This is a genomic window from Microbacterium sp. Root322, from assembly GCF_001425645.1.
Taxonomy (GTDB): Bacteria; Actinomycetota; Actinomycetes; order Actinomycetales; family Microbacteriaceae; genus Microbacterium; species Microbacterium maritypicum.
Genome location: NZ_LMCS01000001.1, coordinates 340,314 through 454,572, shown reverse-complemented (window position 1 = coordinate 454,572; position 114,259 = coordinate 340,314). Strand labels below are relative to the sequence as shown.

The 114,259-nt window shown below is 68.4% G+C and carries 105 protein-coding genes and 4 tRNA genes (2 of these 109 only partly in view); 34 read left to right on the top strand and 75 right to left on the bottom strand.

Going from position 1 to position 114,259, the window contains the following annotated elements; all coding sequences use genetic code 11:
• The 32 genes from hisF to ASC55_RS02030 form a co-directional block, all read right to left on the bottom strand.
• Positions 1-572, bottom strand: partial view of an imidazole glycerol phosphate synthase subunit HisF gene (gene hisF / locus ASC55_RS02185; protein ID WP_055868143.1) — the 5' portion only. The gene continues 190 nt to the left of window position 1, outside the view; the window shows 572 of its 762 coding nt (coding positions 1-572); the start codon lies at positions 570-572; the stop codon falls past the left edge of the window.
• Positions 572-1,414: an ATP phosphoribosyltransferase gene (gene hisG / locus ASC55_RS02180; RefSeq protein ID WP_055872502.1), complete on the bottom strand. Its 843-nt coding sequence runs from the start codon at positions 1,412-1,414 to the stop codon at positions 572-574. Before hisG ends, hisF begins: the two co-directional genes overlap by 1 nt.
• A 38-nt stretch (positions 1,415-1,452) precedes the next feature.
• Positions 1,453-1,716 (bottom strand): phosphoribosyl-ATP diphosphatase, encoded by a 264-nt coding sequence (locus ASC55_RS02175; RefSeq protein WP_017830573.1) that lies wholly within the window; start codon positions 1,714-1,716, stop codon positions 1,453-1,455.
• A complete protein-coding gene (gene rpe / locus ASC55_RS02170) occupies positions 1,713-2,393 on the bottom strand; it encodes a ribulose-phosphate 3-epimerase (protein ID WP_055872501.1) in 681 nt (226 codons plus the stop codon). Before rpe ends, ASC55_RS02175 begins: the two co-directional genes overlap by 4 nt.
• Before the next feature lie 4 nt (positions 2,394-2,397).
• Positions 2,398-3,897 (bottom strand): transcription antitermination factor NusB, encoded by a 1,500-nt coding sequence (locus ASC55_RS02165; RefSeq protein WP_235563071.1) that lies wholly within the window; start codon positions 3,895-3,897, stop codon positions 2,398-2,400.
• Positions 3,894-4,814 carry a methionyl-tRNA formyltransferase gene (gene fmt, locus ASC55_RS02160; protein ID WP_055872500.1) on the bottom strand — a complete coding sequence of 307 codons (921 nt, stop codon included), beginning with the start codon at positions 4,812-4,814 and terminating at the stop codon, positions 3,894-3,896. The genes ASC55_RS02165 and fmt overlap by 4 nt, the downstream gene beginning before the upstream one ends.
• Before the next feature lie 18 nt (positions 4,815-4,832).
• The gene (locus tag ASC55_RS02155; protein WP_055872499.1) at positions 4,833-6,791 is read right to left on the bottom strand and encodes a hypothetical protein; all 1,959 of its coding nucleotides are present in this window, start codon (positions 6,789-6,791) and stop codon (positions 4,833-4,835) included.
• 16 nt (positions 6,792-6,807) lie between these two features.
• Complete coding sequence (metK, locus tag ASC55_RS02150) at positions 6,808-8,001, bottom strand: methionine adenosyltransferase (RefSeq protein WP_055872498.1); 1,194 nt, start codon at positions 7,999-8,001, stop codon at positions 6,808-6,810.
• Positions 8,002-8,089: 88 nt separating this feature from the next.
• Positions 8,090-8,344: a DNA-directed RNA polymerase subunit omega gene (rpoZ, locus tag ASC55_RS02145; protein ID WP_017204385.1), complete on the bottom strand. Its 255-nt coding sequence runs from the start codon at positions 8,342-8,344 to the stop codon at positions 8,090-8,092.
• Positions 8,345-8,409: 65 nt separating this feature from the next.
• Complete coding sequence (gene gmk, locus ASC55_RS02140; protein ID WP_017830567.1) at positions 8,410-9,321, bottom strand: guanylate kinase; 912 nt, start codon at positions 9,319-9,321, stop codon at positions 8,410-8,412.
• On the bottom strand, positions 9,314-10,159 hold the full coding sequence (gene pyrF / locus ASC55_RS02135) for an orotidine-5'-phosphate decarboxylase (protein ID WP_055872497.1): 846 nt from the start codon (positions 10,157-10,159) through the stop codon (positions 9,314-9,316). Before pyrF ends, gmk begins: the two co-directional genes overlap by 8 nt.
• A complete protein-coding gene (gene carB / locus ASC55_RS02130) occupies positions 10,156-13,443 on the bottom strand; it encodes a carbamoyl-phosphate synthase large subunit (protein WP_017830565.1) in 3,288 nt (1,095 codons plus the stop codon). Before carB ends, pyrF begins: the two co-directional genes overlap by 4 nt.
• Positions 13,443-14,621 (bottom strand): glutamine-hydrolyzing carbamoyl-phosphate synthase small subunit, encoded by a 1,179-nt coding sequence (gene carA, locus ASC55_RS02125; protein WP_055872496.1) that lies wholly within the window; start codon positions 14,619-14,621, stop codon positions 13,443-13,445. Before carA ends, carB begins: the two co-directional genes overlap by 1 nt.
• Positions 14,618-15,130 (bottom strand): PH-like domain-containing protein, encoded by a 513-nt coding sequence (locus ASC55_RS02120; protein ID WP_055872495.1) that lies wholly within the window; start codon positions 15,128-15,130, stop codon positions 14,618-14,620. Before ASC55_RS02120 ends, carA begins: the two co-directional genes overlap by 4 nt.
• Positions 15,127-16,431 (bottom strand): dihydroorotase, encoded by a 1,305-nt coding sequence (locus ASC55_RS02115; RefSeq protein ID WP_055868113.1) that lies wholly within the window; start codon positions 16,429-16,431, stop codon positions 15,127-15,129. Before ASC55_RS02115 ends, ASC55_RS02120 begins: the two co-directional genes overlap by 4 nt.
• Complete coding sequence (locus tag ASC55_RS02110) at positions 16,428-17,393, bottom strand: aspartate carbamoyltransferase catalytic subunit (protein ID WP_017830561.1); 966 nt, start codon at positions 17,391-17,393, stop codon at positions 16,428-16,430. The genes ASC55_RS02115 and ASC55_RS02110 overlap by 4 nt, the downstream gene beginning before the upstream one ends.
• Positions 17,390-17,920 carry a bifunctional pyr operon transcriptional regulator/uracil phosphoribosyltransferase PyrR gene (pyrR, locus tag ASC55_RS02105; protein WP_017830560.1) on the bottom strand — a complete coding sequence of 177 codons (531 nt, stop codon included), beginning with the start codon at positions 17,918-17,920 and terminating at the stop codon, positions 17,390-17,392. Before pyrR ends, ASC55_RS02110 begins: the two co-directional genes overlap by 4 nt.
• A gap of 82 nt (positions 17,921-18,002) precedes the next feature.
• The gene (locus ASC55_RS02100; protein ID WP_055872494.1) at positions 18,003-19,580 is read right to left on the bottom strand and encodes a Rieske 2Fe-2S domain-containing protein; all 1,578 of its coding nucleotides are present in this window, start codon (positions 19,578-19,580) and stop codon (positions 18,003-18,005) included.
• Between the two features lie 81 nt (positions 19,581-19,661).
• Complete coding sequence (locus tag ASC55_RS02095; RefSeq protein WP_055872493.1) at positions 19,662-22,619, bottom strand: DEAD/DEAH box helicase; 2,958 nt, start codon at positions 22,617-22,619, stop codon at positions 19,662-19,664.
• Between the two features lie 62 nt (positions 22,620-22,681).
• On the bottom strand, positions 22,682-23,092 hold the full coding sequence (nusB, locus tag ASC55_RS02090; RefSeq protein ID WP_055872492.1) for a transcription antitermination factor NusB: 411 nt from the start codon (positions 23,090-23,092) through the stop codon (positions 22,682-22,684).
• Positions 23,093-23,095: 3 nt separating this feature from the next.
• On the bottom strand, positions 23,096-23,656 hold the full coding sequence (gene efp, locus ASC55_RS02085) for an elongation factor P (RefSeq protein WP_055872491.1): 561 nt from the start codon (positions 23,654-23,656) through the stop codon (positions 23,096-23,098).
• Between the two features lie 55 nt (positions 23,657-23,711).
• Positions 23,712-24,149, bottom strand: a complete 438-nt coding sequence (gene aroQ / locus ASC55_RS02080) for a type II 3-dehydroquinate dehydratase (RefSeq protein WP_055872490.1) — start codon at positions 24,147-24,149, stop codon at positions 23,712-23,714.
• Positions 24,146-25,234, bottom strand: coding sequence for a 3-dehydroquinate synthase (aroB, locus tag ASC55_RS02075; protein WP_055872489.1), 1,089 nt, complete (start codon positions 25,232-25,234; stop codon positions 24,146-24,148). The genes aroQ and aroB overlap by 4 nt, the downstream gene beginning before the upstream one ends.
• Complete coding sequence (locus ASC55_RS02070; RefSeq protein ID WP_055872488.1) at positions 25,231-25,749, bottom strand: shikimate kinase; 519 nt, start codon at positions 25,747-25,749, stop codon at positions 25,231-25,233. Before ASC55_RS02070 ends, aroB begins: the two co-directional genes overlap by 4 nt.
• Entirely contained in the window at positions 25,733-26,962 is a 1,230-nt protein-coding gene (aroC, locus tag ASC55_RS02065; RefSeq protein WP_055868088.1) for a chorismate synthase, read from the bottom strand. The genes ASC55_RS02070 and aroC overlap by 17 nt, the downstream gene beginning before the upstream one ends.
• 64 nt (positions 26,963-27,026) lie before the next feature.
• Complete coding sequence (locus tag ASC55_RS02060) at positions 27,027-27,857, bottom strand: shikimate dehydrogenase family protein (protein WP_055872487.1); 831 nt, start codon at positions 27,855-27,857, stop codon at positions 27,027-27,029.
• Positions 27,844-29,361, bottom strand: a complete 1,518-nt coding sequence (mltG, locus tag ASC55_RS02055; RefSeq protein WP_055872486.1) for an endolytic transglycosylase MltG — start codon at positions 29,359-29,361, stop codon at positions 27,844-27,846. Before mltG ends, ASC55_RS02060 begins: the two co-directional genes overlap by 14 nt.
• A gap of 2 nt (positions 29,362-29,363) precedes the next feature.
• On the bottom strand, positions 29,364-29,837 hold the full coding sequence (gene ruvX / locus ASC55_RS02050; RefSeq protein ID WP_055872485.1) for a Holliday junction resolvase RuvX: 474 nt from the start codon (positions 29,835-29,837) through the stop codon (positions 29,364-29,366).
• Complete coding sequence (gene alaS, locus ASC55_RS02045; protein WP_055868077.1) at positions 29,834-32,494, bottom strand: alanine--tRNA ligase; 2,661 nt, start codon at positions 32,492-32,494, stop codon at positions 29,834-29,836. The genes ruvX and alaS overlap by 4 nt, the downstream gene beginning before the upstream one ends.
• A 52-nt stretch (positions 32,495-32,546) precedes the next feature.
• Positions 32,547-32,735 (bottom strand): hypothetical protein, encoded by a 189-nt coding sequence (locus ASC55_RS02040; protein ID WP_017830547.1) that lies wholly within the window; start codon positions 32,733-32,735, stop codon positions 32,547-32,549.
• A gap of 111 nt (positions 32,736-32,846) precedes the next feature.
• Entirely contained in the window at positions 32,847-33,476 is a 630-nt protein-coding gene (gene rpsD / locus ASC55_RS02035; RefSeq protein ID WP_017830546.1) for a 30S ribosomal protein S4, read from the bottom strand.
• Positions 33,477-33,658: 182 nt separating this feature from the next.
• The gene (locus ASC55_RS02030) at positions 33,659-35,026 is read right to left on the bottom strand and encodes a replication-associated recombination protein A (protein WP_373695448.1); all 1,368 of its coding nucleotides are present in this window, start codon (positions 35,024-35,026) and stop codon (positions 33,659-33,661) included.
• A gap of 100 nt (positions 35,027-35,126) precedes the next feature.
• Between ASC55_RS02030 and ASC55_RS02025 the strand changes: the two genes are divergently transcribed.
• A complete protein-coding gene (locus ASC55_RS02025) occupies positions 35,127-35,429 on the top strand; it encodes a hypothetical protein (protein ID WP_229778900.1) in 303 nt (100 codons plus the stop codon).
• Positions 35,430-35,471: 42 nt separating this feature from the next.
• On the opposite strand, the gene ASC55_RS02020 is transcribed toward ASC55_RS02025, so the two are convergent.
• Both ASC55_RS02020 and ASC55_RS02015 read right to left on the bottom strand, forming a co-directional pair.
• The gene (locus tag ASC55_RS02020) at positions 35,472-36,233 is read right to left on the bottom strand and encodes a winged helix-turn-helix domain-containing protein (RefSeq protein WP_055872483.1); all 762 of its coding nucleotides are present in this window, start codon (positions 36,231-36,233) and stop codon (positions 35,472-35,474) included.
• Positions 36,230-38,113 carry an FAD-dependent oxidoreductase gene (locus tag ASC55_RS02015; protein WP_055872482.1) on the bottom strand — a complete coding sequence of 628 codons (1,884 nt, stop codon included), beginning with the start codon at positions 38,111-38,113 and terminating at the stop codon, positions 36,230-36,232. Before ASC55_RS02015 ends, ASC55_RS02020 begins: the two co-directional genes overlap by 4 nt.
• A 214-nt stretch (positions 38,114-38,327) precedes the next feature.
• Here ASC55_RS02015 and ASC55_RS02010 point away from each other — a divergent pair, with 214 nt between their 5' ends.
• Positions 38,328-39,680: a DUF349 domain-containing protein gene (locus tag ASC55_RS02010; protein ID WP_200935128.1), complete on the top strand. Its 1,353-nt coding sequence runs from the start codon at positions 38,328-38,330 to the stop codon at positions 39,678-39,680.
• A 64-nt stretch (positions 39,681-39,744) separates the two neighbouring features.
• Positions 39,745-40,296 (top strand): type IV toxin-antitoxin system AbiEi family antitoxin, encoded by a 552-nt coding sequence (locus ASC55_RS02005; RefSeq protein WP_055872481.1) that lies wholly within the window; start codon positions 39,745-39,747, stop codon positions 40,294-40,296.
• On the opposite strand, the gene ASC55_RS02000 is transcribed toward ASC55_RS02005, so the two are convergent.
• The 8 genes from ASC55_RS02000 to ASC55_RS01965 all read right to left on the bottom strand — a co-directional run bounded on the left by ASC55_RS02000 (position 40,283) and on the right by ASC55_RS01965 (position 48,915).
• Positions 40,283-42,535 (bottom strand): RelA/SpoT family protein, encoded by a 2,253-nt coding sequence (locus ASC55_RS02000; RefSeq protein WP_017830540.1) that lies wholly within the window; start codon positions 42,533-42,535, stop codon positions 40,283-40,285. The genes ASC55_RS02005 and ASC55_RS02000 overlap by 14 nt on opposite strands.
• 67 nt (positions 42,536-42,602) lie before the next feature.
• Positions 42,603-43,592: a protein translocase subunit SecF gene (secF, locus tag ASC55_RS01995; protein WP_055872480.1), complete on the bottom strand. Its 990-nt coding sequence runs from the start codon at positions 43,590-43,592 to the stop codon at positions 42,603-42,605.
• The gene (secD, locus tag ASC55_RS01990; RefSeq protein ID WP_055872479.1) at positions 43,592-45,340 is read right to left on the bottom strand and encodes a protein translocase subunit SecD; all 1,749 of its coding nucleotides are present in this window, start codon (positions 45,338-45,340) and stop codon (positions 43,592-43,594) included. Before secD ends, secF begins: the two co-directional genes overlap by 1 nt.
• Before the next feature lie 55 nt (positions 45,341-45,395).
• Positions 45,396-45,794: a preprotein translocase subunit YajC gene (locus ASC55_RS01985; RefSeq protein ID WP_017830537.1), complete on the bottom strand. Its 399-nt coding sequence runs from the start codon at positions 45,792-45,794 to the stop codon at positions 45,396-45,398.
• Positions 45,795-45,872: 78 nt separating this feature from the next.
• Positions 45,873-46,898: a Holliday junction branch migration DNA helicase RuvB gene (gene ruvB, locus ASC55_RS01980; RefSeq protein ID WP_017830536.1), complete on the bottom strand. Its 1,026-nt coding sequence runs from the start codon at positions 46,896-46,898 to the stop codon at positions 45,873-45,875.
• Positions 46,891-47,511, bottom strand: coding sequence for a Holliday junction branch migration protein RuvA (ruvA, locus tag ASC55_RS01975; protein ID WP_055872478.1), 621 nt, complete (start codon positions 47,509-47,511; stop codon positions 46,891-46,893). The genes ruvB and ruvA overlap by 8 nt, the downstream gene beginning before the upstream one ends.
• Before the next feature lie 9 nt (positions 47,512-47,520).
• Positions 47,521-48,108 carry a crossover junction endodeoxyribonuclease RuvC gene (ruvC, locus tag ASC55_RS01970; RefSeq protein WP_055868053.1) on the bottom strand — a complete coding sequence of 196 codons (588 nt, stop codon included), beginning with the start codon at positions 48,106-48,108 and terminating at the stop codon, positions 47,521-47,523.
• A 45-nt stretch (positions 48,109-48,153) separates the two neighbouring features.
• On the bottom strand, positions 48,154-48,915 hold the full coding sequence (locus ASC55_RS01965; RefSeq protein WP_017830533.1) for a YebC/PmpR family DNA-binding transcriptional regulator: 762 nt from the start codon (positions 48,913-48,915) through the stop codon (positions 48,154-48,156).
• Between the two features lie 86 nt (positions 48,916-49,001).
• Here ASC55_RS01965 and ASC55_RS01960 point away from each other — a divergent pair, with 86 nt between their 5' ends.
• Both ASC55_RS01960 and ASC55_RS01955 read left to right on the top strand, forming a co-directional pair.
• Positions 49,002-49,712: a dienelactone hydrolase family protein gene (locus ASC55_RS01960; RefSeq protein WP_055872477.1), complete on the top strand. Its 711-nt coding sequence runs from the start codon at positions 49,002-49,004 to the stop codon at positions 49,710-49,712.
• On the top strand, positions 49,709-50,632 hold the full coding sequence (locus ASC55_RS01955) for a phosphotransferase (RefSeq protein WP_055872476.1): 924 nt from the start codon (positions 49,709-49,711) through the stop codon (positions 50,630-50,632). Before ASC55_RS01960 ends, ASC55_RS01955 begins: the two co-directional genes overlap by 4 nt.
• On the opposite strand, the gene pdxT is transcribed toward ASC55_RS01955, so the two are convergent.
• Entirely contained in the window at positions 50,633-51,253 is a 621-nt protein-coding gene (gene pdxT, locus ASC55_RS01950) for a pyridoxal 5'-phosphate synthase glutaminase subunit PdxT (RefSeq protein WP_055872475.1), read from the bottom strand. It abuts the gene before it with no gap.
• The gene (gene pdxS / locus ASC55_RS01945) at positions 51,243-52,136 is read right to left on the bottom strand and encodes a pyridoxal 5'-phosphate synthase lyase subunit PdxS (RefSeq protein WP_055872474.1); all 894 of its coding nucleotides are present in this window, start codon (positions 52,134-52,136) and stop codon (positions 51,243-51,245) included. The genes pdxT and pdxS overlap by 11 nt, the downstream gene beginning before the upstream one ends.
• 90 nt (positions 52,137-52,226) lie before the next feature.
• Between pdxS and ASC55_RS01940 the strand changes: the two genes are divergently transcribed.
• Together ASC55_RS01940 and pdxY are read left to right on the top strand one after the other, a co-directional pair.
• On the top strand, positions 52,227-53,534 hold the full coding sequence (locus tag ASC55_RS01940) for an aminotransferase class I/II-fold pyridoxal phosphate-dependent enzyme (protein WP_055872473.1): 1,308 nt from the start codon (positions 52,227-52,229) through the stop codon (positions 53,532-53,534).
• A gap of 46 nt (positions 53,535-53,580) precedes the next feature.
• On the top strand, positions 53,581-54,432 hold the full coding sequence (gene pdxY, locus ASC55_RS01935) for a pyridoxal kinase PdxY (RefSeq protein ID WP_055872472.1): 852 nt from the start codon (positions 53,581-53,583) through the stop codon (positions 54,430-54,432).
• A 70-nt stretch (positions 54,433-54,502) separates the two neighbouring features.
• Here pdxY and ASC55_RS01930 read toward each other — a convergent pair whose 3' ends face one another.
• The 4 genes from ASC55_RS01930 to ASC55_RS01915 form a co-directional block, all read right to left on the bottom strand.
• Positions 54,503-55,057: an HIT family protein gene (locus tag ASC55_RS01930; RefSeq protein ID WP_055872471.1), complete on the bottom strand. Its 555-nt coding sequence runs from the start codon at positions 55,055-55,057 to the stop codon at positions 54,503-54,505.
• Positions 55,054-56,979, bottom strand: a complete 1,926-nt coding sequence (thrS, locus tag ASC55_RS01925; protein WP_235563090.1) for a threonine--tRNA ligase — start codon at positions 56,977-56,979, stop codon at positions 55,054-55,056. The genes ASC55_RS01930 and thrS overlap by 4 nt, the downstream gene beginning before the upstream one ends.
• Positions 56,980-57,146: 167 nt before the next feature.
• Complete coding sequence (locus tag ASC55_RS01920; RefSeq protein ID WP_055872469.1) at positions 57,147-57,830, bottom strand: response regulator; 684 nt, start codon at positions 57,828-57,830, stop codon at positions 57,147-57,149.
• Entirely contained in the window at positions 57,827-58,984 is a 1,158-nt protein-coding gene (locus ASC55_RS01915; protein WP_055872468.1) for a sensor histidine kinase, read from the bottom strand. The genes ASC55_RS01920 and ASC55_RS01915 overlap by 4 nt, the downstream gene beginning before the upstream one ends.
• A 165-nt stretch (positions 58,985-59,149) precedes the next feature.
• Here ASC55_RS01915 and ASC55_RS01910 point away from each other — a divergent pair, with 165 nt between their 5' ends.
• The 7 genes from ASC55_RS01910 to ASC55_RS01880 all read left to right on the top strand — a co-directional run bounded on the left by ASC55_RS01910 (position 59,150) and on the right by ASC55_RS01880 (position 65,154).
• The gene (locus ASC55_RS01910) at positions 59,150-60,100 is read left to right on the top strand and encodes an alpha/beta fold hydrolase (protein WP_055872467.1); all 951 of its coding nucleotides are present in this window, start codon (positions 59,150-59,152) and stop codon (positions 60,098-60,100) included.
• A 63-nt stretch (positions 60,101-60,163) separates the two neighbouring features.
• Entirely contained in the window at positions 60,164-60,577 is a 414-nt protein-coding gene (locus ASC55_RS01905; protein ID WP_055872466.1) for a DoxX family protein, read from the top strand.
• A gap of 39 nt (positions 60,578-60,616) precedes the next feature.
• Positions 60,617-61,969, top strand: a complete 1,353-nt coding sequence (locus tag ASC55_RS01900; RefSeq protein WP_055872465.1) for a cryptochrome/photolyase family protein — start codon at positions 60,617-60,619, stop codon at positions 61,967-61,969.
• A gap of 67 nt (positions 61,970-62,036) precedes the next feature.
• Positions 62,037-62,642, top strand: coding sequence for a hypothetical protein (locus ASC55_RS01895; protein WP_055872464.1), 606 nt, complete (start codon positions 62,037-62,039; stop codon positions 62,640-62,642).
• Positions 62,643-62,765: 123 nt separating this feature from the next.
• Positions 62,766-63,383 carry a copper resistance CopC family protein gene (locus ASC55_RS01890; protein WP_055872463.1) on the top strand — a complete coding sequence of 206 codons (618 nt, stop codon included), beginning with the start codon at positions 62,766-62,768 and terminating at the stop codon, positions 63,381-63,383.
• 11 nt (positions 63,384-63,394) lie between these two features.
• Positions 63,395-63,928, top strand: coding sequence for a copper chaperone PCu(A)C (locus ASC55_RS01885; RefSeq protein WP_055872462.1), 534 nt, complete (start codon positions 63,395-63,397; stop codon positions 63,926-63,928).
• Positions 63,928-65,154: a Dyp-type peroxidase gene (locus ASC55_RS01880; protein ID WP_055872461.1), complete on the top strand. Its 1,227-nt coding sequence runs from the start codon at positions 63,928-63,930 to the stop codon at positions 65,152-65,154. Before ASC55_RS01885 ends, ASC55_RS01880 begins: the two co-directional genes overlap by 1 nt.
• Positions 65,155-65,217: 63 nt before the next feature.
• Here ASC55_RS01880 and ASC55_RS01875 read toward each other — a convergent pair whose 3' ends face one another.
• The 4 genes from ASC55_RS01875 to ASC55_RS01860 all read right to left on the bottom strand — a co-directional run bounded on the left by ASC55_RS01875 (position 65,218) and on the right by ASC55_RS01860 (position 66,218).
• Entirely contained in the window at positions 65,218-65,790 is a 573-nt protein-coding gene (locus ASC55_RS01875) for a dihydrofolate reductase family protein (RefSeq protein WP_055872460.1), read from the bottom strand.
• A gap of 131 nt (positions 65,791-65,921) precedes the next feature.
• Positions 65,922-65,993 (bottom strand) — tRNA-Val (locus tag ASC55_RS01870).
• Positions 65,994-66,020: 27 nt separating this feature from the next.
• Positions 66,021-66,091: transfer RNA gene (locus ASC55_RS01865), tRNA-Cys, on the bottom strand.
• Positions 66,092-66,145: 54 nt separating this feature from the next.
• Positions 66,146-66,218 (bottom strand) — tRNA-Gly (locus ASC55_RS01860).
• A 151-nt stretch (positions 66,219-66,369) separates the two neighbouring features.
• Between ASC55_RS01860 and ASC55_RS01855 the strand changes: the two genes are divergently transcribed.
• Positions 66,370-66,445 (top strand) — tRNA-Val (locus ASC55_RS01855).
• Positions 66,446-66,549: 104 nt separating this feature from the next.
• Here the strand turns inward: ASC55_RS01855 and ASC55_RS01850 are convergent.
• Complete coding sequence (locus ASC55_RS01850; RefSeq protein WP_055872459.1) at positions 66,550-67,632, bottom strand: PQQ-dependent sugar dehydrogenase; 1,083 nt, start codon at positions 67,630-67,632, stop codon at positions 66,550-66,552.
• Positions 67,633-67,721: 89 nt separating this feature from the next.
• Between ASC55_RS01850 and ASC55_RS01845 the strand changes: the two genes are divergently transcribed.
• Positions 67,722-68,171: a GIY-YIG nuclease family protein gene (locus tag ASC55_RS01845; RefSeq protein WP_055872458.1), complete on the top strand. Its 450-nt coding sequence runs from the start codon at positions 67,722-67,724 to the stop codon at positions 68,169-68,171.
• A 63-nt stretch (positions 68,172-68,234) separates the two neighbouring features.
• Here the strand turns inward: ASC55_RS01845 and ASC55_RS01840 are convergent, their stop codons facing one another.
• On the bottom strand, positions 68,235-68,621 hold the full coding sequence (locus ASC55_RS01840) for an SPW repeat domain-containing protein (RefSeq protein ID WP_055872457.1): 387 nt from the start codon (positions 68,619-68,621) through the stop codon (positions 68,235-68,237).
• A 280-nt stretch (positions 68,622-68,901) separates the two neighbouring features.
• Here ASC55_RS01840 and ASC55_RS01835 point away from each other — a divergent pair, with 280 nt between their 5' ends.
• Positions 68,902-70,059, top strand: a complete 1,158-nt coding sequence (locus ASC55_RS01835) for a DUF1611 domain-containing protein (RefSeq protein WP_200935127.1) — start codon at positions 68,902-68,904, stop codon at positions 70,057-70,059.
• Here the strand turns inward: ASC55_RS01835 and ASC55_RS01830 are convergent.
• The 3 genes from ASC55_RS01830 to zapE form a co-directional block, all read right to left on the bottom strand.
• A complete protein-coding gene (locus tag ASC55_RS01830) occupies positions 70,025-70,579 on the bottom strand; it encodes a type II toxin-antitoxin system PemK/MazF family toxin (RefSeq protein WP_200935126.1) in 555 nt (184 codons plus the stop codon). The two genes, ASC55_RS01835 and ASC55_RS01830, sit on opposite strands and share 35 nt — an antisense overlap.
• Before the next feature lie 20 nt (positions 70,580-70,599).
• Positions 70,600-71,838, bottom strand: coding sequence for an ammonium transporter (locus ASC55_RS01825; RefSeq protein ID WP_055867970.1), 1,239 nt, complete (start codon positions 71,836-71,838; stop codon positions 70,600-70,602).
• 134 nt (positions 71,839-71,972) lie between these two features.
• Positions 71,973-73,010: a cell division protein ZapE gene (gene zapE, locus ASC55_RS01820; protein WP_055872456.1), complete on the bottom strand. Its 1,038-nt coding sequence runs from the start codon at positions 73,008-73,010 to the stop codon at positions 71,973-71,975.
• 145 nt (positions 73,011-73,155) lie between these two features.
• On the opposite strand from zapE, the gene ASC55_RS01815 reads away from it, so the two are divergent.
• Both ASC55_RS01815 and ASC55_RS01810 read left to right on the top strand, forming a co-directional pair.
• Positions 73,156-74,049 (top strand): sulfurtransferase, encoded by an 894-nt coding sequence (locus ASC55_RS01815; protein ID WP_055867964.1) that lies wholly within the window; start codon positions 73,156-73,158, stop codon positions 74,047-74,049.
• Between the two features lie 19 nt (positions 74,050-74,068).
• Positions 74,069-74,500 (top strand): SufE family protein, encoded by a 432-nt coding sequence (locus ASC55_RS01810; RefSeq protein ID WP_055867962.1) that lies wholly within the window; start codon positions 74,069-74,071, stop codon positions 74,498-74,500.
• Here the strand turns inward: ASC55_RS01810 and ASC55_RS01805 are convergent.
• Positions 74,484-75,638 (bottom strand): alpha/beta hydrolase family protein, encoded by a 1,155-nt coding sequence (locus tag ASC55_RS01805; protein ID WP_055867953.1) that lies wholly within the window; start codon positions 75,636-75,638, stop codon positions 74,484-74,486. The two genes, ASC55_RS01810 and ASC55_RS01805, sit on opposite strands and share 17 nt — an antisense overlap.
• A 25-nt stretch (positions 75,639-75,663) precedes the next feature.
• Here ASC55_RS01805 and ASC55_RS01800 point away from each other — a divergent pair, with 25 nt between their 5' ends.
• From ASC55_RS01800 to ASC55_RS01785, 4 genes are all read left to right on the top strand, one after another.
• Positions 75,664-76,245 carry a DUF3000 domain-containing protein gene (locus tag ASC55_RS01800; protein WP_055872455.1) on the top strand — a complete coding sequence of 194 codons (582 nt, stop codon included), beginning with the start codon at positions 75,664-75,666 and terminating at the stop codon, positions 76,243-76,245.
• Entirely contained in the window at positions 76,238-77,431 is a 1,194-nt protein-coding gene (locus tag ASC55_RS01795) for a ribonuclease D (protein WP_055872454.1), read from the top strand. The genes ASC55_RS01800 and ASC55_RS01795 overlap by 8 nt, the downstream gene beginning before the upstream one ends.
• Before the next feature lie 72 nt (positions 77,432-77,503).
• Complete coding sequence (locus ASC55_RS01790) at positions 77,504-78,709, top strand: thiolase family protein (protein WP_017830501.1); 1,206 nt, start codon at positions 77,504-77,506, stop codon at positions 78,707-78,709.
• 8 nt (positions 78,710-78,717) lie between these two features.
• Complete coding sequence (locus tag ASC55_RS01785) at positions 78,718-80,862, top strand: 3-hydroxyacyl-CoA dehydrogenase NAD-binding domain-containing protein (protein WP_055873107.1); 2,145 nt, start codon at positions 78,718-78,720, stop codon at positions 80,860-80,862.
• Positions 80,863-80,922: 60 nt separating this feature from the next.
• Here the strand turns inward: ASC55_RS01785 and ASC55_RS01780 are convergent, their stop codons facing one another.
• The 3 genes from ASC55_RS01780 to ASC55_RS01770 are packed head-to-tail and all read right to left on the bottom strand — an operon-like array spanning position 80,923 to position 85,086.
• Positions 80,923-82,545, bottom strand: coding sequence for a GMC oxidoreductase (locus tag ASC55_RS01780; RefSeq protein WP_055872453.1), 1,623 nt, complete (start codon positions 82,543-82,545; stop codon positions 80,923-80,925).
• The gene (locus ASC55_RS01775) at positions 82,542-83,462 is read right to left on the bottom strand and encodes a YegS/Rv2252/BmrU family lipid kinase (RefSeq protein ID WP_055872452.1); all 921 of its coding nucleotides are present in this window, start codon (positions 83,460-83,462) and stop codon (positions 82,542-82,544) included. Before ASC55_RS01775 ends, ASC55_RS01780 begins: the two co-directional genes overlap by 4 nt.
• A gap of 1 nt (position 83,463) precedes the next feature.
• Positions 83,464-85,086 carry an FAD-binding oxidoreductase gene (locus ASC55_RS01770; RefSeq protein WP_235563070.1) on the bottom strand — a complete coding sequence of 541 codons (1,623 nt, stop codon included), beginning with the start codon at positions 85,084-85,086 and terminating at the stop codon, positions 83,464-83,466.
• Between the two features lie 20 nt (positions 85,087-85,106).
• Here ASC55_RS01770 and ASC55_RS01765 point away from each other — a divergent pair, with 20 nt between their 5' ends.
• The 3 genes from ASC55_RS01765 to ASC55_RS01755 all read left to right on the top strand — a co-directional run bounded on the left by ASC55_RS01765 (position 85,107) and on the right by ASC55_RS01755 (position 87,969).
• Positions 85,107-85,685 (top strand): TetR/AcrR family transcriptional regulator, encoded by a 579-nt coding sequence (locus tag ASC55_RS01765; RefSeq protein ID WP_055872451.1) that lies wholly within the window; start codon positions 85,107-85,109, stop codon positions 85,683-85,685.
• Positions 85,682-87,133 carry a glycerol-3-phosphate dehydrogenase/oxidase gene (locus ASC55_RS01760; protein WP_055872450.1) on the top strand — a complete coding sequence of 484 codons (1,452 nt, stop codon included), beginning with the start codon at positions 85,682-85,684 and terminating at the stop codon, positions 87,131-87,133. The genes ASC55_RS01765 and ASC55_RS01760 overlap by 4 nt, the downstream gene beginning before the upstream one ends.
• A 74-nt stretch (positions 87,134-87,207) precedes the next feature.
• Positions 87,208-87,969, top strand: a complete 762-nt coding sequence (locus ASC55_RS01755) for an SPFH domain-containing protein (protein ID WP_055872449.1) — start codon at positions 87,208-87,210, stop codon at positions 87,967-87,969.
• A 29-nt stretch (positions 87,970-87,998) separates the two neighbouring features.
• Here ASC55_RS01755 and dxs read toward each other — a convergent pair whose 3' ends face one another.
• The 5 genes from dxs to dut form a co-directional block, all read right to left on the bottom strand.
• Complete coding sequence (gene dxs, locus ASC55_RS01750; protein ID WP_055872448.1) at positions 87,999-89,939, bottom strand: 1-deoxy-D-xylulose-5-phosphate synthase; 1,941 nt, start codon at positions 89,937-89,939, stop codon at positions 87,999-88,001.
• A 168-nt stretch (positions 89,940-90,107) separates the two neighbouring features.
• Positions 90,108-92,942 (bottom strand): aconitate hydratase, encoded by a 2,835-nt coding sequence (locus ASC55_RS01745; protein ID WP_055867921.1) that lies wholly within the window; start codon positions 92,940-92,942, stop codon positions 90,108-90,110.
• Positions 92,943-93,095: 153 nt separating this feature from the next.
• Positions 93,096-93,830, bottom strand: a complete 735-nt coding sequence (locus tag ASC55_RS01740) for a DUF3159 domain-containing protein (RefSeq protein WP_017830491.1) — start codon at positions 93,828-93,830, stop codon at positions 93,096-93,098.
• Positions 93,827-94,414: a DUF3710 domain-containing protein gene (locus ASC55_RS01735; protein ID WP_017830490.1), complete on the bottom strand. Its 588-nt coding sequence runs from the start codon at positions 94,412-94,414 to the stop codon at positions 93,827-93,829. The genes ASC55_RS01740 and ASC55_RS01735 overlap by 4 nt, the downstream gene beginning before the upstream one ends.
• The gene (dut, locus tag ASC55_RS01730) at positions 94,407-94,880 is read right to left on the bottom strand and encodes a dUTP diphosphatase (RefSeq protein WP_051056601.1); all 474 of its coding nucleotides are present in this window, start codon (positions 94,878-94,880) and stop codon (positions 94,407-94,409) included. Before dut ends, ASC55_RS01735 begins: the two co-directional genes overlap by 8 nt.
• Positions 94,881-94,883: 3 nt before the next feature.
• On the opposite strand from dut, the gene ASC55_RS01725 reads away from it, so the two are divergent.
• The gene (locus ASC55_RS01725) at positions 94,884-95,357 is read left to right on the top strand and encodes a DUF3093 domain-containing protein (RefSeq protein WP_051056600.1); all 474 of its coding nucleotides are present in this window, start codon (positions 94,884-94,886) and stop codon (positions 95,355-95,357) included.
• 75 nt (positions 95,358-95,432) lie between these two features.
• Here ASC55_RS01725 and ASC55_RS01720 read toward each other — a convergent pair whose 3' ends face one another.
• Complete coding sequence (locus tag ASC55_RS01720; protein WP_029259298.1) at positions 95,433-95,726, bottom strand: DUF4193 domain-containing protein; 294 nt, start codon at positions 95,724-95,726, stop codon at positions 95,433-95,435.
• A gap of 198 nt (positions 95,727-95,924) precedes the next feature.
• Between ASC55_RS01720 and sepH the strand changes: the two genes are divergently transcribed.
• Complete coding sequence (sepH, locus tag ASC55_RS01715) at positions 95,925-96,974, top strand: septation protein SepH (protein ID WP_055872447.1); 1,050 nt, start codon at positions 95,925-95,927, stop codon at positions 96,972-96,974.
• Positions 96,975-97,006: 32 nt separating this feature from the next.
• On the opposite strand, the gene ASC55_RS01710 is transcribed toward sepH, so the two are convergent.
• Positions 97,007-98,077, bottom strand: a complete 1,071-nt coding sequence (locus tag ASC55_RS01710) for an alkaline phosphatase family protein (RefSeq protein WP_055872446.1) — start codon at positions 98,075-98,077, stop codon at positions 97,007-97,009.
• Between the two features lie 95 nt (positions 98,078-98,172).
• On the opposite strand from ASC55_RS01710, the gene ASC55_RS01705 reads away from it, so the two are divergent.
• On the top strand, positions 98,173-100,614 hold the full coding sequence (locus tag ASC55_RS01705) for a DNA gyrase/topoisomerase IV subunit A (protein WP_055867905.1): 2,442 nt from the start codon (positions 98,173-98,175) through the stop codon (positions 100,612-100,614).
• A gap of 42 nt (positions 100,615-100,656) precedes the next feature.
• Here ASC55_RS01705 and ASC55_RS01700 read toward each other — a convergent pair whose 3' ends face one another.
• On the bottom strand, positions 100,657-102,777 hold the full coding sequence (locus ASC55_RS01700; RefSeq protein ID WP_082524199.1) for a DNA topoisomerase IV subunit B: 2,121 nt from the start codon (positions 102,775-102,777) through the stop codon (positions 100,657-100,659).
• 181 nt (positions 102,778-102,958) lie between these two features.
• Here ASC55_RS01700 and ASC55_RS01695 point away from each other — a divergent pair, with 181 nt between their 5' ends.
• Positions 102,959-103,177 carry a DUF7455 domain-containing protein gene (locus ASC55_RS01695; protein WP_021200689.1) on the top strand — a complete coding sequence of 73 codons (219 nt, stop codon included), beginning with the start codon at positions 102,959-102,961 and terminating at the stop codon, positions 103,175-103,177.
• Positions 103,178-103,222: 45 nt separating this feature from the next.
• On the opposite strand, the gene ASC55_RS01690 is transcribed toward ASC55_RS01695, so the two are convergent.
• Together ASC55_RS01690 and ASC55_RS01685 are read right to left on the bottom strand one after the other, a co-directional pair.
• Positions 103,223-104,263 carry an alanine racemase gene (locus ASC55_RS01690; RefSeq protein WP_055872445.1) on the bottom strand — a complete coding sequence of 347 codons (1,041 nt, stop codon included), beginning with the start codon at positions 104,261-104,263 and terminating at the stop codon, positions 103,223-103,225.
• Entirely contained in the window at positions 104,260-104,964 is a 705-nt protein-coding gene (locus ASC55_RS01685; protein WP_235563069.1) for an alanine racemase, read from the bottom strand. The genes ASC55_RS01690 and ASC55_RS01685 overlap by 4 nt, the downstream gene beginning before the upstream one ends.
• Positions 104,965-105,044: 80 nt before the next feature.
• Here ASC55_RS01685 and ASC55_RS01680 point away from each other — a divergent pair, with 80 nt between their 5' ends.
• Positions 105,045-106,061: a sugar-transfer associated ATP-grasp domain-containing protein gene (locus ASC55_RS01680; RefSeq protein ID WP_055872443.1), complete on the top strand. Its 1,017-nt coding sequence runs from the start codon at positions 105,045-105,047 to the stop codon at positions 106,059-106,061.
• 61 nt (positions 106,062-106,122) lie between these two features.
• Here the strand turns inward: ASC55_RS01680 and ASC55_RS01675 are convergent, their stop codons facing one another.
• From ASC55_RS01675 to ASC55_RS01665, 3 genes are all read right to left on the bottom strand, one after another.
• Positions 106,123-106,818: a coenzyme F420-0:L-glutamate ligase gene (locus tag ASC55_RS01675; RefSeq protein ID WP_055872442.1), complete on the bottom strand. Its 696-nt coding sequence runs from the start codon at positions 106,816-106,818 to the stop codon at positions 106,123-106,125.
• On the bottom strand, positions 106,815-108,053 hold the full coding sequence (locus tag ASC55_RS01670; protein WP_017830477.1) for an RNA polymerase sigma factor: 1,239 nt from the start codon (positions 108,051-108,053) through the stop codon (positions 106,815-106,817). The genes ASC55_RS01675 and ASC55_RS01670 overlap by 4 nt, the downstream gene beginning before the upstream one ends.
• 168 nt (positions 108,054-108,221) lie before the next feature.
• Positions 108,222-109,163: a proteasome assembly chaperone family protein gene (locus ASC55_RS01665; RefSeq protein ID WP_055867890.1), complete on the bottom strand. Its 942-nt coding sequence runs from the start codon at positions 109,161-109,163 to the stop codon at positions 108,222-108,224.
• Positions 109,164-109,276: 113 nt separating this feature from the next.
• On the opposite strand from ASC55_RS01665, the gene ASC55_RS01660 reads away from it, so the two are divergent.
• The 3 genes from ASC55_RS01660 to sucB all read left to right on the top strand — a co-directional run bounded on the left by ASC55_RS01660 (position 109,277) and on the right by sucB (position 113,939).
• A complete protein-coding gene (locus ASC55_RS01660) occupies positions 109,277-110,749 on the top strand; it encodes a leucyl aminopeptidase (protein WP_055867888.1) in 1,473 nt (490 codons plus the stop codon).
• Positions 110,750-110,752: 3 nt separating this feature from the next.
• Positions 110,753-112,126 (top strand): dihydrolipoyl dehydrogenase, encoded by a 1,374-nt coding sequence (lpdA, locus tag ASC55_RS01655; RefSeq protein ID WP_055867882.1) that lies wholly within the window; start codon positions 110,753-110,755, stop codon positions 112,124-112,126.
• A 67-nt stretch (positions 112,127-112,193) separates the two neighbouring features.
• Entirely contained in the window at positions 112,194-113,939 is a 1,746-nt protein-coding gene (sucB, locus tag ASC55_RS01650; RefSeq protein ID WP_055872441.1) for a 2-oxoglutarate dehydrogenase, E2 component, dihydrolipoamide succinyltransferase, read from the top strand.
• A 9-nt stretch (positions 113,940-113,948) separates the two neighbouring features.
• Here sucB and ASC55_RS01645 read toward each other — a convergent pair whose 3' ends face one another.
• On the bottom strand, positions 113,949-114,259 hold the 3' end of the coding sequence (locus ASC55_RS01645; RefSeq protein ID WP_055872440.1) for a hypothetical protein. It continues 1,165 nt past the right edge of the window; the window shows 311 of its 1,476 coding nt (coding positions 1,166-1,476); its start codon lies beyond the right edge, outside the window — the gene reads right to left on this strand; it ends in the stop codon at positions 113,949-113,951.

Here is a 114,259-nt window from a genome sequence, read left to right as displayed (position 1 = left end):
ACGAGTTCCAGGTCGAAGCCGTCACGCGTGCCGTCGGCATCGATCGAGTTCACGAGCAGTTCGCCGGCACCGCGTTCCGCGGCCTCGCGCGCCCAGTCGAGGGCATCGAGGGTGGTCTGGGTACGGCCCCCGTGCGTGGTCACCACGAAGCCCGAACGCGTGGTGGGGGCCCGCTTCACGTCGAGGGACAGCACGAGTACCTGCGCACCGAACCGATCGGCGATCTCGCCGATGAGTTCCGGACGCGCGATCGCAGCCGAGTTGACCCCGATCTTGTCGGCGCCGACGGAGAGCAGACGTGCCACGTCGTCGACGCTGCGCACTCCCCCGCCGACGGTCAGCGGTACGAACACCTGTTCCGCCGTGCGCTGGACGACGTCGTAGGTCGTCGCCCGCGCATCCACGGTCGCGGTGACGTCGAGGAAGGTGATCTCATCCGCACCCTGCGCGGCATAGTGCCGGGCGAGTTCGACGGGATCGCCCATGTCGCGGAGATTCTCGAAGTTGACGCCCTTGACGACACGGCCGTCGGCCACGTCGAGACACGGGATGACACGGCTGGCGAGCGTCATCACAGCCTCGCGTTGTGGATCGCGGTGACCAGGATGGCCCGCGCCCCGAGCGCGTAGAGCGCGTCCATCACGGGGTTGACGCGCGAGCGCGCGACCATCACCCGCACCGCCACCCACTCGGGGTCGCGCAGCGGTGAGACGGTCGGAGACTCGACGCCGCCGGCGATCTTCACGGCGTCGTCCAGGAGAGCGACGGGCAGGTCGTAGTCGATCATCACGAAGCGACGAGCGACCATCACACCGCGAAGGCGGCGAAGGAGCGTCTCCGCGCCCTCGGCATCGACGGGACCGGCGATGAGCACGGCCTCCGACTCCAGGATGACGGGACCGAACACCTCGAGCCCGGCCTGACGCAGCGTCGTTCCGGTCTCGACGACATCGGCCACCGCGTCGGCGACGCCGAGGCGGACCGCGGATTCCACGGCGCCGTCGAGCGGCACCAGATCGACCGCGATGTCGCGCTCGTCGAGGAACGCGTCGACCAGTCCCGGATACGACGTGGCGATGCGCAGGCCGTCGAGCTCGGTCACATCCGTGTAGCGCCCCGTCGGAGCGGCGAAGCGGAAGGTGGAGCCGGCGAAGCCGAGCGCTTCGATCTCCCGAGCGCCGGGCATACGCGCGTCGAGCAGGAGATCACGACCGGTGATGCCCACATCGATCGCGCCGGAGCCGACGTAGGTCGCGATGTCCTTGGGCCGGAGGAAGAAGAACTCGACGTCGTTCTCGGCGTCGATGACGTGCAGGGTCTTGGGGTCGCGTCGACCGGCGTAGCCCGCCTCGGCGAGCATGTCGGCGGCGGTCTCGGAGAGCGAGCCCTTGTTGGGAACAGCGATGCGCAGCATGGAGTGCTTTCAGTTCGAGGTGATCGGAACGGAGCGCATCACAGATGTCGGTAGACGTCCTGCAGGCTGATGCCCTTGGCGAGCATCATCACCTGGACGTGATAGAGCAGCTGCGAGATCTCCTCGGCGGCGGCTTCGTCGGACTCGTACTCGGAAGCCATCCACACCTCGGCGGCTTCTTCCACGATCTTCTTGCCGATCGTGTGCACACCGCCGTCGAGCTCGGCGACCGTTCCCGATCCCTCAGGGCGGGTCTCGGCCTTGACGCTGAGCTCGGCGAACAGCTCGTCGAAAGTCTTCACGCTTCCAGGCTAGCGGCTCTGGCGAGGTCTCTCAGCCGGGTGACGGCCGCCTCGACATCATCGGCGCCGTACACGGCCGAACCCGCCACGAAGGTGTCGGCACCCGCGGCGGCCGCGATCTCGATGGTGCGATCGGAGATGCCCCCGTCGACCTGGAGCCAGATCTGGGATCCTCTCCGACGCGCCTCCTCGGCGAGAGCGCGAAGTTTCGGCATCGTCTCCGGCATGAAGCTCTGTCCACCGAAACCGGGTTCGACGGTCATCACGAGGATCTGATCGAACTCGTCGAGCACGTCGTAGAGGGATTCCACGGGCGTCGCGGGCTTCACCGCGACTCCGGCCCGAGAGCCGATCTCGCGGAGCCGGCGCGCCAGCGCGACGGGGTCGTCCGCGGCCTCGAGATGGAAGGTGACGCTCGCCGCGCCGATCTCCGCGTACTCGGGAGCCCATCGCTCGGGATCCGTGATCATGAGGTGCACATCGAGCGGGATCGGGCTGGTCGCCTGGATGCGCTCGACCATCTGCGGACCGAACGTCAGGTTGGGGACGAAGTGATTGTCCATCACGTCGACATGCGCGAAGTCAGCGGTCACGATCCGGGCGAGATCCGCCTGCATGTTCACGAAGTCGGCGGCGAGGATGCTCGGGTTGATGCGCGGGGCGCGAGGCAGTTCCACGGTCCTAGTCTTCCTTCCCTGATGGAGTGTTCTCCGTTGCGGTGCGCTGCAGGAGCGCGAGGAACATGGCATCCGTCCCGTGGCGGTGCGGCCAGAGCTGAGCACTACCCGAACCCGTCCGGCCTTCGTCGGCCAGATCGATCGGCGAGCGAGCGACGTCGGCGATCGCCGCACGGGCGTCGAGCTCGACGATGTCCGCGCGGTCGCGCAGCACCTCCTTCACGACCCCCGTGGTCTCGGCGAGGTGTGGCGAGCACGTGACGTAGGCGACGATCCCGCCGGGGGCGAGAGCGTCAAGGGCCGCCGAGAGCAGCTCCACCTGGAGCGGTACCAGTTCGGCGACATCGGCCGGAGACTTCCGCCACCGCGCCTCAGGGCGACGGCGCAGTGCGCCCAGGCCCGTGCAGGGAGCATCGACGAGGATACGGTCGAACTCCCCCGGCCGAGCCGACGCGAGTGCACGCCCGTCCTGCTCGTGCACGACGATCTCGCCGGGTACGGCTCTGAGCGCCTTGCGCACCAGTCGCGCCCGGACCGGGACGATCTCGTTCGCTTCCAGAGTGACCTCGTGCTCGTGCGCCACTGCGGCCAGGAGAGCGGTCTTGCCGCCGGGGCCGGCGCACAGATCGAGCCAGCGCTCGCCGGCGGTGATCGGAGCGGCGCCGGCCAGGGCGAGCGCCACGAGCTGGGATCCCTCGTCCTGCACGCGCACCGTGCCACCGGAACCCTCGACCGCACGACGCGGATCGCCCCCGGGAGACACGAAGGCCGTCGATGCGTAGGGAAGGCGGGGTTCCCCCGGCTCGGCCAGCCCCGGAAGGGCGACGAGTGTCACATCCGGCGAGGCGTTGTCGGCCTCGAGGAGCGCCTCCAGCTCCTCGCCACGGCCCTCCGCCGCGAGAGCACGGCGCAGAGCGCGGATCACCCACACCGGGTGCGCGGCGCGCAGCGCCAGCCGCTCATCGTCGGACCGCGCGTGCTGCTCGATGCGCGTCTGCCATTCTTCGCCCGATTCACGGGTGATCCTGCGGAGAACCGCGTTCGCGAAACTCGACGCCCCTCGTCCGGACTCCGTGGCCACGAGGTTCACGGACTCGTTGACGGCCGCGTGCGAGGCGACGCGCGTGGCGAGCAGCTGATGCACCGCAAGGCGCAGCGCATCGAGGACGGCGGGGTCGATGCTGTCCGGCGAGCGATCCGCCGCGGCGGCGATGATCGCGTCATAGGTGCCGAGGCGCCTCAGCGTGCCGTAGGTCAGCTCGGTGGCGAGAGCCGCATCCTGAGGCGTGAGTCGCGCCTCAGCGATCGACGTGGGGAGCACGAGGTTCGCGTAGGCGTCGGTCTCCGAAACCGCGCGCAGCACGTCGTAGGCCACTCGTCGGGCGGGCTGCACGGTACGGACGGGGCCGCGCTGACCACCACGGCGCCCGTCTGTCACACCTCGCGCGCCACGCGGTCGCCCGTTCGATGGCGTGGATCGGCGGTTCCGCCCTTCGTCGCTCATGCTCCGGCCACCAGTTCGTCGCCGCCGCGCAGACCACGCCACCAGTCGACCGCGTTCATCGCGCCCTTGCCGGCGGGCTGGACCCGCGTGACGGCGAGTGGTGTGGTGCCCGTGCCGATGTGGAGGACGGTCTTGGTGCCCCGGAGACGCCCGGGAGCGAGCGATTCCGCATCCGGCGCCGGAGCCGCTTCGAGCACCTTGAGAGGCTGACCCGCGACGGTCGTGTGTGCTCCCGGCTCGGGGGTCACGCCGCGGAAGCGGGCGAACACGGCGTCGAGCGGCTGATTCCAGTCGAGCAGTCCGTCGGCGAGGGTGAGCTTGGCGGCGAAGGTCGGCTCGCCCTCCTGGGGAACCGCCAGCGCCGTGCCGTCCGCGATCGAGGAGACCACGTCTGCGGTGAGTCCGGCACCTTCCGACGCGAGCGCTTCGAGGGCCTCCCCTGCCGTCGCGGTCTCGGGAACAGCGACCGCGTGCGTCGCGAACACATCGCCGGCATCCAGCTCAGCGACCAGCTGGAAGACGCTCGCTCCGAGCACCGCGTCTCCGGCGATCAGAGCGCGCTGTACCGGTGCCGCTCCGCGCCAGGCGGGCAGCAGCGAGAAGTGCAGGTTGATCCATCCTGCTCTCGGCGCCGAGAGCAGGGGTTCGCGCACCAGGCCGCCGTAGGCCACGATCACGCCGAGGTCCACCTCGAGCGCCGTGATCTCGGCTGTCACGGCATCGTCGAGCCGGGCGGCCTTGATGATCGGGAGCCCCAGTTCCTCGGCCGCCTGAGCCACCGGCGACGCGGTCAGCACGCGACGACGCCCGAGAGGCGCATCCGGTCGAGTGACGACGGCAGCGATGTCGTGGGATGCCGCGAGACGGCGAAGGGTGGGCACAGCCGCAGCGGGTGTGCCGGCGAAGACGAGGCGCATGAAGGTTCTCCGGAAGGGTCAGAGCTCTGGTTCGAGGATATCGAGGCGGACGGAGAGCGTGCTCTTGGTCGCACGCCCCTTTCGGCGACGCCCGCTGACGGCTTCCGCCACGACCGCGGCGCGCAGGGCGGTCGCGACGCGCGCCCCCGCGCCGTAGTCGAATCGCACCAGAGCGCGGACCCGCGGCGGGATGTCGTCGGACTCGACGGGGACAGGGCCGAGCACCGCATCGGCAGGCAGGGCGAGGTCGTTCAGCGCGGCCAGTGCGCCGGCGACCGCAGACGCCGAGCCCTGCACCAGGGCCACTCGCGTCGTCGGCGGCATGTGCAGCGGAGCGCGGCTCTCGAGCTCGACCCTGGCGTGGCCCGCCTGGTTCCAGGTCGCCAGCGCCCTGGCTGCGGCACCGTTGACGCCGACCAGGTGGATCGGAGCGCCCGGCGCCGCCAGTGCTGCCGCGTTCGACCACCAGCGCAGGCACGACTCGGCGACGCGCAGATCGGGGGCTTGGAGCATGCGCGGGCCGTCCAGGAGCACGACAGCGCGATAACCGCCGTCGGCGATGGGCTCGGCACCGCGGGTGGCGACCACCAGCGCAGGTGCCGCCGAGACGCGCTCCACCGGGTGCGCGCTGTCGGCGACGATCACCCGAACGCCGGGAAACGCGCGACCCAGTTCATCGGCGGTGCGTTCGCTGCCCGAAGAGGCGAGGCGCAGCTTCGTCGAGGAGCACGAAGGGCACGACCAGGTGCTGGCGGCCCGGCCGCACCAGGCGCACACCGGCACGGCACCACGGTGCTTCGCGCCGAGCGGCCCCCCGCAGTGCGCACAGCGCGCCGGAGCCCGACACTCCGCGCACACGAGAGAGGGCGAGAAGCCGGGCCGGGAGACCTGCACGAGCACCGGGCCCTCGGCTGAAGCGGTGCGTGCGGCGAGGAAGGCGGAGGACGGCATGCGCTGGGCGGTCGGCTGCTCCATCTCCTGCGGTGTGCTGAGGACGACGCGAGGAAGTACACGGCGCGCCGCTCTGACATCCTGCAGCCAGCCGAGGACGACCAGGCGTTCGACATCGGTCGTCCGCGTGTGGCCGGCGAACAGCAGGGCCGACCCTTCCAGCTCCTGACGCAGGAGGGCGGCGTCTCGTGCGTTGACGTACGGGGCCAGCGGTTCCCCCAGAAGCGGATCGCCGTCGTCCCAGATCGCGACCAGTCCCGCCACGACGGGAGAGTAGACGGCCGATCGGTTTCCCACCACGATGCAGGGGGCGTCCTCGAGGGTGCGGAGGAAGCCGCGATAGCGATCGGGGTTGCTCTGCCGGGAATCGTGACGCACCACAGCACCGGCGGGGACGAGGGACTCGAGAGCTGCGAGGAGCCGGTCCAGGTCACGGCTGTCGGGCACGACGATGATCGATGACCTGCCGGCGGCGAGCATGCGAGCGGCCGACGCGGCCAGCAGGCGGGCCCATCCCTGCATGCCGTCGACGAGTTGGGGAATCGCCTCCACAGCCGCGCGCCCGCCCGAGTCGAGCACCTCGCCGAGGCCGTCGTACAGGCCGACGGTCTCCTCTGCGACGAGGAGCGCCTCCGCATCGGGTGTCTCGGCCGGCGTGTCTGCGGTCCAGGCCTTCTCCACGCGCACCTGACGCTTGGGGATCACCAGGCGCAACACGTCGGACGCCGAACCCGCTGCCCGATCCGCGACGCGACGCGCGAGGGTGTGCAGACGCTCGGGGAGCACCGGCACCGTGGACACCACGCTCTCGACCTCGGACAGCGCCCGGTCGGCGTCGTCCTCGGTGTCGATGTCGACCACGTAGCCGTCGATCACGCGCCCCGCGGTACGCAGCGGCACCTGGACACGAACACCCAGCGGAACCTCACCCCACTGCGCAGGAAGGGCGTAGTCGAAGAGCCGATCGAGCTGAGGCAGAGGGGAATCGAGGAGCACGCGCGCGATGCGCCGGCTCTCCGGAGGCATCAGGACCGCGGTCCCATCAGAGCCCGGCAGCGCGGCGCAGCTCTTCGGCGCGGTCGGTGCGCTCCCAGGTGAAGTCGGGGAGCTCGCGGCCGAAGTGCCCGTAGGCGGCCGTCTGGGCGTAGATCGGGCGCAACAGGTCGAGCTGCTCGATGATCGCCTGCGGACGAAGATCGAACACCTCGTTGATCGCGCGCGTGATGACCTCGTCCGACACCTTGCCCGTGCCGAAGGACTCGACGTACAGACCCACAGGGCGCGCGACGCCGATCGCATAGGCGACCTGCACCTCGAGGCGGTCGGCGAGACCTGCGGCGACGGCGTTCTTCGCCACCCATCGCGTGGCGTAGGCACCCGAGCGGTCGACCTTGGACGGGTCCTTGCCGCTGAAGGCGCCGCCACCGTGGCGGGAGGCCCCGCCGTACGTGTCGATGATGATCTTGCGGCCGGTGAGACCGGCATCGCCCTTGGGGCCGCCGGTGACGAAGGGACCCGCGGGATTGATGTAGAAGGTGACGTCGTCGAGGTCGAGCCCGGTGGTCGCGAGCACCGGGTCGATCACGTGCTCACGGACCTGTGCCTTGAGCTCTTCCTGCGAGATGTCGGGGTGGTGCTGGGTCGAGACCACGACCGCATCGACGGTCTTCGGTGTGAAGCCGTCGTAGCCGAGCGTGACCTGGGTCTTGCCGTCGGGTCGCAGGAAAGGCAGCGCTCCGCTGCGGCGCACCTCGGTGAGACGCTCGGCGAGGCGGTGGGCGGTCCAGGCGGCCATCGGCATGAGCTGCGGTGTCTCGTTCGTCGCGAAGCCGAACATGATGCCCTGGTCACCGGCGCCGAGAGCGTCGAGCGGATCGACCGATGACCCGTCACGGTGCTCCTGGGCACTGTCGACGCCGTGGGCGATGTCGGTCGACTGCTCGCCGACCGAGACGCTGACGCCGCACGAAGAACCGTCGAACCCGGTGTCGCTGGAGGTGTACCCGATGCCGTTCACGACCTGGCGCACGATCGTGGGGATGTCGACGTAGGCCTCGGTGCGGATCTCACCGGCCACATGCACGAGGCCCGTGGTGACGAGCGTCTCCACGGCGACACGGGAACCCTTGTCCTTCGCGATGAGGCCGTCGAGGATGCTGTCGGAGATCTGATCGCAGATCTTGTCCGGGTGCCCTTCGGTGACGGACTCGGACGTGAACAGACGCAGGGCGCTCATCGGTACTCCAGAACGGGACGGACGGATGGAGGGTATTGCACCCATTCTGGACCGCGCCTCCGACGTACGGGAGACGCGGTCTCGAATATCACTCTGCGTGACGAAGGCGGAGCTTGTCCTCGTTGATCTCGTGCAGCGCGATGGTGAGCGGCTTGTCCTCGACCGAGGAGTCCACGAGCGGGCCGACGTTGTCGAAGAGGTTTCCCTCGTGCAGGTCGGAGTAGTAGTCGTTGATCTGACGCGCGCGCTTGGCGGCGTAGATGACGAGCTCGTACTTCGAGTCGACGCGGTCGAGCAGGTTGTCGATGGGGGGATCGATGATGCCGTTGTTGTGTCCGGCCATGGTGAGACCTCCTGATCAGGCGACGGGATCGTCGCGAAGACGGTGCGAAAGGCGCGCGAAGACGCTCAGCGCGCAGAGCTTGTAGACAATTCTACGACCTCGCGAGCCGCCGTGGCGACGTCCTCGTTCACGATGAGGTGATCGAACTCGTTCTGAGCGGCGAGTTCGACCTTCGCGGTGCGCAGTCGTCTGGCCCTCTCCTCGGCGTCTTCGGTGCCTCGTCCGACCAGCCGATGAACGAGTTCATCCCAGCTCGGAGGCAGCAGGAAGATCAGTGTCGCGGCGGGTTCGGCGCGACGCACCTGGCGCGCACCCTGCAGGTCGATCTCGAGCAGGACCGTCTTGCCCTCGGCCAGCGCGGCGTCGATCGGCGCACGCGGCGTGCCGTACCGGGAGCGGTTGTGCACCACAGCGTACTCGAGCAGTTCGTCGTCGGCGATGAGCCGGTCGAACTCCGCGTCGTCGACGAAGTAGTAGTGCACGCCGTCGATCTCGCCGGGACGCGGGGGCCGGGTCGTCGCCGAGACAGACAGGTGGATCTCCGGGTTGTGCTCGCGGATGTGTGCGGCGACCGTGCCCTTGCCCACGGCGGTGGGCCCAGCCAGGACCAGCAGCCGGCTCCGGGCACCGCGAGGCGTCGGCACCGGGAAGCGCGAGTCGAGCCACGACTCCAGCACCCGGCGCTGGCGCGCGCCGAGCCCACCGAGACGCTTGACCGGCGAGATGTGCAGCTCCTCGAGCACCCGGTCGCGCTTGCCGGCACCGATCGCGGGAAGTGCCAGCAGGAAGTCGGTGATGCGCATCGAGCCCTCCACCGAATCGGCGTCGGCGCTCGCACGATGAAGAACGGCCTGCGGTGTCACCACGCGCATCGTGAGGTCGCGCTTGACCGAGGCCCTGGCGCGGCGGCGCTCCACGGCGCGGCGCGCCGCTGCAGCCCTGTCGACCTCGGGGACCGTGCGCTGTGCGTCAGACACCGGCCACCTCGCGATACTCGGCCGCACGTACGGAGATGGCCTCCATCAGATCGGCCGGACCGGCGGAGAGGATGCTGCGGCTCTCACTCGCGATCACCGCTGCCGACATCGTCCCGAAACGCGGACGGAGATCAGCCGGAGTGGCCCCCTGCGCACCGAAACCGGGAGCGAGGATCGGCGCTGCCGGCGTGAACGGCTCGATAGCGGCCCTGGTCCAGTCGACGGTGGCGCCGATGACGAATCCGAAGCTCCCCCACTCCCCCGCGGCAGACGACTCGGCGTTGCGCGCAGAGACCTCGGAGATGACCGCTGCCGACACCGTGATGCCGGCGGAGTCCGTGGACCGCTGCAGCCCTTCCGCCTCGGGGTTGCTGGTCGCCGCCAGCACGAACAGGCCCCTTCCGTTCTTCTCGGCCACGGCGAAAGTCCCGTCGAGAGCACCCACCCCGAGGAACGGGCTCACGGTGAGGGCATCGGCCTCCAGCGGCGAACCCGGCGTGAGCCACGCACGCGCGTAGTCGTCCATCGTCGATCCGATGTCGCCCCGCTTGGCGTCAGCGATCACGATCAGTCCGGCAGCGCGCGCAGCGGCGAGAACATCTTCGAGCGCCGCGATGCCTCGAGAGCCGAAGCGCTCGAAGAACGACACCTGCGGCTTCACGACGGCGACCTTCCCTGCGGCTGCCTCGACCGTGCGCAGGCCGAACTCACGGACGCCCTGCGCGTCGTCGGTCAACCCCCACGCCGCGAGCAGCGCGGCGTGGGGGTCGATGCCGACGCAGAGCGGTCCCTTCGCCCGGAGGGCGGAGCGCACCCGCTCGCCGAAGCGTTCGCTCACAGCGCCGCCTTCCGGTCCAGCGCGTACTCCTGGAGGCTCTTCACCTGGAAACCCTCGTGGGCGGCGTCCATTCCGCTCACGGCGGCACCGAGCACGGCCATCGTGGTGAACAGGGCCTTGTCGGCGGCCACCGCTGCGGCGCGGATCTCGTAGCCGTCGGCGCGAGCGGCGCCGCCGGACGGAGTGTTCACGACGATGTCGATCGCGCCCTCGTTGATGAGGTCGACGATGTTCTTGGCCCCGGACTCCTGCGTCGCACTGTACTTCTCGACGACGGTGACGGCGATGCCGTTGCGCGAGAGGATCTCGGCTGTGCCCTCGGTCGCGACGATCGTGAAGCCGAGCTGCTGCAGGCGGTGCGCGGGCAGGATGACCGCACGCTTGTCCGAGTCGGCGACCGAGATGAACACGGTTCCCGACGTGGGCATGCCGCCATAGGCCGCCGCCTGGCTCTTCGCGAACGCTGTCGGGAAGTCGCGGTCGATGCCCATGACCTCACCGGTGGAGCGCATCTCCGGTCCGAGCACGGAGTCGACCGTCTTGCCGTCGGCAGTGCGGAACCGCTTGAACGGGAGCACGGCCTCCTTGACCGACACCGGTGCGTCGAGCGGGACGCGGGAGCCGTCCTGCTCGGGAAGCAGGCCCTCCGCGCGCAGCTCCGCGATCGTGGAACCGGTCATCACGCGGCTCGCCGCCTTGGCCATGGGGATACCGAGCGCCTTCGACACGAACGGCACGGTGCGGCTCGCACGCGGGTTCGCCTCGATCACGTAGAGCACTCCGGCGCTGATGGCGAACTGCACGTTGAGCAGTCCACGCACTCCCACGCCCTCGGCGATCGCGAGTGTGGCCTCGCGCACCCGGTCGACGTCGGTGCGGCCGAGCGAGACCGGCGGCAGCGTGCAGCTGGAGTCGCCCGAGTGGATGCCGGCCTCTTCGAGGTGCTCCATGACGCCGCCGATGTACAGGTCGGTTCCGTCGTAGAGCGCGTCGACGTCGAGCTCGATCGCGTCGTCGAGGAAGCGATCGACGAGAAGGGGCTTGCCCTCCTCGATGACGACCTCCCCCGCGGTGCGCACGAAGTAGTCGCGCAGCGACGCGGTGTCGTAGACGATCTCCATGCCGCGGCCGCCGAGCACGAAGCTCGGACGCACCAGCACCGGGTAGCCGATCTCCTCGGCGATACGCACGGCGCCTTCGACATCGATCGCGGTGCCGTTGCGCGGCGCGACGAGACCTGCGTCATCGAGCAGGCGGGAGAAGAGCTCGCGCTCCTCTGCCAGGTCGATCGCCTCGGGGCTGGTTCCGAGAACGGTGTAACCGGCGGCCTCGATGCCCTTCGCGAGTCCGAGCGGCGTCTGCCCGCCGAGCTGGCACACGACACCGAGGATGGTGCCGCTCGCGGCTTCGGCGTCGAGCACCTCCAGCACGTCCTCGAGCGTCAGCGGCTCGAAGTACAGGCGGTCGGATGTGTCGTAGTCGGTCGAGACCGTCTCCGGGTTGCAGTTGACCATGACGGTCTCGAACCCGGCATCCGACAGCGCGAACGACGCGTGCACGCACGAGTAGTCGAACTCGACACCCTGGCCGATGCGGTTCGGTCCGGAGCCGATGATCACCACCTTGGTGCGATCCGACGGCGCGACCTCGGTCTCGAAGTCGTAGCTCGAGTAGTGGTACGGGGTGAGGGCGGGGAACTCGCCGGCGCAGGTGTCGACCGTCTTGTACACCGGGCGGATGCCGAGGCCGTGACGCACGCCCCTGACCTCCGCTTCGGAGATGCCGCGGAGCTCGGCGAGCTGCGCGTCGGAGAAGCCGTGCTCCTTGGCGTAGCGAAGAGTCGCCGCGTCGAGCTCGGACGCGGTGCGCACGATCTCGGCGACCTCGTTGATCAGCACGATCTGGTCGAGGAACCACGGGTCGATCGCCGTCGCGTCGAAGGCCTGCTCGACCGTCGCGCCCTTGCGCAGCGCCTGCTGCAACGTCACGATCCGGCCGTCCGTCGGAACCTTCGAGATCTCGAGAAGCTCCTCCACCGAGCGCTCCTCGGCGCCCCAGTGGAAGCTCGATCCGCGCTTCTCCAGCGAGCGGAGCGCCTTCTGCAGGGCAGTCGCGTAGTTACGGCCGATCGCCATGGCCTCGCCCACGGACTTCATGGTCGTGGTCAGCGTGGCGTCGGCGGCCGGGAACTTCTCGAACGCGAAGCGCGGAACCTTCACGACGACGTAATCGAGCGTCGGCTCGAAGCTCGCCGGCGTGACACCCGTGATGTCATTCGGGATCTCGTCGAGACGGTAGCCCAGGGCCAGCTTGGCTGCGAGCTTGGCGATCGGGAATCCGGTGGCCTTGGACGCCAGAGCGCTGGAGCGCGAGACGCGCGGGTTCATCTCGATGACGATGATGCGACCGTTGGTCGGGTCCACCGCGAACTGGATGTTGCAACCGCCGGTGTCGACGCCGACCGCGCGGATGATGTCGATGCCGATGTCGCGCATCTTCTGGTACTCGCGGTCGGTGAGGGTGAGCGCGGGAGCGACCGTGATCGAGTCGCCCGTGTGCACGCCGACGGGGTCGACGTTCTCGATCGAGCAGACGACGACCGTGTTGTCGGCCGTGTCGCGCATGAGCTCGAGCTCGTACTCCTTCCAGCCGAGGATGGACTCCTCCAGGAGCACCTCGGTGGTGGGCGAGTCGCGCAGGCCCGCGCCGGCGATGCGACGCAGATCCTCCTCGTCGTACGCGAATCCGGAGCCGAGGCCCCCCATCGTGAAGCTCGGACGGACCACCATCGGGTAGCCGAGTTCATCGGCGGCCGCCAGCACCTCCTCCATCGTGTGCGCGATGCGCGAGTCCGCCACGTCGGCTCCCGCATCGAGGACCAGCTGCTTGAAGATCTGACGATCCTCGCCCTTGTTGATCGCCTCGAAGCTGGCGCCGATGAGCTCGACATCGTACTTCTCGAGGATGCCGTGGTTGTGCAGCTCGATCGCGGCGTTCAGCGCGGTCTGCCCGCCGAGCGTCGGCAGGATCGCGTCGGGCCGCTCCTTGGCGATGATCGTCTCGATGACCTGCCACGTGATCGGCTCGATGTAGGTCGCATCGGCGAAGTCGGGATCGGTCATGATCGTGGCCGGGTTGGAGTTGACCAGGATGACCCGGACGCCCTCCTCGCGCAGCACGCGGCACGCCTGGGTGCCGGAGTAGTCGAACTCGCACGCCTGACCGATGACGATCGGGCCGGAGCCGATGACGAGGACGGAGTTGATGTCGTCGCGCTTGGGCATTACTTGGAGTCCTTCTGGCTTGCGATGACGAGGTCGCGGAACCTGTCGAAGAGGTAGTTGGCGTCGTGCGGGCCTGCTGCGGCCTCGGGGTGGTACTGCACCGAGAAGGCGGGGATGTCGAGGGCGCGGAGTCCCTCGACCACGTTGTCGTTGAGGCCGACGTGGCTGACCTCGACCTTGCCGTAGCCGTTCGGGCTGTCGAAGGTGCCCTCGATCGGAGCCTCGACCGCGAAGCCGTGGTTGTGCGCCGTGATCTCGACCCTGCCGGTCTGCTTGTCCAGCACCGGCTGGTTGATGCCGCGGTGCCCGAACGGCAGCTTGTAGGTGCCGAGGCCCAGGGCACGCCCGAGCAGCTGGTTGCCGAAGCAGATCCCGAAGAACGGCAGCCCCGCATCGAGCACCGAGCGCAGCAGCTCGACGTGATCACCGGACGCCGCGGGGTCTCCGGGACCGTTCGAGTAGAACACCGCGACGGGATCGACAGCGCGGATGTCGTTGATCGTCACGTTCTGCGGCAGCACATGCACCTCGAAGCCGCGGGCGGCGAGGTTGTCGATCGTCGCCTGCTTCACACCGAGATCGAGCACGGCGAGGTTGCCGATGCGCTCGCCCATGGCGGTCGTCACGGTCGCGACGTCGACCGAGACCTCGGCGGACAGATTGCGTCCGGCCATCTCTGGGGCTTCGCGGACGATGCGCACCTGCTCCTGCGGGTCGAGCGCCGCATCCGCCCCGGAGAAGATCCCCCCGCGCATGGAGCCGGCCGAGCGGATGTGCCGGGTGATCGAACGGGTGTCGATGCCGCTGATGCCGACGACTCCGTCCTCGACGAGCACGTCGTCGAGCGAGGCGTTCGCCCGCCAGTTCGACACGACGCGCGAAGGGTCGCGCACGATGTAGCCGGCGACCCAGATGCGGCGCGATTCGGCATCTTCATCGTTCATGCCGGTGTTGCCGATGTGCGGTGCCGTCTGCAGGACGATCTGTCCCGCGTAGGAGGGATCGGTGATGGTCTCCTGGTATCCGGACATGCCGGTCGCGAAGACGACTTCGCCCAGTGTGCGACCGCGCGCGCCGTAGGCGCGTCCGATGTGTCGGGTGCCGTCTTCCAGGACCAGGACGGCGGGATCGGGGAGCTGGGCCGCGGAGGCCTGCCCGGAGGATGTCGAAAGGGTCATGACGTTGCTCCTGTGTCGGGGGCGGCGGGGACGAGCCGCTGCAGGTCGGAGATGAGGTTCTGAGGGTCGCCGGTGGCGAGGCGCAGATAGCTGTCGACGACCGTGTCGTCGTCGATGCTCCAGGCGAGGCGCACGAGGCCGCCGGGCTCCACGACGCGGTCGATCGTGACCGTGGCGCGGTCGATGGCGACGAGGCGGTCGTTCGCGAGGAAGACCGTCGGCGCGCCATCGAGGCAGAGGGCGATGCCGCGATCCGTGACCGCCAGCTCACCACGGGCCCGGTACGCGAGAGGCGACACCGCGAGACGCTCGAGCGGCTGCTCGTGCCGTGTCGTCGACACGTAGAGCACCTCGTCGCGGCGGAAGACCTCCGCGTGCTCCGGAACCCCCAGCGGGGCCGTGAACACGGAGTCGCGGCGGATTCGTCGTCGCCAGGCCAGGAGCATCACCAGCAGCACCAGGAGCGCGACCGCGATCGTGATCGCGACGGCGAGGTCCCGAGCGCTCATGCGCGAAGCTCCTCGACGACGCTTCCGCCGTCGACGGTGAGGACACCGCCGTGGATCGTGTACTGCACGCGTCCGGGGAGGTCGCGGCCGAGGTAGGGCGAGTTCACGCTCCGACCGTGGAGGTCGGCTTCCGTGAACACGCCGTCGACCGAGGCGTCGTAGAGCGTGATCTGGGCGGGCTGACCGACCTCGAGCGGTGTGCCGTGACCTGCCAGTCGCCCGATCCGTGCCGGTGCTGCGCTCATCACCCGCGCGATGTCCGACCACTCGAGAAGCCCGGTCTGCACCATCGACTGGTGCACGACGCGCAGGGCGCTCTCCAGCCCCACCATGCCGTTCGCCGCGGCCTGCCACTCGCACGCCTTGTGCTCGCTCGGGTGCGGCGCGTGGTCGGTGGCGACGATGTCGATCGTGCCGTCGGCGAGGCCCTCGCGCACGGCGAGCACATCCTCTTCCCTACGCAGCGGAGGATTGACCTTGTAGCGCGCGTCGTACCCGCGCACGAGCTCGTCGGTGAGGAGCAGGTGGTGAGGGGTGACCTCGGCGGTGACGTTGATGCCGCGCTTCTTGGCCCAGCGGATGATGTCCACCGAGCCCGCGGTCGAGAGGTGGCACACGTGCAGCCGCGATCCGACGTGCTCGGCCAGCAGCACGTCGCGGGCGATGATCGACTCTTCGGCGACGGCGGGCCATCCGGCCAGGCCCAGCTCGGCCGAGACCGTGCCCTCGTTCATCTGCGCGCCCTCTGTGAGGCGGGGGTCCTGCGCATGCTGGGCGATGACGCCGTCGAACGACTTCACGTACTCCAGCGCACGGCGCATGATGAGCGGATCGAACACGCAGAAGCCGTCGTCGCTGAAGACGCGGACCTGTGCGCGGGACGTGGCCATCGCTCCCAGCTCGGCGAGGCGCTCGCCCTTCTGTCCGACCGTCACGGCGCCGATGGGCTGCACCGTGGCGTAGCCGGCCGCTTCACCGAGCGCGAGCTCCTGCTCGACGACGCCGGCGGTGTCGGCGACCGGCGAGGTGTTGGGCATCGCGAACACGGCGGTGAAGCCACCGGCAGCCGCCGCCCTCGTTCCCGTGAGGATCGTCTCGGAAGCCTCGTAGCCGGGCTCGCGCAGATGCGTGTGCAGGTCGACGAGTCCCGGAAGGGCGACCAGCCCTGCCGCGTCGATGACGCGCGCGCCGGAGCGCGTGAGCCCGGTGCCGATCTCGGCGATCCGGCCGTCTTCGATCATGATGTCGGCGCTCTCGGCACCGAGCAGCTGTGCACCGGTGATGACGAGGGTCTCGTTCACAGGTCTCCCCCTCGTTCGTCGTCTCGTTCTCCTGCCAGCAGCAGGTACAGCACCGCCATGCGGACGGAGACCCCGTTCGTGACCTGTTCCAGCACCGTCGAGCGGGGGGAATCGGCAGCTTCGGAGGAGATCTCCAGTCCCCGGTTCATGGGTCCGGGGTGCATGACAATGCTACCTGCCGGAAGACCGGCCACACGCCGTGCGTCCAGACCCCATCGACGGGAATACTCCCGCTCAGTCGGGAAATATGCGGCGTTCATGCGTTCCAGCTGGATGCGCAGCATCATCACCGCGTCCGGGTCCTCGGCCAGAGCCTCATCGAGGTCGTAGACCACGCGGACCGGCCAGAGCGACACGTTCTGCGGCACCAAGGTCGGCGGCGCGACCAGGGTGACCTCTGCTCCGAGCGTGGTGAGCAGCCAGACGTTGGAGCGGGCGACCCGCGAATGCAGCACGTCGCCGACGATCACGACCCGCAGTCCGCTCAGATCGCGACCGCGGCTCTCGGCGCCGAAGCGGCGCTTGCGGATGGTGAAGGCGTCGAGCAGGGCCTGCGTCGGGTGCTCGTGCGTGCCGTCTCCGGCGTTGACGACGCCGGCGGAGATCCAGCCGCTGGTGGCGAGCGTCTGCGGGGCGCCGGATCCAGGGTGGCGGACCACGACCGCGTCGGCGCCGATGGCCTCGAGCGTCTGCGCGGTGTCCTTCAGGCTCTCGCCCTTCGAGACGCTGGACCCCTTCGCCGCGAAGTTGATGACATCGGCGGAGAGGCGCTTGGCGGCGGCCTCGAACGAGATGCGGGTGCGTGTCGAATCCTCGAAGAAGAGGTTCACCACGGTCTTGCCGCGCAGCGTCGGGAGCTTCTTGACCTCACGCGACTGCGTGTCGGACATGTCCTCGGCGACATCGAGGATGCGCAGGGCGGTCGCCCGATCGAGGGTGCGGGTGTCGAGGAGGTGTCTCATTCGCCGATCGTCACCTCCTCGGCCCCGTCGTTCTCGAAGAGGCGCACGTTGACCCGCTCGGTGCGGGCGGAGGGGATGTTCTTGCCGATGAAGTCCGGGCGGATCGGGAGCTCGCGGTGTCCGCGGTCGACGAGGATCGCCAGGCGCACGACGGCGGGGCGTCCGATCGACTGGATGGCGTCGAGAGCGGCACGGATGCTGCGGCCGGAGAAGAGCACGTCATCGACGAGCACGACCGTCTTGCCGTCGATTCCGCCCACCGGGATCTCGGTGGGCCGCGGGGAACGCGTCGGGTGCTTGGCGAGGTCGTCGCGGAAGAGCGTGACATCGAGCGCGCCGACCGGGACGGACTGCTGCGCGATCTCGCTGATCAGCAGGCCGAGGCGATGGGCGAGAGTGACGCCGCGGGTCGGAATGCCCAGCAGGACGAGGTTCTCGGCACCTCGATTGGATTCGAGGATCTCGTGCGCGATACGGGTCAGCGCTCGTGAGATGTCGGCTTCGTGCAGCACAGTGCGCATGCTCATCGGCCGCTCCCTTCTCCGCCTCACAGGACGGTGTTAAAGGTTGCTTGTGACGAAAGTCTATCGGAGCGCAGGCTCCGGCGGATCAGCTCGCTTCCTGCAGGACCGGATCGGTGACCTCGTCGATCTTCGACGAGCGGATCGGGTGGCCGGCGGTGGAGAGGCAGCGGCCGGTCTTCAGATCCCACTTCCAGTCGTGCATGCTGCACGTGAGGATGCCGTCCTCGTCGACCGTGCCCGTGCGGGTGAGGTCGGCGCGCAGGTGCGGGCAGCGGCGCTGAACGACCCAGTCGCCGATCTCGGTATCTTCGGTCTGGTCGGTCTGCTCCTGGTACCAGTTCTCCACGTACTCGATCCGATCGACCGAGAGGCACTTGAGGAACGTGGTGAGGAACTCGTTGAACTTGCCACTGCGGCCCACCGAGAACTGCATCGAGAGGAAGATCGAGTTGGACCAGTCGATCTCGTGATCGACGATGTTCGTCGAGACCAGGTCGGCGGGGATCGTGTACCAGTACACGCACTCCTCGCCCGCGTACTCGCGGACCTTCGCGCGGGGGAAGTCGACCACCATGTCGAGCTCGCCGATGCGGAAGCGCACGCAACCGCCGACACCGAGCCGGATGGTGCGGGACTTCTTCAGCAGCGGTTCCCACCAGGTCTTGATCGCCTCGAGCATCTCTGCGGGCGGGATGATCTCGGCACGAGACGCCTCCTCGTCGCGGATCTCCTGCTGTCGGCTCGCGCGCTGTTCCTCGAGGTACTCCCACTTCTCATCGAAGATGTGCGCGATCTCGGCCTCGGTGTAGAGCGTCTGCTCACTCGTGACCTCTCCCCCGTCGATCGTGACGACCGTGCCGGGGATGAAGAGCTGACCGTCGTACTGCGGCGCGAGCTCCTTCATGTGCGCGAGGAACTGCTTCTGGTCCGTGAAGATCGACTCGCCGTTCTTGCCGAGACCGTTGAAGTCGAACAGGTCGTCACGCAGGAACATGGGGGGCCCTGCCATCGGGAAGACGTGCGGGGCATCGACCTTCTCGATGTAGTACATCGCCCGCTTGTTCTGCGCCTCGCGCTTGAGCCGGGCGAAGTTCTGCTTGGCGTCCAGCGGCAGGTCGTAGACCATGGGCCACCAGATCGCACCGGACACCTGGGTGAAGTAGGCGTCGGGCTTGCCGAAGTCGAGCAGCTTCTCGAGGTCGAGCGGGTGCGAGTCGTTCTGGTTCAGCATCGAGCCGGTGCCGTCGTCGACGCTCAGGGAGGAGTCGCCGATGGGGCCGTCGCTGGGCGCGCGCAGCGGCGTGATCATCATCTTGAGCTCACCGCGCTGGATCACCTGGCCGGCAGGAGCGTAGGTGATGTTCGTGTAGCCGAGGGCGCGGATGTCCTTCTCGAGGTCATCGGTCGGATACTCCGGAAGCAGCACCTCGATGTCCTTGCGGATGTAGCGCTCCAGGAGCCGCGGGTCGAAGTGGTCGCGGTGCCGGTGCGAGATCCAGAGGAAATCGGCCTCGCGTCCGAAGCGCTCCCAGTCCAGACCACGGTTGTCGGGGAACGGGAACCAGGATCCGTAGAACGAGGGTCCGAGGACCGGGTCGCAGATGATGTTCCCGCCGACCGTCTCGATGAACATCCCGGCGTGGCCGAGTCCCGTGATCCGCATTGCATTCCTCCCGAAAGTGAACCGTTCGATTGTACCGACGGCTCCCTGTGCGCCCGGTCGACCCGGCCGTGAGTAATCCGGTCAGTCCTCGAACAGGCCACGGATGTCGTCGGCGGAGAGCGACTGTGCGAACAGCGCCTCATCGTCGAGCACGGCCGTGAACAGCCGCGCTTTGCGGCGCTGCAGGTCGAGCACCTTCTCCTCGATCGTGCCGGTGGAGATCATCCGGTAGACGAACACCTGGCTGTCCTGACCGATGCGGTGCGTGCGATCGACGGCCTGCGCCTCGGCCGCCGGATTCCACCACGGATCGAGCAGGAAGACGTAGTCGGCCTCGGTCAGGGTGAGGCCGAATCCGCCGGCCTTGAGGCTGATCAGGAAGACCGGTTGCACTCCCGATGTGAAGCTCTCTACGACCTTCTGGCGGTGGCGCGTCGACCCGTCCAGGTGCGCGTAGGGGATGCCGGCGGCGTCGAGGCGGGCCGCGGCGAGGTCGAGGAACGACGTGAACTGGCTGAACACGAGCGCGCGATGCCCTTCGGCCTGCAACTCGATCACGCGCTCGAGCAGCACATCGAGCTTGCGCGAGCCGATCTTCGCATCCGCGGCGTCGATGAGCCCCGGGGCCAGGCTGAGCATGCGCATCAGGGTGAGCGATCGGAACACGATGAAGCGGTTGCGGTCGAGATCTTCCAGCAGGCCGAGCACCTTCTGCCGTTCGCGCTGCAGCACGACGTCGTAGAGCGCCCGGTGGGAGGAGCTGAGCTCGACCTCGAGGATCTGCTCCTGCTTCGCCGGCAGGTCGGGTGCCACGAGCTCCTTCGTGCGTCGCAGCAGCAGCGGCCGGATCCGCCGACGAAGCTGCTCGAGGCGACGCTGACGGTAGGCGCCGCCCTCCTCGTTCTCGGGGACCTTCCCCTGCTCGATGGGTTGGATGTACTGCTCGCGGAACTTCCGCGCCGAGGCGAAGAGACCCGGAGCGGTGAGCTTCAACAGCGCCCACAGCTCGCTCAGGCTGTTCTCCATCGGCGTTCCGGTGACCGCGAACGTCACATCCGCGCGGAACGAGGCGATGGCGCGGTGCAGCTTGGTCGCCGGGTTCTTGACGAACTGCGCCTCGTCCAGGAGGAGTCCGGCCCACTCGACGCGCGCGTACTCGGCCTCGTCGAGCCGGGCGACGGCATAGGTGGTGATGAGGAGATCGACGTCGCGGATGCTGGCGTCGACCGAGGGACCCTGGGTGTTTCCGCGGAGCCGCACCCGGAGCGTGGGCGCGAAGCGCTCGGCCTCGCTGCGCCAGGTGGCGAGGACCGATGTCGGCACGACGGCGAGGAAGGGTCGCCGCTCCCCCGCCTCTCGCGCATGCACGATGAGGGCCAGGAGCTGGAGCGTCTTGCCGAGCCCCATGTCGTCGGCGAGGATGCCTCCCAGGCGATGGCTCCACAGGAAGGCGAGCCAGTCGAGACCCTCCTTCTGATAGGGGCGGAGTTCGGCCGTGATGCCCGACGGCACAGCGACCGGGGGCACCGAGGTGGCCGCGCGCAGACCGTCGGCGGTCGCACGCCACGAGACGGCGGGGATCGCCTCATCGGCGAGGTCTTCGAACTCCTCCCAGAGATCGGTCTGGTACCGACTGATCCGCGGACCGGTCTCCCACTCGTCGAGCGCGCCGGACTCGTCGATCAGTTCCCGGAGGCGATCGAGCGCACGGTGATTCAGCGAGAAGTAGCTGCCGTCGACCAGGAGGAGCTTCTTGCGCCCCTTGCTGAGCGCCGTGAACAGCGGCTCGAACGGGATGGTGCGCCCGTCGATCTTGACCAGGATCCCCAGATCGAACCAGTCAGGATCGCTGCTCTCGACGGTCGAGACGGTGATCTCCGGCTCGCCCGTGAGCTCGTGGTAGCTCTTGCGACGGCCCTCGACGCTGACCGTGACGCCCTCGGCCTCGAGCGCGGGCACCGTGCGGGTGACGAACTCGGCGGCGGCGACGTCGTGGAAGGAGCCGGTCGCGGTGAGCTCCTCGCCCAGGTGCTCTCTCCAGACGGACCGCAGTGTGTCCCGGAGCGCATCCTCGGCCGCGACGTCGCGCACCGCGTCGCCGCTGGGAGAGAACGGCACCCGCCCGAACCCGCGATACTCCCACTCGAGGGCGTAGGTGACCGTGTCGCCGCGGCGGAAGGACAGCGTGATCACCGCTCGGGGTGCGGGCAGCGCCGGCAGCTCGATCCGGCCGACAGGGCGCACCTCGATGCGGCGCGCGAGCAGCGGATACGCATCACGGAAGAAGGCGGCCTCGTCACGGGCCGGCACCGCCAGCCCGGTCCTGGCGGCGAGAAGGGCATGGACGGGCTCGCTGATCGGCACCTCGGCGAGGGTCACCCGGATGCTGCTCCCCTGCTGCGCGATCTCGTACACGCCGCTGTGGCCGATCGTCTGGACGGCGAAGGGCTCTGCACCGCGACCATCGATCGTGATGTCGGGACGCACGACGATCCCGCCCCCGTCGTCTCTCCCGACCGTCGCCCGGATCGCGGCGTCGCCGGCGAGCACGACAGTGGTGCTCTTCTGCGTGGCGACGAGGGGGATGCCAACCTCCGCGCCGGCGCGCAGATGCCCCCAGAAGAGCCCGGACTCGATCAGATCGGTGACCAGCCAATCACCGGCCGTGCCCGACAGCAGCGTGTCGCGAGCGATGCTGAGCAGGTCAGCGAACCACCGCGAGCGATCGCGCCCGTACTGCGTGGGGGAACGGCGCACCGCGTCCCACGTGGCCGCGCCCTGAACCCAGGCACCGGTCGACACGCTCCGCTCGAGCGGGCGGATGCCGAGCAGGATCTCGCCCGTGCGCTTCGCGACGTCGCGGGCGGTCGCCGTGCGCTGCGGACGCGAGGCCCACGGGTTGGCCCCGCGACCATCGCGCACACGGAGCTCGACGCCGAGCGCGAGCGCCGTGTCGGCGTCATCGCGCGCGGAACCGAGGATGCTCCGCCAATCCGCCGCCGATCCCTCCGGAGGGGACGGATCACGGGAGAGGGACATGCTGCCATCCTCTCCGGCACCGCCGACAATCACACCGCCGACAGTGCCCCGTCTCGGACGGATCAGGCGGAGCGGGCCACCCGTGCGAGGACACCGTGTACGAACGCACCGGAGTCGTCAGTCGAGAACTCCTTCGCGAGTTCGACGGCCTCATCGATCGCGACCGCGGTCGGAACCTCGTCGTTGTAGAGGATCTCCCACACCGCGATACGCAGCAGCGCGCGGTCCACCGCGGGCATCCGCTCCAGCTTCCAGTCCCTGCTGTGCGTCGTGATCTGCTCGTCGATCTCGTCACGGGAGTCGATGATGCCGTCGACGATCTCGCGCGCATAGAGCCAGGAGGCCTCACGCGCGGGCTCGCTCGCGGCGCGCTTGGCCTCGGATGCGAGCGTCACGGCGAGATCGTCACCGCGCACATCGGCGGAGAAGAGAATGTCGAGAGCGCGCTTGCGCGCCTTCGTCCGGGCGCCCACGCCTTACTTCTCGCGGCCGAGGTAGTCACCCGTGCGGGTGTCGACCTTGACCTTGGTGCCGGTCTCGAGGAACAGCGGCACCTGGATCTCGTAGCCGGTCTCGAGTGTGGCGGGCTTAGTGCCGGCCGAGGAGCGGTCGCCCTGCAGGCCCGGCTCGGTGTAGGTGACCTCGAGGATCACGGACGCGGGAAGGTCGATGTACAGCGGGTTGCCGTTGTTCATCGCGATCGTCACCTGCTGGTTCTCGAGCAGGAAGTGCTTCGCGTCGCCGACCGTCGCGGAGCCGACGGTGATCTGGTCGAAGTCGGTCTGGTCCATGAAGACGTAGCCGTCACCGTCGGTGTACAGGTACGTGTAGTCGCGGCGGTCGACGTTCTCGATCTCGATCTTCGCGCCGGCGTTGTAGGTGCGGTCGACGGTCTTGCCCGAGACGACGTTCTTCAGCTTGGTGCGCACGAAAGCACCACCCTTGCCGGGCTTGACGTGCTGGAACTCGATGACGCTCCAGAGCTGCCCGTCGATGCTGAGGACGACGCCGTTCTTGATGTCTGCGGTAGATGCCATGCGCTGCGAGTTCCGTTCGTGTGTCTGCGGGGTCGGACGAGACCGACAGTCGATTCTACGGGATGAGTGCTGCGAGCTGTCGCACGGCGTGCGCGTAGCCGTCGACACCGCGCCCGACGACGCGCACGGCGGCGACGTCGTCGAGGTACGAGTGGTGGCGGAACTGCTCCCGTGCGTAGACGTCGGAGATGTGCACCTCGGCGAACGGCAGCGACACTCCGGTGAGCGCGTCGCGGAGCACCACCGAAGTGTGGGTGAGTCCCCCGGGGTTGATCACGATGGCCGCGCAGTCGTCCCGCGCGGCGTGGATCGCGTCGATCAGCACCCCTTCGTGATTGCTCTGCACTGCACGCACCTCGAAGCCGAGCTCGGCCGCCGCCGTACCGGTGATCCGTTCCACGTCTGCGAGCGTCGCGGTGCCGTACACCTCGGGCTCGCGGGTGCCGAGGAGATTCAGATTCGGCCCGTTGACGAGGAGGATCCGCCGGCTCACTCCCCGACCTCCTGGTAGGCCGCGAACAGCAGCGACTCATCCGGAGCCTGCAGCACGGTGGGCTTGGCGATGTCGTCGAGCAGGATGAAGCGCAGCATCCCGCCGCGGCTCTTCTTGTCGCGCTGCATCGTGGCGAGCAGCTGCGGCCAGGCACCGGCACGGTACGAGGTGGGAAGTCCCAAGGACTCGAGGACGGTGCGGTGGCGCTCGGCGGCGTCGTCGGACAATCGGCCGGCGAGGCGGGAGAGCTCTGCGGCGTACAGCATCCCGACCGAGATGGCGGCGCCGTGACGCCAGCGGTACCTCTCGGCGTGCTCGATCGCGTGGCCGAGTGTATGGCCGTAGTTGAGGATCTCGCGAAGGCCGGCCTCGCGGAAGTCGTCGGACACGACCTTGGCCTTCATGTCGATCGCGAGCTCGATGGCGCGACGGAACTCCTCGGTCGTGGGGTCCACAGCACGAGCAGGGTCTGCTTCGATGATGTCGAGGATCTCCGGCGCCCAGATGAACCCGGCCTTCACGACCTCGGCGAAGCCCGCCGTCGCCTCGTTCGGGCTCAGGCTGGCGAGCTCGTCGAGGTCGCCGATGACCGCACGCGGCGCCCAGAACGCGCCGACGAGGTTCTTGCCCTCCGCCGTGTTCACCCCGGTCTTGCCTCCGACGGCGGCGTCGACGAGTCCGAGCACCGTGGTCGGCACCTGGATGAGCTGCACGCCGCGGAGCCAGGTGGCCGCCACGAAACCGGCGAGATCGGTGACAGAGCCGCCGCCGTATCCGATGACCGCGTCGCTGCGTGTGAAATCAGCCTGACCCATGACCTGCCAGCAGAAGGCCGCGACTTCGATGCGCTTGCCCTGCTCCGCATCCGGGATCTCGGCGAGCAGCACATCGCGCGGCCCGTCGGAGGTGTCGGCGATAAGACGATCGCGCAGTTCCGCGGCTCGTGCGGCGAGCGTCGGCGGGTGCACGACGAGGATCTTGCGCACCCCCGGCGCGACGGCAGCGGAGACCCGGTCGAGGATCCCCCGTCCGATCGTGATGTCGTAGGCGTCGTTTCCGGTGACGTTGATGGTCGTCGTGCTCATCGCTGCTCTCTCCTCCATGCCACGATCTCGTCCGCGATCTTCTGCATCGGACGACGTGAGGTGTCGAAGGTCGCCGATGACACCTCGGCGTACCACCCCCGACGCTCCTCGAAGATCTTCTTCCACCGCTCCAGCGGATCCTCTCCCGCCAGCAGCGGGCGATTGCTGCCGCGCAGCCGGTCGGCGACCGCATCGGGACTGACGGTCAGGAACACGACCGGATGCTCCGCGAGCAGATCTCGCGTGGCCGCCTCCGTCACGGCACCACCGCCGAGGGAGATCACTCCGCCCTCGGACAGCGCCTCGGCGACGGCGGCGCACTCGAGGGCGCGGAAATGCGCCTCCCCGTGCTCCTCGAAGATGGCGGGGATCGGCCCGTGCGCGGCGACGATGCGCTTGTCGGTGTCGATGAAGGCGACGCCGAGCCGACGCGCGACGCGTCTTCCGACGCTGGTCTTGCCGGCGGCCATCGGGCCCACCAGCACCAGCGTCAGCGGATCAGCCGCGCTCGTCATGCGCGATGAGCGCCGCCTCGGACGCAGGGGTCGTGCGCAGCTCGGCCGGGATGCCGGCCAGGTAGCCGTCGAGATTGCGACGCGTCTCGCGGATGCTGTCGCCGCCGAACTTCTCCAGCACGGCGTTGGCCAGCTCGACCGCGACCATCGCTTCGGCGACGACGCCGGCTGCCGGCACGGCGCACACGTCGGAGCGCTGGTGGTGGGCCGTGGCGTCGTCTCCGGTCGCGACGTCGATCGTGCGCAGGGCATGCGGGACGGTGGCGATCGGCTTCATCCCGGCGCGCACACGCAGCACGGTGCCGGTCGACATGCCGCCCTCGGTCCCGCCGGCCCTGTCGGAGCCGCGGGTGATGCCGTCGGCGGTGGCGAAGAGCTCGTCGTGCGCCGCCGAACCGCGACGACGCGTGGTCTCGAAGCCGTCGCCGACCTCGACGCCCTTGATCGCCTGGATGCTCATGAGCGCTTGCGCGAGACGTGCGTCGAGGCGGCGGTCCCAGTGCACGTGCGAGCCGAGCCCCGGGGGCAGCCCGTAGGCGAGAACCTCGACGATGCCACCGAGCGTGTCGCCGTCCTTCTTCGCATCGTCGACCTCGGCGACCATCAGTGCAGAGGTGGCTGCGTCGAAGCAGCGCAACGGATCGGCGTCGAGCGCGTCCACGTCGTCCGGGGTGGGCAGAGGCGAGCCTTCAGGCACGCGTACCGGACCGATCGAGAGCGTGTGGCTGACGAGACGGATGCCGAGTTCGCCGAGGAACGAGCGGGCGATCGCGCCGAGAGCCACGCGAGCCGCCGTCTCACGGGCGCTCGCACGCTCGAGGATCGGACGTGCCTCGTCGAAGTCGTACTTCTGCATGCCCACGAGGTCGGCGTGCCCCGGGCGCGGGCGCGTGAGAGGAGCGCTGCGTCCGCGGGACCTGTCGGTGAGCTCGACCGGCTCGGGGTTCATGACCTCGATCCACTTCGGCCACTCGGTGTTGCCGATGCGCAGGGCGATCGGGCTGCCGAGGCTCTTGCCGTGGCGCACACCGCCGGAGATCGTCAGCTCGTCCTGCTCGAACTTCATCCGCGAACCACGGCCGTAGCCGAGCTTGCGGCGAGCGAGGTCGGCCTGGATGGCCTCGGAGGACACAGGGACGCCGGAGGGCAGACCCTCCATGACGGCGATGAGTTCTGGGCCGTGCGATTCGCCGGCCGTGAGCACGCGGAGCATTGCTCCAGTCTCCCACGGGTTCGCACCCCCGCCGCGCCGCGTTTCGTCGTCGACGCCGATCGAGTCAGATGGCGGCGCGCATCGCCGCGATCACGGCGACCTCATCCGGCAGTTCGGCGGCGGGATCACCGTGCAGGAAGATACGGATCTGGCGCACCGCCTGGTGCAGCAGCATCCCGAGCCCGGAGATCGTGGCGCCGTCGGCCCATCGCGCTGCGAGGGCAGACGGCCACGGTGCGTAGGCGGCGTCGAAGAGCACCCCACCCTGTGCAGCGAGTGCCGTCGCCGTGTCGGCGGGGAGCGTGGTTCCGCTGGGCAGGGTCGCCAAGGTCAGCTCGACGGTCTCCGACGGCGCGTCGAAGGATCGGACATCGACGACCATGCCGAGCCTCTCCCCCAGCTCCGCCAGTGCGGCCGCGGGCGCAGGACGCCGCGCCCGCACATCGGCGCGTGTCGCGCCGATCTCGGAGGCGGCGACCAGCGCCGACGCGGCGGTGGCCCCGGCGCCGAGTATCCGCACGCGGTCGACGTCGGTGACCTGCGCTTCGGCGAGGGCGTCGACGATCCCGCCCACGTCGGTGTTGAACCCGGCGGGGTGCTCCCCCATCAGCAGCGTGTTGACGGCACCGGTGAGCTCCGCGTGACGATCCCTCGTCGCCGCGGCACGGAATGCCTGTTCCTTCAGCGGCATCGTCAGCGAGAGACCGCGCCAGGTGTCGTCGAGCTGAGCGAACACCGGCGCGAAGTCGTCGGCCGACACCTGGCGTCGTCCGTACTCCCAGTCGAGTCCGAGCACGCGGTAGGCGGCGGCATGCAGATCCGGGGACTTGGAATGCGCGATCGGGTCGCCCCAGACCGCCAATCGAGAGCGCGTCACCGTCTCAGCAGCCGCCATCGGGGTTCGCCCGGCACCACTCGCGCCACTTCTCGATCCCCTGCTCGTGCTCGGCCAGCGTCTGGGTGAACAGCGTCTCCCCGGTCGCGAGGTTGATCGTGACGAAGTACAGCCACGGACCTTCTGCGGGCTGCATCGCCGCCTTGATGGCGGCATCGCTCGGGCTGGCGATCGGTGTCGCGGGAAGACCGGTGCGCACGTAGGTGTTCCAGTCGTTGTCGTCTTCGAGCGCTTCCTTGGAGCTCGACACGACGCCTTCGTGCAGGGATCCGTACCCGTACTGCGCGGTGGAGTCCATCTGCAGCTTCATGTCGATGTCGAGACGGTTCTGGATGACCCGCGACACCTTCGGGAAGTCCTCGAGACGCCCCTCGCGCTGGATGATGGAGGCGATCGTGAGGATGCGTTCGGCATCGGCGTCGGGCACACCGGCTGCACTCAGCGACTCGCGGGTGCGATCGACCATGCGCTGGATGACCTGGGGCGCGGTGACTCCCGGATCGAACTCGTACACCGCGGGGAAGAGCCAGCCCTCCAGGCTCGGCGCGTCCACACCATAGGCCATGGGGTCCTGGACGGCCGCCTCGAAGTCGGCCAGCGGAAGCCCGAGAGTCTCCGCCATGTCGGGCAGCGACGACACGATCGTGCCGCCCTCGGCGACCGAGACGGCGTTCGCCATCTTGTTGGCATCGTCCTTGAGCGCCGCGAGCGCGGCCTCCGCCGTCATCTTCTTCTGCAGGCGGTACACGCCCGGATAGAACGTGACCGCGAGGTTCTCGTCGACGATGTAGTCGTAGAAGACGTCTTCGGTCTTGGTCACACCGGCTTCGTAGAGCGCGGTGGACACCGGCCCACCCGTGTCGCCCTGCTTGATGGTGACGAGAGCCTCACCGTTCGCGAGGCCCGGCTCGTAGTCCTTCGACTCGCCCCACCCCAGGGCGTCGCTGATCTTGTCACCGTAGGTGCTCCATGCCCAGGCGCCACCTGCGGCGATACCGCCGAAGACCGCGAGCACGATGATCAGTGCGATCAGGCATCCCTTGCGGCGCTTCTTCTTCTTCGGCTTCGCCTGGACGTGGTCGTCGTGCGGAGCGAAGAGATCGTCGAGTCCTCCGCCGATCACCGGTTCCGGCGCATCGGTCGCGGGCGCCGGCATGACAGCGGGCGCGACCTGCGGCATGGCGCGGGTCGGGGTGTCTGCGGCGTCGGCCGATGCGCGCACCGGAGTCGGAGAGGGACCCTCCGCATCCGAGGCGACCGCGTCGTCGGCCGAGGCACGCACCGGAACGGGCGAAGGCTCAGCGGGTGTGCCGTCCGTTCCCCTGGCCGGTGTCGCGCTCCCCTCGCCGGCAGCGGCCTCACGAGCGGCGCGGCGCGACCCCGGCGCGGGGGCACTGGTGTCGACGGTCGGGATCTGTCTCGTGGGATCGGGCAGATTCTCGAACAGGTCGCCCAGGCGGGAATCGGGGTCGTTCCGGGGGGTGGCGCTGTCGCGTTCAGACATCGTCAGGCGTGCTCCTCGTCGGGCGAGATGGTGGCACCGGCCGGGTTTCCGGTGCTCTTCTCCATGTCGATCGCCTGCTGCAGAAGCACCACGGCGGCGACCTGATCCACAATGCTACGAGAGTTCTTCTGAGATCTCCCCGAGCTACGCAGAGCGGCGTGGGCGCTCACGGTGCTGAGACGCTCGTCCACCAGCCGCACGGGAACACCGCTTCTCGTGTGAAGGGCAGCGGCGAACTCCCGCGCGTCCGTGGTCGATGCCGTGTCGGCACCCTGCATGTTCACGGGGAGGCCGACCACGAATTCCAGGGGGTCGTACTCCCCCGCGATCTGCACGAGGCGATCGATCGATGCGTCATCCCGCGGCACGGTCTCGACCGGGACGGCGAGCATCCCGTCAGGATCGCAGCGTGCGACACCGACTCTCGCCCTGCCGACATCGATGCCGAGCCGCACACCGCGGCGGAAGCCGCTCACGCGCTGTGCAGCTCCTGTGAGATGGCCTCGAGCGCCGCGGGAAGGGCCGCGGCATCCGCGCCACCACCCTGCGCGACGTCGTCGCGACCGCCGCCACCGCCACCGAGCACACCTGCGGCGCGCTTCGCCAGCGCCCCTGCCTTCGCGCCCGCCGCACGTGCCGCATCGTTGGTCGCCACGACCACGACCGGGCGACCGTTGACCACGGCCCCCAATGCCACGACCGCAGCATCCGAACCCAGACGATCGCGGACGCCGTTCACGAGGTCGCGCACATCATCCGCGGAGGCGACATCGCCGAGGTTCTGCGCCGCGAGGCGGAACGCCCCGACGCGCGTCGCCGCCTCGACGATGGAGGGAACCTGGCCGGCGCGCTCCTTCGCCTCGAACTGCGCGATGCGCTTCTCCGCCGCCTTCAGGCTCGCCGTGAGATCGGCGATGCGCTCGGGAAGCTGCTCACGCGGGGTCTTCAGCGAGCTGGTGAGCTGCGAGACGATCGCCCGCTCCGCCGCCAGCTCACGGAAGGCGTCGGCACCGACGAGCGCCTCGATACGTCGGTTGGAGGCTCCGACGGAGGACTCTCCGACCAGGCTCACCAGACCGATCTCCGCGCTCGTGCTCACGTGCGTGCCGGCGCAGAGCTCTCGCGACCAGGGACCGCCGATGTCGACCATGCGCACGACGTCGCCGTACTTCTCGCCGAACAGAGCCATGGCTCCGGCTTCCTTGGCCTCGTCGAGCGAGACGATGCGCGTGGTCACCTCGAGGGATTCCTGCACCGCGCGGTTCGTGATCTCCTCGATCTCGCTGCGGGTGTCGGCCGAGAGGGCCTGCGACCAGGAGAAGTCGAAGCGCATGTAGCCGGCGCGGTTCAAAGAGCCCGCCTGCGTTGCGGTCGGACCGAGCGTGTCGCGGAGCGCGGCGTGCACGAGGTGCGTTGCCGAGTGTGCCTGACGCGCGGCACGGCGGTTCGCGGCGTCCACGACCGTCGTGGCGATGTCATCGACGGCGACGGTTCCGCGCGTGACCTCGACGGTGTGGCTGATCAGGCCGGGGACCGGCTTCTGCACATCGATCACCTCGAGCGCGTAACCGGGACCGACGATGGTGCCCTTGTCGGCCACCTGTCCACCGGACTCCGCGTACAGCGTCGTCTCGGCGAGCACGACCTCGGCGATCTGGCCCTCGGATGCACTGCGCACCGGCGCACCGTCGACGAGGAGCCCGAGCACACGCGACTCGACCTCCAGCGCGGTGTAGCCGTCGAATCCGGTCTCGCCCAGGGCACGCAGCTCACGGTAGACCGACACGTCGGCGAGCTGCCGCTTGCGGTTGCGGGCGTCGTCCTTGGCACGCTGGCGCTGCTCCTGCATGAGCGTGTCGAAAGCGGCGCGGTCGACATCGAGGCCCGCTTCCTCTGCGACCTCGAGGGTGAGGTCGATCGGGAAGCCGTAGGTGTCGTGCAGCAGGAAGGCCTCGGGTCCGCTGAGCGTCTTCCCGCCGCCCTTCCTGGTCTCGTCGAGCGCGAGGTCGAGGATCGTCGATCCGGCGACGAGAGTGCGACGGAACGTCTCCTCCTCGGCGAAGGCGGACGACGACAGGACGGACCAGTCCTTCTCGAGCACCGGGTATGCCGATTTCATCGCGTCGCGCGAGGCGGCGAACAGCTCGGGGAACACGGGCTCGTCGACGCCGAGCAGACGCATCGCCCTGACCGTGCGGCGCATCAGACGGCGCAGGATGTACCCGCGTCCTTCGTTGGAGGGGCGCACGCCATCGGAGAGGAGCATGAGCGAGGAGCGCACATGGTCGGCGACCACGCGGAAGCGCACGTCGTCCTCGTGCTGGGCGCCGTAGGAGCGGCCGGACAGCTCGATCGCGCGGTCGAGCACCGGACGCACCTGGTCCGACTCGTACATGTTCTCGACGCCCTGCTTGATGAACGCGACGCGCTCGAGCCCCATGCCGGTGTCGATGTTCTTCATCGGCAGCTCGCCGACGATGTCGAACTCCGTCTTGCCGCGGATGTTCTCGATGAAGTCCTGCATGAACACGAGGTTCCAGATCTCCAGGAACCTCGAGTCGTCGACGGCGGGACCGCCGTCCTTGCCATAGGCGGGACCGCGGTCGAAGAAGATCTCCGAGTCGGGACCGCCGGGCCCGGGCTGGCCGGTGTTCCAGTAGTTGTCCGCGCGTCCGAGGCGCTGGATGCGCTCGGGCTTCAAACCGATGATGTCGCGCCAGATCGCTTCAGCCTCGTCGTCGGTCTCATAGACCGTGACCCAGAGGTCCTTCTCATCGAAACCGAGGCCGCCGTCCGACTCGGAGCTGGTGAGCAGCTCCCAGGCGTACCGGATCGCGCCTTCCTTGAAGTAGTCGCCGAACGACCAGTTGCCCAGCATCTGGAAGAACGTGCCGTGGCGCGCCGTGCGCCCCACCTCTTCGATGTCGTTGGTGCGGATGCACTTCTGCACGTCGGCGATGCGCGGATGAGGCGCGGGCACGACGCCGGTGAGGTACGGGATCATCGGCACCATTCCGGCCACCGTGAACAACAGAGATGGGTCGTCGCTGACCAGGGAGGCAGAGGGGACGATGAGGTGGTCGTTCTTCTCGAAGAAGTCGAGGTAACGCTGCGCGATCTCCGCAGTTTTCATGGGGTGCCGGGTGTCCTTGCGTGAAGATGCTGCGCCGAAGCGCGGCGATGGTTCAGTTCTTGCCCGGCTCCGTGAGCCGTGCCTCCTGCTCGCGGTAGGCGTCGCCGATGATCGCGGTGAACCCGTTGATGCGGGCATCGACCTCGGCCAGGATGTCGTGGCCGCGGGGGTCCTTGTTCATGAAGTGCGCGGCGACGAAGCCGCCGATCACACCGATCAGGAACCACTGCATGCTCTTCATGACGTCATCCTTGCCCTTGACCCGCGAAGGCGCGGTGTCACCATCGTATGCGGAAACGACAGGAGGCGTCGGGAATCCCGACGCCTCCTGCCTGATTGCTCTATCGCTGGATCAGCGAGCTGCGTAGTACTCGACGACGAGCTGCACTTCACAGGTCACGGGGACCTCGGCGCGCTTCGGACGACGAACCAGACGCGACTGGAGCTTGTCGAGCTCGACCTCGAGGTAGCCCGGAACGGGGGGCAGAACCTCGGCGTGACCGCCGGCTGCTGCCACCTGGAAGGGCTCGGTGCCCTCGCTCTTGGCCTTGACGTGGATGAGCTGACCCGGCTTCACGCGGAACGACGGGCGGTCGACGAGCTGTCCGTCGACCAGGATGTGACGGTGCACGACGAGCTGGCGAGCCTGCGCGGTGGTGCGGGCGAAGCCCGAACGCACGACGAGAGCGTCGAGACGCATCTCGAGCAGCTCGACCAGGTTCTCACCGGTCAGACCGTCCTGACGACGAGCCTCGTTGAAGGTGTTGCGCATCTGCTTCTCGCGGATGCCGTACTGCTCGCGAAGACGCTGCTTCTCACGCAGACGGACGGCGTAGTCGCTGTCTGCCTTGCGCTTGGTGCGGCCGTGCTCACCCGGAGCGTAGGGACGCTTCTCGAGGTAGCGGGCGGCCTTCGGGGTGAGAGCGACGCCGAGGGCGCGGCTGAGACGCACCTTGCGGCGGTCCTGGGACTTCGTGGTCACGAAGTTTTCCTTCCGATGACGTGGTCGCGTCTTTCACGACTCACGGACGTATCGTCCGCGTTCTGCCTTGGAGCGCACGCCGGGGCGCCAGCAAGGTGGGGTGTGAACGAGGAGATGCCCGAAAACTCGGTTTCGAGCCGCTCAAGTCTAACAGATCGCCCTCATCCGCCGGATCGGCGCGGTCAGCGGTCGCCGAGGATGCGGCGGATGCGCTCGAGACGGGCACCGATGTCGCGCTCCGCCCCGAGGTTCTTCGGCTCGTAGTAGTGCCGCCCGTCGAGTTCGTCCGGCAGATACTGCTGCGGCACGATCCCGAACTCGCTGTCGTGCGAATAGACGTATCCCCGACCGTGCCCGAGGCGCTTGGCCCCCGGGTAGTGCGCATCCCGCAGGTGCAGCGGCACCCGGCCGAAACCGCCGGCACGGATGTCGGCGATGGCCGCGTCGATGCCCACGTAGGCCGCATTCGACTTGGCGGTGGTCGCCAGGTAGACCGTCGCTTCGGCGAGGGGGATGCGCCCTTCCGGCATGCCGATGAACGCCACGGCGTCGGCAGCGGCGACCGCGATGGCGAGGGCCTGCGGGTCGGCGAGGCCGACGTCTTCGGACGCGGAGATCACCAGACGCCGTGCGATGAAGCGCGGGTCCTCGCCCGCCTCGATCATGCGGGCGAGATAGTGCAGCGCGGCGTCGGGGTCGGACCCCCTGATCGACTTGATGAACGCGCTGATGACGTCGTAGTGCTCGTCGCCCTGTCGGTCATAGCGCAGCAGCGCCTTGTCGACCGCCTGCGAGATGTCGTCGGCCGACACCTCCGGCACGCCCTGGCTCTCGGCCGCGTCGTCGGCGTCCGCCTCGGCGGCCGTCGCGTGGGACAGCGCAACCGCGGCGCCCGCCTCCAGACCCGTGAGGGCGCGACGGGCATCACCCGAAGCGAGCCGGACGAGGGCCGACCGGGCCTCATCGCTGAGGGCGACTGCTCCGTTGAGTCCGCGGGCGTCGGTCACCGCCCTGTCGACGAGCAGACCGATGTCGTCGTCGGTGAGGGGTTGCAGCGTCAGCAGCAGCGAACGCGAGAGCAGCGGCGAGATCACCGAGAACGACGGGTTCTCGGTGGTCGCGGCGATCAGGATCACCCAGCCGTTCTCGACACCGGGAAGGAGCGCGTCCTGCTGCGCCTTCGTGAAGCGATGGATCTCGTCGAGGAAGAGGATCGTCGTCTGCCCGTAGAGGTCGCGCTGCGTCACGGCCTCCTGCATGACCTCGCGCACGTCCTTCACCCCGGCGGTGATCGCGGAGAGCTCGACGAAGCGACGACCCGACGAGCGGGCGATGGCCTGCGCGAGCGTCGTCTTCCCGGTGCCAGGCGGGCCCCACAGGATGATCGACACGGCCCCGGGCGCGGTCGCCTCGGGATCGGCGAGGGCGACGATCGGAGAGCCGGCGCGCAGCAGATGACGCTGCCCGGCGACCTCGGCGAGGGAAACAGGGCGCATGCGCACGGCGAGGGGCGTCTGCCCGGAGAGCAGCGCGGCAGGGGACGTCATCATCCCAGGCTAACGGCGGTCTCCGACACTTCGGCGAACCTCCGCCCTCCCGGTAGGCTCTCAGGCGACGCCGTGGAGCGGCGTTCGGATGGGAGACCAGGGCATGGCCGCACGCGGTTCGAAGAACGCACAGTCGCGCACGTCGGCGGAGCGCGCACGACTGCACGCCGCGCGCACCCAGTGGCACGAGGGGCAGATCCGCCGTCGTGTCCGCGACAACACGATCGCCGCCATCGTCGGCAGCCTCATCGTGGTCGCGGCGATCGGCAGCCAGGTCGTGCACGCCCAGGTCACGGCCCCGGAACCGGAGCCCACCCCCACGCCCTCCGTCGAGCCGTCCACCGCTCCGACCGAAGCGCCGACGGAGACCCCCGCCCCCGTCCCCTCGGACGCGCCCGCCGAGTGATCGGCAGAGCCCACCGCCACTGCGCTCGCCGTTCTCCCCGGCTCACGGCTCGATCACGGCGAGGCGATAGCCCCGCTTGACGACGGTCTGGACGAGGTCGATCCCGCCCAGCGCCTCACGCAGTCGGGCGACGGCGGCCTCCACCGCATGACCGCTGCGTTCGCCGCCGGGGAGCATCCTCGCCAGCTCCGCCCTCGACAGCACCCGTCCACGAGCGAGGAAGAGCGCCTCGATCACTCCGGCGGCTCCACGGGGCAGGGGGATGAAGCACCCGTCGAGCACAACACCACCGCTGCGCACGTCGAGACGCCCGAGCTCGGTGAGAAGCGATCGTGCTCCGCTTCGATAGTGCGACAGGACACAGCTCGTCAGTCCTCCGGGCGCTGACGGCGCGACGTATCGCACGGGCAGGCGGGCGGCCCGAAGCCGACCCGCCTCCTCCTCGTCCTTCGCGATCAGGAGCAACCGCCCCGCTTCAGCCCTTCGGCGATTCGCGTCGAGGGTCCCTGTGCTCACCGCCGCCCCGACCCATGAGGCGGCGGACGCGGTGAAGAGCACCGCGTCGGCACCGCCGAAGCCCGCGCGATGCACGGCACGGCGAAGCACGGCCGGAGACGGAGCCGCCTCACGACGCCCTGGCACCCGCGTCACATCCGCTCCCCCCGCGCGGAGTGCACGTTCGAGGTCGTCGATGTCGGCCGCACGACTCGCGGCGAGAGAGGCGTCCGCGGCCCTCGTGTCGACCGAGACGATGATTCTGCATCCTGCGAGGACCGGGCGCGCCCCCGAACGCCCAGTCCTCATGCGGGGCTGTCCGCACGGAGCGGGGAACGGCGATGCCGCGCACCGTCGCGTTGTCGCTCGCCCCATCCGATCGCCTCGGTCGCGCCCCGTTCCCGGCGCGGCTCCTCGGAGCCCCTCCCTGCAGCCGACGCGCCCTCTTCCGTCAGTGGCAGCGGTTCCTCGGAGATCCGCATTCCACTGTCGAGGAGGGGTGTGCGGCATGCGAGCCCCGCAGCGCTCAGCCGGTCCCGGAGCGCGGGGAGCTGGTTCCGCCCCACTCCCTGCAACTCGATCCGGGAGCGGATGATCCGCGGGTGCAGGCCGAGATCCTGCGCGATGCGTCCGATGCCGATGAGCTGCTCGGGTGTGAGGGCTCCTCCTGCCACCGGCGAGACCACGGCACGAGTCGTGTCGGCTCGGACGTGCTCCTCCGGCCGCTCGCTCTCTTCCTGCCGGTGAGGCGTGCGCTGCGGGATCGGCTCTCCGGCGAGCGACGTGAGGGCGCGAGCCACGGCCAGTGTGCACCGCTCGCACCCCGGCTCCCGGCCGAAGCGCGTGCCGACCCCGCTGAAGGTGAGCAGCCCCTCCCCTCGGAGCGCCGTGAGAAGCGCCCACTGCGACATGCCGATGTGGATGCAGACCGCGGCGTCTTCGTCGTGCGTCGTCCGGCGCAGCTCGTCCGCCAGCCGCCCTCGCGACGCGACACCGACGAGCCGGCGAAGCGAGGCATGACCACTCGTGTCGCCCACCAGAACGGCGCCGAGGAGCGTGCGCGCGTCGTCCGTGAGAACGACCTTGCGGTACACGCCTGCGCCACGACGACGATCGGTGACGACCTCGATCCGGTCTGCGGTGTGAGGCTGCGACTCCCCGAAACTCACGACGTCGATTCCGGCGACGGTGTGATGCACGCCGTCCACGTGCCCGAAGAAGCGTCCCGCTCCCCCGCACAGCTGCGACGCCGCCGCCTCCGCCATGGCGCGCGCTGCCGGGGCCGCATCGATGCCGCGCCCGTCGAAGTTCGCGACCTCTCCGATCGCGAGGATGCGCGGATCGGACGTGGCGCAACCCTCGTCGACGATCACGCCGCCGAGCGCGCGCACGTCGAGCCCGGCGTTGCGCGCGAGTTCGTCCCGTGGCCGCACGCCGACAGTGAAGACCACGACATCGGCGCGTTGGAAGGTGCCGTCCTGGAACTCCAGCGCCGTGACGGCACCCGAGTCGTCGGCGTCGAGGCGGGTCGTCCTGGTTCGGGTCCGCACCGCGATGCCGCGCGCTTCGAGGCCCTCCTGCAGCACCCCGGCGCCGTCGCCGTCCAGCATCGCCGGCAGCAGGCGGTCCGCGTACTGCACGAGCGTCGTGCCCACACCCGCCTCGTTGAGCGCGAGGGCGGTCTCGACACCGTGCAGTCCCCCGCCGATCACGACGCCGCGCAGCGGACGACCGAGGCGGCGGGATCGCACGTCGACGAACTCCCTCACCGATTCCGCATCCTCGATCGTGCGCAGCACGAAGCACCCGGGAAGACGTGCTCCCGACACGGCTGCACGCGCTGCGAAAGACCCCGTGGCCAGCACCAGCACGTCGTACGGGTACGTGCGCCGTGAGCGCGTGCGGGCCGTGCGTGCCGACCTGTCGATGTGCAGCACACGATCATCACGGATCAGGCGCACGCGATCGTCGCGGAAGACGGAGCGATCGAGCCGAAGCTGCGCGGCATCGCGCCCGGAGAGGACATCGACCAGGGCGGACCTGTCGTACGGACCGTGGGTTTCATCGCCGATCACGGTGACCCGCACGGCCGCATCGGGGTCGCGGAGCAGACTCTCGACGAAGCGGTGCGCCGCCATCCCCGCTCCGACGACCAGGATGTCGCTCGGCGGCGATGTGGTGTCCTTCATGCTGCTCCTGTCGACCGGAAGGCTGTCGTCCTGGCGACAATAGGAGGACCGTGTTACCTGCAGATGACGAGGAGTGCTCCCCGGATCGAACGTTCTCGTCACGAAACGGTAACGGTCGCGCGAGAAGTCGGGGCCTCACCCGCGGTGCTCCGGCGTACTAGGCTGAGCCTCGTCCTTTCCGCCTCCCGCGGCCCGACCGCGCAAGGAGAATCACGTGTCTGCCAACGAGCCCACGAAGCCGACTCCCCCCGTCCCCGGACCCCCCGCCGTGCCGATGCCGCGAAAGGCGCCGACACCGGCCGCCGTCGCGCCCGTCGCATCGGTGCCGGCCGCATCCTCGACCTCAGCCGAATGGGGTCGTGTGTCCGAAGACGGCACCGTCGAGGTCAAGGAGGGCGATGCCTGGCGCGTCGTCGGCCAGTACCCCGACGGAACTCCCGACGAGGCCCTCGCCTACTTCGTCCGCAAGTTCGACGACATCGCCTTCAAGGTGCAGACGCTCGAGCAGCGCCACCAGGCAGGCGGAGCTTCTGCCGGCGACCTGGCCAAGCAGGCTGCGCACCTGATCGAGGAGGCGACCGATGCCGCCGCCGTCGGCGATCTCGCAGGACTGCGCGATCGGCTCAACGCGCTCACCTCGTCGTTGTCGGAAGCCACCGAGCAGGAGGCGCAGCAGGCCAAGGAGCTCGTCGACAAGGCGATCGCCGAGCGCACGATCCTCGTCGAGCGCGCCGAGGAGATCGCCGCCCGCGACCTCAGCAAGGTGCAGTGGAAGCAGGTTACCGCCGAGCTCGGCGAGCTGTTCGACGCCTGGCAGGCGCAGCAGCAGAACGGACCGCGCCTGTCGAAGGGAATCTCCCAGCAGCTCTGGAAGCGGTTCCGCGACGCCCGTGCGATCGTCGACAAGCAGCGCCGTGCGTTCTACTCCGAGCTCGACGATGCGCACAAGGCAGCGCGCGACGCGAAGACCCGTCTGGTCGAACGCGCCGAGGCGCTCGCCCCCCGTGGCACGGACGGCATCCCCGCGTATCGCAACCTCCTCGACGAGTGGAAGGCATCCGGGCGCGCCGGACGCAAGGCCGACGATGCCCTCTGGGCGCGCTTCAAGGCTGCCGGCGACGCTCTCTACGCCGCGCGTGCCGAGCAGGCCGCTGCGGAAGAGGCAGACTCCGCGCCGAAGATCGAGGCTCGCGAGGCCCTCCTCGAAGAGGCGAAGGCCGTCGCGGACGAGTCGAACATCAAGCGGGCCCGTGCACTTCTCACGCGCATCCAGCGGCAGTGGGACGAGATCGGCCGCGTCTTCCCCCGGGAGAAGGAGCGTGCACTCGACGACAAGCTCCGCGCGATCGAGCAGGCTTTGAAGGGCCGCGAAGACGTGGACTGGAAGAAGAACAACCCCGAGACCAAGGCACGCGCGAACGACATGAGTTCGCAGCTGCTCGAGGCGATCGAGAAGCTCGAGGCCGAGGTCGCCGCGGCGGAGAAGGCGGGCGACAAGAAGGCTGCCAAGGCCGCATCCGACGCACTCGAAGCGCGACGCGCCTGGCTGAGCGCCCTCGGCAGCTGATCCGTTCTCCACAGCTCACCCACGAGCTCGGAAGAGGCGGGGTGCACTGCGCCAGACTGGCGTGATGCACCCCGCCTTTCTCTACGTCCCCGGTGAGCGGTTGAGCCAGTCGGAGCTGAGCGCCGCGCGGATCGACGGCCACGTGGTCGAGGTGGGCGACGCCTACGTCCCCGCTGACCTCATCGAGGGACCCGATGTCAGGGCCAGCACGATCGCCACCCTGGTGCGGCCGGGAACCGCAGCCTCGGGTCCGACCGCCGCCTGGATCCACGGCGCCGGTGACGCCCCGCCCGCCGTGCATCACATCAGGCGCTGCGTCGAGAGGCGCATCAGAGCCGTCACCAGTTCACGACTCGTCTTCCACGACACCGTGGTGCCGTCGTCCGACCTTCAGCAGATCGGCGGAGTGCTGGTGTCGACGCCGATGCGGACGATGCTCGACCTCGCCACGACGCTGCACCGAGACCCCCGAGTGCTCACGTGGATGGACCGTCTCGCCATCGTGTTCCCCGAAGCGCCCGAGGCCGCGGGAGACGCGTTGCGCGACATGAGCCGTGTTCCCGGCAGTCGCGTCGGAATGGCCGTGCTGGAGCGACTCTCGCTCAAGAAGAGGTGACGCGGTAGACGTCGTAGACGGCGTCGATCCGGCGCACCGCGTTGAGCACACGGTCCAGGTGAACGGCGTCACCCATCTCGAACACGAAACGACTCAATGCCAGGCGCTCATCGGTGGTCGTGACCGTCGCCGAGAGGATGTTGACGTGGTGCTCGCTCAGAACGCGCGTGACGTCCGAGAGGAGCCCAGAGCGGTCGAGGGCCTCGACCTGGATCTGCACGCGGAACACGCTCTTGGTGGTCGGCGCCCAGGACACCTCGACGAACCGGTCTTGCTCGCTGCCGAGGGCCTTGACGTTGACGCAGTCGGCACGATGCACCGAGACGCCGCTGCCACGGGTCACGAAACCGACGATCTGATCGCCGGGAACAGGTGTGCAGCACTTGGCCAGCTTCACCAGGATGTCGTTGGCTCCACGAACGAGCACACCGGAGTCCCCTGATCGCGGCTCGCGGCTCGGAGCGCTGCCAGGCAGATCGATGGCACCCGTCGTGGGGTCGCTCGCCGCCACGAGAGCGGTGACCTTCTCCAGCACCGACTGGGTGGAGACATGCCCCTCACCGACGGCGGCGTAGAGTGCGGACACGTCCTCGTAGTGCATGCCCCGCGCCACTTCCGTGAACGAATCATGACTCATCAGACGCTGCAGTGGCAGGTTCTGTCGGCGCATCGCACGGGCGATGGCCTCCTTGCCCTGCTCGATCGCCTCCTCGCGGCGCTCCTTCGTGAACCATCCGCGGATCTTGTTGCGGGCGCGGGTGCTCGCGACGAAGCCGAGCCAGTCCTGGCTGGGACCTGCGTCGGGGTTCTTCGAGGTGAACACCTCGACGACGTCGCCGCTCTTGAGCTCGGATTCCAGCGGAACCAGACGACCGTTGACCTTCGCACCCATCGTGCGGTGGCCGATCTCGGTGTGCACGGCGTACGCGAAGTCCACCGGCGTCGCACCCGACGGGAGTCCGATCACGCGGCCCTTCGGGGTGAAGACGTAGACCTCTTTCGCCCCGATCTCGAACCGGAGCGACTCCAGGAACTCACCGGGGTCGGCGGTCTCCGCCTGCCAGTCGGAGATGTGCGCGAGCCACGCCATGTCGGTGTCAGAGGCGCGTACCTCGGTCTTGCCGCCGCCGTTCATCCGCTCCTTGTACATCCAGTGCGCCGCGACACCGTACTCGGCCTGCTGGTGCATCTCGTGCGTGCGGATCTGGATCTCGACAGTGCGGCCGGCGGGGCCGATCACGGTGGTGTGCAGCGACTGGTAGAGGTTGAATTTGGGCGTCGCGATGTAGTCCTTGAACCGGCCGGGCAGCGGAGTCCAGCGCGCGTGGATCGCACCGAGCACGGCGTAGCAGTCGCGCACCGAGGCGACCAGCACCCGGATGCCGATCAGGTCGTAGATGTCATCGAACTCGCGACCGCGGATGACCATCTTCTGGTACACCGAGTAGAGCTGCTTCGGTCGACCGACCACCTTGCCGCGGATGCGGAGATCGCGCAGATCCTCGTCGATCTCCTCGACGACCTGAGTCAGGTACTTCTCGCGTTGCGGGGTGCGCTGGGCGATGAGGCTGTGGATCTCGTTGTAGATCTTCGGGTGCAGCACCGCGAAGGAGAGATCCTCGAGCTCCGACTTGATCGCCTGGATACCGAGGCGATTGGCCAGCGGCGCGTAGATCTCCAGCGTCTCCTTGGCCTTCTTCGCCGCCTTCTCGGGCGGGACGAAACCCCAGGTGCGCGCGTTGTGGAGACGGTCGGCGAGCTTGATCAAGAGCACCCGGATGTCTTTCGACATCGCGACGATCATCTTGCGGACGGTCTCGGCCTGGGCGCTCTCGCCGTACTTGACCTTGTCGAGTTTGGTGACGCCGTCGACGAGCATCGCGACCTCGTCGCCGAACTCGGCGGTGAGGTCGGTCAGCGCATACCCCGTGTCCTCGACCGTGTCGTGGAGCAGTGCGGCCGCGATCGCCCGCGGTCCGAGGCCGAGCTCCGCGAGGATCTGCGCGACCGCGAGCGGGTGCGTGATGTACGGCTCGCCGCTCTGGCGCTTCTGGCCCTCGTGCTTCTCCTTGGCGACCGCGTAGGCCCTCTCGATGACCGAGAAGTCACCCTTGGGGTGATTCGCGCGCACTGTGCGGATCAGGTTGTCGAGGTCGTTGATCCTGGACGCGCGGGAGAAGATGCGGGGAACCAGCCGTCGCAGACTCGAACCCTGCGATGACGTCTGCGGTTCCGCCATCAACTCACCTCCCGATCAGTTCATCCTACGCGTGCTGGGCGGGACGAGCTCCCGCTGAGTCGACCGGTCAGACCTCGACCGAGGCCTTGCTGCGGCTCTCGCGGATGCGGGCGTCGCGTGCCTTGAGCTGCGGCTCGTTCTCGCGGAACAGCGAGTAGAGCGGAGCAGCCACGAAGAGCGTCGAGTAGGTCGCCACCAGGATGCCGACGAAGATCGACAGCGAGATGTCGGTGAGCGACTCCGCACCGAGCCAGAAAGCGCCGATGAAGAGCACGGCGCCGACCGGCAGCGCTGCGACCACCGAGGTGTTGATGGAGCGCACCAGCGTCTGGTTCACGGCGAGGTTCACCGATTCACCGAACAGTCGGGCGGACTTCTCCCCGTCCTCCGTGGTGTTCTCCCGGATCTTGTCGAACACGACCGTGGTGTCGTACAGCGAGTACGCGAGGATCGTCAGGAAGCCGATCACGGCCGCGGGCGAGATCTCGAAGCCGGCCAGCGCGTAGACGCCCACCGTGATCACGAGCACGTCGAGCAGACCGATGATGGCCGCGGCCGACATCTTCCACGTGCGGAAGTAGATCGCGAGGATCAGGAAGGTCAGCGCGAGGAAGATCGCAAGACCCCACAGCGACTGCTTCGTGACGTTCTCGCCCCAGGCCGGGCCGATGAAGGAGGAGGTGACGGCAGAGGGCTCGACGCTGTAGGCCTTCGCCAGCGCCTCGCCGACCTGCTGGGTCTCCGCGGCGCTCATCTGGTCGGTCTGGACGCGGATGTCCGTGCCGTTGACCACGACGACCTTCGTCGCCGCTCCGGGCACGACCGACTGCACCGCGGTGGTCGCGGTGTCCTGCTCGACGCTGTCCGGCGCCTGAACGGTGAACTGCGATCCCCCGGTGAACTCGATCGAGAACTGGATCGGGCGGATCAGGGGCACGAGTGCCGATCCGACGACGAGAGCGATCGCGATGATGAACCATAGACGCCGCTTGCCGACGAACGGGAAAGAGGTCTTCCCCGAGTAGAGGTTGTTGCCGAACTCATTCATGGAAGGCATCAGGCGTCTCCCTCACTTCCGGCGTTGGTGGGTTTGTCACCCGCGAGGGCCTCGGCGCGCTTGCGTTCGGCGATGGTCTGTCTGCGATCCGCCTCACCGCGGGAGCGGGCGTTCTTCGCGCCCCGCCCTGCGGATACCGTGGTCACCTCGCGATACTGCGAGCGGCTGCGGTACACGGCGCCCAGAGCCGCGGGGTCGAGACCGGAGAGCTTGTGGCCTCCGCCGAAGAATCGCGTGCGTGCGAGCAACTGCATCACGGGATGCGTGAAGATCACGAAGATGAACACGTCGATGAGCGTCGTGAGGCCGAGCGTGAACGCGAAGCCCTTCACCGTGGCGTCGGCCAGGATGTAGAGCACGAGCGCCGCGAGGATGTTGATGGACTTCGAGATGTAGATCGTGCGCTTGGCGCGACCCCAGCCGTCTTCCACCGCAGAGGTGATCGACTTTCCATCACGGAGTTCGTCTCGTATTCGCTCGAAGTACACGATGAACGAGTCGGCCGTGAAACCGATGGAGACGATCAGACCGGCGACACCGGCGAGCGACAGGCGGAAGCCGATGCGCCACGCCAGGATGCAGATGATGATGTAGGTGAGGATCGCCATCACCGCGATCGACGCGATGATCACCGACCCGAGCGCGCGATAGACGATCAGCGAGTAGATCGCCACCAACGCGAGACCGATGAGTCCGGCGATCAGACCGATCTGCAGCTGCTGGGTGCCCAGCGTGGCCGAGATCGTGTCGGAGCTCTGCACCGTGAAGCTGAGCGGAAGAGCACCGAACTTGAGCTGGTCCGCGAGAGTCGTCGCGGTCTCCTGTGTGAAGCTGCCCGAGATGCTCGGCTTTCCGTCGAGGATCTGGCCGTTCATGCGCGGCGCGCTGATCACGTTGCCGTCGAGAACGAACGCGAACTGATCGCGCGGCGTGAGCCCGTCGATGCGGTTCTGGTTCAGACGGGTGCTGACCTTGCCGAAGGCGTCGGCCCCGTCGCCGTTCATCGTGAGCTGGACGAGCCATGCGCCCGACTTCGGATCGCGACCGGCCGAGGCGTCTGTGATGGCGGTTCCGTCGAGCTCGGCAGGTCCGAGGATGTACTTCGCCGTCCCGTCCGCCGAGCAGGCGATGAGCGGCTGGTCCTTCGGCGCCTTCGCGGCGTTGTTGTCGGGGTTCGCGCAGTCGTACGCCTGGAACTCCGCGGCCAGCTTGTCCGTGACCCAGGAGAGGTCGCTCGCGTCTGTCGGCTCGGCCGTCGGCGTCGAGTTGAGCCCCGGGTCCGGGCTCGGGTACGGCGTGGAGTTGCCGTCCTCGCCGACGAACTCGTTGGTCGCCGCCGTGGTGTACAGAACGGGGCGGAACTCGAGCTGAGCGCTCGACTGGATCCGCTCCCGCGTCTGCGCGTCGGCCTCACCCGGGATCTGGACGACGATGTTCTGTCCGCCCTCGGTGGTGATGTCGGCCTCGGCGACACCCGAGGCGTCGACGCGCTGACGGATGATCGCAGCGGCCTGATCGAGCTGCTCGGTCGAGGGGGCGGCGCCGTCCTCGGTCTCCGCGCTCAGGACGATCTGCGTGCCGCCCTGGAGGTCGAGGGCGAGCTCGGGTGACCACGAGCTCGCGGCCTCCCCGTTGCTGTCCTTGAAGACGTACACGCCCAGCGCGTTGATGCCGAAGAGCACGCCCGTCACGAGGAGCAGGCCGAGAAGGACCCGCCAGGCGTGACGGACGGGAGAGGATGAAGCCACGTGTGTTCAGCTTTCTGGAAGGACGGAGATCCGAGCGGCCGCGTCGGCCCCGGGCTTACTTGTCGTCGGCGTCGCGCTCGAGGCGGGCGCGGGTCTCCTCGGGAGTCTCGACGGCCGGAGCGATCGACTCGTCGGCGACCTGCTCCTCGACGATCTCATCTGCCGACGCGTCGACGACGGCGTCCTTGGGCTCGACGACGCGCAGGATGGCCTGGCTGTGGACGTCGATGATGGTGCCGGGAGCGATCTCGACCAGCGCCGGCGTGTCGAGGTCTTCGGGGTCGTACGCGACGATCGTCCCGTAGATGCCACCCTGCAGGAGCACCTTGGCGCCCGGAACAGTCTTGGTGGCCTTCTCCTCCTGCTCTGCCTTCATCTGCTTCGTGCGCTTGCGCGTGTTGAAGATCATGAAGACGAGGAGGACGGCAAGAAGGCCGAAGAGCAGGAATTCCATGGGCATGGGGGAAGCGCCTTTCTCAGGTGCACGCTCCAGCCTTTGGGCGCGCGAAGGTAACCGGGAAGTCTCCAGCGATTATAGGTCATCCAACGTAAGCATCCCGTCCGGATGAGCGACGCCCAGATGCGCGTACGCCTCCGGCATCGCGACACGGCCACGGGGAGTGCGTCCGAGGAACCCGATGCGCACGAGGTAGGGCTCGACCACGCTCTCCACCGTCTCAGCCTCCTCGCCGACCGCCACCGCGAGTGTGCTGAGCCCGACCGGACCCCCGCGGAATCGACGCACCAGTGCTTCCAGCACGGCACGGTCCAGGCGGTCGAGGCCGATCGGATCGACGTCGTAGAGTTCCAGCGCCGCACGGACCTCGCGGATGGTCGCCACTCCCCCCGTGTGCACCAGGGCATAGTCGCGCACACGGCGGAGCAGACGGTTGGCGATGCGCGGTGTGCCGCGCGAGCGGCGGGCGATCTCGGAGAGCGAATCCGTCGGCAGATCGACGCCGAGGACGGCGGCCGAGCGGGCGATCACCTGTTCGAGCTCGGACTCCTCATAGAACTCCAGGTGCCCCGTGAAACCGAAACGATCACGCAGGGGGTTCGGCAACAGACCGGAGCGCGTTGTCGCGCCGACGAGGGTGAACGGCGAGAGTTCGAGCGGAATGCTCGTCGCGCCCGCGCCCTTGCCCACCATGATGTCGATCCGGTAGTCCTCCATCGCGAGGTAGAGCATCTCCTCCGCGGAGCGCGCCATCCGGTGGATCTCATCGATGAACAGGACTTCGCCTGGCACCAGGCTCGACAGCAGAGCGGCGAGGTCTCCGGCGTGCTGGATCGCCGGACCGCTGGACAGACGCAGCGGACGCTCGCTCTCGTGCGCCACGATCATCGCGAGCGTCGTCTTGCCGAGCCCCGGAGGCCCTGCCAGCAGGATGTGGTCGGCCGGGCGGCTCTGGATGCGTGCGGCCTCGAGAAGGAGCTGCAGCTGACCGCGGACCTTCTGCTGTCCGACGAACTCCCCCAGGCTGGTCGGACGCAGCGCGCCCTCGATCGCGAGCTCGGTCTCGTCGGACGGCTCGCTGGCGTCGAGATGGTCAGACACGCGCCTGGCCTCCCTGCGCCGGGCCGAGGAGGGCGAGCGTGCGTCGCAGGAGCGAGGCGACCGATGCGCGCTCCGCGTCCGTGGCCTCCGCCGCCGTCTGGGCCGCGGCTTCCGCGGCGACCTTCTCGGACCAGCCGAGGCCCACCAGCGCTGCGGCCACCTGCGTCACGACGTCGGTTCCGCCCGCGGCGGTCGGCTTCGACGGCGCCGCGAAGGCCTGCACCTTTCCGGCGAGCTGCAGGACGATGAGCTTGGCCGTCTTGGGGCCGATGCCGGAGACGCGCCGGAACGGGGCGTCGTCCTCGGCCGTGACCGCTTCGGCAATCTGATCGGCCGTGAGGTGCGAGAGCACGCCCAGCGCCGACTTCGGGCCGACACCGGTGACGCTGATGAGAAGTCCGAAGATCTCCAGCTCCCCCCGGTCGGCGAATCCGAACAGCGACAGGGAGTCCTCGCGCACGATGAGGCTGGTGTGCAGCAGGAGCTTCTCCCCCACCACCGCTGTGTGCGCGACGTCAGCGGGGACGGCGACGGCGAATCCGACCCCGCCCACGTCGATGACGACCTGATCGGATGTCGCATGCAGGACGACACCGTGCAGAGAGGAGATCATCCCCTCAGCCTACGGTGTCGCTCGTAGGTATGTTCGACCGACACGCTTCTCGGCATCGGCCCAGGCACGCTGCGCGGGAGTCAGCGCCGCCTGGCCGGAAGAGGATGCGGCTCCGCCGCGGCGCCATGCGTGGCAGAGGGCGATCGCCAGGGCATCGGCGGCATCGGCCGGCTGCGGCAGCTCGTCCAGGCGCAGGATGCGCGCGATCATGGTCTGCACCTGTCGCTTGTCTGCAGCGCCGTATCCCGTCACCGCCGCCTTGACCTCGCTCGGGGTATGGGTGGCGGCAGGCAGCCCCGACTCGGAGGCGATCAGCAGCGCGACGCCACTGGCCTGCGCCGTTCCCATGACCGAGTGGGTGTTCTGCTGTGCGAACACGCGCTCGACGGCCACCGCGTGCGGACGGTGCTCGGCGATCACGGCGCGGATGCCGGCGGCGACGATCGACAGACGATCACCGATCTCCGCGTCCGGCGATGACCTGATCACGCCGACGTGCACCAGAGTCCCGCGACGCGAGCCGTCGACGTCGACGACGCCGACACCGCACCGGGTGAGCCCTGGATCGATGCCGAGCACACGCAGAGAGGAGGTCACTCCCCCAGGCTAGGCCGCAGGACCGACACCGGCCGCTCGGCGCGCCTACGCCTCGTCGTTCTCCAGTTCGGCCTGGACCTCGGGGGTCAGATCGAAGTTGGTGAACACGTTCTGCACGTCTTCGCTGTCTTCCAGGGCGTCGATCAGACGGAAGATCTTGCGCGCCGTGTCGGCGTCGATCTCGACCTTGAGGTTCGGGACGAACTCGACGTCGGCCGATTCGTAGTCGATCCCCGCTTCCTGGAGCGCGCTGCGCACGGCCACGAGGTCGGTCGCTTCGGTGATGACCTCGAAGCCCTCGGCGTGCGGCTCGATCTCCTCGGCACCCGCCTCGAGCGCCGCCATCATGACGTCGTCCTCGGAGGTGCCCTCGGAGCCGACGACGATGACGCCCTTGCGGCTGAAGTTGTAGGCCACGCTGCCCGGGTCGGCCAGCGTGCCGCCGTTGCGGCTGAGAGCCGTGCGCACCTCGGCGGCCGCGCGGTTCTTGTTGTCGGTCAGACACTCGATCATGAGCGCGACACCGTTGGGCCCATAGCCTTCGTACATGATCGAGAGGTACTCGACGGCCTCGCCGCCGATACCTGCTCCGCGCTTCACCGCGCGATCGATGTTGTCCTTCGGGACAGAGGTCTTCTTCGCCTTCTGCACCGCGTCGAAGAGCGTCGGGTTGCCCGCCAGGTCAGGTCCGCCGAGCTTCGCGGCGACCTCGATGTTCTTGATGAGCTTGGCCCAGGACTTCGCGCGCCTGGAGTCGATGATGGCCTTCTTGTGCTTCGTGGTCGCCCACTTGGAATGCCCGGACATAAGTCTCCGCTCGTCGTATCCGCGTGAGCTCGCGCTCAGCGCGTCGTCCATTCTATCGAACGGCGCGGGTGGCGCAGGATGGAGGAATGCGCAGATCACGACACATCGCTCCTGCACGGCTCTCCTCGCACGTGCGCGACGGCGAGCCGACACCGGCCGACGCCTTGCGCTACCTGGTCCATCTGCCGGACGACTACGACGCCGATCGGGAGAAGCTCTGGCCCCTCGTGCTGTTCCTGCACGGTGCCGGAGAACGAGGTTCCGACATCGACCTCGCCGCCGTGCACGGCCCGCCGATGCTGGCGGATGCCGGCCGCGAGTTCCCCTTCGTCCTCGTCACACCCCAGTGCGCGGAGTCGAGTCAGTGGGTCGCCGAGGTCTCGACGCTGTCCGCACTTCTCGACGAGGTCGTCGCGGCGCACCGCATCGACCCGGCGCGCATATCGGTGACCGGACTCAGCATGGGCGGGTTCGGAACCTGGAGTCTGGCGGTGCGCTATCCGGAGCGGTTCGCCGCGATCGCACCGATCTGCGGCGGACTGTGGATGCAGAGCGCCGCGCCTGTGCGCAGCCTGCCCGTCTGGGCGTTCCACGGCGACGCCGACGATGTCGTGCCGATCTCCGCCACGGAGCAGATCGTGACCGAGCTCCAGTCGCTCGACGCCGACGTGCGGTTCACGCGATATGCGGGCGTCGGTCACGATTCCTGGACCGAGACGTACGCGAACCCCGAGTTCTACGACTGGCTGCTCTCCCACCGCCGGGTCAATCCCGACATGGAGGGCACCGCACGATGAACACCGGAGCTGATCGCCTCCGGCCCGCCTGGACGGCGCTTCCTCCGTCGGTACGCGTACAGATCGTCGGGGCGATCGGGGGCGACTTCGTGACCGACCGGCCCGCACACGGCGGCTTCAGCGCCTCCTATGCGGGCGTCGTGACGACCACGGCAGGTCATGCCTTCGTCAAGGCCTGCGGTGCCGACTGGCATGCGGACTCACTGCACTTCCTCCGCGAGGAGATGCGCACGCTCGTCGACCTGCCCTCTTCGGTCGCTCCGCGCCTCCTCGCCGCCTTCGACGACGCCGCGGGTGCCGCACTCGTCATCGAGGCGGTCGACGGACACCACCCCGGTCGACCGTGGACGGTCGAAGATCTGCACGCCGTGGCTCAGGCCCTGCGAGCGCTCTCGACCACCGCCGCGCCGTCGGAGATGCCGCGAGCGGAAGACCGCATGATCCCCGGCTTCACCCGGTGGGCGGAGATCGCCGCGGATCCCCGTCTCCTCGATGCTCTGCCCCACGATCTGCCAGCGCGGATGCCGCAGCTCCTGCGGATCGAGGAGGACCTCAGCGACGCACTGCACGGCGACGTCATCGTTCATGACGACGTGCGCGCAGACAACATCCTCATCAGCGGCGCACGAGCGCACCTGCTCGACTGGCCGCATGCGCGCCGGGGTGCTGAGTGGGTCGACCTGCCCTGTCTGCTGCCGAGCATCGAGGCGTCGGGTGGGCCGACCTGCGAAGAGGCGTGGGCTGTGTTCGAAGACCACGATGCGCCGTCGCAGATCGAGTTGCTCCCCGTGATCTCCGCGTTCGCGTCGTTCCTCTGGTACCAGCAGGCACAACCGGAGATTCCGCAGCTCCCTGGCCTTCGCGCCTTCCAGCGCGCGCAGGCGGTTCCGGCGCTGCGCTGGCTCGCCACGCTGCTCTGATCAGACGCGCGGCGTCACCATCGCGCGTCGGCGCGCTTCGACCCGCGCGAGGAAGCGCTCATGGAAGCGCTTCTCCCCCGTGATCTCGGGGTGGAAGCTCAGCCCGAGCAGTTCTCCCTGCTCCACCGCGACGACGCGACCGTCCGGCAACGCCGCCAGCACCTGGGCACGCGGACCGACCGACTCGACCACGGGGCCGCGGATGAACGCCGCAGAGACCGGCTCCGTACCGAGAGCGGGGACGTCGAGCTCGGCCTCGAAGGACTCCACCTGACGTCCGAAGGCATTGCGGCGGACGACGACGTCGAGCCCCCCGAACGATTCCTGCCCGTCGATCGCGTCGACGATGTCATCGGCGAGCATGATCAGTCCCGCACAGGTGCCGAGCACCGGCATCCCTGCCGCGATCGCGTCGCGGATCGGCTGCTGCATCCCGAAGATGCGGGAGAGCTTATCGATCACGCTCGACTCTCCGCCTGGGATCACGAGGCCGCCCACCGACGAGAGCTCGTCGGGACGACGCACCAGAACCACATCGGCGCCGAGGCCCGTGAGCAGGGCGGCGTGCTCGCGCACGTCGCCCTGCAGCGCGAGGACACCGACCCGAGTGCTACCAGCCACGCTCGGCGAGGCGGTGCGGTGCCGGGAGGTCGCTGACGTTGATGCCGACCATGGCCTCGCCGAGACCCCGCGAAACCTCGGCGATGACCTTGGCGTCGTCGAAGAAGGTCGTCGCCTTGACGATCGCCTTCGCGCGCTCGGCGGGATTGCCCGACTTGAAGATCCCGGATCCGACGAACACGCCGTCGGCGCCGAGCTGCATCATCATCGCCGCATCCGCAGGGGTCGCGACTCCGCCGGCCACGAACAGCACGACGGGGAGCTTTCCGGTCTCGGCGATCTCGGCCACGAGGTCGTAGGGTGCCTGCAGCTCCTTGGCCGCGACGAACAGCTCGTCCTTGGGCAGCGCGGTGAGCGCGGCGATCTCGCCGCGGATCTTGCGGATGTGCTTCATCGCCTCCGAGACGTCACCGGTACCGGCCTCGCCCTTGGAGCGGATCATGGCCGCGCCCTCATTGATGCGACGCAGCGCCTCGCCGAGGTTGGTCGCACCGCACACGAACGGCACAGTGAAGCCGTACTTGTCGATGTGGTTCACGTAGTCGGCGGGCGAGAGCACCTCGGACTCGTCGATGTAGTCGACGCCGAGCTCCTGCAGGACCTGCGCTTCGACGAAGTGCCCGATGCGGGCCTTGGCCATGACGGGGATCGACACCGCGTCGATGATGCTGTCGATCATGTCGGGATCGCTCATGCGCGAGACGCCGCCCTGCGCACGGATGTCGGCCGGCACGCGCTCGAGCGCCATGACGGCGACGGCGCCGGCGTCTTCGGCGATCTTCGCCTGCTCTGCCGTGACGACGTCCATGATGACGCCGCCCTTGAGCATCTCGGCGAGTCCGCGCTTGACGCGCGAGGATCCGGTGGTTGTCTGCTCTGCCATGGGGAACTCCTGTCGGATGCACCGAAGTCGGTTTTGATCTAGGTCAAACATAGCACTGTCCGATTCGACCTAGAATCGCTGAGGAGGACCATGAGCGACCAGATCACAGGCACCACCGCATCGGACATCGCCGACAGCGTGCGTTCCCTGCGCGATCGCGGAATCCTCCACGCCGGTGCGGTGCTCCCCCCGGTGCGGGAGCTCGCGGCCACGCTGGGTGTGAACCGGAACACCGCCGTCGCGGCCTATCGACAGCTCGCCCAGGCGGGCCTGGTGATCTCTCGCGGCCGAGCGGGCACCGTCGTCGCCGGCCTCGAAGCGGTGGCGCAAGAGGGGTACGCCTCCGACACGGTGCTCCGCGACATCGGCACGGGGAACCCGGATCCGCGGCTCATCCCCGACCCGGCGCCCGCGCTGATGACCATCGCATCGCGTCCGGTGCTCTACGGCGAGCCCGTGATCGACGAAGGCCTCGAGCAGTGGTCGACCCGGTGGATCACCGACGATCTCGCAGAACACGACTTCCGGATCACGATCACGAGCGGCGCGGTCGACGCCGTCGAGCGCCTGCTGGCGCAGGCCCTGATGCGCGATGACGCCGTCGCACTGGAAGACCCCTGCTTCCTAGCGAGCATCCACACGGTACGACTCGGCGGGTACCGCGCGGTTCCCGTGCCCGTCGATGCCGAGGGCATGACGGTCGACGGCCTACGTTCCGCGCTGACGGCCGGAGTCCGCGCCATCATCTGCACGCCACGGGCCCAGAATCCGACCGGAGCGAGCCTCACCGCATCCCGGGCCGCTGAACTGCGCGATATGCTCGCCGACCACCCCTACGTGCTGATCATCGAGGACGATCACTTCTCGATGCTCTCGCAACGGCCGTACGAGTCGCTCATCGGGCCGGACCACCGCCGGTTCGCCCTCGTGCGCTCCGTCTCGAAGTTCCTGGGACCCGATATGTGCCTGGCCATCGCGGCGACCGACGCCGAGACCGCCGAGCGCCTCGCGATGCGGCTGAGCCCCGGCACCACCTGGGTCAGCCACCTCCTGCAGCGTCTCGCCCTCACCCAGCTCACCGACGAGACGGTGCGGGCAGAAGTCGCCTCTGCCGCGGCGCACTACGCGCAGCGGAACGCCGCCTTCGCCGCCCGGCTGCGCGCGAACGGCATCGAGGCCACGGCATCCGACGGGTTGAGCCTGTGGGTGCGGTTCGGCCAGCCTGCACGCTCCGTCGCCGACCGGCTCATGCGGCGCGGGTGGCTCGCCCGCACCGGAGACGACTTCGCCCTCGACGAAAAGGCGGAGCCCTCGCACCACCTGCGCCTGACCGTGCACGACCTCTCCGACGACGAGGCCGAGTCCCTGGTCGCAGATCTCGTCGCCGCGGGGCGATGACCATCCACAGCGGGCATCGACCCGCCCTGAACGAAAGAGTCGGAGAATGAAGATCCTCTCCATCCAGTCAGCCGTGGCCTACGGGCACGTCGGCAACTCCGCTGCCGTGTTCCCCCTGCAGCGCATCGGCGTCGAGGTGCTCCCGGTCTACACCGTGACCTTCTCCAACCACACCGGCTACGGCGCCTGGCGCGGACCGCTGATCGCGCCCGACGACGTGCGCGAGGTCATCACGGGAATCGAGGAGCGCGGCGTGTTCGACCGGATCGACGCCGTCCTCAGCGGTTACCAGGGTGGTGAGGGCATCGGCGACGTGATCATCGACGCCGTCGCACGGGTCAAGGCCGCGAACCCGAACACCGTCTACGCGTGCGATCCCGTCATGGGCAACGCGAAGTCCGGCTGCTTCGTCGCACCCGCCATCCCGGTGCTGCTGCGGGAGCGCGTCGTCCCGGTGGCCGACATCATCACACCGAACCAGTTCGAACTCGGCTTCCTCACCGACACCGAGCCGGACACGCTGGAGTCCACCCTCGCCTCTGTCGATCTCGCACGCGCCATGGGTCCGCGCACCGTGCTCGTGACCAGTGTCGAACGCCCCGACCGCGAAGAGGGCACGATCGAGATGCTCGCCGCCGACGACGAGGGCGCGTGGGTCGTGCAGACCCCGCACCTGCCGATGAAGGCGAACGGCTCCGGCGATGTGACCGCAGCGTTGTTCACCGCGCACTACGTCGAAACCGGAAGCGCGAAGATCGCCCTCGAGCGCACGGCGTCCAGTGTGTACGACCTGCTCAAGGCGACGCTCGAATCCGGTGAGCGCGAACTGCAGCTCGTCGAGGCCCAGGATTTCTACGCCCACCCGCGGATGCAGTTCACGGCACGTCAGGTGCGCTGAGCCCCGTCGTCTCGCTCACCGCTCGCTCGACCACCCCGGTCTGTCGAGCGGGCGAGCGAGGCTGTCGGTCTCAGCTGCCGGATTCCGGCCAGGCCGCCGCGACGGCCTCGCGCACCTCGCCGAGGAGCTGCGGAAGCGCCTTGGTCTTCGCGATGATCGGGAAGAAGTTCGCATCCGACGTCCAGCGCGGCACCACGTGCTGGTGCAGATGGGCGTCGACGCCCGCTCCGGCCACCGCCCCCTGGTTCATCCCGAGGTTGAAGCCGTCACAGCGTGACACCTCACGCAGCACCCGCATGGCCGTCTGCGTCAGCGCGCCGATCTCGGCGACCTCCTCAGCCGTCGCCTGGTCGTACGTGGCGATGTGGCGGTAGGGGCAGACGAGCAGATGTCCCGAGTTGTAGGGGAAGAGGTTCAGCAGCACGTAGGCCGTCTCTCCCCGGGCGACGACCAGCCGCTCGGCATCCGGGAACTTCGGCGCCTCGCAGAACGGGCACTCCTCGCGAAGCGGCTCGGGCCCTGCCTGGATGTACGCCATCCGGTGCGGGGTCCACAGCCGCTGGAACTCGTCCGGGACTCCTGCGAGCACTCCGGCATCCTCCAGCGGCTGCGCCCCGTCGGTCACGCCAGATCCCCTGCCTTCAGCACGAGCGCGTGGGACGCGATGGCGGCGCCGATACGACGCACCGCGTCCTCGACCGGGACGCCGTTCTCCTGCGTGCCGTCGCGGAAGCGGAACGACACGGTGCCAGCGGCACGGTCCTGCTCCCCGACGATGAGGATGACGGGGACCTTCGCGGTCGTGTGGGTGCGGATCTTCTTCTGCATGCGGTCGTCCGAGTGGTCGACATCGGCCCGGACCCCCGCCGCCCGCAGCTGCGCGATGACGTCGTCCAGATAGTCGCCGTACTGCTCAGCGACCGGAACACCCACAACCTGGCTGGGTGCGAGCCACAGAGGGAAGTCGCCGGCGTAGTGCTCGAGGAGGATCGCGAAGAACCGCTCGACGGAGCCGAGGAGTGCACGGTGGATCATGACCGGCCGGTGCTTCTGGCCGTCGGGACCGGTGTACTCCAGTTCGAACCGGTCCGGCTGGTTGAAGTCGAGCTGGATGGTCGACATCTGCCAGGTGCGGCCGATCGCGTCACGCGCCTGCACGGAGATCTTGGGACCGTAGAAGGCCGCTCCGCCGGGGTCGGCGACCAGTTCGAGCCCGGACTCGATCGCGACCTCACGCAGCGTGTCGATCGCCGTCGACCACTGTTCCGGCTCGCCGAGGAACTTCGGGTTGCCCTCTTCGTTCGTCGACAGCTCGAGGTAGAAGTCGTTGAGTCCGTAGTCGCGGAGCAGGTCGAGGACGAGGTTCAGGTTGGTGGTGAGCTCTTCCTTGACCTGGTCCTGAGCGACGTAGATGTGCGCGTCGTCCTGCGTCAGGCCGCGCACGCGGGTCAGGCCGGACAGCGTGCCGCTCTTCTCGTAGCGGTAGACCGTGCCGAACTCGGCCAGTCGCAGCGGCAGCTCGCGGTAGGAGCGCCCGCGCGAACGGAAGATGAGGTTGTGGAACGGGCAGTTCATCGGCTTCAGGTAGTAGTCCTGCCCCTGCCGGGTGACGTTGCCCTCCTCATCGACGACCTCGTCGAGGTGCATCGGCGGGAACATGCCGTCCGCATAGGTCTGCAGGTGACCCGACGTCATGAAGAGGTCCTTCTTCGTGATGTGCGGGCTGTTCACGAGGTCGTACCCGTTGCGCAGCAGGTGCTTGCGCAGGTTCTCCTCGATCTCGTAGCGGATGATGCCGCCCTTGGGATGGAACACCGCGAGTCCGGAGCCGATCTCGTCCGGGAAGGAGAACAGGTCCATCTCGGCACCGAGCTTGCGGTGGTCTCGGCGCTCCGCCTCGGCGATGCGCTCCTGATAGGCGCGCAGCTCTTCCTTGGTCGGCCAGGCCGTGCCGTAGATGCGCTGCAGCTGCGGGTTCTTCTCACTGCCGCGCCAGTACGCGGCGGCGATGCGGGTGAGGTCCCAGCCGTTGCCGATCATGCGCGTGTTCGGCAGGTGCGGACCGCGGCAGAGGTCCTTCCAGACGACCTCGCCGTCGCGGGTGGTGTTGTCGTAGATCGTCAGCTCACCCTCGCCGACCTCGACGGACGCGCCCTCGGCCGCCTCCTGGGCGCCCTTGAGCCCGATGAGCTCGAGCTTGAACGGCTCGTTCGCGAGCTCGGCGCGAGCTTCCTCGTCGGTGACGACACGGCGGACGAAGCGCTGGCCCTCGCGGATGATGCGCTGCATCTCCTTGCTGATGGCCTTGATGTCCTCGGGCGTGAACGGGGTGTCGACGCCGAAGTCGTAGTAGAACCCGTCGGTGATGGGCGGACCGATGCCGAGGTTCGCCTGCGGATTGATGCGCTGCACGGCCTGAGCCAGCACGTGGGCAGCGGAGTGACGGAGAATGTTCAACCCGTCCGCGCTGTCGATCGTGACCGGCTCGACCACGTCGGTGTCGGTCACGGTCGTGGCAAGATCCTTGAGATCGCCGTTGACGCGCATCGCGACGACGTTTCGGTCAGTGAACAGGGCGAAGCCGTCATTCGGCCGGGCGTTTTCAGGCACAGAAACTCTCCATCTGGGTCGGTACCAGGTTACTCGCCCGGCTGGGCCCTCCTGACCGCCACCCGCGTGAAGATCACCGGCGCGGATGTGGCGCTCCGGCGGGTTCAGCCGCGACGGTCGGCTCCGCCCGACGCGATCACGATCCCCGACTCGTAGGCGTCGATCACGAGCTGCGCCCGATCGCGCGCGTGCAGCTTCGACATGATGCGATTCACATGGGTCTTCGCCGTGTGCGGTGAGATCACGAGGTCGTCCGCGATGTCCTGATTCGAAGCCCCACCCGCCACGAGGAGCAGCACTTCCCGTTCGCGTTCCGTGAGCTGGCGCAACGGCTCGCTGCTCCAGGCCTCGGCGCGTGGATGCTGTGGCAGCACCGAGCGTTCGATCAGCGACCGCGTCGCCGCCGATGACAGGAGCGCCTCTCCGCGATGCACCACTCGCACGGCACCGACGATGTCCTCCGGCTCCGCACCTTTGCCGATGAACCCGCTGGCGCCGGCACGGAGGGCGGCCACGACGTAGTCGTCCTCCTCGAAGGTCGTCAGGATGAGCACGCGCGGCGTCGTGGTCAGCGGCGCGCTCATGATCTGCGCAGTGGCGGCGATGCCGTCGAGCTCCGGCATCCTGATGTCCATCACCACGACGTCCGGCATCCATCGGCTCACCGCGGAGACCGCCTCCCGCCCGTTCGCCGCCTCGCCGACCACCTCGATGCCGCCGTCGGCGAGGATGTCGCTGACGGCCTGCCGCACCAGCGGCTGGTCATCGACGACGAGCACCCGGATCATCGTGCGCCTCCATCGAGCGGGATCCGAACCTCCAGGCGGAACGCGCCGTCGGCGGTGCCGGCCTGCACGTCTCCGCGGACGGCGACGACCCGCTCGCGCAGCCCGCGCAGCCCGTGGCCACCGGCATCCGACACGGAGCCCGGTTGCGCAGCCGTCTGATTGACGACGACGAGGCGGAGCGCATCGTCCTCCGCCTGGAGACGAACGCGCGCCGAGCCGTCCGCTCCATGCTTGTGCGCATTCGTCAGACCTTCGAGAACCACGAGGTAGGCGACGTGATCGCTGGCCGGCGACAGGGCGGGCCGGTCGAGATCGTCGTCCAGATCGACGTCGAGCCCCGCCTCGCGAAACTGCCTGACCAGCCCATCGAGACCGTCCAGGCCGACCTGCGGGCGCAGGTCGCGCACGTCGTCCGGATCGTCGGAGCGCAGCAGCGCCATCAGTCCGCCGATGTCGGCGAGCACGGTACGGGAGGAACGTCGGATGGTCGTCAGTGCCTCGCGCGCACGCTCCGGACGGACCTCCAACGCGGACGACGCGACGCCCGCATTGAGACTGATGACCGAGATCTGATGTGCGACGACGTCGTGGAGGTCCCTGGCGATGCGCACCCGTTCCTCCGCGACCCGACGCCGTGCTTCCGTATCTCGCCCCTGCTCGGCGCGTTCCGCTCGTTCCGTCATGGCGCGCACGAACTCGCGTCGCGACCTGGCCGCGTCTCCCAGCGCCCCGGCGAGGGCGATGATGAAGACGAACTGCAGCGCGCGGGCATCGAGGAGGTCCCCGCCGAGCGGGATCGCGCTGACGAAGAAGACGAGCACCGTCGCCGCGCTCACCGCGATGATCCCGACGAGTCGTCCACGGCGGTCCACGAGGGCGTAGGCGCTGATCGCCGTGGCGATGAGCGCGCTCGGCGACATGACGCCCGTGAGCGCCAGGACCGTCGCGCACAGCAGGCTGAGGGTGAGCACGACAAGTGGAAGCCGTCGACGGAAGGGCATCGCGGCCGCGGGGACGAGGGCTGTGACGAGCATCCAGCCGCTCGCACGGAAAGCGTCGTCCGGGAAGGGTGACACGGCGAACAGGACCACCACGACCACGGCGATCACGTCGCCGACCGGCGCCGGGATTCGCGGAGGACGGGGTGCCGACATCACACCAGTATTCCCCGCGACGCCGGCACGGGGATCCCCCGACGGGATGAGCTGCGTGTACTGCGCTCGCAGTACACGAGTGTCCGCGGCAGGGCGACGCGACGGCGGATGCCGGACGGCACGCTGGAACGAGGGCGCACAGGGCGTGCGCCGAGAGGGGTCGGCATGAAGAAGCCTGTCAAGAGAGTGCTCGTCGCGCTCACATCCGTCGTCGCGGTGATCGCGCTCGGTCTGACGGCCACCACCGTCGGCAATGCGGTGGCCACCACGATCGAACAGGATCGCATCGAGCCCTACGGCCAGAAGGTCACCGTGGACGGGCACGACATGAACGTCATGATCACCGGCGAGGGTTCAGAGGACATCGTGCTCCTGCCGGGGTTCGGTACCGCATCGCCCGTGCTCGACTTCGAGCCGCTCGTCGCCGAGCTGGCGCGGGATCATCGCGTCATCGTGGTGGAGCCGTTCGGCTACGGGCTGAGCGACGGCACGGACCGCGCCCGCACCACCGACAACATCGTGACGGAGACGCACGCCGCCCTGCAGGAGCTCGGCGTCGACGACTACGTCCTGATGGGACACTCCATCGCCGGCATCTACGGCATCCAGTTCGCGAACCGCTATCCCGATGAGGTCAGGGCGTTCGTGGGCATCGACAGCAGCGTGCCCGGCCAACCCGGCTCGGACACCGAGCTGCCGGTCGGACTGTTCGGTGCCGCGAAGACCCTCGGACTGGTCCGACTCATCGCGTCCTTCCGTGGCACGGGCTACGACGAATCCGTCTACTCCGCGAAGGCACGGGAGCAGATCGCCCTGCTCACCGACCGGAACACGTTGAGCCCCACCTACCTGAATGCGATGTCTCTGCTTCCGGCGAACTTCGAGGATGCACTCGGCACGAGCTTTCCCGAGGACCTCCCCCTGCTGCTGTTCGTCGTCGCCGACAATCCGTCCGTCCCCACGTGGGTGCGGTTGCACGAGGAGCAGGCCGAGGCGGTCGCTGACGGCACGGTCGTGCCGCTCGACGGGGAGCACTACCTCCATCACACGCACACGCCGAGGATCGTCGACGAGTTCCGCTCCTGGGAGCGCACGCGGATGTCCGCCCCGCAGTGACGTGTCACAGCGCATTGAGGCGGCGGGAGCGGCGAGCAGTCGAACATCACGTAGCGTGAACGGATGGACAGAGCAGTCGCACGATGGATACTGGCGCTCGCGCTCGGCGCGATCGGGGTCGGCCACTTCCTGAGCACACGGGGATTCCGTGTGGTGGTGCCGGACTGGGCCACGCGCCTCACCAGGCTCGACAAGGACACGATCGTGATCGCATCCGGTGCCGCCGAAGTCGCGCTCGCCGCCGGACTGCTCGCGCTGCCGAAGGAGCGCCGCCGCATCGGCTGGGCGACCGCGGCCTTCTTTGTCGCCGTGATGCCGGGGAACATCCACCAGTGGCAGACCCGGCGCTCGACGCCGGGACTCGACACGGATGCCCGGCGTTTCGGCAGGCTGTTCCTGCAGCCGCTCCTCGTACTGTGGGCGCTGTGGTCGACGAGCGGCGAGGCCCCTCGTCGTCGCAACCGCCGTCGCGGCTGAGCGACGAACCATGACCACGCGTTCCAGGAGAATGGTCCCATGACGTCTCCCTCGATCGTGTGGTTCCGCGATGACCTCCGACTCGCAGACAACCCCGCGCTGCGGGCAGCGATCGACCGAGGAGAACCGGTCATCGCCCTGTACGTGTTCGACGAGGAGTCGCCGGGCATCCGTGCCATCGGTGGCGCAGCCCGCTGGTGGCTGCACCACTCGCTGGCGTCTCTCGACGAGCGTCTCCGCGACCGTGGTGGTGCCCTCGTGCTGCGTCGCGGCCCTGCAGAGCGCATCGTCCGCGAAATGGTGACCGAAGTCGGAGCGGGCGCCGTGTTCTGGAACCGCCGGTACGGGGGTCCCGGGCGCGAAGTCGACTCGGCGCTGAAAAGCTCGCTCCGGGCCGATGGACTCGAGGTCGCCTCCTTCGCCGGCTCGCTTCTCCACGAGCCCTGGACGGTCAGAACCGGAAGCGGCACGCACTACTCGGTGTTCACGCCCTTCTGGCGGGCCTGCCTCGCGCTGCCGGCGCCGCGTTCCCCTCTGCCGGAGCCTCGGTCGGTCCCCGGCCCGACGCACATGCCGCCATCGGACACGCTCGACGACTGGAATCTCCTGCCCACGACCCCGGACTGGGCCGAGGGGCTGCGCGAGACGTGGGAGCCGGGAGAACCCGCCGCGCGACAGCGGCTGAAGGATTTCCTCGAGCGTGACCTCCCCTCATACGACCGCGCACGGGACGAACCGTCAGCCGGGGCCACCTCGTTGCTCTCCCCCCACCTCCGATGGGGAGAGATCAGCCCGTTCACCGTCTGGCACGAGGCGGTCGGCGTCGACGGCGCCGGTGGATTCCTCTCCGAGGTGGGCTGGCGCGAGTTCGCCTGGCACACGCTGTACCACTCCCCCGACCTCGCCAGCGAGAATCTGCGGCCGGAGTTCGACGCCTTCCCCTGGCCGCCGTTGAACCCCGCCCACCTCGACGCGTGGCAGCACGGAGAGACGGGCGTTCCCCTCGTGGATGCCGGCATGCGTGAGCTCTGGCGCACGGGCTACATGCACAACCGGGTCCGGATGGTCGTGGCATCCTTCCTCGTGAAGAACCTGCTCATCGACTGGCGCCTGGGAGAAGAGTGGTTCTGGGACACGCTCGTCGACGCCGACGAGGCCAACAACCCCTTCAACTGGCAGTGGGTCGCCGGCTCCGGAGCCGATGCGGCGCCCTACTTCCGCGTGTTCAACCCCGAACTCCAGGCGAAGAAGTTCGACCCGCAGAGCCTCTACATCTCGCGCTGGGCCGCCGACGCCCCCACCGAGCCGATCGTGGACCTGGCCGAGACGCGGAAGATCGCGCTCGCCGCCTACGAGCAGGTCAAGCGCGCACCGCGCACAGGACGCGACTGACGAGAGCGGCACCCACGATCGGGTGGGCGAATCGAGTCGCCGACGCCGTCCATGCCAGACTGGAGCCGTGACCGAATCCAGGAAGCCAGCCGTCGTCCGCGGCTTCGCTGCTTCGTCACTGGCGATCTTCGTCGCTCTCGCAGGTCACGTCTCGGGCGGCGGGCAGATGCCCGGAGCGCTCGGCATCGCCGTGCCGTGGGTGTTCTCGTTCATGATCTGCGTGCTGCTCGCCGGTCGTTCTCTGTCGCTGATCCGATTGAGCATCTCCGTCGCGGTCAGCCAGCTCCTGTTCCACACGCTGTTCGTGCTCGGCACCGTCACGCCGTCCGGCGTCGCCACCCCGCACGTGCATGGGGCGCCCCTGGTGATCCCGGCGACGGCCGGTGTCCCCGAGGCCGTCGCCGCCGATGCGTCCATGTGGCTGGGACACGCGATCGCCGCACTTCTGACGGTGGCCGCGCTTCATCGGGGCGAGCGCCTGGTCCTCGCCCTCCGCGATCTCGCCGTGCAGGTGGTCCGCTGGCTGCGTCGCCGTGTCGATCATGTCCTCGTGCTTCCGGTCGCCCCGGTCGCCGGCGGCTTGCGTGGTCGGTTCGATCTCGAGCGGGCCGTAGGCCTCGTCCTCCTCGCCACCCTCAGGGGTCGCGCTCCGCCTCTCTTCGCTGCGATCTGATCCGCGCCCTGTACCGGCCCGACCGGTCCTGTGGTGCGTCACCGCCGTGCGCCATCTATGCGCGCGGGTTCTGAACGCTTGCATGAACGTCGCGCACGCGACGTCTGATGAGAGGCCATTCCCATGTCCCCTGTCCGCAGGATTGCGGCCGGGTTGGCGTTGGCGACGGTCGCGACCCTCGCGATCGCCACGCCCGCGTCCGCCCACGACCAACTGATCTCCAGCACGCCTGCCGCCGATGAGCAGTTGGCTGCAGCGCCGGAGAGCATCACGATGACGTTCTCCGGCGAGCTCCTGGTGCTCGATGAGTCGCTGACCGGGGCCGTCGTCCTGGTCGTGGACGCGTCGGGGAAGGACTGGGTCTCCGGCGATGCGACAGTCGCCGGGCGCACGGTCACCGCCGCGCTCGAACCGGGAATGCCGACCGCCGGCTACCAGGTGCGCTGGCAGGTCGTGTCGGAAGACGGTCATCCGATCGCCGGGGTCATCCCCTTCACGATCGGCGACGCCGAACCGCTGCAGAGCCCCACCTCCGGCGGCTCGACAGCGACACCTCCGGCCTCCGCAGAACAGCCGGATCAGACCGCAGCAGATTCGGGCAGCGCCCTCAGGGTGCTGCTCATCGGCGCGGGCGGAGCGGCCGTGGCCGTCCTCGCCCTCGTCCTCATTCGATTCCTTCGTCGTCCTCGGACGGCAGCCGCTCCGCCGCACGACGGCGGATCCGCGGCAGATGACCTGTGAAAGGCACCATTGTGAACACCACCAAGAACCTCCCCCGCCTCGCCGCTGTGATCGCGGTCTCCCTGCTCGCGCTCACCGGCTGCACGCCGGAGAGCAGCACCTCCGAGTCCGCTTCCCGCCCGGGAGGCGAGACCGTCACCATCGAGGATGCCTGGGTGAAGTCGGCGGACGAGGGCATGTCCGCCGCCTTCGGCACCCTCCTCAACAGCGGTGACGACGACGTGACGGTCGTCTCCGTCACGTCCGAGGCCTCCGACATGATCGAGCTGCACGAGACGGTCGAGAACGAGGCCGGCGAGATGGTGATGCGCGAGAAGGACGGCGGATTCGTCATCCCCGCCGGCGGGAAGCTCGCCCTGGAGCCGGGAGCGAACCACATCATGCTGATGGGCCTCTCCGGTCCTCTCACCGCGGGCAGTGACGTCACCTTCACTCTCACGTTCTCCGACGACTCCACGTATGAGTTCACCGCTCCCGTCAAGGACTACTCCGGCGCGAACGAGAACTACGAGGGCGGCGAAGAGCACGAGGGTATGGATCACTGATGTCGGCGCCCCTTGAGGGCGCCCGCTCCCGCCGCGCCGGGTCGACCCGGCGGCAGTTCCTCCTCGGAGGCGCTGTCGCCGGAGTCGGCGCGGTCGCGGCCGTGGGAGTGGACCTCGCCCTGAACCGCCAGGAGAGCGCAGCGAAACCGGTCTCCGCCCCGATGAACGGTGAGCTCACAGTGCCGTTCTTCGGAGTCCACCAGGCCGGTGTCGATACCGCAGCGCAGGCACACGGCATCTTCCTCGGCCTCGATCTCCGCGAGGATGTCGACCGAGAAGGTCTCACCCGCCTGATGCGCATCCTGACGGATGACGCGGCTCGTCTGACGCAGGGGCTGCCTGCCCTCGCCGACTCCGAGCCGGAGCTCGCGCTCTCCCCGGCGCGGCTCACGATCACCTTCGGGTTCGGTCCAGGGCTCGTCGCACGAGCCGCCGGAGCGGGGCCCTCCTGGCTCGCTCCCCTTCCGGCTTTCAGGGTGGATCAGCTGCGGCCCGAGTTCTCGGACGGCGACCTTCTCGTGCAGGTCGCCGGAGACGATCCGCTGACCGTCGCCCACGCGACGCGGATGCTCCTCAAGGACGCCCGCGGCTTCGCGAGCATCCGATGGACACAGCAGGGCTTCCGCCGGGCCCATGGCACGGAACGCCCCGGCACGACGATGCGCAACCTCTTCGGGCAGGTGGACGGCACGACCAACCCGGAACCGGGCACGGAGCAGTTCGACGAGGTCGTGTGGAGCGCAGACGGATGGCTCGCCGGAGGCACCGGGATGGTGATCCGCCGCATCCGCATGGATCTCGACAAGTGGGACCGTCTGGACCGCAGCGGACGCGACGCATCCGTGGGGAGGACGCTCGCCAACGGTGCCCCGCTGACCGGGACCGAGGAGTTCGACGAACCCGATTTCGAGGCGACGACGGCGATCGGCTTCCCCGTGATCGCGCCGTTCGCACACATCAGACGCGCCCGCGGCGAGGGGAAGGAACACATCTTCCGCCGCGCGTACAACTACGACGAGCGACCGGCCGGCACCGAAGTGTCCGAATCCGGCCTGATCTTCGTCTCGTTCCAAGCCGATGTCGAGCGGCAGTTCGTCCCGATGCAGCGCAGACTCGATGAACTCGACCTGCTCAACGAGTGGACGGTTCCGATCGGGTCGGCCGTCTTCGCGATCCCACCCGGGTGCGCTGAGGGCGGATTCATCGGCGAGACCCTCCTCGCCTGAGACTCCGACCGTGCCCGGCGACGGCCGGGCACGGTCGGACACCCACCCGCGGCGCACGAGCGGTCACCGCACCTGCTCCCGCACGGGTCGATATCGCAGGGCGAACGAGCCGGAACGGAACTCCTGGCGGCCGATGAGCTCGAGAGGGATGCGCTCGCGCAGACCGGAGAGGAGCGCGGGCCCGTGTCCGGCGAGCACCGGCTGAACGACGAACTCGTACTCGTCGATCAATCCCAGATCGGCCAACGCCACGGGAAGCGTGACGCCGCCCACCCACACCGTTCCGCGGGACTCGAGGATGAGACGTCGAACCGCACGCTCGAGGTCGCCGCGAACAAGCTCCGCGTTCCAGTCGACCTCGCTCAGCGTGCTCGACACGACGTACTTCTTCGCCCCGTGGATGGCCTCGGCGAAGGGGATCTCCCACGCGCTCATCCCGTCCGGCCACACACCCGTCGCGGGCTTGCGCCACGCGGATTCCATCATCTCGTAGGTCACCCGGCCGAAGAGCAGGGCGTCGGCGCGCTCCATCTCCGCGGTCCAGTACTGCATCGACTCCTCATCCGGCGCGGCGCCGGCCTCGTGATCGCAGCAGCCGTCGAGCGTGACGTTGATCGAGTATCGAAGCGATCCCATGATCGATCTCCTTGGCGTGGGTCCGCATCTTCGCGGATCGCCCCACCGTAACCCCCGCCGAGACGGATCGCATCCTCCCGGTCGCACTCCGGGCACGAAAAAACCCCCGGAGAACCGGGGGTTTCTGTCTGTGCGCGATACTGGGATCGAACCAGTGACCTCTTCCGTGTCAGGGAAGCGCGCTACCGCTGCGCCAATCGCGCCCGTTGGGGCTATTCAGTTTTCCCGTGAGGTGGCGACGGGATTCGAACCCGTGTAAACGGCTTTGCAGGCCGGTGCCTAGCCGCTCGGCCACGCCACCGTGTGGATTGACCCCACGTGCGGAAGATCTTCCGAAGAAGATCTCCTGCACTCGAGCGGATGACGAGACTCGAACTCGCGACCCCAACCTTGGCAAGGTTGTGCGCTACCAACTGCGCTACATCCGCATTTCGTTCCCGGTTGTCCCGGGCACTCATGAAACATTAGCCGAAGATCCGCACTCCGCCAAACCGGCAGCGAATCTCGCGCGTGTCTCGCCGAGTGGTCCACAGGGCCTCTGAGCGTCCGGTAGTATCGGTTGACGTACCCCGCGGGTATGGGCGATTGGCGCAGTTGGTAGCGCGCTTCCTTCACACGGAAGAGGTCATCGGTTCGAGTCCGGTATCGCCCACCACAGAACCTCCGATCCACTCGGGGGTTCTTTTCGTTTCCCCACAGGCCTGGGCCGCAGACCTCCCGGTTCCCTCACGCGCGTCCGCCGGTCGACCTGCCGTCGCGCTACCCGACGGGGATACGCACGACGCGGTCGTCGCCTTCGTCCGGATCTCCCCGACCGTCGGTGTTGTTCGTCAGCACCCACAGCGCCCCGTCCGGTGCGACCGCGACGTCCCGAAGCCTCCCGAGCGACTCGACGAGGAACTCGCCGGAGGCACGGAGGTCGGTGAGCGGCACCTGTCGGATCCGCTCTCCGCGGAGGTTCGCGATGAAGATCGACCCCGCGGTGATCGCGATGCCACTCGGACTCGCGATGCCGGGAGCCCACTGCTGCACCGGATCGATGAAATCCGCACGGTCAGAGATGCCCTCCGCCCTCGGCCATCCGTAGTTGCCGCCCGGTTCGATCACGTTGAGTTCATCCCAGGTGTCCTGACCGAACTCGCTCGCGTAGAGCGTTCCGTCTTCGTCCCACGCCAGCCCCTGCGGGTTGCGGTGGCCCAGGCTGTAGAGGGGCGAGCCCTCGAAGGGGTTGTCCTCCGGCACGCGCCCATCCGGTGTGACGCGGAGGATCTTCCCCGCGAGAGATCCGAGATCCTGAGCGCCTTCACGATCGCCGGCGTCGCCGACCGTCACGTAGAGCATCCCGTCGGGGCCGAAAGCGATGCGGCCGCCGTTGTGGTTACCGGCGGCGGGGAGGCCGGAGAGGATCGTCTCGGGCTCACCGATCTTCATCGACCCCGGCGCGCCCGACAGGGCGAATCGTTGCACCCTGTTCTCATCGGCGGCCGTCGAGTACGCGTACAGGTCGCCCTCGTGCACGGCGATACCGAGCAGCCCACCTTCGCCGCGCGGCTCGACGCCCTCGATCACGCCCACCTCGCGTGTCTCACCCGCATCCGAGACCTCGACGATGCGGGCGGTGTCGCGTTCACTGAGCAACGCGGTGCTCTCGGAGAACGCGATGGACCAGGGGGCTCCCAGGCCCTGCACGATCGTCTCCCTCTGCTCCGGGGAGATGCTGACGGACCCCGCGGACAGCGTCGGCGAAGGCGGAGCAGGTGGTGTCGGCGCGCATGCGACGAGAGCGATCCCGGCGGCGCACAACGCGGCCGATGCCCTCAGCCCTCGACGCGTCGCCCTCATCACCGTTCCCTCGCCTCCGGTTCGACACTAGACGCGCTGCGCGCGGCGCAGAAGAGTCGTGTGTCCGAGGGGCCGCGTAGCCTGCCACTGTGTCGACGAATCAGCTTCTCCCCGGCCCCTGCGCGCTCTGTGGAGGCACACGGGGAGTACGCACGGAGGGCGCGTGGTGCTGCGTCTCCTGCGGATGGCGCGTCGGCGACGCCCCCGATCCCGACCTCCCCCTCCCCCGTGTCGACGTCGTCTACTACATCCGATTCGACCGTCGCGTGAAGATCGGCACGAGCCGGCGTCCGCGACAGCGGCTGGCCAGCATCAGGCACGACGAGCTCCTGGCCTTCGAGCGCGGCGGTCGCGCCGTCGAACAGCAGCGACATCGCGAATTCGCCGCGATCCGTGAGGGCGGCGAGTGGTTCACCTGGACAGACGAGCTGCGGGCGCACGTCGCCGCCCTCCAGGAAGAGGGCGAGCCATGGCCGCTGTACGGACGCTGGTTGAGCGGAGCATTGCGCGGTATCGACGCCGCGACACCCGAGCTGTGACATGACGGTGCCGGGCGACTGCTTCGAGAAGTCCAGTCACCCGGCACCGCGTCTCGGGAAGGATCAGGCTGTGGCGGCCCGACCCCGGGCGGTCGCAGGCTGCGGCTGCGAGAACAGCACCACGACGATGACCGCGGCGCCCACCACGACGTGCGGAAGCCAGACGTTCGGCGTCTCACCCGCGAATCCGAAGATCCACGGCGAGAGTGCGAGGAAGAGGCTGGCGACGATGTCGAAGACCAAGTGGACGGGCATCGGGATGAATCCGAAGGGACCCCATTCGTACTTCGTGAACAGGCTGTACACGATGAGACCGATGCCGAGGACGATCGGGATGATCACCGCTGCTCCCCCCATGCCGGCGAAGCCGAACAGCCAGGGCGCGGCGATCAGGGCGACGCCGACGATGTAGTCGAGAACTCCGTGGACCTTGGTGGGGATGAAACGCATGATTCCTCCTTGTGTGGCGCCGCGGTGCGCGACTCACCACTGGTTCGAAGCCCGATGCGGATCGGATTGCTCCTCACGCGCCTCCCGGCGGCCCACCGAGCACCGGGGGGGGGACACCGCGGTCGATCGCCCCGGATCTTCGCGGCCCGGTCCCAGACACCACTGCTACGGTGAGGGTGCCGGTATCTTGCCGGCATCAGGGAAGACTTCTCGTCGACCAACGGGCCTCATCGGTCATTTCGTTCTCCGTCGCCTCCTCTGTGCGAGCCCGAGGAGCATCATGCCCACCCCGTCCGTTCCCTCTTTCATCGACCCCGCGCACGCCTGGGCCGCCCCGATCAGCCTCCCCTCGGGGACGACCGCGATCGTGTACTGCGAAGGCCAGTTCGGCGAGCAGGACGGCAAGACCGCCAACGGCCTGGTCCGCCACTCCGAGAAGTACGAGATCCTCAGCGTCATCGACAGCACCCACGCGGGCGCGGATGCCGGGATGCTTCTGGACGGACGGGTGAACGACATCCCGATCCTCGACGGCCTCCCCACCGCGATCGCGCACGCCGGGCACGTCCCCGATTACCTGATCTGCGGCGTCGCTCCCGCCGACGGCTTGCTCTCAGCCGATCAGCGCACCGTGCTTTTGGACGGCATCGCCCGCGGAATGCACATCATCAACGGCCTGCACGAGTTCCTCACCGACGACGCCGAGTTCGTCGCCGCGGCGCTTCTCGCCCAGGTCACGATCACCGACATCCGTCGCCCGCGGGACAAGAAGGATCTCCACCTCTTCTCCGGTCGCATCTTCGACGTGACCTGCCCGCGCATCACGATCCTGGGCACCGACGGAGCGATCGGCAAGCGCACCACGGCGACGATCCTCGTGCGGGCGCTCAATGAGCGCGGCGTGCACGCTGTGATGGTCGGCACCGGACAGACCACGATCATCCAGGGCGGGCGCTACGGTGTCGCCCTCGACGCCCTCGTTCCGCAGTTCTGCTCCGGCGAGGTGGAGAATCAGGTCGTCGCGGCGTTCGAGGGCGAGAACCCGGATGTGATCATCGTGGAAGGACAAGGCGCACTCAGCCATCCCGCCTACATCACCTCCGCGCACATCCTCCGCGGCAGCCAGCCCGCAGGCGTGATCGTGCAGCACGCCCCCGGACGCAAGGTCCTCGGCGACTTCCCCATGGTCGCGATGCCCACCGTGACGAGCGAGATCGCCCTGATCGAGGCGTTCGCCGACACGACGGTGATCGGTGTGACCGTCAACCACGAGAACCTCTCGACAGAGCAGCTGGCCACCGCGATCGACGAGATCGAGCTGCGCACCGGGCTCCCCGCGACCGACCCGCTCACACGCCCACTGGCCGAGCTCGTCGATATGGTGCTGCAGGCTTTCCCGATGCTCAGCCCGCGACGGACCAGCCGTAGCGCCGCGTGAGAGCCGTTCCGACGCGGTCGTAGCGGCCGCGATCGAGGACCGCCGCTTCCCGTCGCAGTCCGCGTTCGTGGACGCTGTACAGCTGCTCGATGTCGACCCAGGACTCGCGACCCTGAGAGTCCCAGGCCCCGGTCCCGATCGAGAGGTAGTCCTGCTCCCCGTCGTGCGGCTTGCTGGTCATCCGCACCGCGTACACGCGATCCGCTGACTGCCGGCCGATCACGAGCACGGGACGGTCTTTGCCGCGCCCGTCGTTCTCCTCGTAGGGCACCCAGGTCCAGACGATCTCGCCGGCATCCGGGGCACCGTCCCGCTGCGGCGCATAGGCGACCCGCAGATCCCTGATCCGGTCCGGATCGATGCGGGCGGTCTCGGTGCCGGCGGGGGCGGAGGTCTCCTGCGGGGTGCGCAGACGCGCGTCCGGGCGTCTCGGATCTGTTGTCCGAGACGCCCGGCCGGAGCCCACTGCCTTGAGCAGAATCTCCGCGAGTGCTGCCAGGATGCCGTTGGTCTTGCTCACACGGTCACCCTAACCGCAGATCACGCGTCGGCGAGTGCGTAGCCCTCCTCGCCGTGCACGACCTGGTCGACACCGGCGATCTCGTCCTCGTTCGTGACACGGAATCCGATCGTCTTCTCGATCGCGAATCCGATGATGAAGGCGACCACGAAGGAGTAGATCAGCACTCCGAGCGCGGCGATCAGCTGCACGGCGAGCTGGCGGGCGTCGCCGCCGACGAAGAGGCCGGTCTCGGTGGCGAAGAAGCCGAGGTACACCGTTCCGATGAGACCACCGACGAGGTGGATGCCGACGACGTCGAGGGAGTCGTCGAAGCCGAGACGGAACTTCAGTTCGATCGCGAGTGCGCACACGACTCCGGCGAGTGCACCCAGCAGCAGAGCCCAGCCCGGCGTCAGGTTGGCGCACGCCGGGGTGATCGCGACCAGACCGGCGACCGCACCGGACGCGGCACCGACCGAGGTGGGCTTGCCGTCTTTGATCTTCTCGACGAGGATCCAGCCGAGGATGGCGGCAGCGGTCGCGCCCAGGGTGTTCAGACCGATGAGGCCGACCCCGCCCATGTCCTCCGCGAGCCACTCCGCGCCGGCGTTGAAGCCGAACCAGCCGAACCACAGCAGCGCGGCGCCGAGGAGCGTCAGAGGCACGTTGTGGGGCTTCAGGATGCCCTTCTGGAAGCCGATGCGCTTGCCGAGCACCAGCGCGAGAGCGAGGGCCGCGGCGCCCGCGTTGATGTGCACGGCGGTACCACCGGCGTAGTCGATCACACCGATGCCGCTGTCCTCGCCGAACAGCGTGGTGCCGAGGTTCATGATCCAGCCACCGCCCCAGACCCATGCGGCGACCGGGAAGTAGCCGACGGTCGCGAAGATGCCGGCGAAGATCAGCCAGCTGCCGAACTTCGCACGATCCGCGATCGCTCCGGAGATCAGCGCCACAGTGATGATGGCGAAGGTGGCGCCGTAGGCGACTCCCAGGAGCGCGACGTTCGAGCCCTCACCCTCAGCCAGGCTCGAGAGCCCGATGTCGGCGAAGGGGTTACCCGCGAAAGCGGTCGGGCTGTCGACGGCGCTCATCGAGAAGCCGAAGAGAATCCACAGCACGGCGACGAGTCCGATGGAGCCGAAGCTCATCATCATCATGCTGACGACGCTCTTCGCCTTGACGAGACCGCCATAGAAGAAGGCGACGCCGGGCGTCATGAGCAGAACCAGCGCTGTCGCGGTGATCGCCCACGAGATGTTGCCGGGAGCATCCATAGGAAAACCTCACATCCGAAGTAATTGAGAGCTTCAGTGTGACGACCTGCGGTTTCGTCAATGCGTGAGGTTTGTTTCCCCGCGGTTACAGCGCGGCTCCGCCCGTGAACATCGCGTTACGCGATTCTGCGGGCTTACGCAGAATGTGTGAGGGCGTTGAGTCGAGAGATGGCGCGCAGGTACTTCTTGCGGTACCCGCCGGCGAGCATCTCGTCGGAGAAGACGGAGTCGAGCCCGAGCCCCGTGGCGAGGATCGGGATCTGCGCGTCGTACACGCGGTCGACGAACGCCACGAAGCGCAGCGCCTCCGACTGATCGGTGAGCTGGCGCACCCCGCGCAGACCCACACCGGCGACGCCGTCGATGAGTCTGATGTAGCGCGACGGATGCACCTGTGCGAGGTGGCGGATCAGGTCGTCGAACCGGTCGTCGGATGTCGCACCGGCGGCGCCCGCCTTCTCGACCGCGTCGGCGTACGCCGCGTCGTCGAGCACGACCGCGTGCCCGTCGAGGGCGCGCTGGCGGAAGTCGACGCCGTCGATGCGCAGCGTCTGGAAGCTGTCCGACATGGCGTGGATCTCGCGCAGGAAATCCTGTGCGGCGAAGCGTCCCTCGCCGAGCGCGTTCGGCGGGGTGTTCGAGGTCGCGGCGAGCCGGGTGCCGGTCGGCACGAGCTCCCCCAGCAGACGGGTCATCACCATCGTGTCGCCCGGATCGTCGAGCTCGAACTCATCGATGCACAGCAGGTCGGCGCCTTTGAGCAGATCGACGGTGTTCTTGTAACCGAGCGCGCCGACGAGCGCGGTGTACTCGATGAACGAGCCGAAGTACTTCCGACGCGCAGGCATCGCGTGGTAGATCGACGCCAGAAGGTGCGTCTTGCCCACGCCGAACCCGCCGTCCAGGTAGACGCCGGGCTTGAGCTCCGGCTCCTTCTTCGCGCGGCTGAACAGACCGCCGCGCTTCGCAGGCGTGCCGCGCCCGGCGAAGCGCATCAGCGTCTCCTTGGCCTCCTCCTGCGAGGGATAGGCCGGATCAGCGCGGTAGCTGTCGAACGTCGCGGAGTCGAACTGCGGCGGCGGCACCAGGCTCGCCAGCATCTCGGGTCCGCTGACAGTCGGCTGACGCTCGGTGAGGTGCACGATTCCCGTGCGGCTGGTCTGGTCGGTCATCACAGTCCTGAATCAGGTGCTCACCTGTGTCGAAGTCTTACGAATCGGGCGCAGGGTGCTCGGCGGGGATCTATCGTCGAAGGGACGGATCAACACTACGCCGTCTGCCACCGCCCCCTCGTCCGCTCAACGCTTCGGAGATCCCATGGCCATCGAGTTCGATTCCTCATCCCCCAAGTTCGCCGAGTATGCCGAACCGGGCCGCCTCGTGACCACGCAGTGGCTCGCGGAACGGCTGGGAGCGCCGGGTCTGGTGGTCGTCGAGTCCGATGAAGACGTCCTGCTCTACGAGACCGGCCACATCCCGGGAGCGGTGAAGGTCGACTGGCACACCGAGCTCAACGACCCCGTGGTGCGCGACTACGTCGACGGCGAGGGCTTCGCCGAGCTGCTGAGCCGCAAGGGCATCGATCGCTCGGACACGGTCGTCATCTACGGCGACAAGAACAACTGGTGGGCCGCCTACGCCCTCTGGGTCTTCTCCCTCTTCGGTCACGAGGACGTGCGTCTGCTCGACGGCGGACGCGACCGCTGGATCGCGGAGGGGCGCGAGCTCACGCGTGAGGCGACCAGCCGTCCGGCCACGGAGTATCCGGTCGTCGAGCGCGACGACTCCCTCATCCGCGCGTACAAGGATGACGTTCTCGCCCATATCGGCAGCCCTCTGATCGACGTCCGCTCTCCCGAGGAGTACACCGGTGAGCGCACCACGGCGCCCGCGTACCCCGACGAGGGCGCGCTGCGTGCCGGCCACATCCCCACCGCGCAGAGCGTGCCGTGGGCCAAGGCGGTCGCCGAGGACGGCGGCTTCCGCAGCCGTGCCGAGCTCGACGCGATCTACCGCGACGGGGCCGGGCTGAAGGACGGGGACGATGTCGTCGCCTACTGCCGCATCGGGGAGCGCTCGAGCCACACCTGGTTCGTGCTCACCCACCTTCTGGGCTTCGAGAACGTGCGCAACTACGACGGGTCCTGGACCGAGTGGGGCAGCGCGGTGCGTGTGCCGATCGTCACCGGCTCAGAGCCCGGCACGCTCTGAACATGTGACAATGACAGGGATGACCACAAGCGACGTTCCTGACGCCCTCGCCGAGATCCGCGACGGTTTCCTGGAGACCCCCGAGTCCGATCGTCTTCTCCTGCTGCTCGAGTTCTCCGACGAGCTCCCTGACGTGTCCGACGAGGTCGCGGCCCACCCGGAGATGTATGAGCGCGTCGCTGAGTGCCAGTCGCCGGTGTACATCCACGTCGAGGTGAACGACGACATCGTGACCATGCACGCCACGGCGCCGCCCGAGGCTCCGACCACCCGCGGTTTCGCGAGCATCCTGGTACAGGGCCTCACCGGCCTGACCGCCGACGAGGTGCTCGCGATCCCGAACGACTATCCGCAGTCGATCGGGCTCACCAAGGCGGTGTCGCCTCTGCGCATCGGAGGCATGACCGGGATGCTGATGCGGGCGAAGAACCAGGTCACGCAGAAGCGCTGAAGCCCTGGGCCTCGAGCCAGTCGGTGATCGCGGTGGTCCAGCCCGTCTGGTCGTAGTTCCAGAGCTTGGTGTGGCGCGCGACCGTGAATCTGGGCATCGTCACGAGATCCGGACGCGCCTCCTGCAACGCGTGCGATGAGTCGGCAGGGACGAAGCCGTCGTCGTCGCTGTGCAGGATCAGGATGGGCGCTGTCAGCTCGTCGGCGCGGGCGACCATGTCCAGGCGATCGAACGCGATCGGCTCGTCGGCTCCGCTGAGGCGCGCGGTGAGCGGCATCTGGAGCGCGCCCATGGCGAGTTCGGGCAGCGGTGCCCGAACTCCGGCCATCTTCGCCTGGAATCGCAGCACGGTGCGCCAGTCGACGACGGGAGATTCGAGGATGATCCCGGCGATGCGATCGCGGTGCTCCGACGTCACCGCAGCCTGCAGCGAGACCGCTCCCCCCATCGACCACCCCATCAGGATGACCTGTTCGGCGCCGTGTCGGAGTGCGTAGGCGATCGCGGCGTCCACGTCACGCCATTCCGAGGCTCCAAGGGCGTAGGCACCCGCCCTGGTGCGGGGGGCCTCGCCGTCGTTGCGGTAGGAGACGACGAGGTTGGGCAGGCCCGCGGCGGAGAGCACCGGAACGGCCCGCAGGCACTCGGCGCGCGTCGCCCCGCGTCCGTGGACCTGGATCACCCAGGTCGAGGACGACGCCGGGAAGTACCAGGCAGGGCACGGACCGGCCGGAGTGCCGATCAGTAGGTTCTCCCAGCGCAGGTGGAGCTCGCTCGGGGATGAGTAGTAGTAGCCGCTGAAGGCCGCGGCACGATCGACGCGGGCGCCGGGCTCGATCTGCGTGAGGAGCTTGCGGCGCACGGTGGAGCCGTCTGCGCTGAGCACGGCACCGAGCTTCACATAGCCGTAGGTTCCGGTCGTGAACAGGCCGTACCTTCCGGGGAGCTCGGTGTCGAGGGTGCGCTGCAACTCGATGGTCTGCGCACCGGTGTCGACGGCGAGGATCTCGGTGTCGGTGGCACGACGCATGGGAGTGACGACCCGACGGGCGACGGCGAACACGACGAGAGCGAGCGCCGCCCCGAAAGCGAACAGGGCAGGGACAAGGAGCGTAACGGCGTGCCTGAGACTCTTCATCGCTTCCTGACTCTAGCCTGTTGCCGTGACCGCACACCCCGAGGCCGGGACGCCTTTCGAGAGCGCCGTGGCCGAACTGCGCGAGACCGAGTTCCGTGATGACATCGCGGTGCGCGAGATCGCCACCCCGCAGGGCCTCGCGCCCTTCGCCATCGCCCTCGCCGCCGACGTGCGCCCGGAGGGTGACGGCGAGTCGGTGTACGGCACCGGTCGGTTCGTCCTGCTGCACGATCCGGAAGAGCCCGGCGCGTGGGGAGGCTCGTGGCGTATCGTGCTGTTCGCCCAGGCGCCGTTGGAGACGGAGATCGGCACCGACCCGCTTCTCGCCGACGTGACCTGGTCGTGGCTGGTCGACGCGCTCGACTCCCGCGACGCGATCTATCACTCGGAGTCGGGCACCTCGACCAAGACGCTCTCGAAGGGATTCGGTGGGCTCGCCATCGAAGGAGACGGCGCCCAGATAGAATTGCGGGCGTCCTGGACTCCGGAGGGCCCGTTCCGACCGCACGTCGAAGCATGGGCCGAACTGGTCGGAATGCTGGCGGGGCTTCCGCCCGGCTCCGAGGGCATCGCCGTGATCGGCGCGCGAAAGGCTGTACGTGACTGAATACTCCGTGATCTCGGATGTCGAGGAGTTCCGCGCAGCCTGCGCCGTGCTCGCCGCAGGAACCGGCCCCGTGGCCGTGGACGTGGAGCGGGCATCCGGTTTCCGGTACTCGCAGCGCGCCTATCTGGTGCAGGTGTTCCGCCGCGACGCAGGAGTCTTCCTGTTCGACCCGCCGGCCATCGGCGACTTCGCACCTCTGCAGGATGCGATCGGAGACGTGGAATGGGTGCTGCACGCCGCGAGCCAGGATCTGCCTTCACTCCGGGAGCTGCACCTCGAGCCGCCGGTGATCTTCGACACCGAGCTGGCATCGCGCCTCCTGGGGCATGAACGCGTCGGACTCGGTGCCGTCGTCGAGGACACCCTGGGCATCACGCTCAAGAAGGAGCACTCCGCGGCCGACTGGTCGACGCGGCCGCTGCCAGACTCCTGGCTCGAGTACGCCGCCCTCGATGTTCTGCACCTGATCGACGTGCGTGACGTGCTGGTGCTCGAGCTCGAGGAGCAGGGGAAGACGGAGTTCGCCGCGCAGGAGTTCGCCGCCACGCTCTCTCGCGCCCCCAAACCACCGCGCGAGGACCCCTGGCGCCGGCTCAGCGGCCTGCACCAGGTGCGCGGAGCCCGTAACCTCGCCGTCGCCCGCTCCCTCTGGCAGGCTCGCGAGGCGTTCGCGCAGGATCAGGACGTCTCCCCCGGACGTCTCGTCCCCGACCGTTCCCTCGTGGCGGCGGTCATGGCGAATCCCACGTCGAAACAGGCACTGGCAGGCATCAAGGAGTTCCAGGGGCGCGCGAGTCGCACGCAGCTCGATCGGTGGTGGCAGGCGATCGTCGATGGCCGGGCGTCGGAGGAGCTCCCTCGCGAACGCGTCCCGAGCGACACTCTTCCTCCGCCGCGCGCCTGGGCTGATCGGAACCCCGAGGCGGATGCGCGTCTGAAGGCCGCCCGCCCCGTCGTCGAGGCCTTGGCCGAGGAGCTGGGGATGCCGACGGAGAACCTCCTCACTCCGGAGTACCTCCGTCGCGTGGCCTGGGATCTGCCCGGCGAGACCGCGGAGGAGATCGGCGCTGCTCTGGCCGCCCTGGGCGCGCGACCCTGGCAGATTGCACAGACCGCACAGAAGATCGCCACCGCCTTTGTAGAGGCGGCGCAAACGCCCGACACGACCCCCGCACCCGCTTCGTAGGTTCGACCCAACCGATTCCTCCCCGTTTCGCGGGCTTCATAGACTGAGGCCACGCACTAACTTGGAGGCAGAGTGGCCGAGATCTCGGACGTCTTCTTCGTCGATGGAGTACGCACCCCCTTCGGGCGCGCCGGCGAAAAAGGCATGTACTGGAACACCCGCGCAGATGACCTGGCCGTCAAGGCGACCATCGGCCTGCTGGAGCGGAACGCGGCGGTCCCCACCGACCGCATCGATGACGTCGCGATCGCCGCGACGTCGCAGACGGGAGATCAGGGCCTCACGCTCGGCCGCTCCGTGGCGATCCTGGCCGGGCTGCCCCAGACGGTCCCCGGCCTCGCCGTCGAGCGCATGTGCGCCGGCGCGATGACGAGCGTCACGACGATGGGCGCCTCGATCGGCGTCGGCATGTACGACTTCGCCCTCGCCGGCGGCGTCGAGCACATGGGCCATCACCCCATCGGGGCGAACGCCGACCCGAACCCCCGCTTCGTGGCCGAGAAGATGGTCGACCCCGGCGCGCTCAACATGGGCGTCACGGCGGAGCGCATCTTCGATCGCTTCCCGCACCTGACCAAGGAGCGCTCGGACCGCTTCGGCATGCTGAGCCAGCACAAGGTGCAGGCCGCGTACGACGCCGGCAAGATCCAGCCCGACCTCGTTCCCGTGGCCACCAAGGGGCCCGACGGCGCCTGGGGTCTCGCCACCGAAGACGAGGGCCGTCGCCCGCAGACCACCATGGAGGACCTCGCGGCCCTCAAGACGCCGTTCCGCCCGCACGGCCGCGTCACCGCCGGTACCTCTTCGCCTCTCACCGACGGCGCGACGATGTCGCTGCTCGCCGGCGGCGGTGCGGTCAAGGAGTTCGGACTCGCGCCGAAGATGCGGATGGTCTCGTTCGCGTTCGCCGGAGTGCAGCCGGAGATCATGGGCATCGGACCGATCCCGTCGACCGAGAAGGCCCTGAAGAAGGCCGGCCTCACGATCGCCGACATCGGCCTGTTCGAGCTCAACGAGGCGTTCGCCATCCAGGTGATCTCGCTGCTCGACCACTTCGGCATCGCCGACGACGATCCCCGAGTGAACCAGTGGGGCGGCGCCATCGCGTTGGGCCACCCGCTCGCGGCATCCGGCGTGCGTCTCATGATCCAGCTCGCGGCACAGTTCGCCGAGCGCCCCGACGTCCGTTACGGCCTGACCGCCATGTGCGTCGGCCTCGGCCAGGGCGGATCGGTCATCTGGGAGAACCCGCACTACGACGGCAAGAAGAAGAAGTGAGCGCCACCGTGACGAACTACGACGAGATCGACTTCTCCCCCATCCAGGCGCTCACCGAGGGCGAGGTCATCACCCAGTCCCCGGTGCGCGACATCCGTCTCCCCTCGGGCAAGGTGCTGGCCCTGATCACGCTCGACAACGGTCGTGACCACACCCGTCCGAACACGCTGGGCCCTGCGACGCTCACGCAGCTGGGTGAGACGCTCGACGGTCTCAAGGCGCGAGCCGCCGCCGGCGAGATCCAGGCCGTCGGCATCACGGGAAAGCAGTACATCCTCGCCGCGGGTGCCGACCTGTCCGACATCAGCAAGGTCGGCTCGCGCGACAACGCACGCCTCATCGCGCAGCTCGGCCACAAGGTGCTCGGCAAGCTGGGCGATCTCGGCGTGCCGTCGTTCGCCTTCGTGAACGGCCTCGCCCTGGGCGGCGGCCTGGAGATCGCACTGAACTCCAGCTACCGCACGGTCGACGCGTCTGCGGCAGCGGTCGCACTCCCCGAGGTCTTCCTCGGCATCATCCCCGGTTGGGGCGGCGCCTATCTGCTGCCGAACCTGATCGGCATCGAGAACGCCCTCGAGGTCGTCATCTCGAACCCGCTCAAGCAGAACCGGATGCTGAAGCCCCAGCAGGCGTTCGATCTCGGCATCTTCGACGCGATCTTCCCCGCCGCGAACTATCTGGAGAACTCGCTCTCCTGGGCGGACGCCGTACTCGGCGGCAAGAAGGTCGAGCGCAAGAACGAACCAGGGAAGATCGAGCGGCTCACCAAGTGGCCGATCGCGATCAAGATGGCGCGCGGCATGCTCGAATCGAAGATCGGAACGGTACCGAAGTCTCCGTATGCGGCGCTCGACCTGCTCGACAAGGCGAAGAGCGGCACCAAGGCCGAGGGCTTCGCCCGCGAGGACGAGGCGCTCGCCGACCTCGTCACCGGCGACCAGTTCGCCGCGTCGATGTATGCCTTCGACCTCGTGCAGAAGCGCGCGAAGCGGCCTGTCGGTGCTCCTGACAAGGAGCTCGCGAAGAAGGTCACCAAGGTGGGCATCATCGGTGCCGGACTCATGGCCAGCCAGTTCGCGCTGCTGTTCGTGCGCAAGCTCCAGGTGCCCGTGCTCATCACGGACCTCGACCAGGCACGCGTCGACAAGGGCGTCGCCTACATCCACGAGGAGATCGGCAAGCTCGAGGCCAAGGGGCGTCTGGACGCCGACTCTGCGAACAAGCTGCGCGCGCTCGTGACCGGCACCACCGACAAGAGCCTCTACGCGGACTGCGACTTCGTGATCGAGGCCGTGTTCGAAGAGGTCGGCGTCAAGCAGCAGGTGTTCGGAGAGATCGAGAAGATCATCGCCGAGGACGCGATCCTCGCGACCAACACCTCGTCGCTGTCGGTCGAAGAGATCGGTGCGAAGCTCGCTCACCCCGAGCGCCTGGTCGGTTTCCACTTCTTCAACCCGGTCGCGGTGATGCCGCTGATCGAGATCGTGAAGACGCCGGACACCGCCGATGCGGCGCTGTCGACGGCCTTCGTCGTCGCGAAGAACCTCGGAAAGAACGCGGTTCTCACCGCCGACGCCCCGGGCTTCGTCGTGAACCGGCTGCTCGCGAAGGTCATGGGAGAGGCTGCACGTGCCGTCTACGAGGGCACGCCGATCGCCGACGTAGAGAAGGCCTTCGGCCCGCTCGGCCTGCCGATGGGACCCTTCCAGCTGATCGACCTGGTCGGTTGGAAGGTCGCAGCCCATGTGCAGGACACGATGGTGCAGGCCTCCCCCGAGCGGTTCTACGCGAACGAGAACTTCCATGCCCTCGCCGAGCTCGACGCGGTCGTGGAGAAGGACAAGGGCGGACGCGTCGTCGGCTGGAGCAAGCAGGCCGAGAAGGTCCTGAAGCCCGCTGTCGGGAAGACTCCGGCGACGGCTGCGACGATCCTCCAGCGTGTGCAGGACGGTCTCGCGCAGGAGATCAAGCTGATGCTCGACGAGGGCGTGGTCCCCGAGGTCGAGGACATCGACCTGTGCCTGATCCTCGGCGCCGGCTGGCCCTTCATCGACGGCGGCGCTTCGCCGTACCTCGACCGCGAGGGTGCTTCCGAGCGGGCGTTCGGCGGTTCGTTCCACACTCCGCAGATCCGCGGCATCGAGAGCCGCTGATCACCGCCGAAGGGGTCGCATCGAAAGATGCGGCCCCTTCGTCGTCTCCTGCGCGGTCGTCTACTGCGAGGGCCGCTGATCCGTCTCGTCGGTCTTCGGCCAGTACGACAGCGCCCGTTCGGCCAGAGCGGTGATCGTGAGAGACGGGTTGACGCCGGGGTTCGCGGGCACGGCCGAGCCGTCGACGACGTGCAGCCCCGGGTGTCCCCAGACGCGGTGATAGGGATCGATCACTCCGTCTTCAGGCGACGCCGAGATCACCGCACCGCCGAGGAAGTGCGCGGTCAGCGGGATCCCGAAGACCTCGGGCCACGAGCCGCGGGCTTCCGCGGACACTCCGCCTTCCTGCTCGACGCGCCTCGCGATCGCCGCAGCGGCCGTGTGCGCCTGCGGGAGATGACTCGGGTTCGGTTCACCGTGTCCCTGTGCACTGGTCATCACGAGGCGGCCGAAGCGGCGTCGCAGGGACAGGGTGAGCGAGTTGTCGGCGGTCTGCATCACGAGCGCGATGATTCCCCGTTCGCTCCACCGGCGGAGGTTCCCGAGACGGAACTGCCGCACCGGCGATCGGAGCACTTGTCTGATGAGGCTGCCCAGTCGTGCGCCCAGACCACGGTCGCCCGGCACGAGGACGGTCGCGAGCGCACCCATCAGGTTCGAGCCGGGACCGTAGCGCACGTTCTCCACATGAGTGCGGTCGTCGACGTGGAAGGAGGTGGTGATCGCGATTCCCCGCGCCAGCTCCAGAGACTCCGGAACCGCGGTCGCCACCGCGCCGTCGAGGGCCTCGGAGTTGGTTCGGGTGAGCCGCCCCAGGGCATCGGAGACCCGTGGCAGCGCACCAGAGGCCTTCATCCGGTGCAGCAGCTGCTGAGTGCCCCAGGTGCCGCCGGCGAGCACGACCTGCTCTGCCGTCACCGTGCGACGTCCGTGCCGGAACCAGGCACCGCTGCGCTGCGTGGTCACCGCGAATCCGCCGCCGGGGAGTTCACGCACCTCGCTCACCGTGCGCAGCGCCTCGATCGAGACACCTCGACGTTCCGCGAGGGCGAGGTAGTTCTTCATGAGGGTGTTCTTCGCACCCACACGGCAGCCCACCATGCAGTTGCCGCAGAGCGTGCAGCCGGTGCGGTCCGGTCCTTCACCGCCGAAGAAGGGATCGGTCGTGCGCTCCCCCGGCTTCCCGAACCAGACGCCGACGGGGGCGCGACGAAACGTCGACCCGACGCCCAGGTCGTCGGCCGCACCGGCCATGATCCGTTCGACAGGCCCCGTGTGCGGATAGTGCTCCACCACGCCGAGCATCCGCTTCGCGGTGGCGTAATGCGGCGACAGCTCCGACTCCCACTCGGCGATGCCTCGCCACTGCGGATCCTGGAAGAACGCGGGACCCGGCTGATAGAGCGTGTTCGCGTAGTTGAGCGAGCCTCCGCCGACCCCCGCGCCCGCCAGGATCATCACGTGCGGAAGCCGATGGATGCGCTGCACGCCGTAGCACCCGAGCATCGGCGCCCAGAGGTAGCGGCGAAGATTCCAGCTCGTCTTCGCGAAGTCGTCATCCTCGAAGCGACGGCCGGCCTCGTAGACGCGGACCCGGTAGCCCTTCTCCGCCAGTCGCAGCGCGGCCACGGACCCGCCGAACCCGGAGCCGACGATCACGACGTCTTCATCGAACCTCGTCATCGCACACCCTCCGACCGCATCGTCGCCTCCGGCACCATCATCGTCAGCGCCGCAGGGAGCACCGCGACGGTGCACACATTCTCGCCGATACGCTCGCCATCGGCGTACACCACCAGGCCAGGGGCCGAGACCGTCACGGTCCGCGCTCGGCGGTGAGAGACCTCCGGTCGACGCAGGTGCGATCCTCGCAGCAGCAGCGGGAAGAGACGCAGCAGCCGCAGTCGGCCCAGAGGTGCGACATGAACGATGTCGAGCAGTCCGTCGTCGGGAACCGCCCCGGCGCAGATCGGCATCCCCCCGCCGTAGCTCGATGTGCTGCCGGCGGCGATCAGCGTACCCGGAGCCCTCCGCGCGGGTTCGCCGTCGATGGCGAGCGAGAAGTCCATCGCACGCAGACGCACGAGTTCGATGAGTAGCGCCAGATAGTAGCGCGGTGCCCCGTGCGGCCAGCGGAGCCGGTTGGTGCGGTCACTGACCTTCGCGTCGAACCCGAACGCCGCGATCGTGAGGAACTTCCGCGTCCCGGCCGCCGTGCTGACCTCACCGACATCGACCGGTCGCGGCACACCGGTGAGTGCCAGCTCCGCTGCGGCCGCGGCGTCACCTCGGGGCAGGCCGAGGGCACGCGCGAGGTCGTTCCCCGTTCCGGCCGGCACCAGGACGACCGGGGCGGCGGCTGCACACACCGTGTCGAGAATGCCCGACAGCGTGCCGTCTCCGCCGACGACCACGAGCGCTCGTGGATCGTCGGCCAGGGCTGCGACCGCGAGCCGGGCCGTGTCGGCCGCGGAGCCGCCCGCATAAGCGCGCACCTCGGCCCCGCGACTCCTGAGGTGCAGGACAGCGGCTTCGGCTGCCCTTCCGCCCCGCCCCTTGCCGGAGGACGGGTTCGCGAGCACCGCGATGTGCTCGGCCACGTCAGCGCGACCGCTCGATCGGGATCACGGCGCCGGGGTTGAGCACGCCGGCAGGATCGAGTTCACGCTTGATGGCGGCGAGGATCCGGATGCCGGTCTCGCCGATCTCCTCACGGAGCCAGGGCGCATGATCCCTGCCGACCGCGTGGTGGTGGCTGATGGTTCCGCCCGACGCGATGATCGCATCATTGACGCGCGACTTCACGGGCTCCCACACCCCGAGCGGATCGGAGCGGATACCGGCGAGGACGGTGAAGTAGAGCGACGCCCCCGTCGGGTAGATGTGGGACACGTGGCACATGACGTACGACTTCGCCCCGGCATCCGCGAAGCCGTCCTTGAGAGCCGCTTCGACGGCCGATCGCAGCCTCTGCAGGTTCGACCACGTGGTCGCGGTCTCCAGTGTCTCGCAGAAGACTCCGGCGTCGAGCAGTGAATCCCTCAGGTAAGGACCGTCGAAGCGGCCCTTCAGCCAGTCCTCCGCCGCCCCCTCCCCTGCCGAGATGCCGCCGGCGGCAGCCAGCTGAGCGCTGGTACGAGCCCGTCGTTCGGCGATGCCATCGCCCTCGTACACGGTCACCACGCTCGCGCCCTTCGAAAGAGCCTTACCGATCTTGCCGACCTGCGCGAGGCTCACCGCCGTCTCCGCTTCGTCGGACAGTCGGATGACGGTGGGTCCGTTGCCCTGCTGTGCGACGCGTCGAAGCCCCTCGGCGCCGCTGGCGAAATCGGGGAAGGACCAGGACTCGAAGACACGCTCGCGGGGGATCGGATGCACCCGCACCCGCACCTCGGTGATGACGCCGAAGATGCCCTCCGACCCGAGGAACACCCTGATCAGGTCGGGACCCGCCGCCGAGCCGGGCGACCGTCCGAGCTCGATGTCGCCGGTCGGCGTCGCCACGCGGATTCCCGTCACCATCGAGTCGAAGCGCCCGTTGCCCGCCGAGTTCTGTCCCGACGACCGCGCTGCGGCGAAGCCGCCGATCGTCGCGTAGCGGAAGCTCTGCGGGTAGTGGCCGAGTTCGAATCCGTGCGCGGACAGCAGTGCCTCCGCCTCGGGCCCCGTGGTGCCGGCGGCGAGCACGGCCTCGCCGCTGATCTCATCCAGCCGGACCACACCGCTGAGACGTCGCAGGTCGAGGCTCACCACCGCGTGATGCGCGCCCCGCTGCGGGTCGAGTGCACCGACGACGCTCGTGCCGCCGCCGAAGGGGATGACTGCGATTCCACGCGCGACGGCGACGTCGAGACACGCGCGCACCTCGTCGTGGTCGGCGGGACTCACGACGGCGTCCGGCGCGTCCTGCCGGGTCTCGCGACGACGCAGGAGGTCGGGCGTCGAACGCCCTCCGGCATGGCGGATACGCGCCTCAGCGGTGCCGTCGACGTGGGCGGGGCCGACAGCGGCGGAGAGGGCCGCATGGTCTTCGTCGGACAACCGTGAAGGCGCCAGCTGCACCTCGGCAAGCGTGGCTGCCGGCTCGGGCCTGCGCACACGCCCCAGCAGCATCGGGAGCAGCGCGCGCACCGGCAGGGGCAGGTCCTTCGCCTTGGCCGGGTCACCCCAGCCGTTCCACCTCATCGACGGGTCCGCATCGACCCTGCCATTGTCTGGGTTCATGCGTTACAGTGTGACACATCATGGAAGAACGTCAACCTCTGTGGGACGCGACGCAGACGAGGATCCTCGATGCCGCCGACGCGCTGATCGAGCGCCGTGGCGTGCACGGGGTCACCATCGCCGAGCTCGCCCGCCGCGCCGACCTCAGCCGTCCGACGATCTACCGCAACTGGAGCGATGCCGATGACGTCGTCCGCGCCGCGCTGCTGCGCCGCGTGGACGGCATCCTGAGCACCTTCTCGGCGGACGCGCGCACGAGGACCGCTCTCGTGGACGACGTGCTGCGCTTCACGACGCTGTTTCGGAGCGACCCTCTCTACGGGCGGCTGCTCGCCGACGAACCCGAGGCCTTCACGCGGTACACCCTGCAGCGCGTGGGCTCGAGCCAACGCATGATCCTGCGCTGGCTCGCCAGGGCCATCAGTTCCGCACAGGGTGACGGATCGGTCAGGCCCGGCGAGCCGCAGGAGATCGCGGTCATGCTGCTTCTCATCGCGCAGTCCGCTGTCCTCTCGCACGGCACGGTGGCCGACCTCATCTCCGAAGCCGGGTGGGAACGCGAACTGCGCGCCGCACTCGACGGGCTGCTGAGACCGTGAACGGGGCATCATCCGCGCTCAACGTCGCGCGACGGAGGATCGATCTCGCACTCGCGGCCGATGAGCGCGCCGACGTTCTCGTCGTGGGAGGCGGTATCACCGGTGCGGGAGTCGCGCTCGATGCCGCATCTCGCGGCCTCCGCGTGACGCTGATCGAAGCGGATGACCTCGCTTTCGGAACCAGCCGGTTCAGCTCGAAGCTGGTGCACGGCGGCCTGCGCTACCTCGCAACGGGCGACATCGCGACCGCGAGAGAGAGCGCACACGAGCGTCATCTCCTCATGACGACGATCGCCCCGCATCTGATCCGCCCGCTCGGGCAGCTGCTGCCGTTCTCACACGGCGTCACACTCCGCCAGCGTACGGCAGGCGCGGTCGGGATGGCGCTGGGTGATCTGCTGCGGATGCGCGCGCACACGCCTCGCAGCGTGCTGCCGGCCCCGGTGCTCGTGTCGGCGCGCACCGCTGCTCGGCTGGCGCCCGCTCTCGATCCGCACGGTCTGCGCGGGGGCGTGCTGTCCTACGACGGCCAGCTCGTCGACGACGCACGACTCGTGGCGACAGTGGCGCGGACCGCAGCGGGCCTGGGCGCCCGCATACTCACCCGGGTCCGTGCGGTGGCGCTGCGTGCGGACGGTGCCACCGTCGAGGAGACGACGACGGGTGAGCGATTCGACATCAGCGCACGTGCCGTCATCAACGCGACCGGGGTGTGGGCGGGCACGCTCGACCAGGCGATCGGGGTGCGACCGAGCCGAGGCACCCATATCGTGCTCGATGCCGCCGACCTCGGTACTCCTTCGACGGCCCTCACGATCCCCCACGAGGGCTCGATCAGCCGCTATGTGTTCGCGCTGCCGCAGGCATACGGTCGCGTGATCGTGGGGCTCACCGACGAGGACTCTCCCGGTGCCGTGCCACGCGTGGCGCAGCCGACGGAGCCGGAGATCGACTTCCTCCTGCGGAGCCTCAACCGGGTGATCGCCGCACCGATCGGTCGCGATCAGGTGCGAGGGGCCTTCGCGGGCTTGCGGCCGCTGGTCGACAGCGGTACGGACTCGAGCGCCGACGTCTCGCGCAGGCACCTGGTGGCGATGTCAGAGGCCGGGTTCGTCACTGTTCTCGGGGGAAAGCTGACGACGTATCGGCGGATGGCCGAGGATGCGGTCGATCTCGCAGCTCGGACACGGGGCCTGCAGGCGACATCGAGTCGGACGGCATCGTTGCGACTCGTCGATCGCGTGATCCCCTCCTCACCGGAGCTGCTGGACGAGACGACGGGGTTGACCGCAGCCGAGGTCGAGTACGCCGTCCGTGTCGAGGGGGCGATGACCGTCGACGACGTGCTCGACCGCCGCACACGCGTCGGTCTCGTCGACGCGGATCGCGAACGCTGCCGAGGGGCGGTGGAGACGATCGTCGCTCGCACCGTCGCCGACCTCGTCTGAGCCCGTCCCAGGGCGGATCGGGACCGGGGCGTATCCACCGAGAAGCATCGCGGAGAACGCGCGGGGAACAGCGCATGAACTCCCCCGAACCGGGCGTCTCCCCGGTACTCCCGCGCGCTGCGACCCTGCACAGTGGTGTCATGGACATGCTCTTCACGATGCTGGGCGGCAAGGGGATGTCGGGGCTGCTGAAGACCGGCACGGCGATCCTCACCACGCTCCTGGTCCTGCCCGCCCTCCTCAAGCTCTTCATCGTCACGGTCGATGAGGGCTGGGCAGCGATCCGGACCCGCAACGGCAAGCCGATCATCCGGAACCGTCCACAGCGACGCCCGTCCGCTCGCGCAGGCGCGGTCGGCGAGGTCGTGGTCCTGCACCCGGGGTCCCACGGCGCCTTCCCGCTGTTCTACTGGTACAAGCTCATCGATGTCCGCTGCCGCGCGACGGATCTACCCGCGCGCGAGATGACCGGATCCAGCGGCCATCAGCATCGGGTCCACGCCTCGTTCGAGTGGCGCCCCATACCGACGGGAAGCGACCTGCGGGTCTTCGAGCTCGATGTGGTCAACGTCAAGGAACGCGCATCGAACATCGTCGGCGCGGCACTGAGGGATGCGATCCGTGGGCTCGAGGGGGCCGAGCTCCCGCACAACGACGAGATCAACACCCGCGTCATCGCCGCCAGCGCCGAGGAGGTGCGCCGTGCTTGCGGCGTCGAGCTCGTGCGCGTCATGGTCACCGGCGACGCGCTCACCGACGGCTATCTGCTCTCGACGGCGCTCCGTGACGTCGACCGAGGCGCACAGGCCGTCGCGGCACTGCACGCGCTGAACTGACGGCGGCGGCGCCGACATCCGATCGGGCGTCAGTGCCGCTCGTGCAGCGGGATGTCGATGGTTCCGCTCTCCCCCGCGTGACGCGCCTTCGGAATGCGCGTCCCGAGCACCTGCGAGACGATGTCCTGCGCGATCTTCGGTGCCGTGAGACCGGCGTCGGAGAGGATCTGATCACGCGAGGCATGGTCGATGAACTCGTCCGGCAGCCCCAGCTCGTCCACCGCGGTGTCGATCCCGGCCTCCCGGAGAACCTGGCGCACACGAGTGCCGACGCCACCGACGCGGATGCCGTCCTCGAGCGTGATCACGAGGCGATGATGCTCCGCGAGCTCGACGATCGAGGGCTGCACGGGGATGGCCCAGCGCGGATCGATGACCGTCGCACCGATCCCCTGCGCACGGAGCCGCTCGGCGACGTCGAGAGCGAGTTCGGCGAACGGGCCGATGGCGACGATGAGAACGTCTTCGGACTCGCCGCGGGCGAGCACGTCGACACCGTCGCTCAGTCGTTCGATCGCCGGCAGATCGGCGGCGACCTCCCCCTTCGGGAACCGGATGACGGTGGGGGCGTCCTCGACATCGACGGCCTCGCCGAGGGCTTCCGTCAGACGCGCACCGTCGCGAGGCGCGGCGATACGGATGTGCGGGACGATCTGCAGCATCGCGAGATCCCACATGCCGTGATGGCTGGGACCGTCGGGACCTGTGACGCCGGCGCGATCGAGGACGAAGGTCACCCCGGCGCGGTGCAGGGCGACATCCATCAGCACCTGATCGAAGGCGCGCCCCATGAAGGTGGCGTAGAGGGCCACGACGGGGTGCAGGCCCCCGTACGCCAGGCCAGCGGCGGACGCGACGGCGTGCTGCTCGGCGATGCCCACGTCGTAGACCCGATCGGGGAAGCGCTCGGCGAACGGCGCCAGCCCGGTCGGGCGCAGCATCGCAGCCGTCATCGCGATCACGTCGCTGCGCTGCTCGCCGATGGACACGAGCGCGTCGGAGAACACATCCGTCCAGCCTCGCCCGCCGGAGGAGAGCGTCTCGCCGGTCGTCGGATCGATCTTGCCGACGGCGTGGAACTGATCGGCCTCGTCATCCCGAGCCGGCTGGTAGCCCCGCCCCTTCTCGGTGATCGTGTGGACGATGACAGGGGCCCCGTAGGACTTCGCCAGCTCCAGCGTCTCCAGGAGCGCAGGCAGGTCGTGTCCGTCCACCGGGCCGAGATACTTGATGTCGAGGTTCGAGTAGAGGGCCTCGTTGTTCGTGAAACGTGAGAGGAAGCCGTGCGTGCCCCCACGGACGCCGCGGAAGACCGCACGCCCTACGGGACCGAACGCCCGGAACAGGCGGTCGGAGCGCTGGTGGAGGTCCTTGTAGGCCGCTGCCGTGCGCACGCGGTTGAGGTACCGCGACATGCCGCCGATCGTCGGTGCATACGAGCGCCCGTTGTCGTTGACGACGATGACCAGGTTGCGGTCGTTGTCGTCGGAGATGTTGTTCAACGCCTCCCAGGTCATGCCGCCGGTGAGTGCGCCGTCGCCGACGACCGCGACCACGTGCCGGTCCGCGCGTCCGGTCGCCGTCAGCGCCCGCGAGATGCCGTCGGCCCAGCTGAGCGAGCTGGAGGCGTGCGAGGACTCCACGACGTCGTGGGGGCTCTCCCCCCGCTGCGGATAGCCGGCGAGGCCGCCTCGGAGACGCAGCGCGGAGAAGTCCTGGCGCCCGGTGAGGAGCTTGTGCACGTAGGACTGATGTCCGGTGTCGAAGATGAAGGGATCGTCCGGGGAGGAGAACACGCGGTGCAGAGCGATCGTCAGCTCGACGACACCGAGGTTGGGCCCCAGATGGCCACCCGTACGGGACACGTTCTCGACCAGGAACTCGCGGATCTCCGCGGCGAGCTCCGCCAGCTGCTCTGTCGAGAGCGCATCCAGATCACGGGGTCCTGAGATGCTCGGAAGAATGGGCATCTGCACCTCCTCACAGGCTCCGTCACAAGCGCCCGACGAGGGTGCGGACGTCTCTAGATCCTACCCCGAGACTCCGGGAAAACCCGGAGGGCGCCGCCCCCTTGACAGGAAGGGATGACGCGATGAGGGGGCTCGGATCCGAAGATCCGAGCCCCCTCATCTGTGCGATCAGACCAGCGAACGCAGCACGTACTGCAGGATGCCGCCGTTGCGGTAGTAGTCGGCCTCGCCGGGGGTGTCGATGCGGACGACCGCGTCGAACTCGACCGGCTGCTTACCCTCGGGCGAGTTCTCGCTCGGGATCGCCGTGACCTTGACCGTCTTGGGTGTGACGCCGTTGTTGAGCTCTTCCAGACCCGAGATCGAGACGATCTCGGTGCCGTCGAGGCCCAGCGACTCCCAGCTCTCGCCGGCGGGGAACTGCAGCGGGACGACGCCCATGCCGATCAGGTTCGAGCGGTGGATGCGCTCGAAGCTCTCGGTGATGACCGCCTTGACGCCCAGCAGGCTCGTGCCCTTGGCCGCCCAGTCACGCGACGAACCGGAGCCGTACTCCTTGCCGCCGAAGATGACCAGGGGCGTGCCCTCTGCCTGGTAGTTCATGCTCGCGTCGTAGATGTACGACTGCGGGCCGCCCGGCAGAGTGAAGTCACGCGTGTAGCCGCCCTCGACCACCTGTCCGTCGTTGACGGCCGCGACCATCGCGTTCTTCAGACGGATGTTGGCGAAGGTTCCGCGGATCATGACCTCGTGGTTGCCTCGACGCGAGCCGAAGGAGTTGAAGTCCTTGCGGTCGACGCCGTGCTCCGTGAGGTACTGGGCCGCAGGCGTGCCGGCCTTGATGTTGCCGGCGGGCGAGATGTGGTCGGTGGTCACCGAGTCGCCGAGGGTCGCCATGACGCGTGCACCCTCGATGTCCTTCACCGGGGTGAGCTCCATCGTCATGCCCTCGAAGTACGGCGCCTTGCGCACGTAGGTCGAGTTCTCGTCCCACTGGAAGATGTCGTCGTCCGGAGTGGGCAGGCTGCGCCAGCGCTCGTCGCCGTCGAAGACCGTCGCGTACTGCTTGATGAACTGCTCACGCGAGATCGAGGAGTCGACGAGCTCCTGCACCTCTGCCGGAGTCGGCCAGATGTCCTTGAGGAAGACGTCTTCCCCGTCGGTGCCCTTGCCGAGCGCGTCGTTCTCGAAGTCGAAATGCATCGACCCGGCCAGCGCGTACGCGATGACCAGCGGCGGGCTGGCGAGGTAGTTCATCTTCACGTCGGGGCTGATGCGCCCCTCGAAGTTGCGGTTGCCCGAGAGGACGGCCGTGACGGCGAGGTCGTGCGAGTTGATCGCCTCGGACACCTCTTCGATCAGCGGACCCGAGTTGCCGATGCAGATCGTGCAGCCGTAGCCGACGGTGTAGAACCCGAGGCCCTCGAGGTCCTTGTCGAGTCCGGACTTCTCGTAGTAGTCGGTGACGACCTTCGAGCCGGGGCCGAGCGTGGTCTTGACCCACGGCTTCTGCTTCAGGCCCTTCGCGAGCGCCTTGCGTGCGACGAGACCGGCGGCGATCATCACCGAGGGGTTCGACGTGTTGGTGCACGAGGTGATGGCCGCGAGCGTGACGGCGCCGTTGTCGAGGATGTACTTCTCCCCCGACGGCGTCGTGACCGGCACGGGCTTCGAGGCGTTCGCCGGGGCGCCGCTGTTGATGTGCACCGGACGCGTGGTCGGCTCCTCGTCGCCGGGGGCCTGACCGGGGTCGGACGCCGGGAACGAGTGCTTCGACTCGAGGTCGACGATCGAATCCGAGGTGGACGGCGAGGCGTAGCTCAGGATGTCCTGCTCGAACTGCGACTTCGCCTCGGAGAGGAGGATGCGGTCCTGCGGGCGCTTCGGGCCGGCGATCGACGGCACGACGGTGCCGAGATCGAGCTCGAGGTACTCGCTGAAGGTGGGCTCGTGCGCGGCGTCGTGCCAGAGCTTCTGCTCCTTGGCGTACGCCTCGACCAGCGCGACGGCCTCTTCGCTGCGGCCGGTGAGGCGCAGGTACTCGAGGGTGACGTCGTCGATCGGGAAGATCGCGGCGGTGGAGCCGAACTCCGGGGACATGTTGCCGATGGTCGCGCGGTTGGCGAGCGGCACCGAGGCGACGCCCTCACCGTAGAACTCGACGAACTTGCCGACCACACCGTGCTTGCGCAGCAGGTCGGTGATCGTGAGCACGACGTCCGTCGCGGTGACCCCGGCGGGGATCTCGCCGGAGAGCTTGAAGCCGACGACGCGCGGGATGAGCATCGACACGGGCTGGCCGAGCATGGCCGCCTCGGCCTCGATACCGCCGACGCCCCAGCCCAGCACACCGAGGCCGTTGACCATGGTGGTGTGCGAGTCGGTGCCGACACAGGTGTCGGGGTATGCGCGGAGCACGCCGTCGACGTTGCGGTCGTAGATGACCTTGGCCAGGTGCTCGATGTTCACCTGGTGGACGATGCCGGTCCCGGGCGGGACGACCTTGAAGTCGCTGAACGCCGTCTGACCCCAGCGCAGGAACTGGTAGCGCTCGCCGTTGCGCTCGTACTCGATCTCGACGTTGCGCTCGAGCGCGTTCTCCGAGCCGAACAGGTCGGCGATCACGGAGTGGTCGATGACCATCTCAGCGGGCGAGAGCGGGTTGATCTTGTTCGCGTCACCGCCGAGCGCCGTCACGGCCTCACGCATGGTGGCGAGGTCGACGATGCAGGGCACACCGGTGAAGTCCTGCATGACCACACGGGCCGGCGTGAACTGGATCTCGGTGTTCGGCTCGGCCGCGGCATCCCACGAACCCAGCGCCTCGATCTGCGCCTTCGTCACATTCGCGCCGTCCTCGGTGCGAAGCAGGTTCTCGAGGAGAACCTTGAGACTGAAGGGGAGCTTCTCGAAACCGGGCACCGTGTCGATGCGGAAGATCTCGTAGTCGGTGCTGCCGACTGTCAGGGTGCTCTTGGCACCGAAGCTGTTCACCGTGGACACGGATCCGTCTCCTTCTATTCGGATGGGAGCGACAGGCGCCTCCATCTTGCTCGCCAGCGAGCCCCTGCGGCTAGCAAGGCGGCCCTAACCAGTCTGCTCCGCGCAGCTCACCGGCGAAAGCCTGCGATTTATCTTGATGTCAAGATAAATCTATCACGCCTCCGGAGCATCCTCGCTCGCGGGCTCGCGCGGGTGGAGAGCGCGAACGACGAGCCAGGTGACGGCGATCAGCGGCGCGAAGAGGGGCAGGCCCATGATGAGCTTGAGAGTGCCGAGCGCTGTGACATCTCCGGCGAGATAAAGAGGCAGCTGCACGGCCAGACGCGCGAAGAACAGCGCGGCCCAGGCGATCCCGAGCCAGAAGTAGGCACGACGCTTGCGGCGATCATTGCGCCAGGTGGTGCCCTCCCCCATCAGGAATCCGACCGCGAGGCCGATCAGCGACCACCCGATCAGAGCGGAGACCAGGATCACCGATCCGTAGACCGCGTTCGTGATGAGTCCGGGGACGAAGTTGTCAGCGCCGCGTCCGGTCCACAGCGCCAGCGCCGCAGCCGCACCCGCGGCGACGAGACCGCCGAGGGCTGCCGAGGGCGGTGACTTCTGAGCGAGCCGGATGATCGTGAAGACCGCCGCGAGACCGACCGAGATCCCGAGCGAGAGGATCAGCGGCTCCGGGCGGATCGTGAAGATGACCACGAACGCGAGGCTGGGCAGCACCGACTCGAGGATGCCGCGCCACCCGCCCATCGCGGACCAGACCACCTTGTGCGTGCTCGAGCTCTCGGCGGGGTCGAGGCCGGCGCGACGCGCAGCGCCTCCGAGAGCCTGCCCGAGAATCTCGGAGGTGCTCTTGTCTCGTTCGGGTCCGGGCTCGGGAGCGCTCACGCGGAACCCGGGGTCGCCGGCATCTTGAGCGGGATCAGGTCGCGCGGAGGCATGGGGGATCCGCCACGGACGACCACGATCGAACGGAAGAGGTCTTCGACCTTCGCGGCCGCATCCGGGTCGGAGGCGCCGGCGCCACCGATCACACCGCGGAGGAACCAGCGAGGACCGTCGATGCCGATGAAGCGCGCGAGGCGCAGCCCGGATCCCTCCGCCGCCGTGGCGGGCACCTCGGCGAGGAGCTCCTTGCCCAGCGGGCCTTCCCTCTCCTCCACTCGGCCGCCCTGCGCCTTGACCTGGTCGCGCAGCTGCACGCGCGTCTCGTCCCACAGCCCACCGGTGCGCGGCGCCGCGAACGGCTGCACCTGCAGCGAGGAGTCCGCGTAGTCGAGACCGACCGCCACGATGCGCTTCGACTGCTCCTCGACCTCGAGACGGAGGTTCAGGCCCTCCCGCGGAAGGATCTTGATCCCGCCGAGGTCGATGTACGGGCGGACGGGGTTCGCCTCGGAGTCATCGAAGGGACCGTCGGTGGCACGATTCAGCGGTGCCGACTTCGAAGGGGTCTCGTTGTTGTCAGTCATTGGCCTGTCCTGCTTCGTTCTGGTGGGTCGCTGCCTGATAGCCGGTGGATCCGAATCCTCCGGCGCCGCGGACGCTGTCCGGCAGCTCGTCGACCGGGATGAACGTGGCGCGCGTGACGGGCATGATGATCAGCTGCGCGATACGATCGCCGACGGCCACATCGTACGCGCTCCGGGTATCGGTGTTGATCAGGCTCACCTTGATCTCGCCGCGATAGCCCGCGTCGACAGTTCCGGGCGAGTTCACGATCGAGATCCCGTGCTTCGCCGCCAGCCCGCTGCGCGGAACCACGAACGCTGCGTACCCCTCGGGGAGGGCGATACGCACGCCCGTCGGCACGAGTGCGCGCTCCCCCGGCTCGAGGTGCACGGCTTCCGCCGCGATCAGATCGGCACCGGCATCGCCCGGATGCGCGTACCCGGGCACCACTGCAGCGATAATGGGGATATCAACGGAATCGGTCACCCCATGAGGCTAATGCAGAACCCCGCCACAGACACACGCCCCCGCTACCGCGAAAGGCTCTCGCCGAGCCTCTGGTTGCTCGTGACCGTCGCAGTCGCCGGCCCGATGGTCTCGCTCGTCTTCGTGCCGATCGGCTCGACCGTCGCGCTCGTGCTCGGCGCGGCCGTGTCGGCTCTGCTGGTGCTGGGCTTCATCGCCGCCGCCCCGGTCGTCTCCGTCGTCGGCTCCGTCTTGCACGCAGGCCGCGCACACATCGACACCAGGCATCTCGGCGACCCCGTGGCCCTGACGGGCGAAGAAGCTCGTCACGCCCGCGGCCCGGGGCTGCCGGCACGTGGGTGGCACCTGATCCGCGGCGGCATCGACGGCATCGTCGTCGTTCCGAACCTCGACCAGGACGACCCGGTCGACGCCTGGACGATCTCGACCCGCACGCCCGACCGCCTGGCCGCGGCGATCCGCGCTTCGCGCGACTGAGACGCTTCCCACAGACGACAGCGCGCCCCTGACCGGTGTGGTCGGGGGCGCGTGATACGTCGCTCGGAGGACTGCTTACGCAGCGCACTCCTTGCAGATGGGCCCGGATGCGCCCTCGTGGTCGAGCTGTGAGCGGTGCTTCACGAGGAAGCAGCTCATGCACGTGAACTCGTCCTGCTGCGCGGGCAGCACGACGACGTCGAGCTCGAGGTCGGAGAGGTCGGCACCCGGAAGGTCGAAGCTCGACGGGTTGTCGGAGTCTTCGTCCCCGCTTGAGCCGGAGAGCTTGTCCGGCACACGCTCCTTCAGGGCTTCGATCGACTCGGAGTCGTCTTCGCTCTTTCGGGGGGCGTCGTAATCGGTTGCCATGCGGTAGATCTCCACTTTCATGGTGCGAGTGGGTGGTGCGCCGTCGGGTATTCGGCGGCCATAGTTTGCACGACCAAACGACATAACGCAAATGCTCGTCCGTGCGACGGAGGAAACTCACGGCACGCCCAGGGTATTCCCGGGCCTGACGCCTCGCACGTGACACCATGAACGGACACCCATCAGAGGGGCATTCGCATGGAAAACGTCACCATCGTCGGCACAGAAGCAGGAGTCCTCGTACTCGCGACCGAGTCGGGCGAGCGGTTCGCGCTGCCCATCGACGACATGCTGCAGCGCGAGATCCGTCGCGCCACGCGTCAGAGCGAGCCGACGGCTCAGAAGCTCGCCGCGAGCCCGCGCGACATCCAGGCGCAGATCCGTGCCGGCCTCACGGCCACGGAGGTCGCAGAACTGCTCGGCATCGGCGTCGACGACGTCGCACGGTTCGAAGGCCCGGTCCTCGCCGAGCGCGAGCATGTGATCGGGCAGGCGCTCGCCGTTCCCGTGCTCATCGGCAGCGAGGTCGAACCCGATGCGCAGCCGACCTTCGGCGTCGCCGTGCGGGCCAAGCTCGCCGAGATCGAGGCCACGTCCGAGCGTTGGGCGAGCTGGAAGGACGAGTCCGGCTGGATCATCAAGCTCGAGTTCACGGCCAACGACGTCGATCACGATGCGCGCTGGAGTTTCGACCCTCGCCGCAGCGCTCTCTCGCCGCTCAACGCCGACGCCACGCAGCTGTCGCGGCAGGGTTCGCTTCCTGAGGGCCTCATCCCCCGCCTGCGGGCCGTGGACGCCGACCGGATCACCTCGCCGTACAAGGACGAGAGCCGCTTCGACTCCGGCGCCTTCGGGCCACGCCTGCTGCCGGCGCCCGATGCGGAGATCGAGGACCCGTCGTTCCCTGAGCGCTCCGACGCCGCCGCGCAGGACGCGGCGATCAAGCGCGCGCCCGCAGCGCAGACGACGAGTCCGGAGACCGCCGATCTCCTGGAGGCGCTTCGTCGACGACGCGGCCAGCGGGAGACGGCGCCGCTGCTCGACGATGTCGAGGACGCAGAGCGCCCCGAGCCGAGCCCGATCTCCCTGTTCGAGGCTCTGGAGCAGCCGGATGACGAGCCGGAGCCGCAGCAGCCTGCACCGCGTCCGTCAGGTTCGGACTCCGGTGATTCCAACGGCCGACGACGGCGCCGGAACGCGATGCCCTCCTGGGACGAGATCGTCTTCGGCGCCCGCACCGACGAGTGAGACCCGTCTGATCGCGGCTTCCGCGATCGGCGTCAGCGCGAGAACGCGCCGAGCCTGATCACCGGCACCTGCCGCTCCTCGGGTGTGAGCGCTCCGTGCTGACCGACCATCCCTCGTCCGCGCTGGTCGGCAGCCGTGCCGTCGTAGATGGCCCAGATTCCGCGGGCGATCGCGAGCACATCGCCGATCCGCGACGAGGCCGCCTCGGTGACCGTCGGTCCGAAGAGCCCCGCGTGCACAGCTTCGTCACGGGTCACGACGTCGGCTACGCCTTCGAGGTCGGCGCGCCATCGTGCGGTCACCGCGGCGGCGTCCGCCGCGGGCTCCAGGTAGGCGTGCAGCATGCGCGGCTCTCCCCCGACGTGACGAATCCCCTCGAGATGCGTCTCCTCCAGAACCACCTGTCGATTCGGCGCCACGTCGACCATCCCGTGATCCGATGTGACCACCACGCCGACGCCGGGGGGCACGCGTGACGACAGGGCGGCGTCGACGTCCTCCAATGCAGCGACCCATTCCGCTGAGGCGATGCCGTGCTTGTGCCCGGCCTTGTCGACCTCGGGAAGATAGCAGTAGACGAGAGAGCCCGGATGAGTCTGCGCGAGCTCGTACGCCGCTTCGATGCGAGCGCGCGCTGTGGTCGCCGCGACGAACTCGGCCCCGCGGAGCGTGGCCTTGGTGAAACCGCTGTGGGCGTACCCGGCGAATCCGACGGCGAAACTCGCATGACCGCCGCGGGCCGCTCGCTCGAAGATCGTGGGCGCCGCTTGCCACGTGAGGGGATCGATCCCGTCGGTCTCCCAGCCGCTGAGCTGGTTCACGAGCACATCGCGGCTCGGATCGAGCACGCGATAGCCCACGAGACCGTGCTCCCCCGGCCACACGCCCGTGACGATGCTAGTGAGCGCCGCCGCCGTGGTGGAGGGGAACACCGACTGCGCGACGTCCTTCTTCGCCATCCCCGACGTCAGAGCCCGTGCGTGCCCGGCATGCCCGCGCAGACTGATCGCGCCGAGGCCGTCGATCACGACGAGGACCACCGAATCCGCGCGCGGCAGCACCTCGGACTCACCGCGCAGAGCGGCGAACAGGTCGTCCGCCACCCCGACGACACTCCGGGAACTCGGCGGCGCGGACGGTAGCATGAAGGACATCCGAGCCAGTCTGACACAGGCTCCCGTATGCCCTCAGGAAGTCCATGCCGAAAACCCCGCCGCCCGAGCCTGTCGAGGAGCGCATCCAGGACATCGACCTCTCCACCGAGATGCAGGGCTCGTTCCTCGAGTACGCATATTCGGTGATCTACTCGCGCGCTCTGCCCGACGCGCGCGATGGTCTGAAGCCCGTGCAACGCCGCATCCTCTACCAGATGGCGGAGATGGGCCTGCGCCCCGACCGCGGGCACGTCAAGAGCGCGCGCGTCGTCGGCGAGGTGATGGGAAAGCTGCACCCCCACGGCGACTCCGCGATCTACGACGCCCTGGTGCGTCTCGCTCAAGAGTGGGCCCTGCGCGTTCCCCTGGTCGACGGGCACGGAAACTTCGGATCCCTCGACGACGGGCCCGCCGCGGCCCGCTACACCGAGGCACGGCTCGCCGCCGCTGCCCTGGCGCTCACCGAGAACCTCGACGAGGATGTCGTCGACTTCATCCCGAACTACGACGGCCAGTTCCAGCAGCCCGCCGTGCTGCCGGCGGCCTTCCCCAATCTCCTGGTCAACGGTGCGAGCGGTATCGCCGTGGGTATGGCCACCAACATGGCGCCGCACAACCTCATCGAGGTGGTCGCGGCGGCCACGCACCTGCTCGAGCACCCGGATGCGACCACTGAGGAGTTGATGGAGTTCGTTCCCGGTCCCGACTTCCCCTCCGGCGGAATCCTGATGGGACTCGACGGCGTCAAAGACGCCTACACGAACGGACGCGGGGCTCTGAAGGTCCGGGGCAAGACGTCGATCGAGCCTCTCGGTCCCCGGCGCACCGGCATCATCGTGTCGGAGCTGCCGTACATGGTCGGTCCGGAACGACTGCTCGAGAAGATCCGCGACGCGGTGCAGGCGAAGAAGCTGCAGGGCATCAGCGACGTCACCGACCTCACCGACCGCAATCACGGACTGCGCGTCGCGATCGGCATCAAGACCGGCTTCGACCCGAACGCGGTGCTCGAACAGCTCTACCGCCTGACCCCGTTGGAAGATTCCTTCAGCATCAACAACGTCGCCCTGGTCGAGGGCCAGCCGCGCACGCTCGGGCTCAAGGAGATGCTGAGCGTCTACGTCGGCCACCGCCTCGAGGTCATCACCCGTCGCAGCCGCTACCGCCTGAAGCGTCGCGAGGAGCGTCTGCACCTCGTGGAGGGTCTGCTCATCGCGATTCTCGACATCGATGAGGTCATCCAGGTCATCCGCTCGTCCGACGACTCGGAGCAGGCCCGCGCGCGGCTGCGATCGGTCTTCGATCTGAGCGAGCTCCAGGCGGAGTACATCCTCGAGCTGCGTCTGCGCCGCCTGACGAAGTTCTCCCGGATCGAGCTCGAGACCGAACGCGATGCGTTGCTGGCCGAGATCGCTGCTCTCCGCGAACTCCTCGGCAGCCCCGTGCTGCTGCGCGCCGCTGTGGCCAAGGAACTCGACGCCGCAGCCGAGGCGTACGGCACCCCCCGGCGCACGCTGCTGATGAACGCCGCTCCTCCCAAGCCCCGCGCCACCAAGGGCGCGGTCGACCTGCAGATCGCCGACGCACCGACCGTGCTGGTGCTCTCCACCACAGGTCGCACGGTCCGCGTCGACCTCGGCGAAGGCCAGGAGCTCTCCGTCCCCGCCAGGCGCAGCAAGCACGACGCGATCCTGACGACGGTCGAGACCACGGTCAGAGCCGAACTCGGAGCACTCACAAGCCTCGGCCGCGTCGTGCGCTTCTCCCCCGTCGACCTCCCGTCCGTGCCCGCCACCTCCGTGCAGCTCGCCGCCGGCACCCCGCTGCGCGACTACCTCGGCATCACGACCAAGGGTGAACGCGTGGTCGGGTTCGTGCGTTTCGACAGTGAGACGCCGATCGCACTCGGCACGGCGCAGGGCACGGTCAAGCGCATCGTTCCCTCGAGCCTGCCTGTGCGTCCCGACCTCGAGGTCATCGGCATGAAGCCGGGAGACACGGTCGTGGGAGCGGCTGAGGCCCCGGACGACGCCGAGCTGGTGTTCGTGACGACCGACGCCCAGCTGCTGCACTTCCCGGCGTCGGCGGTGCGCCCGCAGGGAGCACCGGCCGGCGGAATGGCGGGAGTCAAGCTCGGCTCGGGGGCATCCGTGCTCTTCTTCGGTGTGGTCGATCCGTCTGCGGATGCCGTCGTCGCCACGGTGTCGGGTGGAGAGAGCATCCTCCCCGGTACCGACCCCGGCCGGGCCAAGGTGTCGTCGTTCGCGGAGTACCCCGCCAAGGGCCGCGCGACCGGTGGCGTCCGCGCGCATTCCTTCTTGAAGGGCGAGGACCGGTTGACGGTCGCCTGGGTGGGCCCGAACCCTCCGCAGGCGGTCGATCCGACCGGTGCCGTGCGCAAGCTCCCCGAAGCGGGAGCACGCCGCGACGCCTCTGGTCAGCCCATCGACGGCGTCATCGGCAGCATCGGCCGCACACTCGTCTGAGCGATCCGGAGGCTGCGGGTCACCGCCGGCCTCCGGATCTCCTCACGCGTCGATCGACTCGCGCGACAGCCGGTCGGAAGAGTCGATGATGAACTCGCGACGCGGAGCGACCTCGTTGCCCATCAGGAGCTCGAACACGCGCCCCGCGGCCTCCGCATCCTCCATGCGCACACGACGCAGAAGACGACCGGAGCGGTCCATGGTGGTGTTCGCCAGCTGCTCGGCGTCCATCTCGCCGAGACCCTTGTAGCGCTGGATCGGCTCGTGCCAGCGCTTGCCCGCCTTGCGGAGCTTCGCCAGCAGCGTGTGCATCTCCTGCTCGCTGTAGGTGTAGATCGTCTCGTTCGGCTTCGATCCGGGGTTCATCACGATGATTCGATGCAACGGCGGTACGGCGGCGAACACGCGGCCGTGCTCGATCAGCGGTCGCATGTAGCGGAAGAACAGGGTGAGCAGCAGGGTGCGGATGTGGGCACCGTCGACGTCGGCATCGCTCATCAGGATGATCTTGCCGTAGCGCGCCGCGTCGATGTCGAAGGTCCGCCCTGAGCCGGCCCCGATGACCTGGATGATCGATGCGCACTCGGTGTTCGAGAGCATGTCGCCCACGGAGGCCTTCTGCACGTTGAGGATCTTCCCTCGAATCGGCAGCAGGGCCTGGAACTCGCTGTTGCGCGCATTCTTGGCAGTGCCGAGCGCCGAGTCGCCCTCGACGATGAAGAGCTCGCTGCGCTCGACCTCGTTGGTGCGGCAGTCGACGAGCTTCGTCGGAAGAGTCGACGACTCCAGTGCGTTCTTCCGACGCTGGGTCTCCTTGTGCGCACGCGCCGAGACGCGTGCCTTCATCTCGGAGACGACCTTGTCCAGCAGCTGGGACGCCTGGTTCTTGTCGTCGCGCTTGGTGGAGCTGAAGCGCTGTGCCAGGTCCTTGCGGATCACCTGAGCCACGATCTGCCGGACCGCAGGGGTGCCGAGGATCTCCTTGGTCTGCCCCTCGAACTGCGGTTCGGGCACGTTGACCGTGAGCACGGCCGTCAATCCGGCGAGGACGTCGTCCTTCTCGAGCTTGTCGTTGCCGACCTTGAGACGGCGGGCGTTCTGCTCGACCTGCGCGCGGAGCACCTTGAGGAGCTCCTGCTCGAAGCCCTGCTGATGGGTTCCACCCTTGGGCGTCGCGATGATGTTGACGAAGGAGCGCACCTTGGTGTCGTAGCCCGTGCCCCACCGCATTGCGATGTCGACGGCGCACACACGCTCCACCTCGGTGGCGATCATGTGTCCGTCGGCCTGCAGGACCGGAACCGTCTCCTTGAACGTTCCCTCGCCCTGGATGCGCCAGTTGTCGGTGATCGGCGGGTCGACGGCGAGGTAGTCGACGAACTCCGAGATACCGCCTTCATAGAGGTAGGAGGTCACGGTTCCGGGGGAATCCGCGTCCTCGGAACCGAGTTCCGGGGCGTCCGGACGATTCGTGCGCTTGTCGGCGACCTCGATCTCGAGCCCCGGCACCAGGAAGGCGGTCTGACGGGCGCGGGTCTCCAGCTCGGACAGCTGGAAGGCCGCATCCTTGGTGAAGATCTGCCGATCGGCCCAGTAGCGCACCCGGGTGCCGGTCACGCCGCGGGGCGCCTTGCCGATCACCCGCAGTTCGCTCTTCTCCTGGAACGGTGTGAAAGGAGCGTCCGGGCGCTTCTCCCCCGAGTCCGCGAAGATGCCGGGCTCGCCGCGATGGAACGACATCGCATAGGTCTTGCCTCCGCGGTCGACCTCGACGTCGAGGCGCTCGGAGAGCGCGTTCACCACGGAAGCGCCCACGCCGTGCAGACCACCGGATGCCGCGTAGGATCCCCCACCGAACTTGCCGCCGGCGTGCAGCTTCGTGTAGACCACCTCGACACCGGTCAACCCGGTGCGCGGTTCCACATCGACCGGGATGCCGCGCCCACGGTCGTGCACCTCGACGCTGCCGTCGGCATGCAGGATGATGTCGATCTTCGTGCCGTTGCCGGCGACCGCCTCGTCGACGGAGTTGTCGATGATCTCCCAGAGGCAGTGCATGAGCCCGGGCGAGCCGTTGGACCCGATGTACATCCCTGGGCGCTTGCGGACGGCCTCGAGGCCTTCAAGCACCTGGAGATGATGGGCGGAGTACTCGGCATTCACAATCTCCGAGTCTAATCTCGTGAGCTCCCCCGACTCCGCAGACACTCCCCGCGGGAGGCTACTCGGCGGGGGTCGCGTACGCGCTGAGCGAAACACGCCGCAAACCGGGCATGCGTACAGGTGGAGCGTGGTTGTATTGACCAAATCCCCCAGCGAAGCCGACACCCGAGGAGGCACCGAGATGAACGCAACGACCGAACGTGACACCTCCACCGTCGAGTTCCGCCTGACAGCCATGGATCGTTGTGATTCCTGCGGCGCTCAGGCGTACATCGCCGCTGAGGTCAACGGGTCCGAGCTCCTGTTCTGCGCCCACCATGGTCGCAAGTACGAAGAGAAGCTCCGCAGCATCGCCACCAGCTGGCACGACGAGACGGCCCGCCTCGTCGAGACGGTCTGATCGCATCCTGACTCCCCTCGGCTGACCGTGGTCAGCCGAGGCAGATCAGTCGGCGACGACTCTGCGCACGCGCGGCGTGAGCCGGGTGAGGATCTCTTCTCCCACGGTGTCGATGCGCTCGGCGAGAGTCGTCGCCGACGTCTCTCCGCGCTCACCAGCGCCGAACACGACGACCTCGTCACCGACCCGCGCTCCCGGCCACCCCTCGACGACCGATGAGGTGTGTCCCACCGACACGAGCGTCCGTGCTCCGCCGGCGGTTCCGACGCGGCTTCCGGAGAGTGTGGAGGGGAGGCCGTCGAAGCTGCCGATCCCGATCGATACCCGATCCCCGTCGAGGTCGACGACCGTCGCGACGAGGCTCGCGGCCGGGCGGACGCCGTCGAGTTCCGGTCCCTCCGCTGATCGGATGCCGTAGCAGAACGCTCCGATGCGTGAGACCGTCCCCCGCAGCTCGGGACGCCACCACGAAGCCGCCGAGGCGGTCAGGTGAAGCGCCGCGGGGCTCGCGCCCGACTCCCGGACGACGCGGACCGCGTCGAGGAACGCCTCGTGGGCGATGTCGTCGTCGGCGTCACTCGCCTCCGCGATATGGCTCCACACGCCAGCGAACTCCAGGAGCCCCGCCTGCTCGGCTCCGCGCGCTTCCGCCACAGCCACCGCCCAGTCCTCCGGGAGGATGCCGTTGCGGTGCAAACCCGTGTCGATCTTGAGGTGCACGCGTGCAGATCGTCCGAGCGCCTCAGCGCGCGCGATGATCCGCCGCAGATAGTCGATCGTGCCGACGCCGAGGTCGATACTCTGCATCAGCGCATGGTCGATCTCTTCATCCGTCGATGTGACCCAGGCGAAGATCCTGGCATCGCCGCCGGCGATCCTGCGGACGGAGAGACCGGTGCGGATGTCGTAGCTTCCGAACCACTCGATTCCCGCGTGCACCGCGGCATCCACCGCCCAGGAGAGACCGTGACCGTACGCATCGTCCTTGAGCACGAGCATCAACGTCGACGGGTCGACACGGGCGCGCACCGCATCGATGTTCGCTCGGAAGACGCTGCTGCTCAGACGCAGTTCGGGGCGACTCATGCCTCCCACCCCCGCACGGCATGAGCGCCGGCGACGGTGATGAGCTCGGCCGCACTCATTCCGGTGACGGCGGCCCACCGCGAGATCCCCGACGACGCCGGCCCCTCGCCGCCGAAGTAGGTGACTTCCGTGCCTGCCGCGACATCGGCGCCCTGGAGGTCGACGACGCAGACGTCCATGGCGACGCGCCCGACGATGGGCCTGCTCACACCATCGATCTCCACCTCGGCGTGATTGCCGAGCGCGCGCACGATGCCCTGTGCGTAGCCGCCGGTCACGAGCGCCACCACGGTGTCCCGGGACGCACGGTAGGTGTAGCCGTAGGAGACGGCGTCTCCCGGCCGAAGGCGCTTGGTCGACAGGACTCGGCCGGTCAACCGCATGACCGGTCGTGTCGCGAGCTCTCGGTCCGAATCGGGGATGCCGTAGAGGAGAGACGCGTCGATATCGGGCCGTCCGGTCGTGACACCGTGGATTCCCTCGAGCTGCAGTGCCTCGACCTCGCCCTGGGCATCGACGAGCACATGTTCGGCACCGGCCGCAGTCACGACCTGGGCGACGGCGAGGACGCCGTGACCCCACGCGTCGCGGCGCAGATCGGCCACGCGACCACCGGCTGCCACCGCCGCCGACGCTCCTGCCGCCAAGGCGGAGCGGGAGATCATCGCACGCGGCAGGGAGCTGGAAGTCGTGTCACACACGTGTTCCAGCCTAGCTTCCGGCTCCCAGGTCGGCCTCCCCGGCCCCCGTAGACTGGTGGGGACCCCGACCCTGGAGCCTCATGTCTCGTCTTTCCCTCACGCCCCGCATCCGCTATCTGATGGGACGTGCCCGCCGCATCGACGTCGGATCGGTGGTGGAACGCGCCAAAGAGGCCTCCGAGCAGCACCACAAGGCGGTCCCCGCGATCGTCGTCGACATGCTCTGGTCGGCCGCGCGCCACAACGTCGGGTTCCAGGACTACATCGACTACGACTTCGCGATGCTGACGAAGGCCGAGCGCGCGACGTACATGACGCATCCGGTCTCGAACCAGCTCTCCCAGCGGTACGACCACCCGGACTATCGCTGGATCTTCCAGGACAAGGTCGAGTTCGACAAGCAGTTCTCCGACCATCTGCATCGTGAGTGGATGGTCGTCGAGGAGGGCAACGCCGACGCTGTTCGCGAGCTCACCCAGCGCCTCGGAACGATCGTCACGAAGGAGCCGGTGGGCCAGGCGGGCACGGGAGTGCACCGCTATCACGCCGCCGACATCGACGACTGGGACGATTTCCACCGTGGGCTGCTGGCCCGCGGCGAACTCCTGATCGAGGAAGTCATCCGTCAGCACGACGCCCTCGCAGCCGTGTGCCCCGGCACGGTGAACACCACCCGGATCACGGCGTTCTTCGACGGCGAGAAGGCCCATATCCTCGCGATGGCCCAGAAGTTCGGGCGTGGTGCCGTGAGCGACCAGATGACGTTCGGCGGCTTCTACACGATGCTTGACGAGAACGGTCATGCCGTCGGCGCAGGGTACGACTCGCACGGCCACGTGCACGAGACACATCCGGACTCAGGCTTCCGCATCGCCGACTTCCAGCTTCCCTACATGGACGAGGTGCGCGCGTTCATCGACGAGGTCGCCCGCGTCGTGCCGCAGGTGCAGTACGTCGGCTGGGACATCGTGGTCTCCCCGGACGGGCCCGTGCTCGTCGAGGGCAACTGGGGAGCCGGCGTGTACGAGAACAAGCCCAGCGTCACCGGCATCCGCACGGGGCACAAGCCTCGCTACCGCGAGGTCATCGGCTTCTGAGAGATACGAAGAAGGCCCCGGATGCTGAGCATCCGGGGCCTTCTTCGTGGATCTGAGCGGATCAGACCGCGCGGACGATACCGAGCGGCGTCGACTCCAGGCCCTGTCCGAGCGGGTTGTCGCCGAGGATCTTGACGAGGCGACGCTCTGCGTCCTTGTCGAGCGTCGAACCGAGGATGTTGCCGCCGAGATCGTTGATGTCGACCACCGCCACCTCCGCCTGACCGCCGATCAGCGCCTTCACGCGTGCGGCCACGCCGTCGGGATCCTTGGGTCCGAGCACGACGGCCTCGTTGTAGGGAGGGATGGTGTGCTTGGTCGGACCGTCGATCGCGCGTGCCTTGTCTCCGGCGATGCGGTAGAAGTCACCACGACGGCCGAAAGCCTTGGTCACCGCCGCCACGGCGGACGCGAACAGGATACGCGGGGTGCCGCACTCCCGCAGCGCCATCTCCATCGTCTCGGGCATGCCGAGTCCGATGCCGTACGGCGTGCGGGTGACGTACTTAGAGAGGAAGAGCGCGAGCTTGCGCGGCTTGATCTCATCGAGACGGTATGACCGCCCCTGGGTGATCGCCACGATCTTCTCGGTCACGAACAGCAGGTCGCCCGGCTGCACGGCGTCCTTGGCGTACTCCGTGATGATCGCATCGAGGTCGTCCTCGGGCATGACCACGCGGGTGCGCAGCGGGATGCGTGCGTAGCTCTTGCCGTCGACGCTGGTCTCGAGCGCCTTGCCTTCGTTCGCCTGACTCATTCGAGGTAGTCCCGCAGGGACTGCGAGCGGCTCGGGTGACGCAGCTTCGCCATCGTCTTGGACTCGATCTGGCGGATGCGCTCACGCGTCACACCGAACGTGTCGCCGATCTGGTCGAGCGTCTTCGGCTGACCGTCGCCCAGGCCGAAGCGCATGCGGATGACACCCGCCTCACGCTCGGACAGCGAGTCGAGCAGCTGCTCCAGCTGACGCTGCAGCATGGTGAAGCCCACGGCGTCGGCGGGGACCACGGCCTCGGTGTCCTCGATGAGATCACCGAACTCGCTGTCGCCGTCTTCACCCAGCGGAGTGTGCAGCGAGATCGGCTCACGGCCGTACTTCTGCACCTCGACGACCTTCTCGGGCGTCATGTCGAGCTCACGGCTGAGCTCTTCCGGAGTGGGTTCGCGGCCGAGGTCCTGCAGCATCTGACGCTGCACTCGCGCGAGCTTGTTGATGACCTCGACCATGTGCACCGGGATGCGGATGGTACGGGCCTGGTCGGCCATGGCGCGGGTGATCGCCTGACGGATCCACCAGGTGGCGTAGGTCGAGAACTTGAAGCCCTTGGTGTAGTCGAACTTCTCGACAGCGCGGATCAGACCGAGGTTGCCCTCCTGGATCAGATCCAGGAACTGCATGCCGCGGCCGGTGTAGCGCTTGGCGAGCGAGACGACGAGTCGCAGGTTCGCACCCAGCAGGTGGCTCTTGGCACGCTGACCGTCGCGGGCGACCCACTGCAGGTCGAGACCGAGCTGGCTCGTCTTCTCGGCCGCGGTCATCGCCGACAGCTTCTCCTCGGCGAACAGACCCGCCTCGATGCGCATCGCGAGCTCGACCTCTTCGGCCGCGTTCAGGAGCGCGACCTTTCCGATCTGCTTCAGGTAGTCCTTGACAGGGTCGGCCGTCGCACCGGTGATCTGCGTCGAGTAGACGGGGACGTCTTCGTCGTCGTTCGATGAGATGACGATCGCGCCGGTCGGCAGCGGCTCGGTGAACTTCGGCTTGGCGTCCTCGTCCTCGTCATCCTCTACAGCGGCAGCTGCGGGAGCCTCGTCTTCTTCGACGACGTCCTCGGACTTCTTCTTCTTGACGGGGGCGCGCTTTGCTGCCGCACGCTTCGCCGCGCTCAGGGGCGCGGGCTTCTCGGGCGCATCGGCCTCGACCGGAGCGTCGGCGGTCGTCTCTTCGGCAGCCTTCTTCGTCCGGGTGTTCTTCGTCGTGGCAGGAGTCACGTTTCGCCTTTCACGGAGCTGCTGTGTAGCCCCGGGACATTTCGGACACTAGTAAGACCCTTGTCAAGTCCAGCGCTCGAAAACACTGATTGACAACGGGTCAGAGTCCTAGTATCGCACACGTGTGGCGATGCGGACGCATTCCGACGAAGTTCTCGCGGATCCGCCTCAACCGCGACCGGGCTTGTCCTCGTCGCCGGACGGGCGCGAGGCCAGGTAGCGCTCCAGCTCCGCGGCCAGCTCATCGGCACTGGGAAGGTCGCGCTCGCTGAAACCGCCCTCGTCGTAGGAGTCGTCGTCGGGGTTTCGTCCCGCCATGTACGCGTCGTAGCGGCGCTCGAGATTGTGGACCATCTGCTGCAGTTCGTCGTTCCCGGCGACCTGCTCGTCGACCCGCGTCAGATAGTCCTCGCGGCGCTCCTGGACGGCGTCCAGCATGAGCACGAGTCCGGTCGACGCCATCAGCCGCTCCGCCGCCGCGATGACCGCGTCGGGATTCTCGGTCTCGGCGAGGTAGTGAGGAACCAACAGAACGAAGCCGACGGCTCGATCGCCGCGCTCGACGAAGCGGAATTCGAGCAGGTGCCCCGCTGTCGCCGGGACCTGCGTGCGCGGACGCCACACGGAGTGCGCCACGGTGAGCTCTCGGCGATTGCCGCTGACCGTCGTGCCGATCGGGCGCGTGTGGGGTACCGGCATCGCGATCGAATGCACCCAGTGCAGGCCCGAGACCTCGAACTCCGCCGCCAGCGCGAGAACCGTTTTCGCGAAGAGGTTCCACGCGAAGTCGGGCTCGTATCCGGCGAGGAGCAGGAACGGACGACCGAGTGCATCGGTCGCCAGCGACAGCTCGAGTCGCGGTGGCGTGAACTCCGTGAGATGGTCCTGGTCGAACGAGATCACCGGACGACGCGCACGGTAGTCCAGCAGCGCGTCGTTCTCGAACACCACGACCGGCTGTGGCGATGCGGTCTCGCGCAAGTGGTCGATCAGACCGGAGACCGCGCTGCCCGCATCCGTGAAACCGGTGAGAAGCAGCACCAACGGCAGGCCATGCGGCACTGCGGGCGCATTCGCGACGCGTTCGTGGATCTCACCGGAGAAGGGCATGTCTCCATGCTACGAGCAGGTCCGGATGCCGGGGCGCGGAGCGTCATGCTGAGAGCGAACACGCGCACGGACGGCGCGCGACCATGCCGCGGCGAAGATCCTAGGATGGAGGTATGACGCTTCCCGTGCTCTCGCACACCACCGCTCAGTTCCCCGGAAGCGCTGCAGATGCCGCAGTGCTCGTCGTCGCCGCTCTCCCCGATTCGGCGGATTCCCTGGCCGGTTACCCCGGCCTCGCCGACACGTTGGCCGGCATCGGATTCACCGGCTCCGCCGGATCCTTCGCCCGCGTGTACGCCCCTGATGTGACGTCTCTGCCGTTCGCCGTCGTCGGCGCCGGCGCCAAGCCCGACGCCGCAGCGGTGCGCAACGCGGCCGGTACGGCGCTGCGCACGCTCACCGGCTTCGAGCACGTCGCGCTGGCCCTTGCCGAAGGCCTCGAGCCCTTCGCCGCGGCAGCGGCCGAGGGAGCGGTGCTCGGCGGGCACAAGTTCGACGGATACCGCACAGAGAAGGGCAAGGCGCGCGCCACTGCGGTCACCCTGCACGCCGAACTCGACGACGAAGACGCAGAGTACGCCCAGGTCATCGGCGACGCGGTCGCCCTGATCAAGGACCTCGTGAACGTTCCCGCCGAGTGGCAGAGCCCCGCACAGCTCGCGCAGAGCGCGGCCGACAGTGTCGCCGACCTCGACGTCACCGTCGAGATCCTCGACGAGAAGGCCCTCGCCGAGCAGGGCTTCGGCGGCATCCTGGGCGTGGGGCAGGGCTCGGATCGTCCCCCGCGTCTCGTGCGCCTCGACTACTCCCCCGCCGACGCTTCGCGACACATCGCCCTTGTCGGCAAGGGCATCACGTTCGACACCGGCGGCCTGTCGCTCAAGCCCGCTGCGTCCATGGTCGGCATGAAGTTCGACATGGCGGGTGCCGCGACGTCGCTCGCCGCGATCCGTGCGATCGCTTCGCTCGGCCTCCCGGTCCACGTGACGGCGTGGCTCTGCATCACCGACAACATGCCGTCGGGCAGGGCGCTGCGCCCCGGCGACGTCATCCGCATCCTCGACGGCACCACGGTCGAGGTCCAGAACACCGATGCCGAGGGTCGACTCGTGCTCGCAGACGGCCTCGTGGCCGCGAGTCGCGAGAACCCGGACGTCATCATCGACGTGGCCACTCTCACGGGCGCCATCGTCGCCGCACTGGGCCACCGGCACACCGGCGTCTTCGGCGACGTCGAGACCGTGTCCTCGTTCATCTCCGCGACCGCTCAGGTCGACGAGCCCGCATGGCACATGCCGCTGCCGGAGTACATGGAGGAGTCGCTCGAATCCCCCATCGCCGACCTGCAGAACGCGAACATGGGCGACCGGATGGGCGGCGCCTCCTACGCCGGCCTGTTCCTGCGCCGCTTCGTCGGTCGTACGTCGGATGCCGACGACGCTCCGCGCATCCCCTGGGTGCACCTCGACATCGCGGGATCCGGCGAACACGCCGGCGCCCCGTACGGCTTCACTGAGAAGGGCCCCACCGGGGCGATGGTCCGATCGATCGTCGCCTTCGCCGCAGCATCCCACACGGAGGCATGACATATGACAACCCACACCTTCGACATCGTCGTCCTGGGCGGCGGCAGCGGCGGTTATGCCGCGGCACTGCGGGCGAGTGAGCTCGGCAAGTCCGTCGCGCTGATCGAGAAGGACAAGGTCGGAGGGACCTGCCTGCACCGCGGGTGCATCCCGACCAAGGCGCTGCTGCATGCCGCAGAGGTCGCCGACCATGTGCGCGATGCCGCGTCCGTGGGCGTGACCGCAGCACTGCAGGGCATCGACACCGCCGGGGTCCGCGCCTACCGCGAAGGGATCGTCGCCAAGAAGTTCAAGGGCCTCGAGGGACTCGTCAAGGCCCGCGGGATCACCACGGTCGCCGGACTCGGCCGCCTGAACGCGGATCGCAGCGTCAGCGTCGGCGACGACGTCTACGTGGGGACGGATGTGGTGCTCGCCACCGGCTCCTACAGCCGCTCCCTCCCCGGCCTCGAGATCGGCGGCCGGATCCTCACCAGCGAGCAGGCTCTCGCTCTGGACGTCGTGCCCGACCACGTGCTCATCCTCGGAGGGGGTGTGATCGGTGTCGAGTTCGCGAGCGTCTGGCGCTCCTTCGGATCCGAGGTCACCATCATCGAGGCGCTCCCGCACCTCGTCCCGAACGAGGACATCGCCCTCAGCAAGGGGCTGGAGCGCGCATTCCGTCGTCGCGGCATCAAGTACTCCCTCGGCACCCGCTTCCAGAGCGTCGTGCAGGACGAGTCCTCCGTCACGCTGACGCTCGAAGACGGCACGCAGTTCACCGCCGACTACCTCCTCGTCGCCGTCGGTCGCGGTCCCGTCACGGCCGATCTCGGTTTCGAAGAGGCAGGTGTGACCCTCGATCGTGGATTCGTGATCGTCGACGAAGATCTGCGCACCGGTGTACCGGGCCTCTGGGCCGTCGGTGACATCGTGCCCGGCCTCCAACTCGCGCACCGTGGATTCCAGCAGGGCATCGCGGTCGCCGAACGGATCGCCGGACTCTCGCCTGCCAACATCCCGGATGCGCAGATCCCCAAGGTCACGTATTCGAGCCCCGAGGTCGCCTCGGTCGGTGTGACCGAGGCCGCCGCCGCCGCCGAGCACGGCGCGGACGCGATCGTCGCCTACGAGTACAACCTCGCCGGCAACGGCAAGAGCGAGATCATCGGAACCGGTGGTCTCGTGAAGGTCGTCCGTCTCAAGGACGGGCCCGTCATCGGTGTGCACCTGCTCGGCGATCGTGTCGGCGAGCTCATCACCGAGGGGCAGCTCGCCGTCGCCTGGGAGGCGCACCCGGAGGACATCGCTCCTCTGATCCACGCGCACCCTACCCAGAGCGAGGCGCTCGGCGAGGCCTTCCTGGCTCTGGCCGGCAAGCCCCTGCACGCCCTCTGAGCACCAACCGGTGCCCGAGTCACTAAGCTAGACAAGCGTCATACAACTTCCTGAAGGAGACTCAGTCATGAGCACATCCGTCGTCCTCCCCGCTCTCGGCGAGAGCGTCACAGAGGGTACGGTCACCCGCTGGCTCAAGCAGGTGGGAGACACCGTGCAGGCGGACGAGGGCCTGCTCGAGATCTCGACCGACAAGGTCGACACCGAGATCCCCTCCCCCGTCAGCGGCGTGATCGAGGAGATCCTCGTGGCCGAGGACGAGACCGTCGAGGTCGGCGCTCTCCTCGCGCGCATCGGTGATGGCAGCGCTGCGGCCCCGGCTGCAGATGCCCCCGCCGCCGCGGCCCCCGCCGCAGAAGAGGCACCGGCCCCCGCCGCTGAGGCTCCCGCTGCCGAAGCACCGGCCGCAGAGGCTGCACCCGCGGCACCCGCCGGCGATGCGACCGACATCGTTCTTCCCGAGCTGGGTGAGAGCGTCACCGAGGGCACCGTCACCCGCTGGCTCAAGCAGGTGGGTGACAGCATCGCCGTCGACGAGGCTCTTCTGGAGATCTCCACCGACAAGGTCGACACCGAGATCCCCTCGCCGGTCGCCGGCGTGCTGCAGGAGATCGTCGCCGGCGAAGACGAGACCGTCGCTGTCGGCGCCGTGCTGGCACGTGTCGGCTCTGGTGCCGCACCCGCCGCCGAAGCACCCGCGGCCCCGGCACCCGCTGCCGCTCCGGCACCCGCCGCTGCCCCGGCACCCGCTGCTGCTCCGGCACCTGCTGCTGCAGCCCCGGCACCCGCCGCTGCTCCGGCACCTGCTGCAGCTCCGGCACCTGCTGCTGCAGCTCCGGCACCCGCGGCTCCGGCACCTGCTGCTGCAGCCCCGGCTCCCGCCGCGACGAAGCTCGCACTCCCGACAGAGAACGACAACCTCTACGTGACCCCGCTCGTGCGCCGTCTGGCGTCGCAGCAGGGCGTGGACCTGGCTTCGGTCACCGGCACCGGTGTGGGTGGTCGTATCCGTAAGGAAGACGTGCTGAAGGCCGCGGAGACCGCGACGGCGGCACCTGCTGCTGCAGCCCCGGCTCCCGCTCCGCTCGAGGTCTCGCCCCTGCGCGGCACGACGCAGCCGATGTCGCGTCTGCGCAAGGTGCTCGCCAAGCGTGCTGTCGAGTCGATGCAGCAGACGGCTCAGCTGACCACGGTCGTCGAGGTCGATGTCACTGCCCTCGCCGACTACCGCGACAGCGTGAAGGCGTCGTTCCTGGAGAAGACGGGCGACAAGCTCTCCTTCCTGCCGTTCTTCGCTCTCGCCACGGCTGAGGCGCTGCAGGCGTTCCCGATCGTCAACGCGACCGTCGACGGCGAGAACATCGTCTACCCCGCCAGCGAGAACGTGTCGATCGCCGTCGACACCGAGCGCGGTCTGCTCACGCCGGTGCTGCGCGACGCCGCTTCGAAGAACATCGCGCAGATCGCACACGAGATCGCCGATCTCGCCGCGCGTACCCGCGACAACAAGCTGAAGCCCGATGAGCTTGCCGGCGGCACGTTCACGCTGACCAACACCGGTTCGCGTGGCGCCCTGTTCGACACTCCTGTCGTGTTCCTGCCCCAGTCGGCGATCCTGGGTACCGGCACGGTCGTCAAGCGTCCGGGTCTCGTGAAGGTCGGGGGTGCTGATGCGATCGCCGTCCGGTCGTACGTGTACCTCGCGCTCTCCTACGACCACCGGATCATCGACGGCGCCGACGCAGCCCGATTCCTGGGCGCGGTGAAGGCCCGCCTCGAGTCGGCGCAGTTCGCCGCTCAGCTCGGCGCCTGACCGCACGAGTCATCCTGGCTGGTCCGCGACGTCATAGACGTCGCGGACCAGCCATTTCTCTTCTGTGCGGATGAGGACGACGATCGTCTGATCGGTCCCTTGGCCCTCCGCGTCTCCCTCCGCGTCATCCACCCCACTCGTCCGAAGGCGTACCACCGCGACGTCCCCGTACTCGTCCACGAGTTCGGGGCTCGGCTTCACCGGATCCACACTGCCAAGAGCCCCCATGACGTTCTCGGCGTCGCCGGCCACGGCATCCGTGCAGGAGGTATCGCCCTGGGCGCGGCAGTCCGCGATCGCACGCAGGAGAGATGGCACGG

Bases quoted from the DNA above. Each gene is read 5' to 3' on its own strand.
- ASC55_RS01955 (WP_055872476.1), top strand. From the start codon at position 49,709: ATGAACACCGGAGCTGATCGCCTCCGGCCCGCCTGGACGGCGCTTCCT.
- ASC55_RS01665 (WP_055867890.1), bottom strand. From the start codon at position 109,163: ATGCCCTTCTCCGGTGAGATCCACGAACGCGTCGCGAATGCGCCCGCA.
- thrS (WP_235563090.1), bottom strand. From the start codon at position 56,979: ATGCGCGTCAACGGCGATCTCAAGGATCTTGCCACGACCGTGACCGAC.
- pdxY (WP_055872472.1), top strand. From the start codon at position 53,581: ATGAAGATCCTCTCCATCCAGTCAGCCGTGGCCTACGGGCACGTCGGC.
- lpdA (WP_055867882.1), top strand. From the start codon at position 110,753: ATGACAACCCACACCTTCGACATCGTCGTCCTGGGCGGCGGCAGCGGC.
- secF (WP_055872480.1), bottom strand. From the start codon at position 43,592: ATGCCTTCCATGAATGAGTTCGGCAACAACCTCTACTCGGGGAAGACC.
- ASC55_RS01940 (WP_055872473.1), top strand. From the start codon at position 52,227: ATGAGCGACCAGATCACAGGCACCACCGCATCGGACATCGCCGACAGC.
- ASC55_RS02100 (WP_055872494.1), bottom strand. From the start codon at position 19,580: ATGCGGATCACGGGACTCGGCCACGCCGGGATGTTCATCGAGACGGTC.
- ASC55_RS02110 (WP_017830561.1), bottom strand. From the start codon at position 17,393: ATGAGACACCTCCTCGACACCCGCACCCTCGATCGGGCGACCGCCCTG.
- ASC55_RS02020 (WP_055872483.1), bottom strand. From the start codon at position 36,233: ATGAGGACTGGGCGTTCGGGGGCGCGCCCGGTCCTCGCAGGATGCAGA.
- mltG (WP_055872486.1), bottom strand. From the start codon at position 29,361: ATGTCTGAACGCGACAGCGCCACCCCCCGGAACGACCCCGATTCCCGC.
- rpoZ (WP_017204385.1), bottom strand. From the start codon at position 8,344: ATGGCCGGACACAACAACGGCATCATCGATCCCCCCATCGACAACCTG.
- aroB (WP_055872489.1), bottom strand. From the start codon at position 25,234: ATGAGCACGACGACCATCAACGTCACCGGAAACGACGCCTACGACATC.
- ASC55_RS02025 (WP_229778900.1), top strand. From the start codon at position 35,127: ATGGCCGCACGCGGTTCGAAGAACGCACAGTCGCGCACGTCGGCGGAG.
- aroC (WP_055868088.1), bottom strand. From the start codon at position 26,962: ATGCTCCGCGTGCTCACGGCCGGCGAATCGCACGGCCCAGAACTCATC.
- ASC55_RS01900 (WP_055872465.1), top strand. From the start codon at position 60,617: ATGACGTCTCCCTCGATCGTGTGGTTCCGCGATGACCTCCGACTCGCA.
- ASC55_RS02155 (WP_055872499.1), bottom strand. From the start codon at position 6,791: ATGCCTCCGGAGAGCCGGCGCATCGCGCGCGTGCTCCTCGATTCCCCT.
- ASC55_RS01675 (WP_055872442.1), bottom strand. From the start codon at position 106,818: ATGAGTCAGGCGAACGAAGGCAAGGCGCTCGAGACCAGCGTCGACGGC.
- ASC55_RS01815 (WP_055867964.1), top strand. From the start codon at position 73,156: ATGGCCATCGAGTTCGATTCCTCATCCCCCAAGTTCGCCGAGTATGCC.
- ASC55_RS01985 (WP_017830537.1), bottom strand. From the start codon at position 45,794: ATGGAATTCCTGCTCTTCGGCCTTCTTGCCGTCCTCCTCGTCTTCATG.
- ASC55_RS02000 (WP_017830540.1), bottom strand. From the start codon at position 42,535: ATGGCGGAACCGCAGACGTCATCGCAGGGTTCGAGTCTGCGACGGCTG.
- ASC55_RS01910 (WP_055872467.1), top strand. From the start codon at position 59,150: ATGAAGAAGCCTGTCAAGAGAGTGCTCGTCGCGCTCACATCCGTCGTC.
- hisG (WP_055872502.1), bottom strand. From the start codon at position 1,414: ATGCTGCGCATCGCTGTTCCCAACAAGGGCTCGCTCTCCGAGACCGCC.
- fmt (WP_055872500.1), bottom strand. From the start codon at position 4,814: ATGCGCCTCGTCTTCGCCGGCACACCCGCTGCGGCTGTGCCCACCCTT.
- metK (WP_055872498.1), bottom strand. From the start codon at position 8,001: ATGAGCGCCCTGCGTCTGTTCACGTCCGAGTCCGTCACCGAAGGGCAC.
- ASC55_RS01765 (WP_055872451.1), top strand. From the start codon at position 85,107: ATGGAAGAACGTCAACCTCTGTGGGACGCGACGCAGACGAGGATCCTC.
- ruvA (WP_055872478.1), bottom strand. From the start codon at position 47,511: ATGATCTCCTCTCTGCACGGTGTCGTCCTGCATGCGACATCCGATCAG.
- ASC55_RS01915 (WP_055872468.1), bottom strand. From the start codon at position 58,984: ATGTCGGCACCCCGTCCTCCGCGAATCCCGGCGCCGGTCGGCGACGTG.
- ASC55_RS01755 (WP_055872449.1), top strand. From the start codon at position 87,208: ATGAACTCCCCCGAACCGGGCGTCTCCCCGGTACTCCCGCGCGCTGCG.
- ASC55_RS01920 (WP_055872469.1), bottom strand. From the start codon at position 57,830: ATGATCCGGGTGCTCGTCGTCGATGACCAGCCGCTGGTGCGGCAGGCC.
- ASC55_RS01825 (WP_055867970.1), bottom strand. From the start codon at position 71,838: ATGGATGCTCCCGGCAACATCTCGTGGGCGATCACCGCGACAGCGCTG.
- ASC55_RS01850 (WP_055872459.1), bottom strand. From the start codon at position 67,632: ATGAGGGCGACGCGTCGAGGGCTGAGGGCATCGGCCGCGTTGTGCGCC.
- ASC55_RS01840 (WP_055872457.1), bottom strand. From the start codon at position 68,621: ATGCGTTTCATCCCCACCAAGGTCCACGGAGTTCTCGACTACATCGTC.
- ASC55_RS01905 (WP_055872466.1), top strand. From the start codon at position 60,164: ATGGACAGAGCAGTCGCACGATGGATACTGGCGCTCGCGCTCGGCGCG.
- pdxS (WP_055872474.1), bottom strand. From the start codon at position 52,136: ATGGCAGAGCAGACAACCACCGGATCCTCGCGCGTCAAGCGCGGACTC.
- ASC55_RS01965 (WP_017830533.1), bottom strand. From the start codon at position 48,915: ATGTCCGGGCATTCCAAGTGGGCGACCACGAAGCACAAGAAGGCCATC.
- ASC55_RS02070 (WP_055872488.1), bottom strand. From the start codon at position 25,749: ATGACGAGCGCGGCTGATCCGCTGACGCTGGTGCTGGTGGGCCCGATG.
- carA (WP_055872496.1), bottom strand. From the start codon at position 14,621: ATGACCCTTTCGACATCCTCCGGGCAGGCCTCCGCGGCCCAGCTCCCC.
- ASC55_RS02060 (WP_055872487.1), bottom strand. From the start codon at position 27,857: ATGGCGGCTGCTGAGACGGTGACGCGCTCTCGATTGGCGGTCTGGGGC.
- ASC55_RS01680 (WP_055872443.1), top strand. From the start codon at position 105,045: ATGTCTCGTCTTTCCCTCACGCCCCGCATCCGCTATCTGATGGGACGT.
- alaS (WP_055868077.1), bottom strand. From the start codon at position 32,494: ATGAAAACTGCGGAGATCGCGCAGCGTTACCTCGACTTCTTCGAGAAG.
- ASC55_RS02040 (WP_017830547.1), bottom strand. From the start codon at position 32,735: ATGAAGAGCATGCAGTGGTTCCTGATCGGTGTGATCGGCGGCTTCGTC.
- ASC55_RS02030 (WP_373695448.1), bottom strand. From the start codon at position 35,026: ATGATGACGTCCCCTGCCGCGCTGCTCTCCGGGCAGACGCCCCTCGCC.
- ASC55_RS01805 (WP_055867953.1), bottom strand. From the start codon at position 75,638: ATGAAGAGTCTCAGGCACGCCGTTACGCTCCTTGTCCCTGCCCTGTTC.
- ASC55_RS01660 (WP_055867888.1), top strand. From the start codon at position 109,277: ATGACGCTTCCCGTGCTCTCGCACACCACCGCTCAGTTCCCCGGAAGC.
- ASC55_RS01695 (WP_021200689.1), top strand. From the start codon at position 102,959: ATGAACGCAACGACCGAACGTGACACCTCCACCGTCGAGTTCCGCCTG.
- ASC55_RS01735 (WP_017830490.1), bottom strand. From the start codon at position 94,414: ATGACTGACAACAACGAGACCCCTTCGAAGTCGGCACCGCTGAATCGT.
- efp (WP_055872491.1), bottom strand. From the start codon at position 23,656: ATGGCATCTACCGCAGACATCAAGAACGGCGTCGTCCTCAGCATCGAC.
- ASC55_RS01835 (WP_200935127.1), top strand. From the start codon at position 68,902: ATGCCCACCCCGTCCGTTCCCTCTTTCATCGACCCCGCGCACGCCTGG.
- sepH (WP_055872447.1), top strand. From the start codon at position 95,925: ATGGAAAACGTCACCATCGTCGGCACAGAAGCAGGAGTCCTCGTACTC.
- dxs (WP_055872448.1), bottom strand. From the start codon at position 89,939: ATGCCCATTCTTCCGAGCATCTCAGGACCCCGTGATCTGGATGCGCTC.
- ASC55_RS01725 (WP_051056600.1), top strand. From the start codon at position 94,884: ATGAGGCTAATGCAGAACCCCGCCACAGACACACGCCCCCGCTACCGC.
- carB (WP_017830565.1), bottom strand. From the start codon at position 13,443: ATGCCCAAGCGCGACGACATCAACTCCGTCCTCGTCATCGGCTCCGGC.
- ASC55_RS02095 (WP_055872493.1), bottom strand. From the start codon at position 22,619: ATGTCCCTCTCCCGTGATCCGTCCCCTCCGGAGGGATCGGCGGCGGAT.
- ASC55_RS01960 (WP_055872477.1), top strand. From the start codon at position 49,002: ATGCGCAGATCACGACACATCGCTCCTGCACGGCTCTCCTCGCACGTG.
- sucB (WP_055872441.1), top strand. From the start codon at position 112,194: ATGAGCACATCCGTCGTCCTCCCCGCTCTCGGCGAGAGCGTCACAGAG.
- ASC55_RS02005 (WP_055872481.1), top strand. From the start codon at position 39,745: ATGCACCCCGCCTTTCTCTACGTCCCCGGTGAGCGGTTGAGCCAGTCG.
- ASC55_RS01890 (WP_055872463.1), top strand. From the start codon at position 62,766: ATGTCCCCTGTCCGCAGGATTGCGGCCGGGTTGGCGTTGGCGACGGTC.
- ASC55_RS01720 (WP_029259298.1), bottom strand. From the start codon at position 95,726: ATGGCAACCGATTACGACGCCCCCCGAAAGAGCGAAGACGACTCCGAG.
- zapE (WP_055872456.1), bottom strand. From the start codon at position 73,010: ATGACCGACCAGACCAGCCGCACGGGAATCGTGCACCTCACCGAGCGT.
- ASC55_RS02015 (WP_055872482.1), bottom strand. From the start codon at position 38,113: ATGAAGGACACCACATCGCCGCCGAGCGACATCCTGGTCGTCGGAGCG.
- ASC55_RS01705 (WP_055867905.1), top strand. From the start codon at position 98,173: ATGCCGAAAACCCCGCCGCCCGAGCCTGTCGAGGAGCGCATCCAGGAC.
- ASC55_RS02120 (WP_055872495.1), bottom strand. From the start codon at position 15,130: ATGAGCGCTCGGGACCTCGCCGTCGCGATCACGATCGCGGTCGCGCTC.
- ASC55_RS01880 (WP_055872461.1), top strand. From the start codon at position 63,928: ATGTCGGCGCCCCTTGAGGGCGCCCGCTCCCGCCGCGCCGGGTCGACC.
- ASC55_RS01875 (WP_055872460.1), bottom strand. From the start codon at position 65,790: ATGGGATCGCTTCGATACTCGATCAACGTCACGCTCGACGGCTGCTGC.
- ASC55_RS01780 (WP_055872453.1), bottom strand. From the start codon at position 82,545: ATGACGAGGTTCGATGAAGACGTCGTGATCGTCGGCTCCGGGTTCGGC.
- ASC55_RS01690 (WP_055872445.1), bottom strand. From the start codon at position 104,263: ATGAGTCGCCCCGAACTGCGTCTGAGCAGCAGCGTCTTCCGAGCGAAC.
- ASC55_RS01770 (WP_235563070.1), bottom strand. From the start codon at position 85,086: ATGAACCCAGACAATGGCAGGGTCGATGCGGACCCGTCGATGAGGTGG.
- pyrR (WP_017830560.1), bottom strand. From the start codon at position 17,920: ATGAGCATGCGCACTGTGCTGCACGAAGCCGACATCTCACGAGCGCTG.
- ASC55_RS02165 (WP_235563071.1), bottom strand. From the start codon at position 3,897: ATGAGCGACGAAGGGCGGAACCGCCGATCCACGCCATCGAACGGGCGA.
- ASC55_RS01810 (WP_055867962.1), top strand. From the start codon at position 74,069: ATGACCACAAGCGACGTTCCTGACGCCCTCGCCGAGATCCGCGACGGT.